This window comes from Sporolactobacillus sp. KGMB 08714, assembly GCF_036598985.1.
Lineage (GTDB): Bacteria > Bacillota > Bacilli > Bacillales > Sporolactobacillaceae > Sporolactobacillus.
Window position 1 is genome coordinate 54,740 of record NZ_JAUUBW010000056.1, and the last position, 98,446, is coordinate 153,185.

Annotated in this window: 101 protein-coding genes, 1 tRNA gene, 1 other RNA gene, 4 riboswitches and 1 other annotated feature (1 of these 108 only partly in view); of the genes, 19 read left to right on the plus strand and 84 right to left on the minus strand. The window is 48.9% G+C overall.

Annotated features, from left to right (window positions below; genetic code table 11):
* From Q6A92_RS17560 to Q6A92_RS17620, 13 genes are all read right to left on the minus strand, one after another.
* On the minus strand, positions 1-80 hold the 5' portion of the coding sequence (locus Q6A92_RS17560; protein WP_332238909.1) for a hypothetical protein. It extends 97 nt beyond the left edge of the window; only the first 80 of its 177 coding nucleotides appear in the window; the start codon lies at positions 78-80; its stop codon lies beyond the left edge, outside the window.
* Positions 58-435, minus strand: coding sequence for a BC1872 family protein (locus tag Q6A92_RS17565; protein WP_332238910.1), 378 nt, complete (start codon positions 433-435; stop codon positions 58-60). Before Q6A92_RS17565 ends, Q6A92_RS17560 begins: the two co-directional genes overlap by 23 nt.
* Positions 419-694: a hypothetical protein gene (locus Q6A92_RS17570; protein WP_332238911.1), complete on the minus strand. Its 276-nt coding sequence runs from the start codon at positions 692-694 to the stop codon at positions 419-421. Before Q6A92_RS17570 ends, Q6A92_RS17565 begins: the two co-directional genes overlap by 17 nt.
* Positions 695-711: 17 nt before the next feature.
* Positions 712-1,554 (minus strand): DnaD domain protein, encoded by an 843-nt coding sequence (locus Q6A92_RS17575; RefSeq protein WP_332238912.1) that lies wholly within the window; start codon positions 1,552-1,554, stop codon positions 712-714.
* 175 nt (positions 1,555-1,729) lie between these two features.
* Positions 1,730-2,536: an exodeoxyribonuclease X C-terminal domain-containing protein gene (locus tag Q6A92_RS17580; RefSeq protein ID WP_332238913.1), complete on the minus strand. Its 807-nt coding sequence runs from the start codon at positions 2,534-2,536 to the stop codon at positions 1,730-1,732.
* A gap of 17 nt (positions 2,537-2,553) precedes the next feature.
* A complete protein-coding gene (locus tag Q6A92_RS17585) occupies positions 2,554-3,021 on the minus strand; it encodes a siphovirus Gp157 family protein (protein WP_332238957.1) in 468 nt (155 codons plus the stop codon).
* Between the two features lie 66 nt (positions 3,022-3,087).
* Complete coding sequence (locus Q6A92_RS17590) at positions 3,088-3,336, minus strand: hypothetical protein (RefSeq protein ID WP_332238914.1); 249 nt, start codon at positions 3,334-3,336, stop codon at positions 3,088-3,090.
* A gap of 121 nt (positions 3,337-3,457) precedes the next feature.
* Positions 3,458-3,524, minus strand: an RNA gene (locus Q6A92_RS17595) — hammerhead ribozyme type II.
* Between the two features lie 168 nt (positions 3,525-3,692).
* The gene (locus tag Q6A92_RS17600) at positions 3,693-3,980 is read right to left on the minus strand and encodes a hypothetical protein (protein ID WP_332238915.1); all 288 of its coding nucleotides are present in this window, start codon (positions 3,978-3,980) and stop codon (positions 3,693-3,695) included.
* A complete protein-coding gene (locus Q6A92_RS17605) occupies positions 3,977-4,591 on the minus strand; it encodes a helix-turn-helix domain-containing protein (protein WP_332238916.1) in 615 nt (204 codons plus the stop codon). Before Q6A92_RS17605 ends, Q6A92_RS17600 begins: the two co-directional genes overlap by 4 nt.
* 50 nt (positions 4,592-4,641) lie before the next feature.
* Entirely contained in the window at positions 4,642-4,830 is a 189-nt protein-coding gene (locus Q6A92_RS17610; protein WP_332238917.1) for a helix-turn-helix domain-containing protein, read from the minus strand.
* Positions 4,831-4,858: 28 nt separating this feature from the next.
* Complete coding sequence (locus Q6A92_RS17615; protein WP_332238918.1) at positions 4,859-5,566, minus strand: BRO family protein; 708 nt, start codon at positions 5,564-5,566, stop codon at positions 4,859-4,861.
* Positions 5,567-5,794, minus strand: a complete 228-nt coding sequence (locus Q6A92_RS17620; RefSeq protein ID WP_332238919.1) for a helix-turn-helix transcriptional regulator — start codon at positions 5,792-5,794, stop codon at positions 5,567-5,569.
* A 158-nt stretch (positions 5,795-5,952) separates the two neighbouring features.
* On the opposite strand from Q6A92_RS17620, the gene Q6A92_RS17625 reads away from it, so the two are divergent.
* The 11 genes from Q6A92_RS17625 to Q6A92_RS17675 all read left to right on the plus strand — a co-directional run bounded on the left by Q6A92_RS17625 (position 5,953) and on the right by Q6A92_RS17675 (position 14,501).
* Positions 5,953-6,309 (plus strand): helix-turn-helix domain-containing protein, encoded by a 357-nt coding sequence (locus tag Q6A92_RS17625; RefSeq protein WP_332238920.1) that lies wholly within the window; start codon positions 5,953-5,955, stop codon positions 6,307-6,309.
* A 23-nt stretch (positions 6,310-6,332) separates the two neighbouring features.
* Positions 6,333-6,596, plus strand: a complete 264-nt coding sequence (locus Q6A92_RS17630; RefSeq protein ID WP_332238921.1) for a hypothetical protein — start codon at positions 6,333-6,335, stop codon at positions 6,594-6,596.
* A gap of 14 nt (positions 6,597-6,610) precedes the next feature.
* A complete protein-coding gene (locus tag Q6A92_RS17635) occupies positions 6,611-6,883 on the plus strand; it encodes a hypothetical protein (protein WP_332238922.1) in 273 nt (90 codons plus the stop codon).
* 140 nt (positions 6,884-7,023) lie between these two features.
* Positions 7,024-8,613 (plus strand): DUF4041 domain-containing protein, encoded by a 1,590-nt coding sequence (locus Q6A92_RS17640; RefSeq protein WP_332238923.1) that lies wholly within the window; start codon positions 7,024-7,026, stop codon positions 8,611-8,613.
* A 12-nt stretch (positions 8,614-8,625) separates the two neighbouring features.
* Entirely contained in the window at positions 8,626-9,564 is a 939-nt protein-coding gene (locus Q6A92_RS17645) for an SHOCT domain-containing protein (RefSeq protein WP_332238924.1), read from the plus strand.
* Positions 9,565-9,764: 200 nt separating this feature from the next.
* Positions 9,765-10,844, plus strand: a complete 1,080-nt coding sequence (locus Q6A92_RS17650; RefSeq protein WP_332238925.1) for a DUF4236 domain-containing protein — start codon at positions 9,765-9,767, stop codon at positions 10,842-10,844.
* Positions 10,845-10,940: 96 nt separating this feature from the next.
* On the plus strand, positions 10,941-11,381 hold the full coding sequence (locus Q6A92_RS17655; RefSeq protein WP_332238926.1) for a DUF6978 family protein: 441 nt from the start codon (positions 10,941-10,943) through the stop codon (positions 11,379-11,381).
* Between the two features lie 16 nt (positions 11,382-11,397).
* A complete protein-coding gene (locus tag Q6A92_RS17660) occupies positions 11,398-12,180 on the plus strand; it encodes a DUF1828 domain-containing protein (protein WP_332238927.1) in 783 nt (260 codons plus the stop codon).
* Positions 12,181-12,267: 87 nt separating this feature from the next.
* The gene (locus Q6A92_RS17665) at positions 12,268-12,882 is read left to right on the plus strand and encodes an ImmA/IrrE family metallo-endopeptidase (RefSeq protein WP_332238928.1); all 615 of its coding nucleotides are present in this window, start codon (positions 12,268-12,270) and stop codon (positions 12,880-12,882) included.
* Positions 12,860-13,213, plus strand: a complete 354-nt coding sequence (locus Q6A92_RS17670; protein WP_332238929.1) for a hypothetical protein — start codon at positions 12,860-12,862, stop codon at positions 13,211-13,213. Before Q6A92_RS17665 ends, Q6A92_RS17670 begins: the two co-directional genes overlap by 23 nt.
* Positions 13,214-13,331: 118 nt before the next feature.
* Positions 13,332-14,501 (plus strand): tyrosine-type recombinase/integrase, encoded by a 1,170-nt coding sequence (locus Q6A92_RS17675; protein ID WP_332238930.1) that lies wholly within the window; start codon positions 13,332-13,334, stop codon positions 14,499-14,501.
* An 83-nt stretch (positions 14,502-14,584) separates the two neighbouring features.
* Here the strand turns inward: Q6A92_RS17675 and Q6A92_RS17680 are convergent.
* From Q6A92_RS17680 to Q6A92_RS17705, 6 genes are all read right to left on the minus strand, one after another.
* Positions 14,585-14,658: transfer RNA gene (locus Q6A92_RS17680), tRNA-Arg, on the minus strand.
* Between the two features lie 762 nt (positions 14,659-15,420).
* Positions 15,421-15,960, minus strand: a complete 540-nt coding sequence (locus tag Q6A92_RS17685; protein ID WP_274398196.1) for a metallophosphoesterase family protein — start codon at positions 15,958-15,960, stop codon at positions 15,421-15,423.
* A complete protein-coding gene (locus Q6A92_RS17690; protein WP_443029755.1) occupies positions 15,960-16,505 on the minus strand; it encodes an XTP/dITP diphosphatase in 546 nt (181 codons plus the stop codon). Before Q6A92_RS17690 ends, Q6A92_RS17685 begins: the two co-directional genes overlap by 1 nt.
* 53 nt (positions 16,506-16,558) lie before the next feature.
* Positions 16,559-17,311, minus strand: a complete 753-nt coding sequence (gene rph / locus Q6A92_RS17695; protein WP_274398306.1) for a ribonuclease PH — start codon at positions 17,309-17,311, stop codon at positions 16,559-16,561.
* Positions 17,312-17,409: 98 nt separating this feature from the next.
* Entirely contained in the window at positions 17,410-18,429 is a 1,020-nt protein-coding gene (locus tag Q6A92_RS17700) for a GerMN domain-containing protein (protein WP_274398198.1), read from the minus strand.
* A gap of 546 nt (positions 18,430-18,975) precedes the next feature.
* The gene (locus Q6A92_RS17705; RefSeq protein WP_332238932.1) at positions 18,976-19,905 is read right to left on the minus strand and encodes a S66 peptidase family protein; all 930 of its coding nucleotides are present in this window, start codon (positions 19,903-19,905) and stop codon (positions 18,976-18,978) included.
* Positions 19,906-20,189: 284 nt separating this feature from the next.
* On the opposite strand from Q6A92_RS17705, the gene Q6A92_RS17710 reads away from it, so the two are divergent.
* Both Q6A92_RS17710 and Q6A92_RS17715 read left to right on the plus strand, forming a co-directional pair.
* The gene (locus Q6A92_RS17710) at positions 20,190-20,477 is read left to right on the plus strand and encodes a hypothetical protein (protein WP_274398200.1); all 288 of its coding nucleotides are present in this window, start codon (positions 20,190-20,192) and stop codon (positions 20,475-20,477) included.
* Between the two features lie 446 nt (positions 20,478-20,923).
* On the plus strand, positions 20,924-21,055 hold the full coding sequence (locus tag Q6A92_RS17715; RefSeq protein WP_443029756.1) for a YjcZ family sporulation protein: 132 nt from the start codon (positions 20,924-20,926) through the stop codon (positions 21,053-21,055).
* A gap of 724 nt (positions 21,056-21,779) precedes the next feature.
* Here Q6A92_RS17715 and Q6A92_RS17720 read toward each other — a convergent pair.
* From Q6A92_RS17720 to Q6A92_RS17765, 10 genes are all read right to left on the minus strand, one after another.
* Positions 21,780-22,004 carry a hypothetical protein gene (locus tag Q6A92_RS17720; RefSeq protein WP_332238933.1) on the minus strand — a complete coding sequence of 75 codons (225 nt, stop codon included), beginning with the start codon at positions 22,002-22,004 and terminating at the stop codon, positions 21,780-21,782.
* Positions 22,005-22,254: 250 nt separating this feature from the next.
* Entirely contained in the window at positions 22,255-22,596 is a 342-nt protein-coding gene (locus Q6A92_RS17725) for a hypothetical protein (protein WP_274398259.1), read from the minus strand.
* Positions 22,597-22,607: 11 nt separating this feature from the next.
* Positions 22,608-22,707, minus strand: a riboswitch (SAM riboswitch).
* A gap of 73 nt (positions 22,708-22,780) precedes the next feature.
* A riboswitch (SAM riboswitch) is annotated at positions 22,781-22,885 on the minus strand.
* 105 nt (positions 22,886-22,990) lie between these two features.
* Positions 22,991-23,266, minus strand: a complete 276-nt coding sequence (locus Q6A92_RS17730) for a LysR family transcriptional regulator (protein WP_274398260.1) — start codon at positions 23,264-23,266, stop codon at positions 22,991-22,993.
* Between the two features lie 408 nt (positions 23,267-23,674).
* Positions 23,675-24,505, minus strand: coding sequence for a MetQ/NlpA family ABC transporter substrate-binding protein (locus Q6A92_RS17735; protein ID WP_274398261.1), 831 nt, complete (start codon positions 24,503-24,505; stop codon positions 23,675-23,677).
* A 61-nt stretch (positions 24,506-24,566) separates the two neighbouring features.
* On the minus strand, positions 24,567-25,232 hold the full coding sequence (locus tag Q6A92_RS17740; protein WP_274398262.1) for a methionine ABC transporter permease: 666 nt from the start codon (positions 25,230-25,232) through the stop codon (positions 24,567-24,569).
* Entirely contained in the window at positions 25,229-26,251 is a 1,023-nt protein-coding gene (locus Q6A92_RS17745) for a methionine ABC transporter ATP-binding protein (RefSeq protein ID WP_274398263.1), read from the minus strand. The genes Q6A92_RS17740 and Q6A92_RS17745 overlap by 4 nt, the downstream gene beginning before the upstream one ends.
* 208 nt (positions 26,252-26,459) lie before the next feature.
* A riboswitch (SAM riboswitch) is annotated at positions 26,460-26,582 on the minus strand.
* Between the two features lie 656 nt (positions 26,583-27,238).
* Entirely contained in the window at positions 27,239-27,463 is a 225-nt protein-coding gene (locus Q6A92_RS17750) for a helix-turn-helix domain-containing protein (protein WP_010026148.1), read from the minus strand.
* A 135-nt stretch (positions 27,464-27,598) separates the two neighbouring features.
* Positions 27,599-28,375, minus strand: a complete 777-nt coding sequence (gene sdhB, locus Q6A92_RS17755; RefSeq protein ID WP_274398264.1) for a succinate dehydrogenase iron-sulfur subunit — start codon at positions 28,373-28,375, stop codon at positions 27,599-27,601.
* A gap of 12 nt (positions 28,376-28,387) precedes the next feature.
* Positions 28,388-30,139, minus strand: a complete 1,752-nt coding sequence (gene sdhA / locus Q6A92_RS17760) for a succinate dehydrogenase flavoprotein subunit (RefSeq protein WP_274398265.1) — start codon at positions 30,137-30,139, stop codon at positions 28,388-28,390.
* 36 nt (positions 30,140-30,175) lie between these two features.
* Entirely contained in the window at positions 30,176-30,784 is a 609-nt protein-coding gene (locus tag Q6A92_RS17765; protein WP_274398266.1) for a succinate dehydrogenase cytochrome b558 subunit, read from the minus strand.
* A 195-nt stretch (positions 30,785-30,979) separates the two neighbouring features.
* Here Q6A92_RS17765 and Q6A92_RS17770 point away from each other — a divergent pair, with 195 nt between their 5' ends.
* A complete protein-coding gene (locus tag Q6A92_RS17770; protein ID WP_274398267.1) occupies positions 30,980-31,504 on the plus strand; it encodes a YslB family protein in 525 nt (174 codons plus the stop codon).
* An 86-nt stretch (positions 31,505-31,590) separates the two neighbouring features.
* On the opposite strand, the gene Q6A92_RS17775 is transcribed toward Q6A92_RS17770, so the two are convergent.
* From Q6A92_RS17775 to Q6A92_RS17815, 9 genes are all read right to left on the minus strand, one after another.
* Positions 31,591-32,823, minus strand: a complete 1,233-nt coding sequence (locus Q6A92_RS17775; RefSeq protein WP_274398268.1) for an aspartate kinase — start codon at positions 32,821-32,823, stop codon at positions 31,591-31,593.
* Between the two features lie 179 nt (positions 32,824-33,002).
* Positions 33,003-33,179: riboswitch (Lysine riboswitch) on the minus strand.
* Between the two features lie 60 nt (positions 33,180-33,239).
* Positions 33,240-35,021, minus strand: coding sequence for an excinuclease ABC subunit UvrC (uvrC, locus tag Q6A92_RS17780; RefSeq protein WP_274398269.1), 1,782 nt, complete (start codon positions 35,019-35,021; stop codon positions 33,240-33,242).
* Between the two features lie 204 nt (positions 35,022-35,225).
* Complete coding sequence (gene trxA, locus Q6A92_RS17785) at positions 35,226-35,543, minus strand: thioredoxin (RefSeq protein ID WP_274398270.1); 318 nt, start codon at positions 35,541-35,543, stop codon at positions 35,226-35,228.
* Positions 35,544-35,651: 108 nt separating this feature from the next.
* Positions 35,652-38,009, minus strand: coding sequence for an endonuclease MutS2 (locus tag Q6A92_RS17790; RefSeq protein ID WP_332238934.1), 2,358 nt, complete (start codon positions 38,007-38,009; stop codon positions 35,652-35,654).
* A 94-nt stretch (positions 38,010-38,103) separates the two neighbouring features.
* Positions 38,104-39,837, minus strand: coding sequence for a DNA polymerase/3'-5' exonuclease PolX (gene polX / locus Q6A92_RS17795; protein ID WP_332238958.1), 1,734 nt, complete (start codon positions 39,835-39,837; stop codon positions 38,104-38,106).
* Positions 39,838-39,889: 52 nt separating this feature from the next.
* Positions 39,890-40,438: a CvpA family protein gene (locus Q6A92_RS17800; RefSeq protein ID WP_274398272.1), complete on the minus strand. Its 549-nt coding sequence runs from the start codon at positions 40,436-40,438 to the stop codon at positions 39,890-39,892.
* 615 nt (positions 40,439-41,053) lie between these two features.
* Entirely contained in the window at positions 41,054-43,468 is a 2,415-nt protein-coding gene (gene pheT / locus Q6A92_RS17805) for a phenylalanine--tRNA ligase subunit beta (RefSeq protein WP_332238935.1), read from the minus strand.
* Between the two features lie 16 nt (positions 43,469-43,484).
* Entirely contained in the window at positions 43,485-44,519 is a 1,035-nt protein-coding gene (gene pheS / locus Q6A92_RS17810; protein ID WP_274398309.1) for a phenylalanine--tRNA ligase subunit alpha, read from the minus strand.
* Positions 44,520-44,568: 49 nt separating this feature from the next.
* Positions 44,569-44,802, minus strand: a binding site (T-box leader).
* 58 nt (positions 44,803-44,860) lie between these two features.
* A complete protein-coding gene (locus Q6A92_RS17815) occupies positions 44,861-45,628 on the minus strand; it encodes a TrmH family RNA methyltransferase (RefSeq protein WP_274398310.1) in 768 nt (255 codons plus the stop codon).
* Between the two features lie 140 nt (positions 45,629-45,768).
* Between Q6A92_RS17815 and sspI the strand changes: the two genes are divergently transcribed.
* Positions 45,769-45,972, plus strand: coding sequence for a small acid-soluble spore protein SspI (gene sspI / locus Q6A92_RS17820; RefSeq protein ID WP_274398274.1), 204 nt, complete (start codon positions 45,769-45,771; stop codon positions 45,970-45,972).
* Between the two features lie 77 nt (positions 45,973-46,049).
* Here the strand turns inward: sspI and rplT are convergent, their stop codons facing one another.
* The 22 genes from rplT to citZ form a co-directional block, all read right to left on the minus strand.
* Positions 46,050-46,403 carry a 50S ribosomal protein L20 gene (gene rplT, locus Q6A92_RS17825; protein ID WP_274398275.1) on the minus strand — a complete coding sequence of 118 codons (354 nt, stop codon included), beginning with the start codon at positions 46,401-46,403 and terminating at the stop codon, positions 46,050-46,052.
* A 256-nt stretch (positions 46,404-46,659) separates the two neighbouring features.
* Complete coding sequence (gene rpmI, locus Q6A92_RS17830; protein ID WP_274398276.1) at positions 46,660-46,854, minus strand: 50S ribosomal protein L35; 195 nt, start codon at positions 46,852-46,854, stop codon at positions 46,660-46,662.
* Between the two features lie 41 nt (positions 46,855-46,895).
* Positions 46,896-47,408 carry a translation initiation factor IF-3 gene (infC, locus tag Q6A92_RS17835; protein WP_274398277.1) on the minus strand — a complete coding sequence of 171 codons (513 nt, stop codon included), beginning with the start codon at positions 47,406-47,408 and terminating at the stop codon, positions 46,896-46,898.
* Positions 47,409-47,833: 425 nt separating this feature from the next.
* The gene (gene thrS / locus Q6A92_RS17840; RefSeq protein WP_332238936.1) at positions 47,834-49,765 is read right to left on the minus strand and encodes a threonine--tRNA ligase; all 1,932 of its coding nucleotides are present in this window, start codon (positions 49,763-49,765) and stop codon (positions 47,834-47,836) included.
* Between the two features lie 494 nt (positions 49,766-50,259).
* A complete protein-coding gene (locus Q6A92_RS17845) occupies positions 50,260-50,838 on the minus strand; it encodes a DJ-1 family glyoxalase III (protein ID WP_274398279.1) in 579 nt (192 codons plus the stop codon).
* Positions 50,839-51,044: 206 nt separating this feature from the next.
* A complete protein-coding gene (locus tag Q6A92_RS17850; RefSeq protein ID WP_274398280.1) occupies positions 51,045-51,287 on the minus strand; it encodes a YrzI family small protein in 243 nt (80 codons plus the stop codon).
* 582 nt (positions 51,288-51,869) lie between these two features.
* Positions 51,870-52,718 (minus strand): putative sporulation protein YtxC, encoded by an 849-nt coding sequence (locus tag Q6A92_RS17855; RefSeq protein ID WP_274398281.1) that lies wholly within the window; start codon positions 52,716-52,718, stop codon positions 51,870-51,872.
* 152 nt (positions 52,719-52,870) lie between these two features.
* Complete coding sequence (gene dnaI, locus Q6A92_RS17860; protein ID WP_274398282.1) at positions 52,871-53,803, minus strand: primosomal protein DnaI; 933 nt, start codon at positions 53,801-53,803, stop codon at positions 52,871-52,873.
* A gap of 24 nt (positions 53,804-53,827) precedes the next feature.
* The gene (locus tag Q6A92_RS17865; RefSeq protein ID WP_332238937.1) at positions 53,828-55,204 is read right to left on the minus strand and encodes a replication initiation and membrane attachment family protein; all 1,377 of its coding nucleotides are present in this window, start codon (positions 55,202-55,204) and stop codon (positions 53,828-53,830) included.
* Positions 55,205-55,371: 167 nt separating this feature from the next.
* On the minus strand, positions 55,372-55,863 hold the full coding sequence (gene nrdR / locus Q6A92_RS17870) for a transcriptional regulator NrdR (RefSeq protein ID WP_274398284.1): 492 nt from the start codon (positions 55,861-55,863) through the stop codon (positions 55,372-55,374).
* A 102-nt stretch (positions 55,864-55,965) separates the two neighbouring features.
* Positions 55,966-56,565 carry a dephospho-CoA kinase gene (coaE, locus tag Q6A92_RS17875; protein ID WP_274398312.1) on the minus strand — a complete coding sequence of 200 codons (600 nt, stop codon included), beginning with the start codon at positions 56,563-56,565 and terminating at the stop codon, positions 55,966-55,968.
* On the minus strand, positions 56,559-57,398 hold the full coding sequence (mutM, locus tag Q6A92_RS17880) for a DNA-formamidopyrimidine glycosylase (RefSeq protein ID WP_332238938.1): 840 nt from the start codon (positions 57,396-57,398) through the stop codon (positions 56,559-56,561). The genes coaE and mutM overlap by 7 nt, the downstream gene beginning before the upstream one ends.
* 112 nt (positions 57,399-57,510) lie before the next feature.
* Positions 57,511-60,141 carry a DNA polymerase I gene (polA, locus tag Q6A92_RS17885; protein ID WP_332238939.1) on the minus strand — a complete coding sequence of 877 codons (2,631 nt, stop codon included), beginning with the start codon at positions 60,139-60,141 and terminating at the stop codon, positions 57,511-57,513.
* A gap of 67 nt (positions 60,142-60,208) precedes the next feature.
* Positions 60,209-61,927, minus strand: coding sequence for a two-component system histidine kinase PnpS (gene pnpS / locus Q6A92_RS17890; protein WP_332238940.1), 1,719 nt, complete (start codon positions 61,925-61,927; stop codon positions 60,209-60,211).
* Positions 61,908-62,603, minus strand: coding sequence for a response regulator transcription factor (locus Q6A92_RS17895; protein WP_274398288.1), 696 nt, complete (start codon positions 62,601-62,603; stop codon positions 61,908-61,910). The genes pnpS and Q6A92_RS17895 overlap by 20 nt, the downstream gene beginning before the upstream one ends.
* A 58-nt stretch (positions 62,604-62,661) precedes the next feature.
* Positions 62,662-63,462, minus strand: coding sequence for a phosphate ABC transporter ATP-binding protein PstB (pstB, locus tag Q6A92_RS17900; protein WP_274398314.1), 801 nt, complete (start codon positions 63,460-63,462; stop codon positions 62,662-62,664).
* Between the two features lie 28 nt (positions 63,463-63,490).
* Positions 63,491-64,375 carry a phosphate ABC transporter permease PstA gene (pstA, locus tag Q6A92_RS17905; protein ID WP_274398289.1) on the minus strand — a complete coding sequence of 295 codons (885 nt, stop codon included), beginning with the start codon at positions 64,373-64,375 and terminating at the stop codon, positions 63,491-63,493.
* Positions 64,375-65,334, minus strand: a complete 960-nt coding sequence (pstC, locus tag Q6A92_RS17910) for a phosphate ABC transporter permease subunit PstC (RefSeq protein WP_274398290.1) — start codon at positions 65,332-65,334, stop codon at positions 64,375-64,377. Before pstC ends, pstA begins: the two co-directional genes overlap by 1 nt.
* 135 nt (positions 65,335-65,469) lie before the next feature.
* Positions 65,470-66,405, minus strand: coding sequence for a phosphate ABC transporter substrate-binding protein (locus Q6A92_RS17915; protein ID WP_274398291.1), 936 nt, complete (start codon positions 66,403-66,405; stop codon positions 65,470-65,472).
* Between the two features lie 476 nt (positions 66,406-66,881).
* On the minus strand, positions 66,882-67,817 hold the full coding sequence (gene mdh / locus Q6A92_RS17920) for a malate dehydrogenase (RefSeq protein WP_332238941.1): 936 nt from the start codon (positions 67,815-67,817) through the stop codon (positions 66,882-66,884).
* Positions 67,818-67,969: 152 nt separating this feature from the next.
* Positions 67,970-69,238 (minus strand): NADP-dependent isocitrate dehydrogenase, encoded by a 1,269-nt coding sequence (icd, locus tag Q6A92_RS17925; RefSeq protein ID WP_332238942.1) that lies wholly within the window; start codon positions 69,236-69,238, stop codon positions 67,970-67,972.
* Positions 69,239-69,351: 113 nt separating this feature from the next.
* A complete protein-coding gene (gene citZ, locus Q6A92_RS17930) occupies positions 69,352-70,464 on the minus strand; it encodes a citrate synthase (protein ID WP_274402157.1) in 1,113 nt (370 codons plus the stop codon).
* A gap of 222 nt (positions 70,465-70,686) precedes the next feature.
* Here citZ and ytvI point away from each other — a divergent pair, with 222 nt between their 5' ends.
* Positions 70,687-71,823: a sporulation integral membrane protein YtvI gene (gene ytvI, locus Q6A92_RS17935; RefSeq protein WP_274402156.1), complete on the plus strand. Its 1,137-nt coding sequence runs from the start codon at positions 70,687-70,689 to the stop codon at positions 71,821-71,823.
* Between the two features lie 18 nt (positions 71,824-71,841).
* Here ytvI and Q6A92_RS17940 read toward each other — a convergent pair whose 3' ends face one another.
* The 7 genes from Q6A92_RS17940 to dnaE all read right to left on the minus strand — a co-directional run bounded on the left by Q6A92_RS17940 (position 71,842) and on the right by dnaE (position 81,234).
* Positions 71,842-72,243, minus strand: a complete 402-nt coding sequence (locus Q6A92_RS17940) for an FxsA family protein (RefSeq protein ID WP_274402155.1) — start codon at positions 72,241-72,243, stop codon at positions 71,842-71,844.
* A gap of 25 nt (positions 72,244-72,268) precedes the next feature.
* On the minus strand, positions 72,269-72,691 hold the full coding sequence (locus Q6A92_RS17945; protein ID WP_332238943.1) for an acyl-CoA thioesterase: 423 nt from the start codon (positions 72,689-72,691) through the stop codon (positions 72,269-72,271).
* Between the two features lie 106 nt (positions 72,692-72,797).
* Complete coding sequence (pyk, locus tag Q6A92_RS17950; RefSeq protein ID WP_332238944.1) at positions 72,798-74,558, minus strand: pyruvate kinase; 1,761 nt, start codon at positions 74,556-74,558, stop codon at positions 72,798-72,800.
* Positions 74,559-74,657: 99 nt separating this feature from the next.
* Positions 74,658-75,617: a 6-phosphofructokinase gene (gene pfkA / locus Q6A92_RS17955; RefSeq protein ID WP_274402162.1), complete on the minus strand. Its 960-nt coding sequence runs from the start codon at positions 75,615-75,617 to the stop codon at positions 74,658-74,660.
* 54 nt (positions 75,618-75,671) lie between these two features.
* A complete protein-coding gene (gene accA, locus Q6A92_RS17960; RefSeq protein WP_332238945.1) occupies positions 75,672-76,646 on the minus strand; it encodes an acetyl-CoA carboxylase carboxyl transferase subunit alpha in 975 nt (324 codons plus the stop codon).
* Complete coding sequence (accD, locus tag Q6A92_RS17965; protein WP_332238946.1) at positions 76,604-77,503, minus strand: acetyl-CoA carboxylase, carboxyltransferase subunit beta; 900 nt, start codon at positions 77,501-77,503, stop codon at positions 76,604-76,606. Before accD ends, accA begins: the two co-directional genes overlap by 43 nt.
* Before the next feature lie 317 nt (positions 77,504-77,820).
* The gene (gene dnaE, locus Q6A92_RS17970) at positions 77,821-81,234 is read right to left on the minus strand and encodes a DNA polymerase III subunit alpha (RefSeq protein WP_332238947.1); all 3,414 of its coding nucleotides are present in this window, start codon (positions 81,232-81,234) and stop codon (positions 77,821-77,823) included.
* 161 nt (positions 81,235-81,395) lie between these two features.
* Here dnaE and Q6A92_RS17975 point away from each other — a divergent pair, with 161 nt between their 5' ends.
* Positions 81,396-81,719 carry a YtrH family sporulation protein gene (locus tag Q6A92_RS17975; protein WP_274402149.1) on the plus strand — a complete coding sequence of 108 codons (324 nt, stop codon included), beginning with the start codon at positions 81,396-81,398 and terminating at the stop codon, positions 81,717-81,719.
* Positions 81,698-82,225 (plus strand): sporulation membrane protein YtrI, encoded by a 528-nt coding sequence (gene ytrI / locus Q6A92_RS17980; protein WP_274402148.1) that lies wholly within the window; start codon positions 81,698-81,700, stop codon positions 82,223-82,225. Before Q6A92_RS17975 ends, ytrI begins: the two co-directional genes overlap by 22 nt.
* A gap of 36 nt (positions 82,226-82,261) precedes the next feature.
* Here the strand turns inward: ytrI and Q6A92_RS17985 are convergent, their stop codons facing one another.
* From Q6A92_RS17985 to Q6A92_RS17995, 3 genes are all read right to left on the minus strand, one after another.
* Positions 82,262-83,227, minus strand: a complete 966-nt coding sequence (locus Q6A92_RS17985; RefSeq protein WP_274402161.1) for a DHH family phosphoesterase — start codon at positions 83,225-83,227, stop codon at positions 82,262-82,264.
* 89 nt (positions 83,228-83,316) lie between these two features.
* Positions 83,317-84,630, minus strand: a complete 1,314-nt coding sequence (locus Q6A92_RS17990) for a DRTGG domain-containing protein (RefSeq protein ID WP_274402147.1) — start codon at positions 84,628-84,630, stop codon at positions 83,317-83,319.
* A gap of 32 nt (positions 84,631-84,662) precedes the next feature.
* Positions 84,663-85,346 (minus strand): metal-dependent hydrolase, encoded by a 684-nt coding sequence (locus Q6A92_RS17995; RefSeq protein ID WP_332238948.1) that lies wholly within the window; start codon positions 85,344-85,346, stop codon positions 84,663-84,665.
* Positions 85,347-85,559: 213 nt separating this feature from the next.
* On the opposite strand from Q6A92_RS17995, the gene Q6A92_RS18000 reads away from it, so the two are divergent.
* Positions 85,560-86,657: a M24 family metallopeptidase gene (locus Q6A92_RS18000; RefSeq protein ID WP_274402144.1), complete on the plus strand. Its 1,098-nt coding sequence runs from the start codon at positions 85,560-85,562 to the stop codon at positions 86,655-86,657.
* A gap of 128 nt (positions 86,658-86,785) precedes the next feature.
* Here the strand turns inward: Q6A92_RS18000 and Q6A92_RS18005 are convergent, their stop codons facing one another.
* The 14 genes from Q6A92_RS18005 to Q6A92_RS18070 form a co-directional block, all read right to left on the minus strand.
* On the minus strand, positions 86,786-87,643 hold the full coding sequence (locus Q6A92_RS18005) for a glycosyltransferase family 8 protein (protein ID WP_274402143.1): 858 nt from the start codon (positions 87,641-87,643) through the stop codon (positions 86,786-86,788).
* A gap of 41 nt (positions 87,644-87,684) precedes the next feature.
* The gene (locus tag Q6A92_RS18010; protein ID WP_332238949.1) at positions 87,685-88,887 is read right to left on the minus strand and encodes an acetate/propionate family kinase; all 1,203 of its coding nucleotides are present in this window, start codon (positions 88,885-88,887) and stop codon (positions 87,685-87,687) included.
* Between the two features lie 26 nt (positions 88,888-88,913).
* Positions 88,914-89,879: a class I SAM-dependent methyltransferase gene (locus Q6A92_RS18015; RefSeq protein WP_332238950.1), complete on the minus strand. Its 966-nt coding sequence runs from the start codon at positions 89,877-89,879 to the stop codon at positions 88,914-88,916.
* Between the two features lie 53 nt (positions 89,880-89,932).
* Entirely contained in the window at positions 89,933-90,058 is a 126-nt protein-coding gene (locus Q6A92_RS18020; protein WP_274400678.1) for a hypothetical protein, read from the minus strand.
* Positions 90,059-90,294: 236 nt separating this feature from the next.
* A complete protein-coding gene (gene ytfJ, locus Q6A92_RS18025; protein ID WP_274400676.1) occupies positions 90,295-90,789 on the minus strand; it encodes a GerW family sporulation protein in 495 nt (164 codons plus the stop codon).
* Positions 90,695-91,405 (minus strand): DUF2953 domain-containing protein, encoded by a 711-nt coding sequence (locus tag Q6A92_RS18030; RefSeq protein ID WP_332238951.1) that lies wholly within the window; start codon positions 91,403-91,405, stop codon positions 90,695-90,697. The genes ytfJ and Q6A92_RS18030 overlap by 95 nt, the downstream gene beginning before the upstream one ends.
* A 194-nt stretch (positions 91,406-91,599) precedes the next feature.
* A complete protein-coding gene (gene hisIE, locus Q6A92_RS18035) occupies positions 91,600-92,271 on the minus strand; it encodes a bifunctional phosphoribosyl-AMP cyclohydrolase/phosphoribosyl-ATP diphosphatase HisIE (RefSeq protein WP_274400673.1) in 672 nt (223 codons plus the stop codon).
* Positions 92,268-93,026, minus strand: coding sequence for an imidazole glycerol phosphate synthase subunit HisF (hisF, locus tag Q6A92_RS18040; protein ID WP_332238952.1), 759 nt, complete (start codon positions 93,024-93,026; stop codon positions 92,268-92,270). Before hisF ends, hisIE begins: the two co-directional genes overlap by 4 nt.
* Positions 93,016-93,759, minus strand: coding sequence for a 1-(5-phosphoribosyl)-5-[(5-phosphoribosylamino)methylideneamino]imidazole-4-carboxamide isomerase (gene hisA / locus Q6A92_RS18045; RefSeq protein ID WP_274400687.1), 744 nt, complete (start codon positions 93,757-93,759; stop codon positions 93,016-93,018). Before hisA ends, hisF begins: the two co-directional genes overlap by 11 nt.
* Positions 93,756-94,448 carry an imidazole glycerol phosphate synthase subunit HisH gene (gene hisH / locus Q6A92_RS18050; protein ID WP_274400669.1) on the minus strand — a complete coding sequence of 231 codons (693 nt, stop codon included), beginning with the start codon at positions 94,446-94,448 and terminating at the stop codon, positions 93,756-93,758. The genes hisA and hisH overlap by 4 nt, the downstream gene beginning before the upstream one ends.
* Positions 94,445-95,038 carry an imidazoleglycerol-phosphate dehydratase HisB gene (gene hisB, locus Q6A92_RS18055; RefSeq protein ID WP_274400667.1) on the minus strand — a complete coding sequence of 198 codons (594 nt, stop codon included), beginning with the start codon at positions 95,036-95,038 and terminating at the stop codon, positions 94,445-94,447. The genes hisH and hisB overlap by 4 nt, the downstream gene beginning before the upstream one ends.
* A complete protein-coding gene (gene hisD, locus Q6A92_RS18060) occupies positions 95,031-96,314 on the minus strand; it encodes a histidinol dehydrogenase (protein ID WP_332238953.1) in 1,284 nt (427 codons plus the stop codon). The genes hisB and hisD overlap by 8 nt, the downstream gene beginning before the upstream one ends.
* Positions 96,301-96,951 (minus strand): ATP phosphoribosyltransferase, encoded by a 651-nt coding sequence (hisG, locus tag Q6A92_RS18065; protein ID WP_332238954.1) that lies wholly within the window; start codon positions 96,949-96,951, stop codon positions 96,301-96,303. The genes hisD and hisG overlap by 14 nt, the downstream gene beginning before the upstream one ends.
* Entirely contained in the window at positions 96,948-98,144 is a 1,197-nt protein-coding gene (locus Q6A92_RS18070) for an ATP phosphoribosyltransferase regulatory subunit (protein WP_274400662.1), read from the minus strand. The genes hisG and Q6A92_RS18070 overlap by 4 nt, the downstream gene beginning before the upstream one ends.
* Positions 98,145-98,446: the final 302 nt, after the last annotated feature.

Here is a 98,446-nt window from a genome sequence, read left to right on the forward strand (position 1 = left end):
TGCGTAAGTTCTATCAATTCGCCATCAAAATGCGCATCGAGTTTTGAAATTTCATTTTCATAGATGGTTTTCTGCAGCATTATTTTTGCTCCCTTCAATCACCTTCAGCGCCGCCTTGCAGATGGCGAGTGGGGCTGTTTCTGCTTCAGCTTGCATAAACCAATAACTATGTTTAATAGCCATCAGCGCCTTCCATCGTCCATTGCCGTATCGTTGATTTTTTAATTCGGCTAACCCAAACCGTTCCGCGACTTTCCAAGCGTCGGACATTGATTCTGTTGGTTTCCACTCGCATCCATAGGAGAATTCACCCCACGCATCATGCGATTTAGGATCTATTAACATTAAATGGCCGCGAAAATTTTCATTGAGAATTTTGTATCCCATTGCTTCAGCAAGCTTGCGGTCGATTTCAAGATTAGTCATCATCGACATCTGCTGATTCCTCCTCCGCCATGAATCCGACCGCTTCAGTGCTGATCGGCAGTTCGTCTTCATCCTGTGCCCATTGGATTCTCTGCCTTACTGCTTCATATTTTTCCTGTGTATCAATGCTGTTTCCGCCGCTGCCTTTGATGAAGATGTGTGCCCCTTCATTCGAGCCATCATCACCTTCGCGCACCCGCTCAATCCGGTGGATATTTATTAACTGCCTATAATCGCCTGGATCGGTAATTTCAATAAATCCCTTCATTCCTTTTCGGCCTCCTCCTAGATACTCTCAAAGTATTTTTCAAGCTCGGCCGCACGCCTTTCCGCTTCCTCCGGGCTAACGTCGGGCTCCTTCTTCGGATGCTTCGCCCAGTCGGGAACGGCTTCTGAATGCTGTGGTTGTGGACCGTTCTGCGTTCTCTGCCGCTTCGCTTGAAATTGTTTTTGCTCCTGCTCAACATCCGCTAAGGTTTTAATACCCTTGGCCGCCCAATTGTTCAGGATTCCGACAGCATATCCGTAAGACTTGCCGAGTTCTGCGGCTATCATGAAAGATCTACAAATGACTTCATCGCTAAGTCCATCTTGTTCAAGATAGACGATGATTTTCTCACACTGTATCGGGCTGGGCTGTTGTCCGAAACACTGATAATATTCATCAAACCAATGCTGCTGACTAACTGCAGTTTGTTGTTTCGTTTTATCTTGTTTTGTTTCACAACTAACTAATGCGGAAACATTGTCGGAAGGTTTGTCGGAAAGGTTGTCGGAAGCATTGCCGGAAAGATTGTCGGCATCTGTTGCCTGCAATGATTTCCCGGAAACTTTGTAGGCAACCATTGCCGACAAATCATACAGTCGATAAATAGCCGACTTGCTTCCTTTCCGCGACCTAAAATCAATAAATCCTTTTATCTTCAGGTCATTACGTGCATTAGCAATCGTTCTTTCGGAAAGGCCTGTCTTAATGCATAACACCGATACAGCTACCGCAAATTCTCTAAGCCATCCAGCTTTATTGTTTGTGTTCGCCAGGGCGTGCCATAAAGCAATGGCTGATGTGCTCAGCTGACTTGTTTCGAGCCGATCATAGAATGCATTAATCAATTTGATGTAATTCAAGGCCTCACCTCCTAACTGTCAACTCTGTCCTTCTTCACACATAGGATGTATCTAAATGGGCGCACTCTCACTGGCTTCATTTCAGGCCAGTTTTTTTGTAGATAGGCAGTGACGTAGGCTTTAAATTGATTCCCGGAATACCAGATGTACTCCGGGATATTGATTGGATATTCCATTAGAACGGAAGATCCTCATCTTTAATGTCGATCGGTTCAGGCCCGAATAGATCCTCTGGACTATCCTGCGGCTTAGGATCAGGCTGTTCCTGTTTCTTCTCCCCTGCTTTCTTTGTCCCGGCGTTGAAAATAACTTCAATGGCTTTTTTGAGGGCCGGATTGGTTCTGTCAGCATTTTTCAGCCATTCCAGGTAGCCCCGATCCGTACGGCATATTTCCTTCAATGTTTGGCCTTTGTGCTTTTTTCCGAACGTGATTTTCATATTTCCTGCATCTTCGAGCGTCATTGTTTCAATACTCTCAGACTGGTTAAAGTTTCCGATGTCCTCGATGTCCTGTGTAAATATTTCCGATAGACTCGCAACCGTCAGCGTCGCATCGATTTGTGCTCGCTTTTTTGCCATTTTCAGGCAGGTATTAGCGAGGGTAAAGGGATCCTGATTGATGTATTTTTTCTCTTTTGTGTTGCAATGTCCTAATCCTTCAGTTATGGGTGTTCCGCTCTTTGTCAATGTGCATTTAACAGAAAAAGCGAAGAACCCTTTGTCATAATCCTGAATGCGCTCTGTGACCTCGTATTTGCTTGTAATGCCCATCAGCATAAGAATCTTTTCTGCGCCTGGCTTAAGCAGGCTTGGCTTTCCGGTCCCTGGAATCACGCCGTAATCATGTCCTGATTTGAGAGAGTTCTGAACGATGGTTTGAAATTGTCCAATCTTTGCAAGCGTTGTTTGAACCGACGAAACGTCTATTGAATCAATAAGTGACAGTGAATTAACTGGTTGAATGGCTGTTTCAGGCATCATGTTTATCAGCCTTCCCTTCATCTGATTTGTATCGATTGTGACTGCTTTAGTTCCGCTCCGGGTACTTCATATCCCTGCTTCATGAGGTCCGTCAGCGTCCGCATATCGTATTTATTAATCGTCTGGATATAAGTTCCGGGTATCTTGTCTTCGTCAATAATCACCGCGTGCGGAGCGTTTCGGCGAATGGTTACGGTGTATCGCCCTTTGACCTTTTGCACACCGGCTGTTTTCATCGCCTGATACAGGTTGTCTTTCATGCGCTTGATGCGGCTTTCAAGCGACTGTTTCTGCGCGGTGATTCGGGCAATCTCTTTCTTGCGCTTATCTACATCGCCTTGCAGTTCGGCGATCACTGCCGCATAGCCCTGAGCTTTGTCTTCAATGCCGTCCTGGATCGATTGCAGGGTATCTTCAAAAACATCGTGGTCAACGCCTTCTGCAGCCTCCATGAGCCGCTTGTATGCGTCGGTTAGTTCGTACATCGTTGGCACGTTGTTGCTCCTCCTTGCCCGTGTTACAATGGGCATGTAGAATAATTTGATGGTGGTTCAAAAGATCGCTTGTGATGAAGCGGTCTTTTCTTTGTTCTGCTGAAGGGCTTCCGCATATCCTTCCATCCTTATCAGATTTGATTTTGCTTCCTGAATAACTCCCCAATATAACTGGCTCTCAAATGGATTTTCAGACTTATTCATCTCTTCTTCACATTCCGCAATCCAACTCTTTTCAAACTCGATGTCGTGTCTGATCCGATTCAAAAACGTATTCAGAAAAGAACGGGTCATTACCGAATCCATAATTTCGATCCTCCTTCCCCCAGTGCCATCCGTGGATGACAGGTTCTTTTATTTCGCCAAACCGTTCCATGTCACGAATGATTGGATGATCTGGTATGTCCTGCATTTTCAGCTCTCCTTCCCTGACCTGCCTCATCAGCGCTGAGCGGTCATTCTCAGCGGACGGGGTTGTCCACCCCGTTTCGGCTGTGATAAAATGAAACTGTTAAAATTCATTCTTGCTTATTTGGAAGTCTCGGCTGGCACCGGGACTTTTTCGTTTTCAAGAACCATCAATGCCTCTTTTGCCGTCTTTGCTAATTCGTGAACCTCCCAACCTTTCATAAGTCGGCTGCAATACCATACGGTGTTTTTGTTCATCTCCCCTTCACCTCCACCTTGCGAATGTCATAACCCATGCCCTGCAAAGCGGCCATCAGCCGATGCGTGTTCCGCCAGGCTTGCGCTGAATCAGCCATCTTCTCGATGTTTTGCATGCTACGGCAAGCTTCGATCATGTTTTCCTGAGCGTCCTCGATCTGCCCGATCGCCATGTTCAGCGTCCAGCGCAGGTTCATCATCTCAACTGTCTCAATTTCCTTCTGCACGGCTGGCAGGTCCGTCGGCAGGAAGCGATCTTTCAGTTCGTCAGTCATCAGATTCATCCGAACGCCTTCTCTTTTTCAATTTTGACGAGCCGATCGATTGAACTGATCGCCACCTCATCGCAAATGGCTTCAGATGTCCAGGCGTTGATGATTTCCGCTTGCGTGATCCCCCAGTTCATTTCAATCGACTCGACGGTGCAGGTCGCAGCCTGATGGGAATCATCGATTTGTCCGGCGAGTTCCTTAATTTCGTTCTTTTTTGACTCCTGAATGGGCCTACCGGGCCGCATATCTTTGCTGATTTCGAGAAGCCGTTGCGCCGCCTGGATGCCTTTCTGTGCCTGATCGATGTAATTGACAAGCTGTGTTTCGAGTTTCTTAACCAATCTCGGATCAGTTGGCGGACGATCGCAGCCAAAAATATGAAGAATGGCTTGTCTCGCCACTTGATCTTCGCAGGCATCGCACCAGTGCAATGCCTCATCTAGGCTGATACGGCTTAACCCATTTTCGATATCCGCCACCCTTTCTTTCGAGATGCCGATTTGTTCCGAAAGCGCCTTTTTCGTGCGCACGTTCGGATTGACAGAACATTCACGCGCCACACGAAGGACAATCCGTAATGCTGATGGCCGGTAGATCGATGCTGCGTTCTCCCTGTTCCCCATTCTGTTCGCCTCTCTCCAAAATATGGAATGAAATAAAATGGATGTATCCATTAATTAGCAATGCTTTCGCGTTCCTGATCGTGTTTCCACTTATCAAGGCTGGCCCGTGAAAAACAAACATTCCGGCCGATGTGCCAATGCGGGATTTCTTTCTGCCGAGCCAGCTTGTAGATGGTTTCTCGATGGCAGCCGATGTAATCGGCCGCTTCCTGTGCGGATAAACGGTCAATGTGTGACATCAGATCATCTCCTTTCCAATGAATTGATTTAAGCAACGCGCCGAGGGATGAACGCCTCAACGTACCGGATCGCGTCCTGCAGTTCTCGTCGGAGAATGTCCTTGTAGCTGGCAACAGCGAAGCGGTCTTTCAACTCGCGGTAGATGTCGTGGAATAGCTTCCGCTGCTGGTCCTTGTCTGTTTCAAGTTCGTACACTCGGCGGGCGACCGCCTTCTGAAGCCGGCGCTGTTCACCATGATCGAGTGTGATTTGTGCTTCGACTTTTTCATCCAGTTCAAGAAGTTTTTGTGAATGTTGCTGTGTGATCTTTTTGAGTTGATCCGTTTCTTCTGCGACCATCGTTGAAAGTTTCATGGCTGCGATCAGAGATTGACGTTCGTTAAGCGGCTTAACGTTAGAGTACTGACCGGTCTTTCTGATTGCCGGAAGCACTTCGTGATTCACCCAGCGCTGGAATGGTCGTGCTTCCGGCTTCCGAGAACCATTCAAGAGATGGTAAAGACCCGGCTCACTGACGAATAGTGCGTGTCTTAATCCTCCTGTTTGACCCTCGGTTGAACCGATAGTCAAATTGATGTCTTTAAATTCATCTTCATCAAGGCGATTCATTGCATCACTGACATTTTGGATGCTGACTACCCGGCACACGTCCTGTGCCTTAAACCAAACTTCATCTTTTCTATCAATGATGGATACAGGTAATCCTTTGAAATTGAATTGTTTTATATCAGACATTTAGCTCACCTCCTGTTCTTTGTGTTCCTTTAAGGAACTATCATTTTTAAAAAAAAGAGTCCAATTGAAATTTAATACCTCTGCAACTTTCATTGCGACAGGAACGCTAGGAGTTTTAGTCCCATTTTCAATATGCGTGTAATAACTTCTTGAAATGCGGCTTTTTATGGCAACTTGGCTTTGAGTAAATCCTTGTTTATCACGCATTTCTTTAAGCCAAGGTCTCATTTTATCGCCTCCTTATGTTCCCTTAAGGAACCTTATGGATTTATTATATGTCCCTATAAGTAACATGTCAATATTATTTGTTCTTAATAGAAACATTTTATTTCATGTTTCTTTAGGTAACCTTATAATTAAATAAACTACAGTGAGTTGGTGGTTAAATGGATAAATTTTCTACTCGCCTTAAAGAAGAACGAGAGAAATTAAAAACCCAAGATCCTAAATGGACACAAGAATATGTTGCTTATAAATTGGGTGTTGCAAGAACAACATACACTGCTTATGAAAACGGCACAAAACAACCACCATTGGATACGGTAACTAAAATAGCAGATATATTTAATGTATCCACCGATTATCTTTCTGGTCGATCTGACATTAAGAATCCCGAAAAGAAACCGGAGGGCCGCTTCTTTCATGACCTTGATCATGCATCCGATGAAGATCTGGATAAACTTGAGGAATATTTCAAATTTCTACAAGAACAAAAAAAGAAAAGAGAAAATCGAAATAAATAAATCTGCTTTGGGGAGGTGACCAAATGTCCGATGAACTACTAAAGCAAATAGTGGAAGAATTGCATGGATTGAAGCAGGAATTAAGCGATTTTAGAGCGGAGACAAAAGAACATTTAGATCAGCATGATGAAAAGCTGAACGCAATCACAGAGCAGGTTGTCAAAAATTCAGAACAACTCACATCTGTTAATGAAAAATTGGATACTCAAGACGAAGCTATTAATATTCTCTCCGCGCGCTCAATCAAGCAAGAAGCAGGTATTAATAGAGCACTAAAAAGGGCTTGAAGGAAATAAAACATATGTCCGGCAAACTATTAAAGCAAATTGTCGATAAGCTGAATATTCTTGAAAGCAACCAGGACGAGTTCAAGGAACATTTTGATAAGATCGACAAAAAGTTAGACAGTATCGTTGAACAGGTCGTAAAAAATTCAGAAGACATAACACGAATTAAAACTGATCAGCATGTGCTAGTTACAGGTCAGGCAAAACAAGATAAGATACTTGAAGCATTAGCCATGCGTTCCCTCGAACAGGAAACCGACATCAAGGAACTGAAGAGAGTTAAATAATTAACTTGGATGAACCCACACCCTAGATCGATACAACGCGGAATGATTTGTATACTTTTGAGGTATGGGTTTTTATATAGTCTTTTAAATAGTTAATATTAATCAGGCAATTATATCTATGTTCGTGGAGGAGGGCAATTATGCAGTTTAAAGATAAATGGTACTATTCGACACCATTAATTGCTGTGCTATTTGCATTCTGGTTTTTTATCATTCCTGCCATAATCGGCATTGTTCTTCTTATCTTACAAATGAAAAATCGTCGCCAAATCATGAATGATTTTAAACTACTTGATATCGAAAACATCAATAAGCAAATTGCTGATAAAGAAAAAATGGTTACGGACTTAGAAGATAAGATTAAAAAGTTGTCGGCCGATCTCGAAATTAAACGTCGTGAATCGGAAGCAGCCAAGCGAGAAATACAATTTATCAAAGACACACTGAATGACTTAGAAAATGAGAAGAAAAATGAAATCAATATCGTAAAACAGATCGATGCTGAAAAAGAGCAACTTGAGAAACTCAAAAAAGAGAACAATAGTTTATCTGATCAAATCAAAGAAAATGAAAAAATGATTAATGAATTTAACCTCACTAAAGAAGATATATCAACAGCCAAAAATGAGCTGAAAGAATTGAAAGAGAAAATTATAGAAACAAATGAAGAGATCCTCAATCAATCATTCGGATTTTATGAGCCACATTATCACTTTGAAAACTCTGAACAATATCAAGATAAGTTAAAAGAAATCAGAACGAAGCAAAAACAAATGGCTAGAACAAAGGAAGCCGTCGATTATTTTGATGGTTGGGAAGTCGACGGAAGCAAACAAAAAGGGCGGGCCATGACAAACGATAACATTCGTCTTGCTTTACGGGCATTTAACAGTGAGTGCGATACATCAATTAATAAAGTTAAATTCAATAATGTTGATACTTGCGAAAAGAGAATAAACGCATCTTACAGGGCTATAAACAAGGCCAATCAACGAAATCGAATAGAAATCAAAAAAGAATATTTGGCTTTAAAATATGATGAACTATATCTTGCATATGAGTATGAGCAGAAAAAAGAGGAGGAGAAGGAAGAACAGCGTCAGCTTAGAGAACAAATGCGTGAAGAGGCAAAGGTTCAGCGTGAAATTGAACGAGAGAAAGCGAAAATTGAAAAGGAAGAACAACATTTCAATAATGAATTAGAGAGATTGAAAGATGAAGCAAATGACGCTGAAGGAGATTCCAAGTTAGAAATACTCAATAAGATTGAAGAATTGAATAAGGACATTGAAGGGCTGAATAAAGATAAAGAAGACGTTTTTAACCGAGAAAAAAATACTCGTGCTGGTTATGTTTACATAATTTCCAATATAGGATCATTCGGTGATGATATATATAAAATTGGTTTGACACGTCGGCTTGATCCCACAGAACGTGTAAAAGAGCTGGGCGATGCCTCTGTTCCCTTCTCGTTTGATATTCATGCAACGATCTTCAGTGAGGATGCCCCAGCCCTAGAAACGGCTTTACATAGGACATTTGATGATCGTCGTCTGAATAAAGTTAACCATCGGAAAGAATTTTTCCATGTTTCGCTGGGAGAAATAAAAGCTGTTGTAGAAAAGAATCATGATAAAACGGTTGAATATACAAAAATCGCAGCAGCTCAAGAATACCGGCAATCCCTTGCGCTTGCCAAGAAAGAAAATATGATTCAAAACGCTGGGTAAGGAGGAAGCAAAATGTCGTCAGCCAAAGAAGTCAAGGCGGCACTAAAACCTTTTGTTGGGAGTCTGATTGCATTTAATAATTCGGAACCCTTATCAAAAATATTACAAGATGATGAAAAAATTGAATTGGCCGGTTTTGGTAAAGGCAATAATATCATCGTTTTGTCCGATCAGAGAATTATTTTTTTCGAGGGTGCATTTCGAATAAAGCCTGAACCATATGAACGAAATAAAATCGTAAATTTCCATACTGAAAGAACGGCAAAACACGATTATTTCAAATTCAATTATGAAAATAGCAATATAGTGTATCCAATCGATCGAAAGAAAAAAGTCACTGAATTTGCGGTAGAGCTAGAAAAAGTCCTTGGCGATATTGAAAATAACGATCATGGAGTAAAAGAAAACGTCAATTTAAAGGGTAAGATCTGTGTTGGCCTTGAAATCATTAATGGCACTGATCAGTTAGGCTTTCACGCTCAGATGTGGTACACAATGTATCAAGAGGCATCAGGTGAAGTTAAATTTGCTGCTGATTCAAAATTTCCAATTGATGGCACCTTCAAACTGATCGGCTATGACCGCACCGAAAATTTTAAACAAAGTATCAGCAATGTGATCGGCGGCGCTGCACTAGGGCGAATTTATGGGACGGCCGGAGCTATTACTGGAGCACTTGCTGCCAGAGGAACAGGGAAAGATCTCTCCACTGCATCTATTCTCCTTCAACGTGAAAATGGAGAGCGATTTATTCTTATCGCTAAATGCAATCAGAAGACGTTGGAACAGCTTCAAGCATTTATCCCTGCAGTCACGGAAAACGAGATTAAACATATAGAGATTGCTACCTCCCCTGCCGACGAGATCAAAAAGTATAAAGAACTGCTCGACATGGGCGCAATCACTCAAGAAGAATTCGACGCAAAGAAAAAACAGCTATTAGGTATTTGATTCTTACTTGCCCATTAACTAGTTTTTCTTATATAGATAAGATTCACATTTGGAGAGAAGACAGACTTGGTCTTACTGTTTGTATACCCTCCACTCCCCTAACTAGATAAAAAATATATCACTTGCTCTACACGAGTAACAGCTTTTGCTGACGTAAGCAAAACGCCATCGCAAAGAAAACTACATAAGGGGATAGGATCATGGGATTTAGATTTCGGAAAAGCTTTAAAATCTTACCAGGCATTAAGTTTAACATCAATAAGAAGAGTTTCGGAATGACTTTTGGCACAAAGGGTGCTCATTATACGATTAACTCGAAGGGTACCCGGACTAAAAGCGTCGGCATTCCAGGTACTGGCCTGTCTTATGTCGATGTCGAAAATCCAGAGCGGAGAAGTTCTACGCCGCAGGGTGACGGCGATCAAGGGGCAACCCGATCAGACAAAGGAAAAAAACGTGGAATCGGATGTTTAAGCCTTATTCTTGCAGTTTTCGCTATTTCTGCCATTATTAGTTTATTTTCAGGCCATTTTGGTACATTCTTCGGATCATTACTCATCATCTCGGTGATGCTAGCTATTATCTCACTCTTTAATCCTAAACTTGCTTTCTGGACGAAAAAGAAAACAAAAGGCAGAGCCTTCCTAGGCTATGCTGTTCTTTCAATTATCCTTTTTTTGGCGGTGGGCGCCACCGCTTCCTCCAATCAACCATCAACAAACAGTACAGACAGTCAGACAGCTGCGACGTCGGACTCTTCTTCAGGCTCTGACAACAGTTCTTCTCAGGCTGACTCATCGGTTTGGTCGGACGCCAGTAGCTCAGCTGATAGTTCTAATAACGACACAGCCAATAGTTCGGCTTCGGCCAGCTCGGCTTCTCAGGCAGCAGTTGCTGTAGCGCCATCGGCAGGCAGTTCAAGTAGTGTGGCCGCGACAAGTAAGCCAGTCGCGAGCGCCCCCAAAAAAGCATCCGCTCCGGCTTCTTCCGCAGCGCCCAAGCCGGCCCCGACACCTGCGGTTACAGGCAGCGGACTGAACGTCTCTCCTGGGCAGATAGCATCTGTCTCGGCAAAGGGTTCTCCAAACGCTCCGGCTTCTATTCAAGTCATTTATAGTTCTGGACCCAGCACAGCCGCTGGATTAGTAAGCAAGACTACAGACGGAAGCGGTAATGTTTCCTGGACGTGGAAGGTCGGGACTAGGACTAAGCCGGGAGATTACCCTGTGAACATTACAATCGGTGGAAAAACAATAACTCAGACGCTGCATGTGAATTGATTTCTTCTACATTACGATTGGTTGGTTTGCATTTATACTTATTTAATTTTCATAATGAACTTGCCCTTTTTGAGGGCGTACATAGGGGATGGGGACGTGCTTACAGAAAAAGAGGCGCAGGAACTGATAAGGGCTTTAAAATATTTTCATAGGAAAATGCAGAATTATATTTTACCTGATCCCGGGAAAAGGGATCAATTGGATCTAATATCCGATGATGGTAAAAATGAGTTTAAAGTTGACCTAAATCAGGGAAAAATAGAACCAAAATTCACTTTTCAATTGCGTCTAAATCATGCTAATCTTATTTTAGTTAGGGTAGATGTCGGTGGACCTACTCATGAGAATCCTGATCACAAAAAAGTACAAGGCCCGCATATACATATTTATAAGCAATATAAATCTAGAGAAGACAGATGGGCCTATCCGTTGCCAAAAAACTTATTTGTTTTATCAGATGATTATGTCCTCACATTTATTAATTTTCTTGAATTTGTTCATGTTAATAAAAGTGGAATTAATATAGATTCAAGATGACAAGGGGGTGATTTATTTGAATAACGCTCAAACGTTAGAAAATGAGTATTTGAAATGGGTAAAAGAAAATATCGATTTCAGGAATTTGTCATCAAGTGTTATTCGAATTGAATCACCATTCCTTGATCGGCATAATGATCATTTGCTCATTTATGCAATTATTGACGGAAATAGAATTAAACTTACTGACGATTCAAACACGATTCAGGATCTGTTTATGTCTGGCATTGATATTGATAATTCAGATAAACGTAAAGATATACTTTCATCCGCTCTTGGCAGCTACGGAATAACTAGAATGAATGATGAATTGACTATCGAGTGTAATATAGGAAATTTTGCTCAAGCAAAGCACCAACTAATTCAGGCCATCCTTTTTGTAAACGATATGTTCATTCTTCGTCAATCAAATATCAAAGAACTTTTCATTGAGGATGTGGATAGATATTTTATTCAGAATAAAATTAGGCGTTCTAAAAATATGAGTATTTCTGGTAAAAACGGACTTCAACATAAGTTTGATTTTATAATTAATGGCCTGCCAGAGGATAACATACCTGATAGATACATTAAGGTTTTGAATGATCCTAGAAATAATTTGCTGGCCAAAGCTATTCTGTTTGACATTCAACAAACAGCTGAAATTAAACCAACAGAAAAAATTCATTTCTATACATTCATAAATGATACAGAGAAACCAATAGGAAAGCAGACTGCAAATATTATCACAATGATGCCTGAATCGACAATTATTCCTTATAGTGAAAGAGACAAGTTTACTGAAGAATTGTCAGCCTAAATAGCTTACCAATAATCCTTGCCCTTTACGGGCTTTTCTTTTGGTCTTATAATCGAACGTATGATCGTACTATATGGAGATGATCAAATGGAACCGTTTTATAATCCCCCGCTCGTCGAAGAATGGGTATCTGATACGTTTATCAAAGCCGGCATTTTCCTCCCCTCTGACATTCGTGCCGATAATCTCTGCCGCGCTTTTGGCATTGAGTATGGTGGCTATTACGGTATTTCCGGCGCCAAGATCATCGGTCATATCCCCTACATTGCCGTGGACAGCCGTATTGAATATACGGAACAACACGAGCAGTTCCTGCATGAACTCGGCCATGTTCTCCGCCATTATGGCGACCAGACAAATATGCCGCAATCCATGCGCGAATATCAGGAATGGGATGCCAACCTTTTCGCCATGTATGCGGCCATTCCCTTTCATATGATTGATTTCAGCAAGCCCTATACAGTCGGGAGCCTTATGAAGGATTTTACAGTCACCGAGAATATAGCCACCAAACGCATTCGCGACATTCGTGCAAAAATCTATTGGGAATCTAAACGGCAATACGAAGAAATGGTTTGCGAGCCCACACCGCCAGCCTACGACCTCTCCGAGAAGTCGCCTGAGACACAGCGGATCATGCATCAACTGAAGGATCAACTTGAGCGAAAGGGTGAACGGCTTGAAATACATGATTTATTATGATGCCGATGTTGACGGCCGGCTATATCCACTTTGGTACATTGCTGAGGGGCCGATCGATTGGAACAAATCGGTCACGTTTTTCTCGATTCATCAATTTTTTGTTCAAGTAAACAGCATTGACCTTGACGATGGTGTTCTCGGCTGCTCTGTGCATGTTGGAGAGATGATCATTAACGAACATAAGCCCGGCCAATTCGGCGTCAATCTCAAAGCGCTGCGGGCCCGTATTGAACCATTTGCCGATCTCAAGAACATTCGCCGGCTGATCTTCCAAATTGCGGATATTGAAGATATACTCTCGATCGGTAAAGAACGATTCGCATGGATCTAGGCGTTCCCATAGCTGTTCCTATTGAGACAAGATATTTTTACCCGTTAAAGTTGTCTTAACGGGACTTTTTCAATTTTTCAAGAACGTATTACCTTGTTGCTGATAAGGAGTGATCCTGATGTCGTATGTTGAACAGAGAGGAAAAAATAGTTTTCGTCTGAACGTTATTATCGGTTATGACGAGAAAGGTCGACCTATCTCCGAACGGAAGCCGGTTAAGGCAAAAAATAAGACAGAGGCAAAGAAAATGTTGGCGGCATTCGAAGCTGAAGTTAATTCCGGGAATTATTTAAAGCCGACAGAAATTACGCTCAAACAATTTTATCCAAAATGGATTGAATATGTTGAAGGCAATCAGACACCCGCTACCCGGGCAAGCTATATCGGTATTGTCGACAAGCGGATCTTGCCTAAATACGGTCATATGAAACTGTCATCCATAAAAGCGATGCACATCTTTAATTTTGTGAATGATTTAAAAAAAGATGGCCGTAGATTAGATGGGAAAAAGGGTAAACTCAGCAAATCTACCATTCGAAATTGCTACAAGGCCTTTCATAGTATTCTGCAATGTGCCGTTGACCTTGAAGTCATCAAAAGCAATCCCGCAGATGGCGTCAAATCGCCGAAACTTGGCAAAGGAAAAACCGATGTATACTCGAAAGATGAAATTAAATTGATGCTGGAAAAATTGGAGAGAATGCCGCTTAAATGGAAGCTGATGATCATCTTTGCATTCACGGTCGGAGCACGTGAGGGCGAAATTGCCGCACTCGAATGGAAACATATCGACACTAAAAACAACACAGTCAGTATTGAGCAATCACTTACAGACGAATTTGGCTTAAATCTCAAGGATACAACGAAGACAGAACGCGATCGAAAAGTGAAAATGCCAGATGCTCTATCCGCCCTATTTGATGCGTATCATAAACAGAAAACGAATGATAAAAATATCGTCTCCTATGATCTCGGTGACAGTGAAGAGCATTTATTCATTTTTTCTGATTTGAATGGCAAACCGATACGTCCAGATAGTATCTCTCAGTGGTGGCGTCGATTTACCGTGAAGAACAAGTTACGGCATATCCGCTTTCATGATCTCCGGCACACATCGGCCACATTTCTAATCAATGAAAATGTCCAATCGAAAATCATCAGTAGTCGCCTTGGTCACTCAAATATCCAGACGACCATGAATATTTACGGCCATTTTCTAGAGGAAGCAGACGAAGGAGCAGTCGAGCATTTTGATAATTTTTTGAACAAAAAACACAAAGAAAAATAAATTTGCTCCCATTTCACTCCCAATTTATTGTTTGCCAATTTATTCCAAAATAAAAAAGCCTTTCATATCAAGGCTTTTCGCTATGTCCCAGAAGGGATTCGAACCCATGACCCACGGCTTAGAAGGCCGTTGCTCTATCCAGCTGAGCTACTGGGACAGAAAATCGGTCGGTCAACCATTTTCCAACGGAAACATGATCATTCGACGACCTTTACTATTTTAGATGGTAAAATCGTATCTGTCAATGCCTGTCAAATTGTTTCAACCGGAAGTGCAGAATAATCCAGGTCGGGAGTTGACAATGACAATATACAGGCAATCACCGGAAAAGATGGACGATATTTATCTGCCGGCTGTATGTTCAAAAAGGCACGAAGCGAAAGGTACTTGTTCAAATAAAACCGTTCGAATATTTTTCGGATTTTCAGTTTGGCACCGGACTTCCGCCAATATTCAAGCCGGCAGTTAATCAGAAGTTTTGACCGCCGTTTCAGGCAGCCTTATTATTTCCGGTGCTCCCGATTATATTTCGGCTGTCGGACAATCATAACAGACTGATAGGGACAAAAGTGCTGCGACGCTGAGTTGTTCTTCCATCGGCAGCCTATCTCCGGGCAAATCTCCATGTTCACCGGGCCTGTCTTTCCCGCGCGGCAGCGAAAGCAGGCAGTAAGATTGCCCGTCCCCGGAAAATGACCGCGGCTAAATCGCATAAGGACGGGAGCCGGTCCTGAACAGAATATTTTTCATAGTCCGGAATAAACAGGCTGTTTCTCTCATTCATTCATACCTTTCTTTCAAGCCATGTTCACATATAATGAATTATCAGGTTAACCAATCGGGTTGCCTGATAACGCCGCGTGAGTGCCCTCCTCCGCATCACTCCTGGGGACACCTTGTCCGATCAAGGTGTCCCCTTTCATTTTAAACGGCTGTTTTCGTTTTGCCGGCGATAAACTTTAGAAAACATATCAACCGGCGCACCCGCAATGGTGTAATAGGTAACCCCCATTGTCTTTTGATCCGGGCTGAGCTCGAGAATCACATATGTACCTTCCTGATAGTTTCTGGGAAGACGAAGGCTGCCGGGATTGATGAAAACCATGCCGCCCTTCTGGAACGTTCCTGCAAGATGGCTATGTCCGAAACAGACTATATCCGCTTTATTCTCCAACCCTTTGTTATATAGTTTCCTCTTGGAAATTTTGATGCCAAGCAAATGGCCGTGAACAATCAGAAATTTAAGCGGTCCGATTGTCCGGACAATTTCTTCGGGAAAAGTACTCGTACGGTCGCAGTTTCCTTCCACCGTTATGTAGCCGTCCAATTCACGGCTGTCCGCTTCAAGTTCCGAATCGCCGCAGTGAATGAAGGCTTCAACCTGTCCGGCATAACGTTCTTTCAGTTCAGCCACTTCCCGCCTCAATCCATGCGTATCACTGACAATTAGCCACTTCATTAATCTCCCCCCAACCAGCTGCCCCAGTTTTCGCGCAGCCTCTGCAATGCATGCGCACGATGACTGATTTTATTTTTCTCCGCTGCTCCCATTTCCGCAAAAGTCAGCTGCCTTTCCGGAATCAGGAAAACCGGGTCGTAGCCAAATCCGCCCATTCCTCTTCGGCCGTTTGTTATCAGCCCGGCGCACCGCCCCTCGGCAAAACGGGTCGGTTTTCCCGGAATACTGAGTGCCAGAACACAGATAAAACGGGCAGTCCGCTTCTCCGGCGGCACGTCTTTCAATTTATCCAGCAGTTTATCAATATTGCGCTCGCTGTTTTTGTCCGTCCCGGCATAGCGTGCGGAAAAGACCCCGGGCTCTCCGTCCAGCGCATCGACGGCAAGCCCTGAATCATCGGCAATCGTGACCATTTTTGTCTTTTTAGAAAGGGTCTCTGCTTTCAGAGCCGCATTTTCCCGAAAGGTGGAACCTGTCTCCGCTACTTCGGCACTGATGCCGAGGTCCTTCAGTGAATAAAGCTCAACCTGAAAATTCAAGAGCATCGCTTTGATTTCCTTGATCTTTCCCGGATTATTCGATGCTACCAATACTTGGGTCACTTCTCCGTCCCTGCCTTTTGTTCGGTCAGTATATCGCCGATGAGCGACTTTTCGGCACCGATGAGCTGATGGATCCCTTTTTTCGCCAGATCGATCAGCACGGAAAGCTGCTGCCTGCTGAATGTCGCTTCCTCGCCGGTACCCTGTATCTCAATGAATTCGTCCTTCCCGTTCATAACTATATTCATATCGACATCCGTTGTCGAGTCCTCTTTATAGCAGAGGTCCAGAATCGGACCGTATGACGGATGGATGCCCACAGATGTGGCCGCCAGGTAGGATTTGACCGGAATTCTGCTGATTTGTTTTTTATCGACGGCCCTCTTAAGAGCGAGTACCATCGCGACAAAAGCGCCTGTTATGGAGGCCGTGCGCGTTCCTCCGTCCGCCTGGATGACGTCGCAGTCAATCCAGAGCGTCCGCTCCCCGATCTCATCAAGAGCCACGACCGAACGGAGCGCTCTGCCGATCAGGCGCTGTATTTCCATGGTTCGGCCGCCCAGTTTCCCTCTGGACGATTCGCGGATGGTTCGCTCCGGAGTCGCTCTCGGGAGCATGGCGTACTCCGCCGTTATCCATCCTTTTTTCTGTCCGCGCATGAACGGCGGGACCTTATCTTCGATCGTGACGTTGCAAATGACTTTTGTCCGGCCGACCGTTATCAGCACGGAGCCTTCCGGATGGATGATAAAATCCGGCACTATCTGAATCCGGCGAAGTTCGTCATTCGCCCTTCCGTCTGGTCTCATCATATCAACTGCCTCCGCATACCTCATATTTAAGCAAAATGTTGGGAAGGGCTCCGTACGCCGCCCCTTGTTTACTATACCATATTTTTCTTAAAGGATTACAACCCGGCCGGACTCACCATCGAACGGGACACCGGGCCGCTAATCATTTTGCCGGATTCCAGCATCACCTTGTCCGAGCTGCCGACTTTGATCGATACAAGCCGGATTCCGTTCTCGCCTGTAAGCGTCAGAACGAGACAGCGGAGTGCATCGTCGCTGATTGTTTTTGCCGCCTTATCTGTAAATAACGCATCGTTGAAGTGAAGATAAACCACTCCGTTTTTGACCACCGGCTTCTCAACCAGTTCCGTATCCGGACTGAATGTCGAGATGAACACCGTTCCCGCCGGTTCACGTATTAGCGTATTGACCAGACTGTACAGACTGTCCGATCCGCTCCGGGCGATCCGGACCGTCACCGGAACGTCATAGGATTTTCCCTTGTTTGAAGACAAGTAGTAAACGGTTGCCGGCACGCTGTCCGCCACATCCGCCACGCCGCCGAACGTCTCATTGATTCCGTCCGAGCGGGTCAGCTCCTGGCCGACCGGCTGTTTGCTGTTCGGCCATCCGTTTAGCGCTTTACCGTTGACACGAATAGTTACCTTCTTAACGTTATCAAACTGAGTCAGTGTCCAGACAATCGACTGAACAATCCGGCCCTGATCACTGACCGGGGCGTCCAAAAGTTCTGACGAGAAATCGGCCGTCAGCAGCCCCTGCCGATCCAGGGAAACACTTTTGACCATGGTTCCCGCCGGCAGAACCGCCCGAAAACCATTGGGCAGAAGATCCGTCACCGGTCCGTCCTGGACGAGATAATCCAGCACTTGCCGGGCCGGAGCGGGTGAGGCCGGCAGCGCGACGGTCTGCGGTGCGAGAAGCCCGTTCTCATCGGACAGATAAAGCTCTCTCTGGACAGATTTTATATTATGTGCCGTTTTAGCCAGTTCCGATTTGTTTTTTACATACTGTACGCTGGACGGCTGGCGATCGGCGGCCGCCCCGCACCCCGCAAGCAAAGCCAGCGCCAGCAGCACGGCCGCTGCCGTAACAGATGATCGTCGATAGAACATGGCATACCCTCCCTGATCCCCATAGATTGTACTACCATGTATACGAACATCCCGGACAAGTAGACCAATGATCGGCAAAAATAGATTATGAATCCGAGAAAAACAGGCACGGATTAAAAGCGGAAATTCAGACAGCTTGTGTACCGACTGTTTCCATCCTGCTGACTTCACCGCCCAGAATCGCTGTACAGGCACTCCGGAATCCTCTTTCACACTATTTCGACGCGAATTTCCGGACAATGAGCACAGAATAAATATCAACGTCAGTGAAAATTTTTCAGTTTAACAAATTCCTATCATCAGGATAACGGCACAAGCCGCCGTCCGGAAAGTTCATGAACAGAAGGAAGCGGAGATAGTAAAGCCTGCCGATCGACAGGATTTAGGAGAAACCGGAGGCCTCGTTGCGACACGCCTGCAGAACGACGCGCTTTTGTCCGGCCGCGATACAGCCGTCCGCCGGAATTTTATGCTTCCTTAAAGTCTTAACAAACGAAGATATAGTTTTTAGTGTCAACAGGATCGGACAACGATGCCCGAATTTTCTTAAGAAGTTGCACTGACAGTGGGCTCCAGTACGGTCAGTGTGTTATTAACCGTATTTAAATTAACCGTGGCGCCGATGGGCATTGCAGCCTTATAATAGCCGTGCGCCGATGTGATATTAGTCATGAGCGGCTTCCCAAGCGGGACGAGAACGCTGGTGATCAGATCTTCGTAAGATGTCTGGTAGGCGTTTGGACAACGGGTGCACTCGCCTATAAGAATGCCGGAGCAGTCATCAAATTTCCCCGCCAGTTTCAAATGGCTAAAATAACGATAAACTGTGTTGGCCGGCGCATGCGTCTCTTCCAGAAATAAAATTTTATTGGTAGTATCGATTTCAAATTGTGTCCCCAAGGTTCCGACAAAAGATGTTAAATTCCCGCCGACAAGGGGGCCGGTTACGTTGCCCGGAATTCTGCTTACTAATGGTATGCCGGGCGGATTCTCGATCGTCCGCGATGCCGCAGTAGTAGAGGTTGCCGCAAAAAACTGGTTGTAATTATAACTAGGCGTATTCGGTGAAAAATCGAAAAGCAATAGACTATTGAAAGCAATCAGAGCGGCAAACTGGTACAGGCAATTCAACAAGATGGTGACATCGCTATACCCGCTGACAATCTTCGGATGACTGCGGATAAAATCAAAGTCCAGATAAGGAAGAATGCCGGCAACGCCGACACCGCCTCTTGAAGAAATAATCATTTTGACATCGTCGTTATGAAACAAGTCCATCAGATCTGATGCGCGTTCCTGATCCGTCCCGGCCAGAAATCCGGTCTGAGCATAAACATGCCGTCCGACAACCACTTGAAATCCCATATTCTGAAGGCCCTGAATGCCCTGATTGATCACGTTCGGATCTAATGGACTCCCCAGTGTTGCAATGCCGACCGTGTCTCCCGGCCGGAGCATCGGCGGTTTGGTAGCCATTACACTCCCTCCCTTTTACAGCTGCTAACATACTGTATTCAGCCGGAGCCTATAGGTGTAAGCGGATCGGATACTTTCTATATGGTCATGCCGTGTTTCGCGCACGATTCTCAGAATCGTTCATAAAAAGAAAAGATCATTCCACAGCTGCGTCCTATCCTCGCACCGACAGGCAGAGCGGCATCCCGAAGTTCCTTTAACAAAACATGCTTATTGCCTATTCCGCTCATCCCCAGACGCGCATAAATTAAAAAAGTATTTAAAACTTCGGGAGGCGCAGAGGCATGAACTTTGCTCAACCATTTGATGCTTCGTATTATCATGATTACAGAAATACAGATCCGGGTTTGTACCAGCGGCCCGTAAGCGAGGAGCAGCATGTACTTCATTTGATCGGTCCCGCCGTCAGCCACGGTTTGCGCGAAGCCCAGCATCTCGGCTATGAACATGCATTAAGAGAAGCTGTTGCAATTGGTTATTTAATGGGAAGAGGGCACGACTACCATACTGCCTGGAAAACAGTTGAATCATGGTGGCACGCGCCAGGAACACATTTGCCGACTCCGTATTGATAGTTTATCGGAAAAGGGAATCCGCTCAGGTTCCCCTTTTTTTCTGAGTGCCGTTCCCGCCCATCCGGATTCGTGGCCATTAAATGAAAAAGACCGCTTCGATCGGCGGAATTGCGGGAAAGGACATAAATGAAGTCTGATTTGTACTCTGATTATGGCCGATTTAAGGGTATTGGCTGCCGACCTTTTGAACGCCGCTGTCTTTTGTGGTTTACTGGTTTTCCTACTGCTGCGCGATGATCTCTGTTCAGACGAACCGCGGTATATTTTCGTGAACGGCGATAAAGTGACATTATTTAACTTTTGTAATTGTCACTAGGGATTTTTCTATCTGCAGACACATCTTTTTTTATTCTCAATCACTTGATCCCTTAATTAGGTTTTTTTATCTATCCATTTGTCCCCTTCATGATCGCTTGTCCGCTCATATAGTATATTACCACGTGATAAGGAGGTGCTTCGCTTTGGGATATGACGGCGGATATTGCGGCGGCGGGTACAATCCCGTCAGCAGCTTTGCTCTGATTGTTGTTCTGTTTATTCTGTTGATTATCGTCGGCGCTGCTTTCGTTTATTGATCAGGTGACGCCGTATCCGGATCCATAACCCATGTATGCATCACCCCTCCAAAAGGGTACCCCCGTGAGGTGCCCTTTTGAACTTTCAAAACGGCTTGTAAGAGGCCGGAATATAATCAGGCACGCAAGGAATGTTGCAAAGCTTTAGCTTGGACTGCTTCGCCGGTCTGTATGAAAATGTAAGCTGATTAATCTTGCCGCGGTTAATTGTTTGTCTATTATAAAGATTCATTGTCTTTCCATACATATTGTATGTGCCGCCATTTTAATAGAGGGGGATGCTTTGCGTGTTTAAATACATTTTATGCTATCTATTGAAATAAACACATACCGATTATCTGGCCTTTTTTGCCCAAGGCATAGAGAAAATGCCTTCTTTTGAGCAGGGAGGTTCAAAGAGAATAAAATAAAAATTTTTATTTTAAAGCACATGATGATCTTACCGGAGATGCAATAAAATACATCGTACTTGCTTCAGAAGAAGATCCGTTCGCGCCATTGGTTGGCAGTTGGATGTGTTAAAAACACATCGAACGAAGCAGAAAGACTGTCCGCATCGAGGATGAATCGATCAAAAAGGTCTATCTGCGTGTGAAAAAGCGAGAAAAAAAGAAGCCTCTCATAAGTTCAGGTGAACAGATGAGAAGCGTTGATTTATATATTTCGACACACAGTCGGTACATAGTCTTGCCTAATCCTCTGAACCCCCTTGATAGATAAGAGGTTAATTCATTTTCCCCATCATGTCCATCATTGAGGACATCATTTCATCACATTTGTGCATACAGCTCATCATATCATCCTTGTTCATCATCATGTCCTTGCCCGACATTCGTTCCATCATCATATGCATGTACTTCATCTGAGTCATCATTTTTTCCATTTCCATCATCATCATCATATCCATCGGCATCATCATTGATTGGTTCATCATATCTGTTTTTTCCATTGTAAATTCCTCCAAATGTGATAGTTGCGGAAGAAAAGCACGTTTTACCCTTTCGATGATGCCTCTCTCCACAACCTAAATTTACCATGAAAAATGGACACAATCAAAGCAAATCTGCAGTTTGAAAAAAATTGAAACACTAATAGGACGTGAAAAGCAGTATTCACGCCTTTTTTTCATAACTGATTCATAAAAAAATTCTATCTATCAACCAACAAAACTGCGCCGCCAAGCATTTCAACCTGTCATTTCAGCCGAAAATTTGTTGATTCCGACAGTTCAGTTGATCAATCTTGCGTCCCAGATCCAGCCTTTTCTGCTTCAATCTGAAAAGCTCTTTTGTAAATTGATCGGAGACTTTCCTCACATCGCAGCCGTGCAGACGATACAATTCAAGAATCCGGCGATTTACTTTACGATACTGTTGTTTCAGATTCTTTTCCTTCTGTCCGGCCGGCCCAAGCCTGCTCCTTTGAAGTTCGGCCAATTTAGCCTTAATTTCATCCTGCCATTTTTTATCGTGAAGTTCGCCGGCATAAAGAAACAAGTCCAGATAATTATCGACACAGGCATAATCCGCGTGATTCAACACTTCTACATCCCTTCTTATCTTCATTAATCGTCCGGAATTAGCACAGCGCTCTGAAAAGAGTCCGTTGCTGAGGTTTCACGGGGCCGGTCCCTCCGCCTCTCTTGATAAGAATGATGGCAGTTAAAAAATAAAAACGATTATTTTTTCCTTTATAAGAAAAATAACCGCTTCAGTCGTTTTATTTTTCTTATCTGCCAGATTAGATCTGCTGGAATTAACACCGTACACAATTTTATGTGCTGGTTGTCGGGTTTCATCGGGCCAGTCCCTCCGCCTCTCTTGATAAGAATTATTTAATTGACTATATTCTATCTTAAACCGTTCCTTGTGTCAATAACATTTTTTTAAAACTCTATCCATGGATTGAGCTGCCTCATTTCCGACCGCGGACCTGTCAGTCTTTCTTTGTATCTCCATTTTCCAGCTTCGATAAGGCTTTTTTATAAGTACCCACCATACGTTTGGCATAAGGGATCAGAATCTCTCCCTGTTCCGACAATTTGACACCGCGCCCGTTCTTTACAAAGAGCTCCGCGTTCAATTCTCTCTCCAGAGCCTGGATACGGGAAGAGATCGACGGCTGTGATAAAAAGAGTTTTTCCGCCGCCAGATGGAAACTGTGATATTTGACAACGGCAAGGAAGGCGTCCAGTTGATCAATCGTCATCATTCAGTCACTTTCCTTTAGAAGCATCTTATATGTGGGCAATCCAATTGCGGAGGCATAGATTCATAGATCGTTGTCTTTTCAATAAAGCAGCACTTTCAATCAAAAATTTTGGAGGAACCCTTTTTCATGCTCTTTCAATAAAAGCGATTTAATCATACACTTTTCTCCGAGCCTCGCGGAAAACAGCTCTCTCGAATCTCTGATCAGGCTTATCATTGCTACGAGCTTACGCCCTATCGTACAATCTGTCAATCATTATTCCTATTATTTATATATGATTTATCTGAATATGACTTTTGCAATTGTAAAACGATCCTATGTAAAAATCCGCTCCCGATTTTTCAGACCGGAAACGGATCCTTTTGTGTCGTGCCTATTCCATTAAAATCATTTGCCGGTCGCTTCAATTCAATCGGAGACCGGAAGAATGGCTCCCTTATACTTCGTGTTGATAAAATCCTGAATCGTTTTCGAATGAAGCACCTTTACAAGTTCCTTAATTGCTTTCTTGTTCTGATCGCCCTTTCGAACGGCAATGACGTTGGCATAAGGCGATTGCGATCCTTCAAGAATAAGCGCGTCCTTTTTCGGATTCAGATTCGCCTGCAGCGCATAATTGGTATTGATCGCAAACAGGTCGGCCGCGTTATTTTGATAAGCCTTAGGCAGCAGCGCAGGATCGATCGGCTGCAGGAATTTTAAATGCTTGATATTGTCGATATCATTGAGTGTCGCTGTCACCTTATCAACGCCCGATTTGATTTTCACGAGCCCCTTTGACTCAAGCAGCATCAGGATGCGGCCCTGTTCCGCTTTATTGTTGCTTATCTGGACGGTCGCTCCGTCCTTTATGTCGCTGACATTCTTATATTTCTTTGAATAAATGCCGAAGGGTTCGATGTGTATTTTACCGACACTCACGAGATCTGTATGATTCTGCTTATTATATAAGTTCAAGAAAGGAATATGCTGAAAATAGTTTGCGTCGATTTGCTTCGAAGCGAGCGCCTTGTTCGGAAGGACATAATCCTGGAACACTTTGACTTCCAGATTGATCCCTTCTTTCTTAAGAATAGGCGCTGCTTTTTTCAGGATCTCGGCGTGCGGAACCGGCGAAGCGCCGACAACCAAAGTTACCGGCTTCTGAGTGCTTGATCCGCTCCCGCTGCTCTTCCCGCAGGCGGCCATCACAAAAACAACAGCTAAAATCAGTGATACGACAAGTATTTTCCTCTTCATAGTCAATCCCCCCGTTAAGTTATGCTGATCGGATCGGAACCCGTCTCAGTCTGTCTATCTATTATCTTTTATCCACGTGGCGTACGATAATATCGCCGATAATCTGGACAATAAAAACAATGACCAGAACAAATATTGTTGCAACAAAAGTCACATCATTATTGTTTGCTTCAAATCCGTCATTATAAGCCATTGTGCCGAGCCCGCCGGCTCCGACAACTCCGGCTATTGCCGTATTGCCGACCAGAGCGATCAGCGTGACCGTCATGCCCGAAATAATCGACGGCATCGACTCGGGAAGCAGGACTTTCCAAATAATTTGCATCCTGCTCGCTCCCATGGATTGCGATGCTTCGATCACTCCCTTGTCCACTTCACGCAGACCAATTTCAACGAGCCGGGCGAAAAACGGAGACGCTCCGATGATAATGGACGGCAGTGCGGCGGAAGAACCGATCATCGTGCCGATAATCAGGACGGTGAGCGGGATAAGCAGAATGATCAGAATGATAAACGGAATGGCACGAAAGATATTGACAAAGGATGACGTGATCCGATAGACGATCGCATTTTCGTACAGGCCCCCCTTTGCAGTTAAAAAGAGGACAAGTCCCAGAATAACCCCGAAAATAAAGGTAAAGACTCCCGAAACGAGCGTCATATAGACCGTCTGACCCGTCGCCGTCAACATCCCCATCCAGTCGACATTTGGAAAAAGCTGACTCATGACGGCAGCACCTCAACATTCACGTGTTCAGATCTGATTTGTTCAATAGCGGCCTGAACGGAATCCCGGCGGCCGTTAATCAGGAGAATCAATGCCCCGTAAAAACCTTTTTGTGAGGGTGCCAGTTCACTGACAATCGTCGTCACACGAAGCGCCTCATCATGAAACAGCCTGTCCACGACGGACTGCTGATCGGTTTTCCCGTCAAAAAGAAGCTGCACGATTTTGCCGTCGGGATTGGCCGCCTGGAATTTTTCGATCCGGATCCGCTCTCGTAAAGGAGCTTCCACTTGTCCGACAAACTCCTTCGTGATCGCTTGCTGCGGGTTCAGAAAGACGTCCTTAACAGCTCCCTCTTCCACAATGCTCCCTTTGTTCAGAACGGCCACACGATTGCAGATTTTGTTGATTACGTGCATCTCATGAGTGATGACGACAATGGTGATACCGAGCGAACGGTTGATATCCGACAGAAGCTGCAAAATCGAATCGGTCGTTTTAGGATCGAGGGCGGAAGTCGCTTCATCACAAAGCAATACCGCCGGATTATTGGCAAGTGCACGCGCGATACCGACGCGCTGTTTCTGACCGCCGCTGAGCTGGGAAGGATAGGAAGACGCTCTTCCCTCCAGGCCGACAAGCCGGATCAGTTCATCGACGCGCTTCTCACGCTTTTCTTTGGACAGCCCGGACAGTTCGAGCGGAAATGCGATATTTTCAGCAACTGTCCTCGACCAGAGCAGATTAAAATGCTGAAAAATCATCCCGATTTGTTTTCTCCTCCGATTAAGTTCTTTCTCGGACAAGTCGGACAACACTTGCCCGTCTACTTCAACACGCCCTTCCGTCGGCTTCTCCAGTAAGTTAATCAGCCGAATCAACGTACTCTTGCCCGCGCCGCTGTAACCGATCACTCCGAAAATTTCCCCTTGTTTGACTTCAAGGTTTAAATCGGTTAAAGCCTTCACCGGGCCGGCACTTGTTTGATAGATCTTCTTTACATGTGTTAATCGAATCAAGCATTTTGCCCCGCTTTCAAAAGCCCTCTAACCCATTTTCAAAGAATTAAAGTCAGATGTATTTAATGGGTTATAAAAACGACAAATTCTACTTTCTTTCAGGACAGCCTTTAACAGCATCAGAATTTTTCTAATGCTTGCAACCCTCCCCCCTTACGTTTCCGAAAAATAAAAAAAACCCTCAAGAGAAGGGTTTGGCTGAAGACCCCTCTCATCTTTCAGAAAAACAATCTTTCTGCAGGAATTAGCACCTTCCAAGACTTGCCGAAACGTCAAATCTGGGGGTTGCCGGGCGTCATCGGGCCTGTCCCTCCGCCACTCTGGATAAGAGTTTGTTTCTTATTCATTTGTCGTGTTAATAATTTACCACTTGATCATAGATGTGTCAACCTGTCGAAAAATGTTTGAAATTTTAAACTATATATTTACACCTGTACAGCAATTTTCCTTCATTCATTGCCGCTGTGAAACTTTATAAATTAACGCGGGATCCTCCGGCGTTTGAAAAATCTGAGAACAGGAAATGCCGCTTTTCAAAATAAAAAAACTCGTGAATACGCTCAGCACGTCGCCGGCCATCCAGCAGCCGCAGCGAAATGAAAACCGTTCACGGGTTATCGGTCCCTGATTATTGGCCGGTCTTTGCTCTGAGGATCACTTCATTTATAAGATCCGGCCGGCACCCTTGATCGTCCTATAAACAAGGCGATCGGTCCTGTGGTCCGTCCGCATTTTCCGATCGCCCGTCGCAAACGATATAAAATTGTTTTTCTGTTCCGGCAGCCGTTTTCTGCCGCAGGTACGGCTCCTTCAATCGAACTTTCATTAAATCCGTCCCGGGGGAAATAAGTCCGGAATCCTTCCTAATCCAATGGCAGGAAATCGCCGGAAAGTTTGAGATTAATAACATTCGGGCGCGGAATCTGTCTATATTCCAGTTCACCCCGGGAAACAACAGCCGGCTCTTTTGTCAGGAGCCGGCCAGTGCTATAATTTTAATTCTCCGAGCCTGAGCAGTTCGACAACCGCCTGGGACCGTCCTTTCACACCCAATTTCTGCATCGTGTTTGAGATATGATTGCGGACGGTTTTTTCACTGATAAAGAGTTCTTTGGCAATGTCCCGGGTTGTTTTATCCTGAACAAGCAATTCAAAGACTTCTCTTTCCCTCTTCGTCAGCAACGGCTTTGGACGATGGTATTCTTCCTTCAACAATTCCCCCTCCTTGCTCAGCAGTAGAGCGGGCGGGGAAGGCTTTTAGTCCCTACATTTTATGAAAACGGCAAATGATTCGTGAGCGGGATTTTCAGAAAGAGCCGATATAAAATCCTGTCCGAATAAGTGCCATTACTGATTATTGTCGCTTCCGAAGAAGTCCCGGAAAGACTGCGCCATTGTCGCCCGGTTCAAGGCGGCAATCGATGTCGTCAGCGGAATGCCTTTCGGGCAAACCTCGACACAGTTCTGCGAGTTACCGCAGCCTTCGATTCCGCCCTTGCCCATAATGGTCCGCAGCCGTTCTGCTTTGTTCATCGCTCCGGTCGGATGGGTAACGAACAGTCTGACCTGTGAAAGCGGGGCGGGGCCGATGAAACTGGATTTACTGTTCACGTTCGGGCAGGCTTCCAGGCAGACGCCGCAGGTCATGCATTTGGCCAATTCATAGGCCCACTGGCGTTTGCTTTCGGCCATGCGCGGCCCGGCACCGAGATCGTACGTTCCGTCGATCGGAATCCATGCCTTTACTCTCTTTAAAGCGTCGAACATTCTGGTGCGGTCGACAATCAGATCGCGGACAATCGGGAAGGTGCCCATCGGAGCGAGATGAACAGGTTTTTCCAATTTATCGATCAATGCCGTGCACGCCTGGCGCGGCCTGCCGTTGATAACCATCGAACATGCGCCGCAAACTTCTTCCAGGCAGTTCATCTCCCACTGCGGAGCGGTGGTCTCCTCTCCTTTAGCATTCACCGGATTGCGCCGGATGGCCATTAAAGCTGAAATCACATTCATATTCTGCCGGTAAGGGACGTCAAAAGCCTCTTCATAAGGGGTCGCATCCGGCCCATCCTGTCGTTTAATGATTAGCCGCACGGTTTTTGTTGCTGTCTCAACTTCACTCATGATCTTTCCCCCTTAATGCGCTTTTGTGTAGTCACGTTTCCGCGGCTTAATCAGCGAAATGTCGACATCTTCGTATTCAAAGTCGGGGCCGTTTTTAGCCGGATTGAATTTTGCCTTAGTCGTTTTCAGCCAATCCGGATCATTTCTGTCGGGAAATTCCGGTTTATAATGAGCGCCGCGGCTTTCATTCCGGTTATACGCCCCAAGCGTGATGACGCGGGCGAGTTCAAGCATATTCCAAAGCTGGCGGGTAAAAGAGGCACCGCTGTTGTTCCATTTTGACGTATCATTAATATCGATATTTTTATAGCGTTCCATTAATTCCTGAATTTTTTCGTCTGTCTGGAGCAGCGTCTTGTTTTCACGGACAACAGTCACATACTTCGTCATCCATTCACCGAGCTCTTTATGCAGCACATAAGCGTTCTCCTTACCGTCGAGGCCCATGATGCCTTCAAACTTTTCCTGTTCCTTTTTAAGGGCATCATCATAAAGCTTGGAGGAAATATCATCGCTCTGTTTATCAAGATTCTCCACATAACGGACAGCATTGGGTCCGGCAACCATGCCGCCGTAAATTGCCGACAGCAGTGAATTGGCGCCGAGACGATTGGCGCCGTGATACTGATACTCGCATTCGCCGCAGGCGAACAGGCCCTTGATATTCGTCATCTGGTTAAAATCGACCCACATTCCGCCCATTGAATAGTGAACAGCCGGGAAGACGCGCATCGGCACTTTGTGTGGATCTTCACCGACAAATTTCTCATAGATATCAATAATACCGCCCAGTTTGACATCGAGCTCATGATTGTCCTTAAAGGAGAGATCAAGATAAACCATATTCTCCCCGTTAAGCCCCAGGTGCTGATTTATACAAACATCAAAGATTTCGCGCGTTGCAATATCCCGCGGAACGAGGTTTCCGTAATGCGGATATTTTTCTTCAAGGAAGTACCACGGCTTTCCGTCTTTATACGTCCAAATCCGTCCTCCTTCGCCGCGGGCGGATTCGCTCATCAGCCTCAGCTTGTCCTCACCGGGAATAGCCGTCGGATGGATCTGAATAAATTCACCGTTAGCAAAATAGACGCCCTGCTGATAAAGGCTCGATGCCGCGGATCCGGTATTAATCATTGAGTTCGTTGACTTGCCGAAGATAATGCCGAGGCCGCCGGTCGCCATGATGACCGCGTCCGCTCGGAACACCGAGATCTCCATCGATTTCATATTCTGAACGACAATTCCCCGGCACACCCGATCTTCATCAAGAACAGCCGAGAGAAATTCGACATACTCATGTTTATGAACGAGTCCCTCGGTTTCAAACCGTCTGACCTGTTCATCCATCGCATAGAGAAGCTGCTGGCCTGTCGTAGCGCCCGCATAAGCCGTCCGGTGGTACTCGGTCCCGCCGAAGCGCCGAAAATCGAGCAGCCCTTCAGACGTACGGTTGAACATGACGCCCATGCGGTCCATTAAATGAATGATGCCCGGTGCCGCCTCGCACATCGCCTTGACCGGCGGCTGATTGGCGAGAAAGTCGCCGCCGTAAATCGTATCGTCAAAGTGCTGCCACGTTGAATCGCCTTCGCCTTTTGTATTGACGGCACCGTTAATGCCTCCCTGCGCGCACACGGAATGCGACCGCTTAACCGGAACTACTGAAAATAGTTCGACTTCAACACCTGCTTCCGCTGCTTTTACCGTGGACATTAAACCGCCGAGGCCCCCGCCTACAACGATAATTTTTCCTTTACTCAATAGGCTCACCCCTTAATAGATTACTGAACTTGCTTTTTAAGCGATAAATGCGAATAGGGCCCGGATGCCGACATAGCCCAGCAGAACAAAAATGACGGCGACCACATAAGTGCCGATTCTTTGCGAGTGCGGGGATACAAGAATGCCCCAGTGCACACAGAACGACCAAAGCCCGTTAGAGAAGTGAAAAACAGCTGACAGGATTCCGATCATATAAAAAGCAATCATCCATGGATTGGTGAGAAGATGGGCCATCATTTCATAATTCAATGGCGTCCCGAGTGCCATGGCAACTCTTGTTTCCCAGACATGCCAGGCAAGAAAAATAACCAGAAACAAACCGGACAGCCGCTGCAGCAAAAACATCCAGTTTCTAAAAAAGCCAAAATTTCCGACATTATTTTTTGCCGTAAATGCCATGTAAATTCCGTAAATTGCGTGATACAAAATCGGTAAATAGATTAAAACGATTTCCAAAAAGAGCAGATATGGAAGATGTTCCATAAAAGACGCCGCTTGATTGAAGGCGTCCGATCCCTTGGTTGCCTGAAAGTTGACAGTCAGGTGGACTATCAGGAACAGACCGACGGGGATAACCCCCAGCAGAGAATGCAGACGGTGCCAGGCGAAATCATTTTCAGCCATGATGCTTCCCCCTCCGACAGAAATGTTAGCGCTTATATTTGGCCGGTTGTGAATCTTTAATGACATTTTTTTGTCACAAATTCATTGTAACCCTCGGTTTTTTGACAGTCAAATGAAAAATTGAAAACGCTGTCTTTTATGGCCGTAGTGATTTGAAGGAAAAAAAGATATAATAGTCGGAGAGGAGATGAAGAAATGACACGAGGCGACATCTATCCGCAGCCCGAGCACTTTGGCGATGCCAGCGTTCCGGCTTTCGGTTATGAGTTGATCAGAAACGAATTGATACCCGAACTGCTCGGGGAAGAAACCGCATCGATTCTTTATTGGTCCGGGCGAAAGATCGCAAGGCACTACCCGTTGGATAACGAGGAGCAGCTGGCGGATTTTTTCACACAGGCCGGATGGGGAACATTAACGATGCTCGAAAAGGGGAAAAGCAAAATTACTTTTGATTGCCGTTCAGCCCTCATTGAATCAAGAATTAAGGATCATCCCGAATCCGTTTCTTTTGCTCTGGAGGCCGGTTTCATTGCCGAGCAAATGCAGCGGATTCTCGGATTTATGGCGGAGAGCTATACGGATATACGGAAAGGCCGTGAAAAGAAAGCCTTATTTACAGTTAAATGGGACGCGAAAGATCCGATTGACAGAAACACAGAGCCGGCGACGCGGACTGCCCGAAAAAAAATGAAAAACGATACGCTCGGCTCATTTTAAATAGCATTTAAAAAATAAAAGAAGCCCGCCGGGATTTATGATTGTCTCCGGGGACTTTTTTTTTACGGCCTGTGCGCAGAATTGAATCAAAAACGGATCGATTCCTGCTCCGCAAGGTGAAAAGTTTCATGAAGCGTATCCAGTGCTTCCAGAAGCTTGTCTTCATCGATGATTGTCGAAACCTTAATTTCAGAAGTGCTGATCATCTTGATTTTGATATTTTCGGCAGCCAGTGCATGAAACATCCGGGCAGCCACCCCGGGATTTGAGGCCATGCCGGAGCCGATAATTGATACTTTGGCCAGTTCGGATTCAAAAACCAGCTGGTGAAAGGCCAGTTCTTTCACCTGAGCGCGCAGCACTTCAACCGTTTCGTTCAGTACATCGCGATCAATTGTAAACGAAAGGCTTGTTTTTTCCTCGTTAAGTACATTCTGAACGATCACATCAATATTGATGTGCCGCTTGGCGAGCGCATCAAACACCCGCGATACTGCGTCGACACTGTTCGGAAGGCCAAGCAATGTCACTTTCGTTACGTTTTTCTCAAATGCAAGTCCTCTGACGGCCTTTGACTTCTCCATTGCTACTTCCTCCTTAATGACCGTGCCTTCTTCATCTGTAAAAGATGAGCGTACAACCAGTTCGATATGGCTGTTCTTCGCATATTCGACGGCCCTCGGGTGGAGAACACCCGCACCAAGGTAAGCCATTTCAAGCATCTCATCATAGCTGATTTCTTTCAGCTTCCTGGCCTTGCCGACATAACGCGGATCTGTTGTAAAGACACCAGTGACATCCGTGTAAATTTCACATTTTTCGGCACCGAAAGCCGAAGCCAGTGCGACGGCCGACGTGTCCGATCCACCGCGCCCGAGCGTCGTGATCTCACCTTTTTCCGTAACCCCCTGGAAGCCGGCGACGATGACAACCCGTCCTTCTTTCAAGTGCGGGCGGATCTGTGATGTATCGATGGACCCGATCCGTGCACACTCATGAACGTCCTCTGTCCTGATCCCTGCCTGCCAGCCCGTAAAAGAAATCGCCGGGCAGCCGCGTTCAATCAGTACCATCGCCAGGAGAGCGATCGTCACCTGTTCACCCGTCGACAGGAGGACGTCCATCTCCCGTTTTGACGGCCTGTCCGAGATCTCACCAGCCATCGACACCAGTTCGTCCGTTGTCTTGCCCATCGCAGAAACGACGACAATCAGCTGACTGCCGGCCTTCTTCCTGTCGATGATCCTGTCCGCGACCTTCTGAAGCCGCTCCACCGTCGCTACCGATGTTCCACCAAACTTCATCACTGTTAAAGCCACTCTTCCTCGCTCCTTTAGTTATTGGCCGGCATAAGATCTGCCGCCGCCCCTCTCTCGCCCTCTATACAGAAACAGCGGGACCCTTGAAAGAGCACGTACTTCCTTAAATTTCGAACATCTTCGCTGATAAAAAGAACAGCGAGAATCCCCGCTGCTGAACAATCGAACGTTTTCCAACATGCTGAGATAGTTCTCCACACCCATGAGTGTGACAGCTCTGCGCTTATTCAGCGCAGATCCAGCCGGCTGCGTGATGAACCGCTTCCGGCTTCGGCAGGCTCCCCTTTCCGCCGCGGTCGGTGAAGTTCACCCTTCTCGCGCGGTTTAGTCATGAAGACCGCTCCTCTATCACTAGATATTTGAAAAAATTAAGTTACGGAAATTATAACAAAATTCATGTTTTGAAACAACACCTTTTAAGAAGGATCGCTCAAATATTTTTTAACGTTCTCCGCTATTTTATGCGGCAGGCCGGCTTCCATTAAATTCTCGCTGCTTGCCTCGCGAATTTTCTTTACAGAGCCGAATTTCCGCAGCAGTGCTTGCTTCCGCTGTTTGCCGATTCCCGGGATATCGTCCAGTACGGAATGGATCATCGCTTTGTTCCTGACCTGCCTGTGGAATGTAATAGCAAAGCGGTGCACTTCATCCTGAATGCGCTGCAGCAGATAAAAAGCCTGACTGTTTCTGGCAAGAGGAACAGGCAGCGACTGCTCGCCCGCGACCAGCTGCGAAGTCCGGTGCTTATCATCCTTGACAAGGCCGCAGACAGGAATATAAAGGCCGAATTCATTTTCCAGAACATCAATGGCTGCGGCAAGCTGTCCTTTGCCGCCGTCGATCAGAATCAGATCCGGCAGAACAGCAGCCTCTTTAAGCAGCCTCGTATAGCGGCGGCGGACGACCTCTTTCATTGTCGCGTAATCATCCGGACCTTCGACCGTCTTAATGCGGTATTTACGATAATCGTTTTTTTTCGGGCGGCCGTCCTCAAAAACAACCATGGCCGAAACGGGATCCGTTCCCTGAATATTTGAGTTGTCAAACGTCTCGATCCGGTGCGGTGCCGGCATGTCCAGTGCTTTTCCGAGCTGTTCGACGGCGCCGACCGTTCGTTTTTCGTCGCGTTCAATTAAAGCGAATTTTTCTTTAAGAGCAATCTGCGCATTTTTAACCGCCATCTGCACAAGCTCTTTTTTCCGCCCGCGCTGCGGCTGAAGGACGGCGGTTTTCAACATCTGTCCGGCAAGCTGCCGGTCAACCTGATTAGGGATCAGCACTTCTTTGGGTTTGATATGATTCCGGCGGGAATAAAATTGGCCGATAAAAGTCAGAAAATCCTCTTCCGGTTCCTGATAAAAGGGAAACATCGACGCATCGCGCTCGATTAATTTTCCCTGGCGCATAAAGAAGACCTGAACACACATCCATCCTTTGTCGTAGGCATAGCCGAATATATCCCGGTCATCAAGATCGTTAAGAATCACTTTCTGCTCTTCCATCAAAGTCTCGATGCTGCGGATCTGATCGCGCAGCTCTTTGGCTTTTTCAAAATTCAGCCGGTTTGACGCGTCGATCATTTCCTGTTTCAGCCTGAGTTTTACTTCCTGATAGCCGCCGTTCAGAAAATGGGTGATTTCTTCGGTCATTTTCTGAAACGTTTCCTTCGGTATATCATTGACGCATGGCGCAAGGCACTGACCGATATGGTAATACAGACAGACGCGATTCGGCAGGGTCCGGCATTTCCGAAGCGGATAGAGACGGTCAAGCAGCCGCTTGGTTTCATTTGCCGCCGTGACATTCGGATAAGGGCCGAAATATTTACCGCTTTTCCGATTGACTTTTCGCGTAATGATCAGGCGGGGATACGTCTCTGAAGTCAGTTTGATATAAGGATAACTTTTATCATCCTTAAGCATGATATTGTATTTAGGCTCATATTTCTTAATCAGATTGATTTCGAGCAGCAGGGATTCGATTTCCGAGGATACGACGATATACTCAAAATCGGCAATATCGGCAACAAGGCGCTGCGTCTTGGCATCGTGCGACCCGCTGAAATAGGAGTGAACGCGATTGAACAGATTTTTGGCTTTTCCGACGTAGATAATTTCCCCCTGCATATTTTTCATTTGGTAACAGCCCGGCTGTTTCGGCAGCAGGCTGAGTTTCTCTTTAATTTTTCGGCTGGCCATGTTTCCTTCATCCTTTACAAAAACTGTGAAGCAGAGTATCGAATAAAATAGAAAACCTGCATCTTTTTATTATCACTGAGATGGGCAAAAGATTCAACCATCTCTCACGGAACTGCGGAGAAACAGAAAACCGGAGTCAAAAACGCTTTGCGCGTTTCTGCTCCGGTTCTTGCGGATGCTTCCCGATCCGTTTTACAGTAGTAATCAGCCGATGTGCTGCTTGATACGGTCAACGAGAGCTTCCTTCGGTGTAAAGCCGACAACCTTATCGGCAATTTCGCCGTCTTTAAAGAGAAACATCGTCGGAATGCTCATCACGCCGAATTTGCTTGCAGTCGCCTGATTTTCATCAACGTCAAGCTTGACGATTTTCAGTTTATCCGATAATTCGGAATCGACTTCTTCAAGAACCGGAGCCATCATTTTGCACGGGCCGCACCACGTCGCCCAAAAATCGGCCAGCACAAGTCCTTTCGATGTTTCATCCGCAAAATTTGCGTCATTTACCTGATTGATAGCCATGGAATCATGACCTCCTTGTATCATTCTTACTTCTTATGTGACAAAGTATAGCATCTCCATCGGCGAGATTCCATTATTCAGCTCACGCGATGATTTTTCCCGCCGCATTTACTTAAACTCGACGACCGTGACTCCGCTGCCGCCTTCCCCCTGGCTGCCGAGACGCGAATCTTTAACCCTCGGATGTTTCTCGATCAGCTTCGTCACACCCTTTCGAAGTGCTCCCGTCCCTTTTCCGTGAATGATCGAAACGCGGGGATATCCGGCGAGCATGGCTTCATCAAGGTATTTCTCGACTTTAAGCATGGCATCCTCGTAGCGCTCGCCGCGCAGATCCAGTTCCGGCTTCACCGTCCGTCCCGACGTACGGACATTGACCACGGGACGCACTTTTTTCTCTTCCCTCACGCTCTTAAGATCCGTTCCGGCTACATTCATCTTCAGGATTCCTACCTGAACGAGATATTCGTGATCGTTGATTTTTTCTACGATGTAACCGTCCTGGCCGTAGCTGACGATCTTCACACGGTCGCCCGGTTTAAAACCGGCTGCCGCCTTTTTCACGGGAACGGGAGAAGATTTGCGATCCGGCTGATCCAGGGCATCCAGAGCATGGGACAGCCTCGTCTTGGCATTAATCAGCTGATGTTCTTTGACCTGCCCCTGTTTTTGATAATGACGCAGCTCATCGATGATGGCCTCGGCCTCAAGCCGCGCTTCCTGCAGCGAATGCTCCGCTTTTTTCTTCGCCTGTTTCAGAATCAGTTCTTTCTTATTTTCCAGTTCGTTCAGCTTTTCTGCAAGAGACGCCTCTTTTTCCTCGGCCTCAAGCTTGAGGTGGCGCGCCGTTTCTTCTTCCCGTTCCGCCGCTTTCCGGTTCTTTTCCAGCGAGGCGATCATTTTATCAACTTGATTCGTTTCGCGGCTGATCTGCAGTTTGGCGGCATCGATAATGTCGGCCGGCAGGCCCAGTTTTTTCGAAATTTCAAAAGCGTTGCTCCGTCCGGGAACGCCGAGCAGCAGCCGGTAAGTCGGACTCAGTGTCTCCACATCGAATTCGACACTGGCATTCATCACACCTGCTCTTTCGTAAGCATACGCTTTCAGCTCGCTGTAATGGGTCGTGCAGACAATGGTCGCGCCTCGCGCATAAACCGCATCCAGAATGGCAATCGACAGCGCCGCCCCTTCCTGGGGATCGGTTCCCGCACCCAGTTCATCGAATAGAACGAGGCTGCCGAAATCGACTTCTTTTATAATAGCGACAATGTTGGTCATATGGGAAGAGAACGTGCTAAGGCTTTGTTCAATGGACTGTTCATCGCCGATATCGGCAAAGACCTTCTTGAAAACGCAGATTTCCGAGCCGTCTTCCGCAGGTATCTGAAGTCCGGACTGGGCCATCAGCGTCACCAGTCCGATCGTTTTCAATGAGACGGTCTTGCCCCCTGTATTCGGCCCGGTAATGATCAAGGCGTGCGTTGATTCATCGAAAATGACATCGATCGGCACCACACGTTCCGGATCGATGAGCGGATGGCGCGCCTTTTTCATTTTAATGATTCCGCGATCGTTAAGCGTCGGCCGCGAACCTTTGATTGCGTGTCCGTAATCAGCCTTCGCAAAAATGAAGTCCAGACGGGCGAGACCGGCAACCTGGTCCAGCAGACTGTCCGCCGATTTTGCCGTCTCTCCGGTCAGGACGCGCAGAATCCGTTCCACTTCATGCCGTTCTTTTGCCCTTGCTTCGCTCAGCTGATTATTCAGGTCGACAATGGCCTGAGGTTCAATGAAAAGTGTCGCTCCCGAGGCCGACTGGTCATGGACGATGCCTCCGAAAGCACCACGGTATTCCTGCTTGACCGGGATGACGTGGCGATCATTGCGGATCGTGATAATCGGATCCGACAGCATCTTCGACGTACCGCTTGAATGGACGATGTTTTCCAGTTTCTGTTTGACGCGGCTGTCGGCCGTCCGGATCTGAGCGCGGATACGGCGGAGCGCGGAGCTCGCTGAATCCATGACGCCCCCCTGGTCGTCAATCGCGGCGCGTATTTGCCGTTCCAGGCCGCCCGCCGGCTCCATTTCCCGGACCAGCCCGGTCAGTATCGGCAGTTCGACCTGCCCGGTTTCGGCCAGATCAAGGATAAAATTTTTCATCAGGCGTGCGCCGCGGATCGTATCGGCAATATCGAGCAGCTCCCTTGCCGTAAGCATACTTCCTATCTTTGACCGTTTCAGACCCGGCCTGATATCGGTGATCCCTCCGAACGGAACCGATCCTTTCAGACGCAGCACCGCAGCCCCTTCATCCGTCTCCTCCTGGCGCTCCCCGACTTCGCGCAGATCTCCGGACGGAGCCAGCTGTTCAATCAGGCTTTTGCCAAGCGAAGACGCGGTAAAATGGATCAGTTTTTGCTTTATTTTTTCATATTCCAATGCTTTAAGTGCATGTTCATTCACTTGCCGCATCTCCTTTTGGAGAAAATTAAAAAATCACATTGTATTAAAATAAGAAGCAATTGAAACTTCGAAGCAGAAAAAAAGGAGAAGCTTTTTAACCTGAATACGGCGCTTTCTTCCGCCTGATAAAATCGGCAAACTGCCGGGCCGGAAGGGCGTTCAGCACCGTCTCCGGACGTATCCAGCCGCGCGCTGCCGTCCGGACGCCAAGCCCCATTTCGTCAATCATTTTCATCGAATGGCTGTCCGTATCAATCGCTATTTTAACGCCCGCATCCTGGGCCTTGCATACCCATGCCGAGGAGAGATCAAGACGGTTGCGATTTGCATTCAGCTCCAGCGCCGTTCCCGTTTCGGATGCCAGTTGAATCAGACGGTCGACATCGGCGCGGTAGCCGCTGCGTTTCCCAAGCAGCCGCCCGGTCGGATGGGCAATCAGCCGGACATACGGATTTCTGCAGGCGGCCTCAAGCCTTTTCATGATATCCGCCCGGCTCTGGTTAAAAGAAGAATGAATAGACGCAATAACAAAATCAAGCTTTTCAAGCACATCGTCCTTATAATCCAAAGTTCCGTCCGGCAAAATATCCATCTCTACGCCGGAATAGAGAACAAAGTCATCGTACCGTGCATTGACCCGTGCGACTTCTTCAAGCTGATCGAACAGCCGGCGTTCGGAAAGACCGTCGGCCACTCGCAGCGACTTGGAATGATCGGTCAGGCAGGCGTACGCATACCCTTTCGCCCTCATCGCCTCGGCCATTTCCCCAATGGTATGCGAACCGTCGCTCCATGTCGAGTGCATATGCAGATCGCCTTTAATATCCGTCAGTTTAATCAGCCCGAGCGGCGCACGGTGCGCCCGCTCCACTTCATCCGTCCCTTCGCGTACTTCGGGCGGAATTTCGTTCAGTCCGAAATGGCGGTAAAATTCAGATTCGCTGGAAAAAGTGAGCACACGGCCGTCTCCGAGTTCAATACCGTATTCACTGATCTTTTCGCCGCGTTCCTTTGCCAGATGGCGCAACAGGATGTTATGTTCTTTAGACCCGGTGAAATGATGAAGCGTTGTAATGAATGTTTCAGGTGAAGCCAAACGGAAGTCGACCGAGACTTGATAGCGGTCATTCATCAGAACCGTTATTTTGGCGTCTCCGCGCCCGATCACTTCGGACACGGGCAGCTGCTCCAGAATCCGGTCCGCCGCTTTCTCAGGATTCCGGGTTTCCAGTACAAAATCCAGATCTTTCATCGTCTCTTTTACCCGTCTGAGGCTCCCCGCCCTGGAAAAGCGGCTGATTTCCGGGATTGTCCCGAGGATCGATTCTATTGTTTCCGCAAGGTCGGTCATATAAGCGATAGACAGGACTTCCGGACGCTTTTTTCCTTCTTCAATTGCCTTCAGCAGTTTTTCTTCCGTCTTCTTTCCAAAACCGGGAAGAGCGCTTACACGTCCCTGTTCACAGGCCTGACGCAGTGACGCCAGGTCGGTCACGTGAAGCGTCCGGTATAATGTACCGATCTTCTTCCCGCCCAGCCCTGCAATATGAAGCAGATCAAGCAGGCTTTCCGGGATTTTTTCCTGCAGATTCCGAAGCACGGAAGATTCGCCGGTTGCCATCAATTCCTCGATGACACGGGCCGTTGAGCGGCCGATGCCCTTGATCGCGGACACATCGTCGATTCCGGCCATCGAACGCCGGTCTGTTTCCAACGCCTGTCCGGCTCTGCGATAAGCAGCCACTTTAAAAGAATTTTCCCCGATGATTTCCATATAGAGAGCAATAGCATCCAATTTATCAATAATCTGTTTTTTATTCAATTCGATCACTCTTTTCCCCTGAAGAGAGAAAAATTTGCCGATTTCGCCCGGCGGCCGGTCATCTCCAGACCATAAAAGCTACCCACATACTCTTGAACATTTTAGAAAACAGCGGCGTATTGCCGATGATCGATTGTGCCAGCGACGAGTGGCCGATCGAAGACTGAATGCCGCCCATCGGCGTCAGTGCCCCCGCATAGAGCAGAAGAAAGACGATCAGATAGATTTCCACAAAGCCGAGCAAACCTCCCGACAGATGGTTCACCGAACGGATAATCGGCATTTCCGCCAGAAAATTAAGCATAGAACCGAGAATATTCAGCACGATTTTCGCAGCAATAAAAAGAATGACAAAAGCGATCGCCTGATAATAGGCGCTCTGCAGATTGAGGGTTCCTAAAAAACTGAACGTTCCGCTCTGCGCCGCCGATGTCGGAAAAGGCAGCCAGAATTTAAGAACCCCCGCCAGCTGTTTGTAATACAAAAAAGCAACGATATAAGAAACAATGAACCCGGCCAGATGAACCAACTGAAGAACCAAGCCGCGCCGGAATCCCGTAAAGAAACCGGCGGCAAGCAGCAAAATGATGATTATGTTAAGCAGCATATGTTCAATCCCATCTTTCTGATAAGAGGATGTCCGATAACTCCGGAGAAACGGCAGAAATTTTTTTCAAGAAGAAAATGCCTCGGCTGAAAACTTCACGTTTTCCGAAAGTGTGTACGCAGATTAAAACGGCGTTTCCCTGATTTCCGATGCCCGTCACGGCACGGCTGCAGGACAGGCGCATCTCTTAGTTCGTTATTTGCCCTCCTATTGTGCAGCCGATTAACGAAGGGTTTGCAAGTTTTTCGACAAAAACGGCCGTCTTCCGGGGGTGTAGGCCGCTCATTCCCGCGGAAAGATATTCCTTGTCCCGGTTCAGGCTGCATCCATTCTTTAAGTTAATCATATCAAAAAGTCGGCCGTTTGAAAAACGGGCAGGAAAAAGGCCGGTCCAGCGTTGATAAGCATCCCCGGCTTATGTGAAGGAAGGGCACAAATAATCAGAACATCCCGTAAAAAACATTTCAGGTGCCGAAGCCGCCTTCTTTATCTCTTTCTTCTAAACGCCATTATTTTATCTTATAAAGGAAACCGATTCAAAAAAAAGAGGAGGACTGGACAGCTCATGTCCCCTCTTCGCCATTTATCTTCTATAATTATTGTTTATTTTAATCCTTAATCTCTGAGCCGGGCGCCCACCCGGCTGCAGGCATCGATGATCCGACTGTACGCAGCATTCACCTCATCATCGGTCAGCGTCCGCTCCGGATCGAGGTAGACAAGCGAGAATGCCAGTGATTTCTCATTCTTGGCAACATGCGTCCCTTCGTAAACATCGAAGAGTCTGACCGAAGCAAGCAGCGGTCCGCCTGTCTCCCGAATGATACGCTCAAGATCCGCCGCGGAAACAGAACGGTCAACCACGAGTGCGATATCGCGCGTGATTGAAGGAAAACGAGGCATATTTTTATAGACGATCTCCGGTTCATGCGCTCTGAGCAACGACTCGATAGCGACTTCAAAAACAAATGTTTCATTCAAGCCGGCGTCTTTCTGGGCTCTCGGATGAAGGGCGCCTACGTAGCCGATCACTTTTCCGTCGAGAAAAATCTCCGCCGTTTGTCCGGGATGCAGTTCCTCCCGCCTGGCGGGACGGTAATCAATCCGTTCAGAAACAGCCAGCGCCTCGAACAGAGTTTCGAGAATACCTTTGACTGTGTAGAAATCAACCGGCCGCGGTTCGCCTTCCCAGTTGCGTTCCGCGCTTCTCCCGGTTACGGCTCCGGCAAGATGTTCCTCTTCGCCGGGACGCGGATCCCCCGGCTTCGGAATAAAGACTTTTCCGATTTCGTAAAGCGCCACATCGGGCATCTGACGGTTCAGATGATATTTAACGACATCGATCAGCTGAGGAACAATGCTCTGACGAAGCGCAGCGTGTTCCTCACTCATCGGCCAGACAACTCTTGCCGCCGTTTCAGAAGTCGGGCGGACAATGTACGCCGATGCATGAGCGTCGGTCGTCAGTGAATAGGTATAGGCCTGGAAAAGCCCCGCGCTTTCCATCAGGCGTTCTGTGCGTCTGCGAAGTTTCTGGTAGGGTGTGAGCCCTGCATGAATCGCCGATCCCTCGGGCAAAGTTGCGGGAATATGATTGTATCCGTAAATGCGTCCCACTTCCTCGACCAGATCTTCCGGAATGGTTACATCAAAACGTCTGGACGGGACGCGGACATGAATTGTATCGCCTTGATTTTCAACAGTAAATCCAAGACGCTCGAGCGTCTTCTTGATCACATCGAAAGAAAGATCGGCTCCGAGTACCTGATTGATTTTTTCCCACGGCATTGTAATGACTGTTTCCGGCACCGTCCGATCGCCTTGTTCGACAATGCCTTTTAAAACGCGCGCATGCGCATATTTCGCGAGCAGTTCCGCAGCCCGGTCGGACGCCGGCGCAACGCGGTTTCTATCCAGCCCCTTCTCGTAACGGCTGCTGGCATCGGTCCGCATTTGCAGGCGGGCGGCCGTTTTTCGGATCGAGATCGGGTCGAAAACGGCGGACTCCATGAGCACCGTTTCGGTCGACGATGTCACTTCCGAACTTTCACCGCCCATGACTCCGGCAACAGCCGCGGCCTGTTTGCCGTTGGTGATGACAATATCCTCCGGGGTCAGCGCCCGTTCCTGGCCGTCAAGCGTTTGGATCGTTTCATTCCGGCCGGCAAAACGGACCAGCACCCGGTTTGATCCGAAAGCATCGAAGTCAAACGTATGCAGCGGCTGTCCGTACTCAAGCATCACATAGTTGGAAACATCGACAACGTTGCTGATCGGCCGAATGCCCGCAGCCATCAAACGGAGCTGCATCCAGCGCGGTGAAGGAGCAAGCTCGATATTCTCGATCAGCCGTGCGCCATAATAAGGCACTTTTTGCGCCGCCTCCACACTCAGACTGATCCTGTCGGCCGCGGCCTGATCGCTTTCACTCGGATTCGGCCTTTGGATGTGAAGCGGGCGGTCAAAGATGGCGGCCGCTTCATGAGCGACTCCGATCATGTTCATACAGTGGGCACTGTTAATCAGAATATCCAGATCAAGTATCGCATCATCCAGATTCAGATATGGCAACGCGTCGGCACCGACGGGAACATCGTCGTCGAACACATAGATGCCGTCCGCGTATTCTTTCGGCACCAACTCCTTGTCGACCCCCAGTTCATCGAGCGCGCAGATCATCCCGTCGGATTCTTCGCCGCGGAACCTCGACTGCCTGATTTTCACATTGCCGCCGATCCGTGCGCCCCCCGTCGCAACAGGCACTTTCTGGCCGGCTGCGACATTCGGCGCGCCGCAGACGATCTGGACGGTCTCCTTACCGAGATCCACGCGGCAAAGATGAAGGTGATCCGACTTCGGATGCGGTTCACACGACAGCACTTTGCCGATCACAATGCCGCTCAGCCCCTTTCCGGGATAGGTCAGATGCTCGACTTCAATCCCCGTATTCGTAATCCTGTCCGCCAGCTCTTCAGGCGTCACGCCGTCCAGATCCACGTAATCCTGCAGCCATTTATATGAAACCAACATATTTTGAGCCTCCTCCTTATGCCCGTTTAAATTGTCTCAGAAAGCGGAGATCATCCGTGTAAAAATGGCGGATGTCCTCAATGCCGTATTTCAGCATCGCAATCCGTTCCGGCCCCATACCGAAAGCGAACCCGGTATAAACCGACGGATCGAATCCGGACATCCTGAGTACGTTCGGATGCACCATGCCGGCACCGAGAATTTCAATCCAGCCGGTTCCCTTGCAGACGGAGCAGCCGCGGCCCCCGCATCTGAAACAAGAGATATCCATTTCAACGGATGGTTCAGTGAAAGGAAAAAAGCTCGGCCGCAGCCGGATTTCGCGTTCGGCACCGAACACATGCTTGGCAAAGACGGTCAGCACCCCTTTCAGATCGCTGAGCCTGACATTTTTATCGACATAGAGCCCTTCAATCTGCATAAACTGATGCGAGTGCGTGGCATCATCATTATCGCGGCGGTATACTTTTCCGGGACAGATAATTTTAACGGGTCCCTTCCCTTTATGAGCCTCCAACGTACGCGCCTGCATCGGCGAAGTATGGGTCCGCAGCAGAACTTCATCCGTGATATAGAAAGAGTCCTGCATATCACGGGCCGGATGATCTTTCGGAAGATTCAGCGCTTCAAAATTATAATAATCCTCTTCCACCTCAGGGCCTTCGGCAATTGAAAATCCGAGGCCGATAAAAAGGTCTTCCACCTCACGGATGACGGACGCCAGCAGATGGTGTCCCCCCACCCGAATCTTTCTTCCCGGCAAGGTTACATCAATTCTCTCGCTTTCCAGCCGCGCCTCCAGCACTTTTGCCTCGATTTCGGCCTTTTTTCCCTCAATCCGTGTGCCGATCGCTTTCCTTACGTCATTTGCCAGCTGACCGATGACCGGACGTTCCTCTTTTGCCAGCCTGCCCATGCCCTTCAGCACTTCTGTAATCGGACCCTTTTTCCCGAGATAACGGACATGAATGTCCTGAAGCTGCTTCAGGCTGTTCGCCGATCCGATATTCTTCAATGCGGCGTCTCGCAGTTCGAGCAACTTTTCCTGCAGCATTTTTTCTCCACCCCTTGTTTTTTGGAAAATAAAAGCTCCGCCCCTGTAAAGGGACGAAGCATCGCGGTACCACCCTCGTTGACAGCGATTGAAACTCGCTGTCCACTCAAAAATCTGAATAACGGCGGATTGGACCGGTCCATTCTTAACTAACAATCAATGTTCAAATGGCAGCTCGGGAGTGAATTCGTTCCGTCCGTCCCATCGGCGCGCTTTCAGTCCATGGCGTGCCTTCCCTTTATGGCGGTACGGAAGTACTGCTCTCCGTCTCGGCTTTTCATGATTAAGAAAGGGCCTGACAAGACCCCTTCAATGGATTCTTTATTAGTATAGGCATTTTATGCGCCGTGTGCAAGCCCTTCCGTCTGCAGCCAGTAAAGAAGAATGCCCGCAGCAACCGCGACATTCATCGATTCCGCACGCCCGGCCATCGGAATTTTCACTTCTTTATCCATTTCCGCCAGCAGTTCGGGAGAGGCGCCGTTACCCTCATTGCCGACTACAAGGCCGAAATAAGGGCCGTCCGCGGCGATGCCTGTCATATCCTTTCCCTGCAGCGACGAGCCGTAGAGCGGAATGCCCGATTTCTTCATCTCTGCCGTAACGGCAAACAGATCGCGATGGATAACGGGAAGATGGAAATGCGATCCTTGCGCCGAGCGCAGTGTTTTTGCATTGTAACCGTCGACACAGCCTTCACCGAGAAATACCGCATCGAGACCGAACGCGTCCGCGGTTCGGATCAGCGTGCCGAGATTCCCCGGATCCTGTACACCGTCGACGAGCAGATAATGACCCTTCCGGATAGAAAGAGCCGGCGGAATCATCCGGCAAATGCCGATGACTCCCTGCGGCGTTTCCGTCTGTGACAATTCGGTAAAAATTTTATGCGTGACCTGATAAACTTCGATATCCTCTATCGGCCAGTCCGGAGGCAAATGAAATCCTTCATCCATGATGATGGCCGTCAGTCGATCATACGCTGTAAAAAGAGCTTCCTGCAGCAAGTGAGGACCTTCAAGCAGGTACATTCCTTCCTTTTCCCGCCATTTTCTCATCTGAAGCTTCTTCCAGCTTTTAACTTTTTCATTTTGCAGCGATACCATACGTCTCAAAGAAAAGACTCCTTTTAGTAAGGAAATTTTTCTGTCTGTGATGATTCCGTCCCTACATAAATTCATGTGTTTAATCCATACTATACCATATTGCCTGTATAAAATGCTTAAAGAAAGGAGCCCGATTCATTATGGATCTGGATATCCGCCGCGCGGTGCTGCACAATTTATCCGGCGACAACAAAGAACAGCTCCAGGAGACGATCGTCGACGCCATCCGGAACGGTGAGGAAAAAATGCTGCCGGGACTCGGCGTCCTGATGGAAGTGATCTGGAACAAATCCGATGCCGCGTTCCGCGATCAGATGCTCACCCGGCTGGAACAAGGCGTTTAATAGGAAAAACGGTTAAAATAAGAGCCGGCTGCATTCAAGCGCCGGCTCTCCATTTTTAATTCAAACATGCTTCAAATTTATTTAGCTGTTTTTGCCTTTTCAGCAAGCGTTGCAAATGCATTCGCATCATGAACGGCGAGATCGGCCAGCATCTTCCGGTTGACCTCAATACCGGCCGTCTTTAAGCCGTGGATCAGCTTGCTGTAAGATAAACCGTTGATCCGGGCCGCGGCATTAATCCGCGCAATCCACAATTTGCGAAAATTACGTTTGGTCTGACGGCGGTCGCGATAAGCATAGGTCAGCGATTTGAAGACCTGCTCCTGAGCCACCTTGAATAATTTATGTTTAGCACCGAAATAGCCCTTGGCCAGTTTCAGCACTCTTTTGCGTCTGCGCCGCGTCACATATCCGCCTTTTACTCTTGCCATTATAAAAACCTCCTAAATAGGCCGTTCGAAACGTCCGGAAAAATGGCTGCCGAATCCCCGCATCAGCCTGTGAGCCGCTCCCGACAACTCATCGAGAGATCCCAACGGCAAACCATACGTGTCCCCGTCGAAGGCACTGCATTCCATGAAGCCTGTACGCCCCTCAGACTGTGCTTTCACGGCCATCCTGCTTTTATTTTTCCGCGCCGCCGAACAGACTTTAAAAAATATGAAAATCGGCTACGTTCTTATTTAATTAAGCGTTGATCATTTTCTTGACTTTATTTGCCAAAGTAGATGTTGCGATGGCGCTCTTACGCAGATTGCGTTTTTGCTTCTGAGATTTGTGGCTCATCATATGGCTTGTGTACGAATGGTTCCGTTTCATTTTTCCGGTGCCCGTTTTCTTGAAACGCTTTGCGGCACCCTTGTGTGTTTTCATTTTTGGCATAAAAATTCCTCCTACGGAGCCCCTGCAATCGCGCTCCTTGATTACTTACTTAACTTTTCGGCCTTAGGGGCAAGCACTAAGAACATGCTTCGGCCTTCCATTTTCGGCTTTGCCTCAATCACGCTGATATCCGCGCATTCCTGAGCCAGTTTTTCAAGAACCTGCCGTCCGAGATCGGAGTGCGTGATCGCCCGTCCCCGGAAACGGACAGAGGCCTTCACCTTATCGCCGTTCTCAAGAAACTTTTTTGCATTGCGCATTTTCGTATTAAAGTCATGTTCCTCAATACTCGGGCTCAGGCGAATTTCCTTGATGCTGATCACTTTCTGATTTTTGCGGGCTTCCCGGTCCTTTTTCTGCTGTTCGAAACGGTATTTGCCGTAGTCCATGATGCGGCAAACCGGAGGTCTGGCACCGGGCGCAACCATGACCAGATCAAGATTGACATGATGAGCCAGAGCCAAAGCTTCCGACTTGCTTTTAATGCCGACTTGTTCCCCATTTTGACCAATCAGCCGGACCTGCTGAGCGCGGATCCCCTCGTTGACAATCATTTCTTTGCTAATATCGAGCCACCTCCAAAATATTTTAAAAATAAGATCCGGGACCGGATGAACATAAAGACAAGTGCAGGACAGAGACCGCCCCAGCCGCGGCAGTCGGCAGCGGACAGGCCGTGGAACGCGGATTCGGTCTGAAACTTGCACGAACGACTTCTGCAGCAGTCAAACAAAAATGCGAGCGCATAAACGCCCGCATTGAAAATTCAACCTTATATTCAAACCCGACAACAGCAATTCTGCGTCGTCCCAGGTGAGAAGCCGGGCGCCTCTGCTTTCATCAATATTAAATCACTTTTCCACTATAGCACGCCAATATGCTTTTTGCAAGGCCTGCGCCCCGCCTCCCGGATTCCGGAAAATCAGCTTCCATTCGTGAACGTTTTAACGGCCGGCATGCTGCTCTTTACGACCGGAAATTATTTAACGACCGGTTTTTTCGTGACCCTTTTCTTAATTTCTTCAAGTATGGCGGCTTTAAATGTCTCGTACGGGACCGTGTTGGATTCCTGTTCGCCGTATTTGCGGACATTGATCGTGCTGCTCTCGATTTCATGATCGCCGACGACAAGTGTGTACGGAATTTTATGCGTCTGAGCGTCGCGGATCTTGTAGCCCAGCTTTTCCGCACGGCGATCGGCGTGTGCCCGGATGCCGGCCGCTTTTAAATCATGCTCGAGTTTAGAGGCATAGTCCAGATGGACATCGGCAACCGGTATGAGCTCGGCCTGAACGGGCGCCAGCCACGTCGGGAACGCGCCGGCAAAATGTTCGATCAGGATGCCGAAGAAGCGGTCAAGCGAACCGTAAATGGCGCGATGAATGACCACCGGACGCACCTTTTCATTATTTTCGTCGATATAAGTCAGATCAAATTTTTCCGGCATTTGATAATCGAGCTGGATCGTCGCGCATTGATGGCTCCGCCCCAGAGCGTCCTTAATATGAAAATCAATTTTTGGACCGTAGAAGGCGCCGTCGCCCTCATTAATGCTGTACGGCATATTCATATCTTCCAATACGCGGCTTAGAGAAGCTTCCGCCTGATCCCAAAGTTCAATACTGCCCATATGGTCTTCCGGGCGGGTCGAGAGCTCCACTGTATACTCAAAGCCGAAGGTGCTGTATATTTTGCCGATCAGCTCAAAAATGTTTTTAATTTCACTTTCGATCTGATCCGGCCGGACAAAGATATGCGCATCGTCCTGACAGAATGTGCGGACCCGCAGCATACCGTTCAGCGCCCCGCTGAGTTCGTGACGGTGAACCTGGCCGAATTCGGCAATCCTTATCGGAAGATCGCGGTAGGAATGAAGGGTATCTTTATAAATCAGCATATGGCCCGGACAATTCATCGGCTTCAGGGCGTAGCTGATATCATCCACCTTGGTAAAGTACATATTCTCATGGTAATGATCCCAGTGGCCGGAGTTTTCCCAAAGTCTCTGATTCATCATCAGGGGCGTACGTACCTCCTGATAATCGGCTTGCCGCTGCAGCTCACGCGAGAAATTTTCCAATTCCGTGCGGACGATCTGTCCGTTTGCCAGATAGAAGGGCATTCCGGGTGCCTCCTCGGAGAACATGAACAGTCCGAGCTGTTTGCCGAGCTTGCGATGATCTCTTTTCTGCGCCTCTTCGAGAAAATGGAGATGGCCGTCAAGATCTTTCTGATTCAGGAACGCGACGCCGTAAACGCGCTGCAGCATCTTATTATTGCTGTCGCCGCGCCAGTACGCGCCGGCAACGCTCATCAGTTTAAAGGATCTAATCCTGCCGGTGGAAGGCAGGTGCGGCCCGCGGCAAAGATCTACATATTCACCCTGCCTGTAGATCGTGATGGCCGCGTCTTCAGGAAGATCGTGAATCAGCTCAAGCTTCAAAGGATCATTTATTTCCGTAAAAATCTGAACGGCTTTCTCACGGGTAACCTCTTCACGGACAATCGGCATATTTTCGGCAACAATTTTTTTCATTTCTTTTTCAATCGCCGGAAAATCTTCCTTTGTCAGGGAATGCGACAGGTCTACATCATAATAAAAGCCGTTTTCAATAACAGGTCCGATTCCGAGCCTGACTTCGGGATAGAGACGTCTCAGCGCCTGGGCGAGCAGGTGTGCACAGCTGTGCCTCATGATCGCGATTCCCTCGTCGGAATCAAGGGAAATTATTTCAATCGAAGCATCTTCTTCAATCGGTCGTGTCAAATCATACAAATTATGATTGACTTTCCCGGCCACCGCTTTTTTCTTAAGGCTCGATGATATCGACGCCGCAATCTCCGCCGTGGTCACACCCGACTGGAATTCCTTCACCTTATGATCGGGAAACGTGATATGAATAACTGACATGAAAGAACACTCCTTTGACTTCAACTCAGTGATGCGATTTCTTCGAAAGAAGAGGTGATGGGTGGAAAAGCTTCGTATCTGCGGAAAAAGCACCCGTCCGCAAAAGGGACGAGTGCTTTCTCGTGGTTCCACCCAATTTCCTGTCCGGGCGACTCTGCCGGCCAATTTGTTAGCCTGCTTAACAGCGCACGTGACAGCTCAGGAATCTGATAACGGAATAAGCCGTCGGCGGATACTCGTGTTCTCCGCCAAAGTTCAGAGGTGGTAAGCTTTCCGCACTGTTAGGAATTCGCACCCTCATTCCTTCTCTGAAAACAGTTCCGAAAAACCCATGTCCTCATCGTCACCGATCATCTATTGAAATCTATTTTTGATTATAGGACGTCCGCGGACGGAAATCAAGTTCATTCGCTCGGCCAGAAAAGCGAGAAGAAACGGGCGGCCGCTGCTGAAAAGCGCGGAGCGCCGGGCCTCTCAGAACGCAGGCAGCGGATTCAGGCTTTAATTTTTTCCCGATTATCCATCAGAAAATCAAAAAGCATGTCGCTGCTGACCTGTTTTGCCTCTTTCTCCAGCCCGAGCTGGCGAAGAATTTCCAGACCGATCGGAAGCGCGGTCCCTGCGGCTCTCGACGTAATGATATTTCCGGAAACAACGACAGGATCTTCAACATAGTCGGCATCCTTGATGTGGCTGCGGAAATTCGGATTGCTCGTCACCGTCTCGCCCTTCAGAACACCGGCCCGTTCCAGAGCAATCGGCGCGGCACAGATGGCGGCAACCTTCCTGCCTTCTTCCTTATAATAACGGATCAGTTCCTGCACCCGTTCATCGTCCCTCAGCGTCGTTGCACCTTTTGCTCCGCCGGGAAGATAGATGCCGTCGAAGTCCGTGAATGGGCCGGCATCGATCGTCGTATCCGCCTGAATCACGATCTTCCGGGATCCTTCAACTTGTTTATTTTCAAGAGCGCACAGGACAACGCCGACGCCTCCCCTCCGAAGCACATCGATGACAGTCACCGCTTCCGTTTCTTCAAAACCGTCCGCCAGCAAGACAAGAAATTTTTTCAATGAATTCACCTCCGGAAATATATTGATATATTTATCGTAGCATATTGGGAAGCATCCTTTCAAAATTTCCGGCTTTTTAAGTACATAGAATAATGATGGCCGCTCAAAATATTTTCAAACAGCGGTTATTAGAAAATTAGGCCGTCCACACCCCAAAAAACAAAATCGGCAGGTGCCATTGCCGTTTTTTTAAGAGATCCTCCTGATTATCTGTAATATCGCGAATAATCGATCCGTCTGTCGAGCATTTGTTCCATCAGCATTTTGATTCTTTGTTCATCTTCATAACGCTGCTGAACGGATGGCGGCCGCCTGACAGTGATCGTCAGTGTGAGGTCAAGAAAGTTCAGTCTCAGCATTCGATTCCCTCCTCCCCGTTTTTGAATGGCTTGATTCATCAGTACCGATGCTGCAGGATACGTGCCGTTTTTTAATAAAAATGCCGGCATATCTTTCGCCTCCTATTTGTGATTAAGCGATTTATATAAAAACCCGCCATAGATGCACAGCCGGTCCTATATACAGAAAAAGGCCCTGACGGCGTGAAGCCGAAACGGCCTTATCCTAAAAAGGGCGCAAAAAGACCGCAGTCATTGATGACCTGCGGTTTGTTTCAGTGATTAAAATTTTTCAATGATTCAAACGATCTGCTCCCGAGGCCGTCACAACGTGATATTCAATTGGTGAAACTGAATAAATGAGTCCGTTATTCATCACCATTGTGACAAGCCTCCTTAAAAACTTATATAACACTTTTATTCTATATGGAAAAAATTGTCTTGTAAAGCCCTTTTTGTATTTTTAATGATTATCCTTCTTATTCTTCCAGATCGTAAAGTGCACCGTCAGCCGGCCTCAATTCTCCCCAGTGGCTCATCCGGGCCGGCGGGTTGCGCTCCCATGTGTCAATCGCACATCGGCCCATCCGGGATGATCGTCCCGCTGAGTATCGCTTATTACCTTTCAGATGAGCGGATGACGGATTCACACGCCCGGTCGGCCGGGTACGTGAACTGAAGGAGCCTCGGTTATTATTCCGTGTTCGCCCTCGTCATCGGTGAATAGCCGGCCTCGTTTTCCGCGGCAAAACTGCTGGGGAGAAAGCAGACACGGTCTTCAAATACCTGATGCAGCGTTTTCATCATCCCATGCTCCGGCCGGTCGGTATAGACAACGACCTGCTTCGGCGCCAGGGCAATCAGCGTCAGAATAATCGACGGCTCTGCCTCAATGCCCCACTGTTTTAACAGCGGATAGAAGGAGCGCACCGACTGCACATTGCGGATCAGCCGGTGATGGTCATCAAATAATTTGAAGGGCGATTCGTCAAACACTTCTATTTTTTCACAAAGCGGTTTATAAGCCCGTATAATCCGGCGCAGTTTGTCAATGAATACCTGATATTCCTGCTCCAGCTTGTATTCATCAATCGCAATCTCGACAAAACGGCGGAGCCCTTCCCGATAAGCCGTCAGCCGGAATCTGAGAATCGACTGAAAGGACAGCGTACCGTGCTCCGTCAGGATGTCGGCCAGCGAATCGATAATCAGCTGTTTGCGATCGGGCAGTCCGTCCGTCTGCGGAAGATCGTTCTTCTCGCCGGCAAAAATAGCGGCAACAATGCCCAGTATGGCAACCTTTTCCTCCGGTTCGCTAAAAAAATAATGCCTCTCGATGATTTCTGTCAGCCATTTTTTTTCATACCTGTCAATAATGAACCGTGAAATAAAACGGGCAAATTCTTTATATTCGGACTCATTCTCCGGAAAAACGGCCAGACGGCTGTTGATCAGGAGCACACTCGCCGTCTGTCTGAAAGTGGAGGGCAGCCCTCTGTAAAAATCAACAGCTTCCTGCCTGGTTTCAAATGCAATATCCAATGGTTCATCCTCCCCGTCCCATCTTATATAAAAACTATATGGGAGGGAGGTGCGGATCATGCTCCCGCTGCCGTCTTTTCTTTCAAAAAAGTTCTATGCTTATTCTGCCGGCCGCCGATCCTGCAACTGCGGAAACGCTTCCGGCCCCGCAGCTACCTGCGATTGGCGCCCTCCATCCGGACAAGTGCGGTATAATGACGGATGCGTTCCATCAGGCGCTCGGCCTTAACACTTTCCACACCGCTTTTCTGCGAATACGAAAAATGATCCTCCAGTTCATCATAATCAAAATTGGATGTATACAGTGTCGGGAGATGTTCCATGATCCGGTACTGGAGAATACTGCCGAGCACTTCGTCGCGGATCCACGGCGTCATCGTTTCCGCCCCGATGTCGTCGAGAATCAGAACGGGGGTTTTCTTCAGAACATCGACTTTTCTATCCACAGAATTGTCCTGAATGGCCCCTTTGATTTCCCGGAAAAAATCTGGTGCGTAGACAATCAGCGAAGCGATCGAACGGCGTTCGGCCAGACGATTCATCACCGCACCCATCAAATACGTTTTTCCGATGCCGAACCGTCCGCAGACATACAGCCCTTTTGCGCTTCCGCCGTCGAGATAGGATTTGACAAAATCACCCGCAGCTTTCAGCGCCTGCTGACGCCCCGGTTCCCGTTTATCGATCGTCTCAAACGTTGCCTGCAGGATGTCTTTCGGGACATAGTAACTGCGGATTAACCGGCTCTGCCGCCGGCTCGCCGTTCGTTTCTGAAACAGGGGGCACGGGGAAAAAGCAAGGACCGGTCTGCCCTTGTCGTTCATCAGCTCCGGCCTGTATCCCTGCATCATATTCGGGCACTTGTCCAGCCCCGGACAATGATCGCAATGGTTCCATTCTTCGGCAAACTGATACAGCTCCGAGACGTTTTTCATCCAGACCGGTCTTGTAATCTGCGGATTCTGCCGGACAAAGCCGGCAATCCGCGGATTCGCGGCCAGCAGTTTATCCGCCAGGCGTTCCCGGTCCTGCTGAATGCCCCGCTCATCTGCAATATCCCGCAGTACCGATTTGATTGGCTCCATTTCTTCGCCCCCCGCTTTTTGTGATTAGATGCTATTTAAATAGTCTTCAAGCCATTTGGCCCGTTTTTGAGCTTCTTCTTCCGTAACCCCGTCCGGACGTTTGCCGCCCGCCTTGTCCCGATTTTTCATCCACTTCGGAACGACTTCGCTGCGGGCCCTGCCCGGCTGTTTGCGGTTTGCCGCCGGCCCTTTTGCTGCTGACGGCAGTTTCTGCTGTGTATGTTTTTTCTTTTCTTCGCGGGCCACAGACATCGCCTTGCGCACAGTCCGGACGTTTTCCCGCGACCATTGGGCAGCTACTTTTTCAACAAAAGATTTGTTTAAATTATTATCGTTCACCTTCGAAATATAATCAATCAGTACATTGATCACACCGGGATTCAATTTTGTATCAAACATCAGATTTTCCACCAGACGCAGATCGGGCGCCGCCGGTTTGCTGCCGTGTCCGAGCTCCTCAAGCAATTGATACGGCGAGTTCGTCTCATACCAGGAAATCAGCTGCTCTTCCTCAGTCTGAGGCACTTTATCGCTCATCTCGCATGCCTCCGCCGGCTGCGTCCGTTCATATAAAGCCGGCATCTCATTCGGCCCATGCTCCAGGCGGTAATAGTCCCGGACTTCTTTTCTGAGCAGGCCGATATCCACCGTCCCCGTATGCAGAGACGCCGATTCGACGGCCCGGCTCATGTCAAAGGGGTCCGTCTGATAGACGCAGGCAAGTTTCTCAATGGCGTCTCTGACATCTTCAGTCAGTGCTTCCCCGGAAACAATGGCGTCGGACAGATAATTCTTCAGCTGACTGAAATCAAAATAGCTGCGGAACTTCAGTTTTTGCGGATGTGCACGATCCTCCCAGCGTGTGTCCTCCTGCAGGTCGCGGGAAAATTCGCTGCTCGGAATGGATTCAAAGACTTCGTCAAAAGCGGCGGACAAATCCTCAAAGCCCTCTGAATCCGGGGGCTGCTCGAGAAATAGCTCGCTTAAACGATGATAATCCTTCGAGCCGATCTGGTGATAGAGAAAGACGTTCAGCAGCCCGTCATTAAAAAACTGATTCGGTGTGAGCGGCGGCACCAGCAGATACATAAAGAAAGCGGGATCCGACTGCTTTTTCTTCAGCGTCCGGAGCAGGCCGACTGCTTCAAGCTTCTTTCTCGCCCGAAGAATGCGGTCGAGCGAAAGATTCATTGTTCCCATCAAATGGTGATGAGTCGCCGTCTGATCGTTTTGCCCGCGCCCCGTCTCCTGCCGCAGCGAAAAATAGAGACTCGTCGCTTCAATACCGACGAGCGGCTGATAAAGCTGTGTGATAATTTTCTGATCATAATAATTGAGAAGTCCGTCCGCTCTGACCGTATAATGATCGCCCGGAAGCACTTCTCTCCATGATTGCAGCATATTTGTCCCCCCTTCCATATCATCCTGTCCTGTATAAAGAGGGCGTTCAAAAAGTTCAGGATACGCCTTGGGCGCATAATCGCTGCCACAGGCTCTTGTTTTACAAAACGGAGCCGCATCGGTCTCTTTTCACCGATTCTCCCTCAGCCGCATCCAAAAAGATCAGGTCAGCCGTCCCCATCCTTTCGGCTGTTTTTGGCTTTTTCCAGCTGATCCTTCAGTTCCTGAATCTCCTGTGCAAATACATTGATATCTTTGAACTGACGATAGACCGAAGCAAAACGTACATAGGCTACTTCATCGACTTTGGCCAGCTCATTCATCACCATCTCGCCGATTTCATGACTGTTCACTTCAGAACGCCCGTCATCGCGAAGCTTTTTCTCCACGCTGTTCGCCAGGTTTTCAAGCTTTTCCAGAGGGACCGGACGCTTTTCGCATGCCTTAATGAGCCCGCGCAGGATCTTGTTGCTGCTGAAAGCCTCGCGATTGTCGCCCTTCTTCACAACGATCAAAGGAGTCTCTTCGACTTTTTCAAAAGTTGTGAATCGGTAATGACAAAATTCGCACTCTCTCCTTCTGCGAATCGCCCGCCCGCTGTTCACGGGACGGGAATCCAGTACCTTGGTCCCGTCTTTTTTACAGCTTGGACAGCGCATTCTCTCCACCTCAATCCAAGTATTAGATGTTAGTTTTATTTTATCGTACAAGGAGCCGGATGAAAAGCAAAGGTCTGCACCTGCGGAACAAAACGGTGAAAATTATAAAAGATTCCATTGTTTTAAAATGGACTGAAGCTGCCTGACCGTTTCTTCGACCGAACCGTTATTATCAATGACTGCATCAGCCATTTTTTTCTTTTCCTCAAGGGACATCTGCGCATCAATCCGGGCCAGCGCTTCCGTTTCCGTGAAATGGTTTCTCGACATCAGCCGCCTGAGTTGATTGTCTTTCGAAACATAGACGACAAGGGTCTTATCCGTCCACCGATCAAGAGACCCCTCAAACAGCAGAGGAATATCAAGAAAAACGGCACGGGCACCCGATTCCCGGAATTGTTTCACTCGGGATCCGATCCGTTCCCTGATCAGCGGATGAAGCAGTTCATTAAGCTGCCGGCGCTTTTTTTCATCATTGAAAATCAATCTGCCGAGTGCCTGCCGGTCCAGTGTCCCGTTCTTCAGAATGATGTCCTGCCCGAAAACACCGGCTATTGCGGATAAACCCGGTTCACCGGGAGCAACCACTTCGCGTGCGATCCGGTCTGCGTCGATCAGTGGATAGCGGCGGGCTCTCAGCCAGTCGGACACTGTGGTTTTCCCGCTGGCTATTCCGCCCGTCAGTCCGACTTTAATCATGATCCCGTCACCCGAATCTGGCAGGCGGGACAGAAATGTGTGCCCCTTCCGCCCACTTTTATCTTCTCTATTGCCGTCCCGCACCTTGGGCACGGCATCCCTTTGCGTCCGTATACCTGCAATTTCTGTTGAAAAAAACCGGCGTGCCCCCGGCTGTTCACAAAGGTCCGGATCGTGCTTCCGCCCATTTTCACGGCCTCCCCGAGCGTTTCGACGATCGCTTCGTGCAGCGTTTTAATCTGCGGCATCGTTAGATCCGCGGCAGGAGTAAGCGGGTGGATACGTGCTCTGAAAAGCGCTTCGTCCGTATAAATATTTCCCAGTCCGACAACCGCGCGCTGATCCAGCAGCATCGGTTTGACAGCCCGCGTCGTTTTTCGGCAGCTCAGCGCCAGGCTTTCTGCCGAAAAAGAGTTTGAGAACGGTTCGGGCCCCAGCTCTTTGAGCGGAAGCATCCTCCATTCCTCGCCTTTCCTGAAAAGATGCATCGTCCCGAATTTACGGACATCGCGATAACGCAGGGAGGTATCGTCGGTAAAATGAAAAATGACATGAGTATATGGGTCGACGGGAACGTTCTCCCGATCCAGTCTGTATCTTCCTTCCATTCTCAGGTGGGAAACAAGGACCTTGCTGTCGAAGCAAAAAAGCAAAAATTTGCCTCTCCGGCCGACATGATGCAGCGTTTCGCCCGCCATCAGCCGGGCAAACTCTCCGGCATCCTGCGGACGCCTGATAATTTTGGGCCAGCGGATCTCGACATGCCCAACCGTTTTGCCGATGACCAGTTCATTCAGTGTTCTTTTGACGGTTTCTACTTCCGGTAGTTCCGGCATTGCCTGCTCTCCCTTTTTCATAAAGGTCAGCGGATTCCCTGAAAAGCTGATCGGAAATCGCTGAACCCGGTTCGATGGGCCGCGCGGCGTATTCGCGCCGCCCGCTCCCGGATCATTTGGCGTCGTACCAGGTCGGACCGTACGCGCATTCCACTTTTAACGGAACATTCAGCGTAATGGCATGTTCCATGACCTCCGGTACGATCTGCTTCATTCTTTCAATTTCCTCTTCGGGAACTTCAAAAATCAGTTCATCATGCACCTGAAGCAGCATGCGTGATTTTAGATGTTCCTCGGCCAGCCGGCGATCCATGATGACCATCGCTTTCTTGATCACATCGGCGGCACTGCCCTGAATCGGCGTGTTCATCGCCGTCCGTTCGGCAAAGCTGCGCAGATTGTAATTGCGGCTTGTGATCTCCGGCAGATAGCGCCGCCTGTTTAGTAAAGTTGTCACAAAACCGGATTTTCTCGCTTTTTGGACGATCTCTTTCATGTAGCGTTGAACGCCCGGATAGCTTTCCAAGTATTTTTCAATAAACCGGCCCGCTTCTTTTCGCGTGATCCCGAGGTTTTGCGACAGGCCGTAGTCGCTGATTCCATAAATGATGCCAAAATTGACGGCTTTTGCATGGCGGCGCATCAGTGCCGTCACCTCGTCCTTTTCCACACCAAAAACATCCATCGCTGTCTTGGTGTGGATGTCCAGCCCGTCAATGAACGCCTGTTTCAGGTTCGTATCGTCGGCAATATGAGCGAGCACTCGAAGTTCAATCTGGGAATAGTCCGCCGAAAACATTTGCCATCCGGGTTCAGACGGCAGGAAAGCTTTGCGGATCTTGCGGCCCTCTTCAAGTCTGATCGGTATATTCTGTAGATTCGGGTCTGTCGAGCTGAGCCGGCCCGTCTGGGTCAGCGACTGATTGTAGCATGTATGGACTTTACCCGTTTTCGGATTGATCACCTTAAGCAAGCCTTCAACATACGTGGATTTCAGCTTGCCCAGCTGGCGGTAATCGAGAATTTTGCCGACGATTTCGTGACGGCCGCGCAGTTTCTCCAAAACATCCGCGGCCGTAGAATAGCCTGTTTTTGTTTTTTTTACAGGCGGAAGCATCAGCTTTTCGAACAGCACCTCTCCAAGCTGCTTCGGAGAATTGATGTTAAACGATACACCCGCCGAACGATAAATATCCTGTTCGATCACTTCGAGAGTCGCGTCCAGTTCCCCGCCCATTGCCTTCAGCGTCTCACCGCTTGTTTTAACGCCGGTAAACTCCATTCTGGCCAGTACGCGCGACAGCGGCATTTCAAGTTCCGAAAGCAGCTGTTCCTGCTGATTGGTTCTCAATTTCTCTTCAAGTATCGGTTTCAGGGCAAACAGCACCGCCGCTTTGCGCCCCAAGTGGCCGGCCTGACCGTTTCCTTCCGGAATGACCCGTTTGGCGCCTTTCCCGTAAAAAGCATCGTCTGTTTCGACATCCGTGATGCCTCTTTTTTGAGCCACCACTGCCAGATCCTGCCCGGCCTCGGACGGATCGATAAGATAAGAGGCCAGCCCGACATCGAAAACGAGGCCGTTCAGTTTTTGTCCACGCCAATTCAGGGCGACTTCTGCCTGTTTCCCGTCAAGGACGATCTTCTCCTGCGCGCCGTCTGCCAGCCAGCGACAGAAGAGCGGATCATGCAGCCCTTTATCCGTCTGAATAAAATAAGTGCCGCTTTTATTGGAAACGGCAAAGCCGAGGATGTCCGCGTAATGATAGTTTTCATCCAGCATTTCCACAACCAGCGCACTCGGAGACACAAGCTGATCCTTGGAAAAAGATTCAACAGCCTCTATTTTGATCGGCGCCATCGCGGACGGTTCCTTCTCCTTCTGCGGAAGGTCCATTTTCTCAAGCAGCGACTGAAAGCCGAGCTCACGGAACAGTTCTGTTAATTCGGGTGTGGTTTTGTTTTCAAAAGCACAGTCATCGAGAGCAACCTGTACCGGCGAATTCCTGTCGATCGTTGCGATTTGCTTGCTCATCAGCGCCTGATCACGATTGGCCCCGAGATTTTCTTTCAATTTCTTCCCGGAGACCCTGTCAAGCTGCTGATAGACGCCCTCAACCGTCCCGAACTGTTTCAGCAGCTTGATCGCCGTCTTCTCTCCGACGCCCGGAACACCGGGAATGTTGTCGGAAGCGTCTCCCATCAGGCCTTTCAGATCGATGACACCTTCAGGATCGATTCCGTAACGTTCTCTGACTTTTTGAATATCGTAGACAGTGGTGTCGGTAATTCCTTTTTTAATCAGCGAGACATTGACGCGGTCCCCGACAAGCTGCAGATAATCCCTGTCGCCGGTAATAATGTCTACTGCGAACCCCGCCTCTTGCGCTCTTTTTGACAGCGTGCCGACAATATCGTCCGCTTCATAATTGTCAAGATCATATCGTTTGATGCCCATTGCATCGAGCAGTTGATAAACAAACGGAAGCTGCTGAGAAAGTTCGGGAGGCGTTTTCTGACGCCCGCCTTTATAGTCTTTGAAAGTGCTGTGCCGGAAAGTGGTCTTGCCGGCATCAAAAGCAACGAGAAGATGGGTCGGCTGCTCCTCTTCGATCGCTTTCAGAAGCATCATGGTGAATCCGTATACGGCATTCGTATACATACCCCTGTTGTTGCTCAGTAATGGGAGCGCAAAAAAAGCGCGATAAACAACATTGTTGCCGTCTATTAGAACAAGTTTCTTCATGCTATCCTCCTGGAGTGCAAAACATCCGTTCTTTCCTCGCTTTTTATTTTAAAGCAAGATGACGCTTTTATCCAATCGGCGGCCGCGTTTTTTTGAAAGATATGGTAAATGTCGTTCCCTTGCCGGGTTCGCTCTTAACGTCTATGCTGCCTTCATGCACTTCAACCAAATGCTTGACGATGGCAAGCCCAAGCCCGGTACCGCCCGAATCGCGGCTCCTGGCTTTATCGACGCGATAGAAGCGTTCAAATATTCTTGGTATCTGTTCTTTTTCAATACCGATTCCGTTATCTGAAATGATAAACTTTGACTTATCAGCTGTTTCTTTGACGGAAAGGACAATTCTGCCCTGTTCGGGAGTATAGGAGATCGCATTGGTGATCAGATTAATCATAATCTGGCGAATGCGGTACGGATCGCCAAGCGCCCAGCCTTCATCGCCCGGAAGCCGGTCAATGGCAATCTTTTTCCCGTCGGCCTTTTCTTTAAAAATCAATAAAGCTGCGTCCAGCAATTTGGAGAGAGAGACCTTCTGCCATTGAATCGTGAAATGCTCGCGTTCGATTTTTGACAGATCGAGCAGATCTTTGATCAGGTTCTGGAGCCGTCTGCCTTCGTGAAGAATGATATTTAAAAACTGCGTTTCAAGCTGCTTATCGTCCTTGGCTCCGTCAAGCAGCGTCTCGGTAAAACCAATCAGTGAAGTAATCGGCGTTTTCAGTTCATGAGAGACATTGGCAACGAAGTCTTTGCGCATGTTTTCCAACTTCTTAATTTCCGTAATATCGTGGAAAACAACCACAATGCCTTTGACTTTTTTATGGTGGTCGAGAATCGGCGCGCAGGAGACATCGAAATGTTTCCTTTCAATATGCACGGTCAGCTGAAGTTGTTTTTTCAATCGCTTTTTGGACTGAAAAGCCTCATCGATCATCTCTTTCACCTCATCGTAGGGGATTACCTCCTGATAGTCGGCAAGTTCCCAATGAGATGCGGCTGTTTTAAAGTCTTCTTTAAAGGTCTTATTAACATAATCAATCCGGCCGTTGCCGTCAATAAAAAGCAGCCCGTTGCCGATATTTTCAATAAGCGTCGTCATGCTGTCCCTTTGGCTGGAATAGGACCGGTTTATCTCATGAAGAGTTTCGGAAAGGCGATTCATTGCCAGGTTCAGCCGCAGGACACTTTCCCGTTTGACACTGTCCGAAGCTGTCAGGTGGTAGGATCCGTCAAGTATATTTTCCGCCATCCGTGCCGCAAACCGAATCGGGACATCATAGGAACGCACGAGATAGTCCCGATAGAAAAGCAGGCCCAGGCCGAGAACAAAGAAAAAAAAGTAAAGCAGACCCAGCCCGACTACGACCGTTTTGCTGCTTTCCAGCCGCAGATAGCCGATAATCTGCCGATCCGATTTTAACGGAGTTATGTATACAGAGGAATTCGCCGTCTCATAAAAAACATTCGATTGATTTGAGGAAAGCGCTTCTCTGCTTTGATTCTTTGAAGAGTAGAGCACATGGCGGTCCCTGTCATAAATGGCAATCTTAACCGGCGATTTTTGCGCATAGGCTGTCAGTCCCTCCCGCGCATGCGCCAAATCGAGAGATCCGTCATGAACCGTTATGGATTGAATCCAGCTGCTTCGATCCGCCATCCTCTCCTGATCCAGTTGAGAACAGGCAACCTGAACAACCTGGTTGAGAACAAAAATAAGAAACAATAGGCCGGCAATCACTAATCCCCAGCGGATCCATACGTTTTTTTCAAGCTTTCGGCTCTTCAAGTTTATAACCCAACCCTCTTACAGTCTTTATATAGAGCGGTTTTCGTGTCATGTCTTCTATTTTTTCTCTGAGATGGCTGACGTGGACATCGACAATGCGTGTGTCGCCGGCAAATTCATAGTTCCACACGGCGTTCAGCAGCTGCTCCCGGGTCAGCACTCTGCCCTTGTGCTGCATCATGTAGACAAGCAGCTCGAACTCTTTCGGAGTCAGAAGCAGCTCCTGATCTTTAAACGTCGCTTCAAAATTATTCGGATAGACCTTAATATCGCCGGCAGTCAGAATTTCATTCTGTTCCTGTTTTCCAATATCGGTACGGCGCAAAATAGCTTTGACACGGGCAACTACCTCGCGCGGACTGAACGGTTTGGTCATATAGTCGTCTGCGCCCAGTTCAAGGCCAAGTATTTTATCGAGCTCGTCGTCGCGTGCAGTCAGCATTAGAATCGGAATAAAGATGAAATCCTGGCGAAGTCTCTTGCAAACATCCATGCCATCCATTTCGGGAAGCATCAGATCAAGAACGATCAGATCCGGATGCTGTTCTTTGACTATCGACAATGCATCGGAGCCATTCCCGGCTGTGATGACCTCATAACCCGATTTTTTTAGATTAAAAGAGAGTAAGGTCACAATGGACGGTTCATCGTCGACAACCAGTATTTTTTTAGCCAAGACGGACCCTCCCCCTGTTTGTGTGATCCGAACATTACTATAGAACTTCGTGTTTCGATCAGCCAAATCGTCCGCAAATATAATCCGACGTGCTTTTCTTTTCAGGTGCCGTGAAAAGTGTTTTTGTCGTGCCGAATTCAACTAATTCGCCCTGGTAGAAGAAAGCGGTATAATCGGCGATTCGGGCAGCCTGCTGCATATTGTGGGTGACAATGACAATCGTGTATTCTTTTTTGAGCTGAAGGAGCAGTTCCTCGATTTTCGCACTGGAAACAGGATCAAGCGCCGAAGTCGGTTCGTCAAGAAGAATCACGGCCGGTTTCAGAGCAAGCGCGCGCGCAATGCACAAACGCTGCTGCTGCCCGCCCGACAGGCCGATGGCGGACCGGTCCAGACGATCTTTTACTTCTTCCCACAGCCCGACCTGTTTCAGGCAGCTTTCCGTGACGTCTTTCAATCTTTTTTTGTTGTGGATACCTGCAAATTTCAGAGGAAGCTGAATATTCTCGCTGATTGATTTTGGAAACGGGTTCGGCTGCTGAAAGACCATCCCGATTTCCGTACGCAGCTTCACGACATCTACTTTCGGACTTAATATATTGACTCCGCGATATTCGATATTCCCTTCGCATCTTGCAGAGGGAATCAAGTCGTTCATCCTGTTTATCGTACGGATAAATGTCGATTTTCCGCACCCGGACGGACCGATCAGAGCAGTAATCGATTTTTCATGAATCGGCATATTTACATCTTTCACCGCATGATTATCACCATAGTAAATATTTGTGTCTTGAACATTTATTAAAACAGGACGATCCTCGGCTTCGCTATTTACAAAGGACGTAATTTTATTTTCCATCTGGACTACCATCTTCTTTTCCTCCCCATTATCTTCCTGATAATTTTTGATTAACGACTTTACCGAGACCCCGCGCAAGCAAGTTAAACAACAGGACACAGATGACCAGAACAGCCGATGAACCGTTAGCCACTGTCTGGATATCGGGTATGATTCCTGATGTATTGACCGCCCAGATATGAACCGACAGTGTTTCAGCAGAACGGAATAAATTCAGAGGTGAATTCGGCGATACGGGATTCCAATCCGTAAAATTGAGATCCGGAGTGGACATTCCGGCTGTAAACAGCAGAGCCGCAGATTCACCGAATACCCGCCCTGCGGACAGGATAATTCCTGTTAAAATGCTTGGAAAAGCTTCCGGGAGAAGAATGGTCTTAATGGTATGCCAATGAGTGAGTCCGAGAGCGAGGCCCCCCTCTTTCTGATGAAGCGGCAAGGAACGGAAACCGTCTTCGGTCACCCGGACGATAACCGGAAGATTAAAAACCGTTAACGCGAGTGCACCGGAAAGAACAGAAAATTTGAAGCCGAAGTAATTGACGAAAATCAGCATGCCGAACATCCCGACAACGATGGAAGGCAAGGATGCAAGCACTTCAACGCACGAACGGATGAAAGAAGTCAGTTTACCGGGCCGGGCATATTCAGCGAGGTAGATTCCTCCGCTCGTGCCGATCGGGACGGTCAGTATCATCGTGATGATCAGGACGTAGAACGAATTCCAGAGCTGATCTTTGATCCCGCCCCCGGCCATAAAAGCGCTCGATTCCGACGTAAGGAAGTGCCAGGAGACACTCGGAATGCCTTTTATTAAAATATAACCCAGTAAAGCCGCCAGAGTAGCCACCATAATCAACGCACAAAAAACGATCAGTGAAAGAGCGATGCGATTGGTCACCTTGCTGTTCATCACGCATTCCTCCTTCTGGAAAGCAGCCTGAGAATGAGAATAAAGATATAGGATATGATTAATAGAATCAGTCCCAGTGACCAAAGAGCATCATTGACCCGGCTGCCGGAAATCGTATCGCCCATGCTTAAGGTAATGATCGTTGTTAAAGTGGCGGTGGGATCAAAAATAGAGTGAGGAAATTTAGTTGCGTTGCCAATGACCATCTGAACGGCCAATGCCTCTCCGAATGCCCGGGACATGCCGAGAACGATAGCCGTTATAAGACTCGATCCGGCTGCCGGAATAACGACTCTCCAGATCGTCTGCCATTTTGTGGCACCGATGGCATAGGATGCCTCGCGCAGCGAATCCGGAACCGCACGTATGCTGTCCGCGGCAATACTCGTAACGGTAGGCAGAATCATAATACCAACGACAATCGCTCCTGCCAGCAGGTTGAATCCGGAACCTCCGAAATGAACACGCATAAACGGAACGATCGTGGTCAGTCCGATAAATCCATAGACAACAGAAGGGATGCCGACAAGGATCTCAATAACGGGCTGCAGCAATTTCTGGCCCCATTTTTTAGCCAGTTCTGCCATAAATATGGCGGACCCGATGGCAACGGGTGTAGCAATCAGTGCCGACAGCAAAGTAACGGACATCGAACCGAAGATAAATGCGAAGGCCCCGAAAGACGGATTCTTTGTCTGATCGGGATTCCAATCCGTTCCCGTAATAAAAGTCCAAAAGTTTATATGATCGACGAAAAAGGACCGTAACCCCTGAAGCGTCAGGAACAATGTGATAGCGACAACCGCTACGATGACGATGATGGCACTGCCGAAGATGATAACTTTTCCCCTGGATTCACTGTATCGGTCGGTGAACCTCTTAATCAAACCTTTTTCTCTTAACAACGATGATTCTGAACGGCCATCCGACGGGCTGATCATCGCTTTGCTGATTTTCATCGTTACACCTCATTTTTTACAACTCAGAGCATTTTTCATAGATACGACGGTAAGCGGGATGTAAAATACAAATCCCGCTTAGCCGTCGACAGCTTAAATTCATCTTATTTTCTAATTAAGTACATAACATCCGGTTTATTTGTTTGTTGTCTTGCCGGAAGCATCACGTACGACTTGCATTTTGTTAACCGTCAGATAGCCTTGTGCCGGAAGATCCTTCGTCTGAACGGTGTCACTCATCATGTAATCGATGAACGCTTTGGCAAGGCCTGTCGGTGCGCCCTTCGTATACATGTGTTCATAAGACCAAACCGGGAATTTGCCGCTGGCGACGTTGTCTTCCGTAGCCTGTACTCCGTCAATGGAGAGTTTAACGATCGATTTGTCACCGGCAGTGAAATAAGAGAGGGCAAGATAGCCGATTGCGCCAGGAGTCTGAGCAACGATCTTCTTAACCGTGTTGGACGAATCCTGAGTAATACCTTCTGCAGGGGTCTTGTTATCCAGAGCGAACTGATCGAAAGTTGCTCTCGTACCTGAAGTGGCAGAACGGTTTACCAACGTAATCTTCACATTTTTACCGCCGACCTGGCTCCAGTTCGTGACCTGACCGGTGAAAACTTTCTGAAGGTCTGCCTTCGAAAGATTCGTTACGCCGACCTGGGGATTGACAGCGGCCGTCATGCCGACGACGGCTACTTTGTTGTCAGTCAATGCTGATGCGTCAATGCCTTTTTTGCTTTCTGCAAAAATGTCGGAGTTGCCGATGTCAAAGTTGCCGGCCGATACTTCACTCAATCCGGTACCGCTGCCGCCGCCCTGGACGTCGATCTGAACATTAGGATTCTTGTCCATAAATTCTTTTGCAGCTTGTGCAGCAAGCGGCTGCAGGGCCGTTGAACCGCCGATTGTCAGCTTACCTGAAAGTGGTGCAGAGCTCGAAGCACTGGATTTTGAGCTGGAGCTCGATGTGCTGCTTCCTGAGCTGCTTCCGTTCCCGCATGCGCCGAGGACCAGCGTCAGGGCAAGAACAAGAAACAAGCCAATCGTTAGCAAGCTTTTCTTTTTCATGAGAATGTTTTCCCCCTCAAGTTTTGAGTGACCTTATTGCACTTCCCATATTAAGGTTCCTCTTTTAATCGAGTATGAAGCCCATGTAAATATTTTGTAAACGCAATGGTTTACTTGTCGATTTACACGGAATTTTGCTGACTGCACACACTTTCTAAATTTATTGTACCAAATAAAAACAAACAGTTCAGCAATTTTCAAGGCCCGGCCTCATAGCCGGCCCTTTTCTATCATCTGCACGTTCAGAATTTTTATCCGGATTCGTGCAAGCCTTCCTCCGTATTGCTTTTCCGTTTCCGATCCGATTTTCAATATAGAGATGCACAAGGGCTGCTTCTTGATGTTTTCCGGAAGAAAACATCAAGAAACAGCCCATCTCCAATAACTTATTTTTTGTAAAAAAATGCCGAAAATCTGCATCTTATAGGATCAGATTTTCAGCAAAATAGAGACAAAAAGTAAAATATTTCATTCAATCAAATCGTCTGAAGCACCTGTTTGACGGATTCAACCGATTGATCCAAAGCGGCCTTTTCTTCCCGGGTCAGATTCAGTTCAATCACTTTTTCAATGCCGTTCTTTCCGATGACGACCGGAACCCCGAAACAGAGATCACGATATCCGTACTCTCCTTCCAGATAGGCAATGGCGGGCAGGATACGTCTCTTGTCTTTCAGCACCGCTTCCGCCATTTGGACAAGAGAAGCCGCCGGCGCATAGTAAGCGCTGCCATTCCCGAGCAGCGAAACGATTTCCCCGCCGCCCTTGCGTGTCCTTTCGACAATCGCGTCCATCCGTTCTTTCGGGATCAGTGTCTCGACCGGAATACCGCCGGCGTAAGAATAACGGATCAGCGGGACCATGGAATCTCCGTGCCCACCGAGGACAAAACCTGTGACGTCTTCAACCGACAGATTAAGCTCCCGGGCAATAAACGTCCTGAAACGGGCTGTATCAAGGACACCGGACTGGCCGATCACTCGATTTTTCGGGAAGTTCGATTCCTTATAGACGGTATAAGTCATCGCATCCACGGGATTGCTGAGCACGATGATTGTGCAGTCCGGTGAGAATTTAACAACCTGTTTCGTGACATCCTTCATGATGCCGACATTAATGGAAACCAGATCATCGCGGCTCATCCCCGGTTTTCTGGCAATTCCCGCCGTAATAATGACGACATCCGAGTCCGCCGTTTGCTCGTAGTCCGACGTTCCGACAATTTTTGAATCAAATCCCTCAACAGGACCCGCCTCCTGCATATCGAGCGCTTTCCCTTTTGTCGGATTTTCCATTTTGGGAATATCCAGCAGCACAACATCGGCAAGCTCTTTCTGTGCAATAAGAAAAGCGGTTGTCGATCCGGTAAAACCTGCTCCTACAACTGTAACTTTTTTACGACTGGACGACATGTCTATTCCTCCCTATATTGACATTCGTATTCAAAAAGCGGGTTGAATACGCTGCCATTTTGAAAAAGCCGACGATGCATACATCTGCCGATTCGGCCGGTACGCTCATACGGCTGTTTCTTCTGTTAAAGGAACTGTTGCGCCTTGCAAATTTACATATTGCCGATGACAGCATCCGCGAACTGCGAGCATTTTACTTCCGTCGCTCCGTCCATCAGGCGGGCAAAATCATAGGTCACCGTCTTGCTCGAGATCGTCTTTTCGATCGCGCGGATAATCAGTTTTGCCGGTTCGTACCATGTCATATGTTCCAGCATGAGAACGCCCGACAAAATCACGGACGACGGATTCACTTTGTCCAGCCCGGCATACTTGGGAGCCGTTCCGTGTGTCGCTTCAAAAATGGCAACGCCCGTTTCATAATTTATGTTGGCGCCGGGCGCGATACCGATCCCGCCGACCTGAGCCGCAAGGGCATCGGAGATGTAATCTCCGTCAAGATTCATCGTGGCGACTACGTCATATTCATTGGGCCGTGTCAGAATCTGCTGAAGAAAATTATCGGCAATCGCGTCCTTAATCAGAATCCTGCCCTCGGCTTCAGCCTGTTTCTGAGCCTCATTCGCCGCGTCTTTTCCTTTTTCGGCGGCAATCGTATCATACTGCTTCCACGTGAACGTCTGATCGGCAAATTCTTTTTCGGCCACTTCATAGCCCCAATTTTTAAAAGCGCCCTCTGTAAACTTCATAATATTTCCTTTGTGAACAAAGGTCACACTCTTACGGTCCTCATGAATGGCGTAGCGAATGGCCGCACGGACGAGACGGGCCGTCCCTTCCCTCGAAACCGGCTTAATGCCGATCCCGGAAGATTCCGGGAAGCGAATTTTCCGGACACCCAGTTCATTTTGAAGAAAATCGACGATTTTCCGCACTTCGGGCGTGCCTGCCTCAAATTCGATACCTGCATATATATCTTCCGTATTTTCACGGAAAATAACCATATTCACCCGTTCAGGATGCTTAACCGGCGAAGGGACGCCTTCAAAATAGCGGACAGGGCGCAGGCAGGTAAAAAGATCGAGCTGCTGGCGAAGGGCCACATTCAGCGACCTTATTCCCCCGCCGACAGGTGTCGTCAAGGGGCCCTTTATCGCAATCATGTATTTTTTTATTGTATCAATCGTTTCCTGAGGCAGCCAGTTTCCTGTCCGGTCAAATGCTTTCTGGCCGGCCAGCACTTCCTTCCAAACAATCTCTTTTTCACCGCCGTACGCCTTCCGGACAGCGGCATTAAAAACCCGGGAAGCCGCCTTCCATATATCCGGCCCGATACCGTCTCCTTCAATGTAAGGGATAACCGGATGATTCGGTACGTTTAAAATACCGTTTCCGAACTTGATCTGTTCTCCTTGTGCCACGTCATGTACCTCCCAGACTACTCTCTATTTAAATCTCTTTTTTTTATTTTAATTATAACATTTTGACGTCGGCAATGCGCCATCCGCTGAAATCTTCGGAGCCCCGCAGACCTTCAGCGTTCTTCGAGGGGAATATACGGTCTGAGATCTGGTCCGTTGTATTCGGCTCTCGGACGGATCAGACGGTTGTCGCTGTACTGTTCGAGAATGTGGGCGACCCATCCGGAAGTCCGGCTGACGGCGAAAACCGGCGTAAACAGATCGTTGCGGATACCCAGAGTGTGATACAAGGTCGCCGAATAAAAATCCGTGTTCGGCAAGAGCCCTTTCTTTTCCTTCATTATGGATTCGATACGGAGGGATATATCGTAATATTTCGTTTCGGCGCCGCGGCTCGTCAATTCTTCCACCATTTTTTTGATGATTCTTGCCCGGGGATCTCCGTTCTTATATACCCGGTGGCCGAATCCCATAATCTTTTTTTTGTTCGCAAGTGCATCGTTAATAAAGTCATCAGCTTCATCGAGCGATCCGATCTTTTCCAGCATGTTCATAACCTGTTCGTTTGCACCGCCGTGAAGCGGACCTTTCAAAGCGCTGATGGCAGAAGTCACTCCGGAGTATATATCGGACAGGGTAGCCACACAGACTCTTGCCGTGAAAGTCGATGCATTCAGTTCATGATCGGCATGCAGCACGAGCGCCGTATCAAATGTTTTCGCTTCGGTATCGGTCGGCACTTTATTTTTCAGCATATACAGAAAATTAGCTGCAAGCCCTAAATCTTTTCTTGGGGAAATCGGCTCTTCACCATTCCGTATTCTTGCAAACCCGGCAACGATGGTTCCGATCTTGGCCTGAATCCGGACAGCTTTCTCTATATTTGAACGTACGTCCATCCGCTCCGCATCCGGATCAAAGACGCCCAGCGCGGAAATCGCCGTTCTCAGCACTGCCATCGGATGTACTGTCCCCGGAAAAGATTTAATGATATCAAAAATCGCATCGGGAACACTCGCATTATCCGCCAGTTTCTCCTTAAAAGCATTCAATTGATCGGCAGACGGCAGTTCGCCGTTCCAAAGCAGATAGACAACTTCTTCAAATGTCGACTCATTAGCCAGGTCATGAATACTGTAACCGCGATAAGTCAGCACATCGCGATTGATAGAACTGATTGCCGAGGTTGTTGCAACAATGCCTTCCAATCCCTTAGTCGTCGTCAAATTAAATTCCCTCCTTAAAGCATTCTGTTGTTTCAAGGTCCTTATTGTAAGCGCTTAATAAAAATATTCCAAGACAGTTCGCCTTTCATGATGATTATAGCCGTTATTGACAATTTTGTGAACAAAAAACACCTCCCTGTCCTTTTGACTTTGCTGAAGAAGTGAGCAGTCATAGAAGCAGCACCCGGCGCATAGAGATAAAAAATAAGGTGGGATGTGGACATGGATTCGCAGAAAACAGGACCTTTGACTTCATATTTACTGATGATTGCACGGGCTGTTCTGGTCTTGTCCATTCTCGGGTGCATTTTACTTTTCCTGTTTCTCGCTGTTCGCTATGCTCTGCCTTTTCTGATTGCCTGCGTCCTTTCTTTTTTCCTGAATCCAATTGTTTCCTTTCTTGAAAGAAAGACGGGCCTTCCGAGAGGTCTGTCGTCTTTTATCGTTCTCTTCTCGCTTTTCTCTCTCGTGATCGGTATGCTCTTATTCACCGCCATGGCACTGATAAAAGGCCTGTCGTCGCTCACGAGGACCGTTCCCGGCCAGCTCGGTGTGCTGATCAAAGATCTTCAGTCGCTCTTCTTCAATAAACTGCTCCCCTTCTGGGAACATGCCCTGCACCTTTTCTCCGGACTCCCCGAAGGCCAGCAGAAAGCGATCCAGCTCAATATCGAAAGTATGGCGCAAGCAGCGGCGGATCTGATCAACAATCTGGCCGGCAATCTGATCTCCAGCCTGACGCAATTCGTCTCTTCGCTGCCGAGTACACTGGTCTCCGCTCTGTTTATTTTTTTAGCCGCCTTTTTTCTTTCTAAAGATTCGGAACAGATCAAGCGGCATCTCTCCCTTTTCAAGGTTTCGCCGGCCATCGCCGTTCCGATCCGGAAGGTCTGGCAGGATTTGGGGAAAACCTGCACCGGTTTTGTACGGGCCCAATTTATCCTGGTGACGCTGACCATGATCGTCGTTTATCTCGGCCTTAAAGTGCTGAAAACCGATCAGCCTTTTACGATTGCCCTTATTTCAGGAGCTGTCGACCTGATTCCGTATCTTGGCCCAAGCGTGATTTTTATTCCGTGGATTCTCTATCAGTTCCTGATGCATCATTATTTTTTGACGATCGGGCTGACAAGCCTCTACGCGGCTGTCGCCGTTCAGCGTCAGCTGCTGGAGCCGAAAATTCTGTCGGCGCATATCGGGCTGGATCCACTCGCCACGCTTATGGCGCTTTATTTCGGTTTCAGATGGCTCGGATTCGCGGGCCTGATCATTGGTCCGCTGAGCCTGGTCATTGTAAAAGCATTATACCGGGCCGGCACGCTGCGTGCGGTCTGGCTTTTTATCCTCGGGAAAAAATAAACATAACACGGACGCCGGCTACCTGCGCCTTCCTAAAGAAGCGAACCAGAAACCGCCGCGGTCGATCCGTTTCTTCAGCCAGCGCGAAATCCGCTTTTTTATTAAAAAACGAAAAGAAGGGACAAGAAACAGCAGGCCGGCAAGATCACTGATGAATCCCGGAAGGAGAAAAAGAAACGCGCCGATCAAAATACAGGCTCCGTCTATCAGCGGTTCGCCCGGAATCTTTCTTTGATCGAGATCGTTCCTTATTCTTCTCACGACTGACAGCCCTTGCCGTTTCACTGTCCAGATGCCCAGGAATGCACCGGCAAGGAGCAGGAGAAATGTGTACAGAACGCCAAGCACCCGCCCGAAATAAACCAGTACGGACAATTCAGCAAAAACATACAGAAGAATCAGGATCAGCGTCTTTTTCATCACGGATTCCCCGCCCTTCTTTATCTCAGGACATACCGGCCGCATTTAAAATGAGCCGGTGCAGTTCCGGATTTCTTTTTTTCAAAGACACAGGCTTCATTTCTATATTTGTCCAACAGTGAGTGCTTGTCCCTTCCGTTAGCAGCTTCTGATCGTTTTCTCTGATGACACGATACGAAAAGCTGATGATCACGCTGTCGTATTTCTTTATCGATGCTTCAACAATCACGGCGTCTTCAAAACGTGCCGGCGAATGATAGTGGACCTCGATCCCGATGGCCGGCAGCATCAGACCGTCTTCTTCAATCTGCCGATAGGACATGCCGGTTGCTTTAATCCACTCCGTTCGGGCTATTTCGAACCAATTAACATACTGACTATGGTGAATGATCCCCATTTTATCGGTCTCATTATACCGTGCCACAATTCTTGTTCTCGAGATTTTCACGTCAATCACCCCAACCCAATAAAATTAAAAGAAGGTGCCTGTACTACACCTTCCCTGATTCTATCACAAATATTTTCTTTTCTTTAACCTTAAAGCCTGTTTTCGATCAAAGCACATTGGCATGGCCGAGATAGATCTTGCCGCGTTCGCCGTCCAGCGTGATGATTTCGCCCGCCTTTAATGTTCCGGTCGCTTTGTCGACACCGATAACGACCGGGATTTCAAATTCCACGCCGACGACGGCGGCATGGGAAGTCAGCCCGCCGACTTCGGTGACGATGCCTGCGGCGCGGCGGATTGCCGGAACATATTCTTTATCTGTCGCCTTGACAACAAGGATGGCCCCGTCAGGCATATTGCGGTTGGCGTCGTCGGCATCTTTTGCAAGATATACCGGAGCCGTCGCAGCCTTGCGCCCGACACCCTGGCCCTGCGCCAGAACGTCTCCGACAACGTGTACCCTGAGCAGATTGGTTGTACCCGCTTCGGCAACAGGAAGGCCGGCAGTAATGACAACCAGTTCGCCCTTCTTGACCAGCCCCGACTTAACGGCACTGTCGATTGCAATATCAAACATTTCATCTGTCGTCTTTGCCACTTCGCTGAGTACCGGTGTGACACCCCAGGCCAGACACATCTTGTGCGCCACCCGCTCTGAGTTGGTCACGGCAATGATCGGAGCTTTCGGACGATAGTGGGAGACGACGCGCGCCGTATATCCGCTGACCGTCGATGTAATAATCGCACCGACATCGAGGCTGAGCGCCGTACGGGCCACAGCTTCTCCGATTGCCGACGTAATCGTCTTCTCGTTCGAACTGCTCAGCCGATTGAGGATGGCCGGATAATCCAGAGCCGTTTCCGCTTTCGTTGCGATATTGCTCATCGTCCGGACCGCTTCAACGGGCCATCTTCCCGATGCCGATTCTCCGGAAAGCATCGTTGCATCCGTTCCGTCAAAAATGGCATTGGCAACATCACTCGCCTCGGCACGCGTACAGCGCGGATTCCGAATCATCGAATCAAGCATCTGCGTCGCCGTGATGACCGTTTTGCCGGCACGGTTGCACATCCTGATCAATCTCTTCTGAACAAGCGGAACATCTTCCGGCGGAATTTCAACACCCAGGTCTCCGCGGGCAATCATCAGGCCGTCGGAGACGCGAAGAATTTCATCGATATTGTCGACAGCTTCCTGGCTTTCAATTTTCGGAAAAATGTGAATATCGTGAACGCCGTGTTCTTCGCAAAGTTTGCGGATATCCAGAACATCCGAAGCGTGGCGGACGAAAGAAGCAGCGATAAAATCAATGCCCTCGCCGATTCCGAAAACGATGTCGTCCGCGTCTTTGTCGGTCATGCCGGGCAGATTAATGCTGACATTGGGGACAATGATTCCCTTTTTGCTCTTAAGAACGCCGGAATTCAGAATCCTGTTGTGAATCAGGCCCGCTTCCTTATCAATTCCCGTCACTTCGAGTTCAACAAGTCCGTCATCGATCAGAATTCTTGAGCCGATACTGACATCATTAATCAGTTCGGGATAAGTGATTGAAAACTTGTCCGCAGTTCCGGCTACTTCAGTTGTGGAAATGTCGACATTTTTTCCTTCTTCAAGCAGAACCTCCGGAGTGGCCATATCATGCGTGCGGATTTCAGGTCCCTTCGTATCAAGAAGAATGCCCACTGTCCTGCCCGTTATCTTACATGCTTCGCGAAGATTTACGACTTTTTGATGGTGTTCCGCGTGGTCGCCGTGGGAGAAATTGAAACGAGCCACGTTCATGCCGGCATGGATCATCTGAACCAGACGTTCAACCGTATCGCTTGCAGGTCCCAGAGTACAAACAATCTTCGTTTTTCTCATCATAATGCCCCCAGCTTTTTAATAATGGCCGCTTATAAATGTTGGAAAAAGGATCGGCCTTTCCGGCAATCTCTTTTCCTTATTTTGAGCTGCCTTGGTTTATATGGATAATTCCTTAGCCAACTGAAACAGGTCATTATTGAATTCGTGCTTTTTCGTAACAATGTCCAGAATGTCATGAGCGACAATTTTATTATTTTCTATGCCGATCATTTTGCCCTTATCGCCGTTCAGCAGCAGCTCAACTGCCTTGTGCCCCATTCTGCTTGCCAGAACACGGTCGAACGCAGACGGCGAACCGCCCCTCTGGACGTGCCCGAGCACGGTCACCCTCGTGTCCATGTTTGCCCGCGCTTTAATGGCTTCGGCAACATCGTTCGCGCTGCCCACGCCTTCCGCAACAACAATAATATTATGTTTTTTCCCGCGCTGCAGGCCGCGGTTCAGGCGCTCGACAATTGTGTCGATGTTTTCTTTCTTCTCAGGAATCATAATCGTTTCCGCACCGTCCGCAAGACCCGACCACAGAGCCAGATCGCCGCATCCGCGGCCCATCACTTCGATAATAAAACGGCGTTCGTGGGAAGTGGCCGTATCGCGGATTTTGTCGATCGCGTCGATAATCGTATTCAGCGCCGTGTCAAAACCGAGCGTAAAGTCGGTGCCGGGAATGTCATTATCGATCGTGCCGGGAATGCCGATCGTCGGAAAACCGAGTTCGGTCAGTTTGACACCGCCCATAAAAGAACCGTCGCCGCCGATGACGACAAGTCCTTCGATGCCGAACTTCTTCAGCTGTTCGATGGCAACGGCACGGCCTTCCTCCGTTTTAAATTCCTCGCAGCGCGCCGTATAAAGGATTGTCCCTCCGCGCTGAACGATGTCGCCGACGTCCGACGCCTCAAGCTTCTTTATGTTGCCGGTAATAAGCCCCTTGTAGCCATGGTAGATGCCGTAAACCTCAATTCCGCGATAAATGCCGCTTCGGACGACCGAACGAATCGCCGCATTCATACCGGGAGCATCGCCGCCGCTTGTTAAAACGCCAATCCTTTTCAACATTACAATCACCTCATTATTTATTCGAGTACTCCTGCATGATGCAGCAGCCTGTTAACTTGCCGGAGTGCCCGGCGACATGGCAAAACTGCCGATTGCCCGGTACTTAGCCGATCGCTGTTTCCGAATCTCGGATTGGCTTAGTTTGTCCAGTTCTTTCAAAGACTCGACCAGTGCTTCGTCAATCAGCCGAGCCTGCTTTTTCGGGTCGTGGTGTGCACCGCCCAAAACCTCCGGAATCAGTTTATCAATTATGCCTATTTTTTTCAAATCGGATCCCGTGATTTTCATTGTTTCCGCAGCCTTTTCAGCCAAGCCGGCATCTTTCCACAGCAACGCCGCCGCTCCTTCCGGAGAAATAACCGAATACCAGGCATTCTCCAGCATAAGAATGCGATTGCCGGCGCTAATTGCCAGAGCGCCGCCGCTCGCTCCTTCTCCGATCACCACACAGACAACCGGCACGGACAGTCCCGACATTTCGAAAAGGTTTCTCGCGATCGCTTCGCTTTGGCCGCGCTCTTCGGCCGCTTTGCCGGGGAAAGCGCCCTTTGTATCAATAAAAGTAATAATCGGCCGATGGAACTTGTCAGCCTGTTTCATGAGACGCAGCGCTTTTCGATAGCCTTCGGGATGAGGCATGCCGAAATTTCTCAGAATGTTTTCTTTTGTATCCCGCCCCCGCTGCTCGCCGATAACGGTCACCGGCCGATGATGGAACTTGGCGATGCCGGCCACAATCGCGGCATCATCCCCGTAAACACGGTCGCCGTGGCATTCAATAAAATCTGTGAAGAGGAGCGGAATATAGTCCAGCGTCGTCGGCCGCTTCAGATCTCTCGCGATCTGGACGCGTTCCCACGGCGCCATATTGCCGTATGTCTCTTTTTCCAGCGCTGCCAGCCGTTTTTCCAGGTGATCCAGCTCTTCAGAGAGGTCGATGCCCCGGTCATCCATGAACTGTTTCAGTTCGCTAATCTTATCTTTCAGTTCATTGACGGGTTTTTCAAATTCGAGGCCGGGTCCCATGCGCCGTCACTCCCTTCGGCATGAATCGACAGCACCGTTTGAAGGACGTGCCTCAGCTCGCCCCGCTCAACGACCTGATCAAGCTGTCCGTGCTTCAGCAGAAATTCAGCCGTCTGAAAATCATCCGGCAATTCTTCGCCGATCGTCTGCTCGATAATCCTCCGGCCCGCAAAACCGATCAGCGCGCCCGGTTCCGCAAAATTATAATCGCCCAGAGAGGCAAAACTTGCAGAAACTCCGCCCGTGGTCGGGTGAGTCATGACCGAAATGTAAAGGCCTCCTTTATCGCTGAATGATTTAAGCGCAGCGCTGGTCTTAGCCATCTGCATCAGGCTCAGCATACCCTCCTGCATGCGCGCGCCTCCCGAAGCCGAGAAGATGATTACCGGAAGGCCGGCCTTTTCGGCATATTCTATCATCCGGGTAATTTTCTCCCCGACGACAGAACCCATACTGCCCATGCGGAACCTCTTATCCATAATCGCAACGGCAGCCTCATAACCTTCAATTTTCCCCTTGCCGGTCAGAACGGCCTCGTTAAGATTCGTTTTCTGCTTGTCCTTCTCCAGTTTGTCCATGTAATTCGGGAAATGAAGCGGATTTTCCGAGATCATGTCTCTGTCGAATTCCGTAAAAGTCCCTTCGTCAAAAAGCATGCCGGCACGGTCATAGGCGCTCAGCGGATAATGATAACCGCATGACTGGCAGACATACAGGTGCTTTTCCAATTCTTTGACATACATAATTTTTTTGCACTTCGGGCATTTTATCACAATGCCCTCGGGAACTTCCTGCTTCGCTCTGGTGGACGGAACTGTGGCGTACTTTTTCTTTTTAACAAAAAAGTCCTTTAACAAGTATATCACCCTCTAACTTTTTCCAAGCCAGAAATCAGTCGAATCTTCTAACATGTCGTTTTTTTTTCACTCATTTTTCATTGAATCGTCGAATGTTTTTTCTTGCTTTCTATAGATTATGTTGTGTTATTTTATTATGTCGATCCGGCAGATTCCATAAAAGCGGGCATTCATGCCGATGTTTGCCGATCGGCTTCTGCCCGGCTGATCAGTCCCCAAACTTCTTAATTATAACAGAGCTTCCTTGGAATTTTAAAGAAAAACTTGAAAAACCCGGGGCCCGGACGCCTCTTGGTTTTTTTATCTTAAAACGGCGCTTATTTTTTTATACCCTTTTTATCATCATACGAAAAAATTCTGCTCGGTTTCAGCATCACATTTTTTTCTCCCAGCAATCGTTCCATTTCCTCAAGAAACTTTTTTTCTGCCGACACCGCATAATTCGAAGCCAGTCCGACGGTCCTTCCCGATTCATAGTGGAGGACGATGCGGTGAGAACCCGGGTGCCCCTTTATTTCTGTTTTCAGCCGGGCAAGAAGATCAGGATGATTATGAGCGCCGTCGATCTTCAGGAAAAGCACCATCCGCCGTCCGGAAAGAAAATCGTCCCATTCAATGGCATGATAAACGCTCAGCTGCGGCCTGCCTTCTTTATGATCTTCAGGCAGCTTTGCCTCAATCACCGCAAGCCGGTCGTTCTGCAGGACATCCTGCAGTTTTTCATAAGAAGGAGGGAAGCAGACGGCCTCCGCGCGGCCCGATTCATCGCTGACAGAGAAAAAAGCCATCCATTGCCCGGATTGAGCCCGAACCGGCCGAAGCTGTTCCACGATCACCGCAAGAGTGACGGACTGTCCGCCGGAAAGCTGCATCGCCCGGCCGATCGTGAGAATCCGCGAAGGAAGCCCGGCACGGAAACGTTCCATAGGATGGGCGGACAAATAAACGCCAAGCACTTCTTTCTCATAGCGCATTTTTTCAAAAGCAGTCAGCGGCGGAACATCCGTATAGCCATCCTGAGGATTCTCGGGCATTGAAAAAGAAGCCTGGCCGGCAATCCCCTTCCGTTCTTCCTCGTCTGCCGCTATTGCCTGATCCAGAGTCGCGAGGAGAACCGCGCGATCCGCACCGAACTCGTCCATCGCCCCGGAAAAAATCAGTGATTCGACAGCTTTCCTGTTGACTTTTCCGGAGGAGACCCGGCGGCAGAAGTCGTATAAATCACGATAAGCGCCGTGCTTCCCCCGCTCTTCAACGATTTCTCCGATCGCTCCGGCACCCAGATTCTTTATTGCCGACAACCCAAAAAGTATCCCGTTCCCAAGAGGTTCGAACGCCCCCGGACTGCGGTTGACCGACGGAGGATAAACTGCCATGCCTGCCCTGCGGATTTCCATGACCGACGAAGCGAGTTTATCCTGGCTGCCGACGATGCTGGACAGATGCGAAGACATGAATTCCTGCGGATAATGGGCTTTCAGATAGGCAAGCCGATAGGATATTATGCTGTAGGCCACCGCATGAGAACGGTTAAATCCGTAGTTGGCAAAGCGGACGATCAGATCAAAGACGCGGCGCGACGTGTCTTCGGGATAGTGATTCTTCCTGCAGCCGGCCAGAAAGCTTTTTTGCTGTTCCTCAATCATTCCCCGCTTTTTTTTCGAGACCGCGCGGCGCAGTATATCGGCCTGTCCCAGCGAATAGCCGGCCATCTTCACGGCAATCTGCATAATTTGTTCCTGGTACACAAGAACCCCGTAAGTCGGGGCGAGAATAGGTTCCAGATCGGGATGGGGATAATAAACCGCTTCCTCGCCGTGCTTTCTTTTCACATACTGATCGATAAATCGGACAGGCCCGGGTCGATAGAGAGCGGCAACGGCAACAATATCTTCGAATTCCGTCGGTTTCAGTTTTCGAAGCACCCGGCGCATTCCCTCAGATTCCAGCTGAAAAATGCCTGTCGTATCGCCGCGGCTGAGCAGCTGAAAAGTTGCGGGATCGGCCGGAGCAATGTTTTCGACGTGAAAGGCCTTCCCGGTCCGAAGCGAGACGCGCCGGATAATCTCCCTCATGAAGGTCAGATTCCTGAGCCCGAGAAAGTCTATCTTCAGAAGCCCCAGCGATTCGAGCACATCCATTGGATATTGCGTCACCGGAATGTTGTCATGCCCCTTCTGCACGGGCACGATATCAGTGAGCGGTTGATCGCTGAACACAACCCCCGCCGCATGGATCGACGAGTGCCTCGGCAATCCTTCCACCTGTCCGGCCAGGCGGAACAGAAAAGCGGCTTCCCGCGAGCCGGCCAGCAGATCGCGCAGTTTCTGAGATTCCTGATATGCTTTTTTCAATGTCATTTTCGGAGCGGAAGGAATCAGGCGGGCCAGGCGATCGACAAGCCGGGGATCCCCGCCCAGCACCCGGCCGACATCACGGACGGCAGCTTTGGCCGCGAGCGTTCCGAAGGTAATAATTTGGGCTACATGCTCCTTCCCGTATTTTTCATAGGCATAAGCAATCATTTTATCGCGGTCGACATCCGGAAAATCCATATCGATATCCGGCATCGTAATCCGTTCGGGGTTCAAAAAGCGTTCAAAAAGAAGGTTGTATTTCAAAGGATTCACTTCAGTGATTTTCATTGCATAGGCGACCAGTGAGCCGGCAGCCGAGCCGCGGCCGGGTCCGGGCATAAATCCCGATCTTCTCGCATGGTCGATCAGGTCGCCGACAATCAGAAAATAGTCGTTGAATCCCATCCGGTCAATAATTTTCAGCTCTTTTTCCAGTCTGTCTCTGACTTCGGCAGTTATCGGGCTGATGCGCTCCCGCACCCCCCGTTCGCATTTTTCACGCAGCAGCTGAGCCGAACTTTGCCCTTCCGCTACCGGAAAGGACGGAAGCCTCATTCGGTCGAAAGTAAAATCGACCCGGCAGCGCTGCGCGATCTGTTCACTCGCCGCGACCGCCTGCGGAAAATCGGCGAAACGCTCTTCCATCTCTTTCATGGATTTAAAATCGTAATCGGGATGCTCGGAAGGGTGATCTTTCAGCCTGCCGCCGTTTCGGATGCACGCCAGGCACGCATGTGCCTCCGCATCCCGTTTGTCCATATAGTGGACGCCGTTTGTTGCGACAAAGGGAAGCGAAAGCGAACGGCCGATGGCCAGCTTGCCGCGTTCAACCGTTTTTTCATTGCTGAGCCCGTGACGCTGGCATTCCAGAAAAAAACTTCCGGGAAAAATTTCAGCGAGCTGACCCGCCAGACGGGCCGCCTCTTTCTGCTGCCCGGCGGCAAGCAGCCTGTCGATCCGCCCCTCCGGACCGGCCGATAAAGCGAGCAGACCCGCCGAGTATTCGGCAAGTTCTTCGATACTGACCGTGCGGGCCTTTTTATATTGAACAATGGAAGCCAGTTTGACCAGATGGCCGTAACCTTCGTTGTTTTCCGCCAGCAGAATGAGCGGGCCGCCATCTTCTTTTTCTCCGCTTTTTCCCCCTATGTTATTACGCTCGACGGCTACTGAAAGTTCCATGCCGATGATCGGACGAATGCCGTTCTTCTTGCAGGCATGGTAAAACGGAATCGCGCCGTAAAGGGCATTGCTGTCGGTCAGAGCCAACGCTTTCTGTTCTTCCTCTTTGGCCCGTTCGGCGAGCTGCCCGATCCGGCAGGTACTGTCCAGCAGACTGTATTCACTGTGTACATGGAGGTGTACAAACGGCATGCTGTCATTCTCCCCTTTTTCCGACTTTCTTCATTCATTATAGTATACAGGCTATCGGATGAAAAACCGGAATAACGGCACGACCCGTCCCATAATCTGTACAAGGGCAGTTAAAGTTTTTCTTTGAAATTTGCAGCAGCTCCTGAAGGAGGAGAAAGTCTATGCGCGCTTTTTTCGCAACGGCGATCATGAATTACTGTATCGCTTTCGGCGTGATCATCGGCGGATGCATCGTCGGCGGAATCGGTGCATTTTTTATCAGCCAGCCGCCGTTTTCGGAAATGAGCAGACTGGCTTCCACGATGAAAATCTGGGCCGTTGTCACCGCTATCGGCGGCACATTCGATACCATTGAAAATTTGGAGCGCGGATTCCTCAATGGCAGTCCCGCCGAAGTCCTGAAACATCTCCTGCTGATCGCCTCGGCCATGGTTGGAGCCCACTCGGCAAGCCTGATTGTCCAGTGGCTGACGAGGTCGGGCTGATGCGTATCCCCCCCTATCATCGTATGCCGGACCGGCAGCGATTTCTGGCCGGATGCGTCATCGGCGTGCTCGTCGGTTTTTCTTTTTTCCTTTTTCTTTTCGGGGCGGCTCAGGAAAGACAGATCGATAAAATTAGAGAACAAAGCGCGGAGATCCAGATGCTGGAAAAGCAGAAAAAAGCGCTCATCGACGCCGAAGAACAAAAAAATGAACAGTTGGAAAAGAAGATGACCGTTCAGGAAGTAGACGTGACGATTGCCGATGCCGGCCTGGAAAAGGCCATCCGTACCGAACTCGAACAGGCCGTTGCCGATGAACTGAATTCCGTGATCAATCACAGCATTGAATCGGTTGCGGACAGCCAGCAGCTGATCGAAAAAGCGGTCGAACGGAAACCTTTTACCGCCGCAGACGTTACCTATCGCTTTCATGTAAAAAGCATGGCCATTTTCTCGACATTAACGCTCCGGCTCGAAGTCTCCGAAAAAAAGGACAACAGCCGTTAGAAGCGACAAAAGATGCCTGAAAACAGCTGTTCCGTTTCAGGCATCTTTCTCGGACGAGTTCATTTGCAAGGGCTCTTGCCGGCAAAGCGTCCGCAGATCGGCAATCATGCGATCGGCTTCTTCCCAGCTGTGTACCGTGGCTCCTGCGGCGAGCGGGTGCCCGCCGCCGTGATAGATTTCAGCGATCCGGTTGATCACCGGGCCTTTAGAGCGGAGACGCGCCCGGATCGAATCTTTTTCTTCAGAAAACAGAACCCAGGCTTTCAAATTCTCGACATCCGAAAAACAGTTGACCAGCAGCGACGCATCCGAAGATTCAAGATTAAAGGAGCGGATCAGATCAAGAGGAAGCTTGATAAATCCGACGCCTTCCTCAGTCAGAGTAAAATGCTGAAGGACATATCCGTTCAGCCTGGCAAGAGCGAGTTTCCGCCTGTACAGATCATTAAAGAAAGCCTGGCGGCCGAACGGATGTTTGATAAGCTCGGCGGCGGTAAGAAACGTTTCAGGCGTTACATTGCTGAACTGAAAGCGGCCCGTGTCGCCGACAATGCCGGCGAACAGAAGCCTGGCCGCCGAATCCGTCATTTTCAGCTCCGGGTGCGTCCGATAAATCGACGCAATCATTTCGCTGGCCGAACTGGACGACGTGTCTACCCATTCAGGGTCGCCGTAGGAATCAACCACGGGATGATGATCAATTTTAATCAGGCGGCTGCCCTTGCCGAACCGTGCGTCGGATATCCGTTCGCGGTTGGCCGTGTCGCATACAATGACCAATGCGCCGGCATATGCCGCGTCATCGGGCGCGTCCATCGGCAGAAGGAAGCGAAGGGACTCTGCATCCTCGCCTACGGCATAAACTTTCTTTCCAGGAAAATTATCGCGAATCAGGCAGGCCAGTCCGCCCTGTGACCCGAGCGCGTCCGGATCGGGCCTGACATGGCGGTGAATAATAATCGTTTCATATTTTTGAATCCATCCAAGTATCTGATCAATCAGCAACACAGATCCCTCCATTGGTAGCGGATAAAAGATATTTTATGCAGTGGATGACGGTCTTAATCATCCGTCCAGCCGTTCCGCGCCGGTCAGAAACGGTCGATGAACTGGGCGGTCAGCAGGGCCTTCCCGCACAGTTGATTTTCAACAAATAATTCAATATCGAGTTTTCCGTTGCGGCGCGTTGTTTCCAGTATTTTCGGGAGAATAACGACAGTCTGTTCAATCTGTACCGGTTTAAAAAAATAAAAGGACAGATTATCAATGACCAGATCGCCCTTTCTGAGATGATTCAATACCCGCCGTCCGACCGTTGTGATCATCGATGTCATGACGCCGTAGGCAAGAGAGCCGAGGTAATCGGTCATCTGAGGTTTGACGGTAAACTGAAAAATATCATTTCCCCCGGCCGATTGATCGACAAGCCCCGCCGAAACCAGATCCTCAATGGTTTCCCCCATCTGCGGCTGCTGCTGAATCATCTGAAGCGATTTCATCACATCGCGGCGGGTAATGATGCCCAAAAGCGTTTCGTTTTCATCGACGACCGGGAGGCATTCAATCCCTTCCCAGATCATTCGGTGCGCGGCGGCCGCGACAGAGGTCGTCGGTTCGACCACGATCGGCCGCGGCGTCATCACTTCATCAATCGTGTCGGCGCCTTCATGCCCCATGACGTCTTTCATCGCGACAATACCGACCACTTTCATTTTCTTATTAACGACCGGGAAACGGCTGTGCGCGCTTTCCCGGTTCAGTTCATGCCAGCGGGCGGGAGATTCCTTACTGAACAGAAACTGAGTTTCAGAGAACGGGATCAGGATGTCGGATACATGCACAATCTCTTTTTTGATCAGCTGATCATAGATTGCGCGGTTGATCTTAGTGGCAACAGTAAATGTGTCGTATGAGGTTGAGATAACCGGGAGATTCATCTGATCAGCCAGGAGCCGGACATCTTCGCTTGTGTCGAATCCGCCGGTGATCAGTACGGCTGCTCCCTCTTTCAGCGCATAACGGTGGACGGCTTCCCGGTTTCCGACGATCATCAGGTCGTTGGCATCGATATAGCGTTTAATCGCATCCAGTTCCATCGCGCCGATAATAAAATGATTCAGCGTTCGGGAAAGGCCGTCTTTGCCTCCCAGAACCTGTCCGTCGACAATGCCGACGATCGACTCGAAAGTCAGTTTTTCGATACTTGCCTTATCTTTTTTCTTAATCCGGACAGTTCCCACACGTTCCACAGTGCTGACAAGTCCCTGAATTTCCGCATCCTTGATTGCCCGGTAGGCCGTTCCTTCACTGACCTGAAGTATTTTGGCAATCTGACGGACCGATATCTTGCTGCCTATTTCGAGATTCTGTATATAATTCAGAATCTGATCATGTTTCGTCTCCATACACTCACCAAACTTTCCGGGATACGAACGATTTACAGCTCGAATGACTGGCCCGGTGCAAGCACCAGAGCCCGATCTCCCAGCCGGTCGGCAAACCGGCGCACATCCTGCCTGATTACAGGGAATGTATTATAGTGAATCGGGACGACTTTTCCCGCCTGAATCCACTGCGCCGCAATCTCCGCATCGTCGGGACCCATCGTAAAATTGTCGCCGATCGGTAAAAAGGCAAGATCAATTTTGTTTTGTTCGCCAATCAGTTTCATATCTGAGAAAAGGGCCGTATCGCCCGCGTGATAAATTGTTTTTCCTTCCAGGTAGAGAAGCAGTCCGGCAGGCATGCCGGCGTATACGATCCGCCGGTTTTCGGATTCAGTGACACTTGAGCCGTGAAAAGCCTGTGTCAGTTTCACACGGCCGAAAGGAAAGTCAAATCCGCCGCCGATCGACATACCGTGCGTCTTCAGTCCCTTCCATCCAAAATAGGTTGCGAGCTCGGCAACCGCGATCACCAAAGATCCGTCGCGCCGGGCGACCGGCTCCACGTCTTCCACATGATCGCTGTGTCCGTGCGTTAATAAAATAGCATCGATTTTAGGCAAGTCCTTAATAGATATTTTTGCCAAACTGTTGCTTGTAATAAACGGATCAACCAGAAGATTAGCTTGGACTGTTTCAATCAGAACCGTCGAATGACCGATAAAAGTGATACGCATTCGTTCGACCCCTTTTCTGCGAGTGGAAAATTTTCCCCCTCTTAATTAATTTCATTATACACTACCTTCAGCTTGATTCGAAAGCAGGGAAACCGCTTCCGCCATGTTTACGGCAGTTTGATGAAAAAATAAGTTTCGTTGTTGAATTTTCATCCGCTCTCCCGCAGTTTGTGATACATTAAAGATATTATCTTTCGAACCGGGGTGACCTTTTTGCCAGATAAAATCGAAAAAGTTGAGGATTGGCTGAAGCATCATGACGGACGTTTTGCCTACATAGCCGATCCGATCAATGTTTATTATTTAACCCATTTTAAATGCGATCCTCATGAACGCTTTCTGGGACTGTTCCTTTTCCCGGACCGGGATCCTTTCATGGTATGCCCGGAGCTCGAGGTCGGGCAGGCACGTGCGTCGTCATTCGGCCGTGAAGTGATCGGCTACCGTGATGATCAGGACCCCTGGGCAATCGTCGGGGCAGCGCTCGCATCCAGAAAAACCGTCAGCGGAAAGATTTATCTCGAGCCAAGTACCCTTCCCTACAAAAAAGTACTGGCTCTGAAAACGCTGTATAACGATGCTCCTCTTGCCTCAATCGAAAATCTGCTTGCCACCATGCGCAACATTAAGGATAAAGACGAACTGGCCGCGATGAAAAAAGCGGGCGAAATGGCCGATTATGCGGTCGGACTCGGGATCGAAGCTATAAAAAAAGGCAGGACCGAACGAGCAATTATTGCCGAGATCGAGTATGAACTGGCCAAGCACGGCTATTCGGAAATGGCTTTCGACACCATGGTGCTGACCGGCGAGAACAGTGCCGCCCCGCACGGCTATCCGGGTACGCGGCAAATTAAAGAGGGCGACTTTGTCCTTTTCGATCTCGGTGTCGTGATCGACGGCTACTGCTCGGACATCACCCGAACGGTTTGTTATAAATATGCCTCGGATGAACAGCGGAAAATTTATCGGACATGCCTTCAGGCGAACAAGGCTGCCATCAAGGCAGCTCAGCAGGGACTGCGTATCGGCGATCTGGACGGCGTGGCCAGAAAAATCATCACAGACGCCGGCTACGGCGACTATTTTACTCATCGGCTCGGCCATGGGCTCGGGCTCGGTGAACATGAAGAACCGTCCATGAGTGCCGCAAATGACGGCACTCTGGCTGCAGGAATGGTTTTTACGGTCGAACCGGGGATTTATGTGCCGGAGGTCGGCGGCGTACGGATCGAAGACGACGTCTACCTGAGCGAAGACGGGCCGGTCACGCTGACTCACTATCCGAAGGAACTGCAGATCATTTCATGAGACTGTCCCGATGCAGGCCCATGTCTATGAAGATGAAACGGAGCGCCGCAGCAATTGACCTGCGGCGCCCCGTTTTTTAGATGGCATCCCGCCCGGCAAAAACTTCCGGGATCGTTTCATCGCGCGTTTTATTCGCGAAGATAGGCGGGTGAATTCTTTTTGTTTCTGTCAGGCGATAGTTTTTCGGCATATCGGTGAAAAAAAAAGCCTAGATCGCCTTTATAAGTTTTATGCCACGGTTTCTGTTTTCCGCAGTAATGGATGAAGACCGTGTGTTTCCGGATCCAGTTCAGATCGGCCTCATCACCGTTGATCATCAATAATTTCTTTAAATCATAGACTCTGGCGTCATAATTGTAATAGGCTCCGCATACCGGAATGATTCTATTCCAGTAAATTGCGTTAAAAACGTCTTGATCCGGAAGAAGCAGCCGGTGCTTGTACTGCTCGATGTAAGCAAAAATCTGCTCGGCCGGATCGCTCTTTTTCAGCCCGCTCACATTCATCAGCAGTACCCCGGTATTAAAATACCCCTTTGCATTCGGTATCTTCAGACGCATCTTATTGAAAGTCCTCGCCATCCGCGCTGAATATTCATGCTCCGACGCGATAAAAAAAGCTTCGCCAAACGGCTTATTGTAGAAACGGGAGACAGGATTCAGACAAACGACATCCGGATCCAGGTAGAGCACGCGTTCGACCGAATCCGGCAGGTAAAGATAAGCAATCAGGCGATAGTACATTTCCGACGTAAAATGCTTGAGAACGGTCGCCTTTTTAAAGATCAGCGGATCGACATAGAGGGAGGTGAATTCATGGCCTTCATTCATGACAAAAGCATTAATATCAGCTAAATGCTTTTCGGCCATTTCAGAGTGCATCATGTAGATAGAGAAATGTTCCTCCGGATTATTGATAAAAAGCGATTTCAGCATGACTTTCAGCGGATATAGATAATTGGCATTCAGCGTGACAAGAATATTCATTCACAGTCCCTCCAGTCCGTAGCCCGATACGCATCCATTCTTTATATCTTCTGATGATGGACGGAAAGGCGCACCGTGTCTCTGGCGATCATGACTTCTTCATTGGTCGGAATGACCAGCACCTTGACCGGAGAATCCGGTGCATTGATAAATTGTTCTTTCCCGTTCACTTTATTCATTTCAGCGTCGCAATGTATTCCCATAAATTCCAGCCCATCCAGCACTCTTTCGCGAATCAGCGAACTGTGCTCCCCGATGCCGGCGGTGAAAATAATGGCATCGACTCCGGACATTTTAGCTGCGTATGATCCTATGTATTTATGAATGCGTTCCACAAACACTTCGATGGCAAGTCCGGCCCGTCTGTTTCCTCTCCTCGCTTCTTTTTCTATATCGCGCAGATCGCTGGAAAAGCCGGAGATTCCCAGCAGGCCGCTCTTCTTGTTCAGCACATTAATTACTTCACTGGCGTTCATGCCGGTTTTATCCATAATATAGGGGATCAGGGCAGGGTCGATGTCTCCCGAACGCGTTCCCATGGTCAGCCCGGCAAGGGGGGTAAACCCCATCGATGTATCGATTGACTTTCCTCCCTTAACGGCCGTGATACTGGAACCATTGCCCAGATGGCAGGAAATCAGTTTAAGTTCTTCAATGGGCCGTCCGATCATCTCCGCCGCGCGAAACGTCACGTACTGATGGCTCATGCCGTGAAATCCGTATTTTCGAATGCCGTAATCCTTGTAATATTCATAGGGCAGGCCGTAGAGATAGGTGCTGCTTTCCATCGTCTGGTGGAACACCGTATCGAACACCGCTACCTCAGGCACATCGGGAAGGACTTCCCGAAAGGCCTTGATTCCGACCAGGTTGGCCGGAATATGCAGCGGAGCGAGGTCGGAAAGGCTTTCGATTTTCTTAATGACTTCGTCCGTGATCAGGACGGAATCATTAAACGACTCCCCTCCGTGCAGCACCCGGTGCCCGACTCCCTCGATCTCCGACAGCGAATGAATGATCTGCAGTGAAGTCAGTTTTTTAAGCAGTTCGCGCACCGCTTTTTCATGATCGGGAATAGAGTAAATTTCCTGCTTTTTTTCCCCTTTCACACTGATTGAAAAAATTGAATCCGGCAAACCGATTCTTTCCACAGAACCTTTTGTCACTAATCTTTCATCAGGCATGTCGAGTATCTGAAATTTCAGTGATGAACTGCCTGCATTGATTGCAAGAATTAATGCCATGTCTTCACCTCCCGTTCATTTTACGATCAGCGCGCAAACCATTGATCCATTTGAATCATAAAATCCCGCATTTTGCGTTCATCCGAGAAATCCGGCATTTCGGCAAGAAGCGTCTGTTTCGGAACAGAAGCGCCCCTGCCCTTCTTCTGCAACAGAATCACACTCTTGGCTGCAGCCGCATTTTTGAAAAGTGAGGACGGCAGCTGAAGAAGTGCCAGAATGGCCGCATTTTTCTGAATGAAGCGATGAAAAAGGTGTTCCTTGTCTTCCGAGAATAGTTGATTGGGAATCAGATAGAAAAGATATCCGGATTCCTTCAGCTGTCTCAGACCTTTTTCAATAAAAAGAAAATGTGTGTATGCCTTCCCGTTAATCCCGTTCAGTTCAAACGACTTTGCCGACTGCCTGTCCGGATAGATTCCGACCGGGACATCGCAAACGACAAAATCAACAGGCCCGGAATAGATGGGCCCGAGTCCGTCCTGATGAAAAAAATGGATCTCTTTTTGCTGCAGATTGGCATTCGTAAAAGCCAATTTAAGCATCAGGTCATCCGTTTCCGCTCCGTATGCCGCAATATGATCCGTTTCAGCCTGATTCATGACGCCGGTCAATAGATTAGCTGTACCGACTGCAGGATCGAGAATGGAAAACGGCCGGCTGCCGGCCAGAAGTGCGACGACATGTCCCATTAAAATGACCAGACTGTCCGGCGTCATTTCACGGCCCGGCCGCGGCTCGGCCTTCATCCCTTTAAGTGCGGCAAGCTGAAAAGCGCGGCGGATCTCTTCCGCAGTCATTCCCTCACGATAGAAATCCGTATAAAACGGCTCAAGTTTTTTCCCCAGTTCTTCATCCTGAGCGGTTCCCTTGAAGATTATTTCACCGGCTGTGCAGAGCGCTTCGAGATAGCTTATATGACGATGCTCCCTGATCAGCCGGACAGATTGATCGAAAACCGAGAACAGCTCGCTTACTGTCGTTGTTTGCAAATTTTTTCCCCCATAATGAAGCGCTTACAACATAATAAATATGACAAAATCCCTCAGTCTCTTTTTAGCCCGCTGCGGGTGATCTCTTTTAGCACATCGTCCGAAGCCGCCTGATTTCGCCGACCCATTTGATTTCCCAAAAACTTTGCCAAGTCATTGACAAATGTCACACTTTCCATTTTTTAAATCACTCCTGTATTTACTATAGATTAATTGTAGCGGCAGAGCAACCGGAACGCAAGTCAGAACGGATTCCGGAATGAGACAAACAATCGGGCCGGACCGATTCATCCGCTGAAATAATCTATTTACGAAAAAAAAACGAATAAGTTTCTTTTTTCCGGATCCGTAAAAAAATTCCGGCCTTCAGACAAAGACCGGAAAAAGTTCAAAGATTTATTTTCAAGCGGCTGCTTCAAAAGTCGACGTCATCCGTCCATTCATTGCTGCGCCGTCTTTTTTTCATAGTCCTTTGCTGCCGGCGCTCGTTTTCCTCTCCTGACCCGCCGCCCGCGTTCTCAAGAATCTCTTTAACCTTTTCGACCGTTTGCGGAGCCAGGTCGATGAGCCTTTCATACAGATGCGTGCTATTATCCAGATGAATGGTCTTGACTCCCGCCGGACCGACAATCAGAAAAGCGATCGGAGTAATCGAGACGCCGCCGCCCGTCCCGCCTCCGAACGGCAGGTAGGCTTCCGTCTCCTCTCCCGGCTCTTCGTCAGTATTTTCATTTTTTACAGTAAATTCACTCCCGCCGGCTACAAATCCGAAACCGACTTTGGAGATTGTCACAATCATGTGTCCGTCCTTAGTCTCAATCGGTTCGCCGATAATCGTTCCGACGTCGATCATCGACTGAAGATTTTCCAGCGCTGTCTTCATCAAGCCCTGAATGGGATGATCCGCCATTGCATTCTCCCTCTTTCACCTGCCGCCTTATCTGCCGCATGATAAGCATAGCTTCCCCCGCTTTGATCGTGATCATGCACGATAATCGGGAAGTGAAAATTTTTTTCTGCTTTTTCCGGAACAGAGGAATCACTTCGATTGAAGGCCGGCCGACCATCATTTTTCCGATCAGGGGCATGACAGAATACTTGACCGACCAGATGATCCCGCAGAGCATGGCGGTTGCCTGTGCATTCTCAACCCCGCAGGATGTCTTCCAGAAAAAATCGCTGAGGCATACTCTTTCCGTCAGATCAAGAGAACGGATTGTTCTGACGATCTGACGGCTCAGACGATACCAGTCATGCATGGGCTGAAATGCATCGCCGTCCTTGCCGGTCCGGACCGGCCTTCGGTTGTCCGCTTCCTGTTTTTTAATCCATTCTCTGAAAGTTTCTTCAGTAATTTTGAATGATTTCAGTTCTTTTTTCCAGAAAAAGACAGTTATTTCCGCTTCCAGCCGATCCGTTCCGATCAGGCATGAAATCCGGCAGGCAAGGACGCTCTTGAATAAAACAACGGCAAATATAAGAACAGCGGCCAAAAAGCAAAGCAGGAGCGCAAATAGAAGCATCATCCGTTTTCCCTCTTCAGATCCATGCGGGAGGCACGGTGCATTAATTTTATACTTATTATTAGCCGCAAAAGGCGAACTATCCTTAAAAATGCGAAGGATCGATAAAAAACCGCCGGAATCAATAAACGATCCCGGCGGCAGGAGTTTAGCGTTTCCGCGGACGCAGATGGACAAAAAGGGGGTAAGGCTCGGATTTAATTCACTTTTTTCGCTTTTTCCCGCTTGAATTCGCTTTTTTCGCGGTGACGTTTTTCAAGCACATGCAATACACGGTCAAAGCCGATCTTCTGCTCGCGAAGCATGACCAGTGTATGGTAAACGACATCGGATACTTCCCATTCCAGTTCATCTGCCGACCGGTTCTTGGCGGCAATGATCACCTCGGACGTCTCTTCGCCGATTTTTTTCAGGATCTTGTCGATGCCTTCATTGAACAAGTAAGTCGTATAGGTGCCTTCCGGGCGCTCCGCTTCACGCTCGGCAATCACGCGTTCCAGTTCGGCGAGAATGCCGTAGCGTTCATTCCCGCTCTTTACGGATTCCAGCTTGTCGCTCTCCTCCGTCTTGAAACAGCTGTAACTCCCGGTATGGCACGCAGGACCCGCAGGATTGACTTTGACAATCAGCGCATCCGAATCGCAGTCCACCGCCCAGTCGACGATTTTCTGGATGTTTCCCGACGTTTCGCCCTTGTGCCATAGTTTCTGCCTGGACCGGCTGAAAAACCATGTTTCACCCGTTTCAAGCGACTTTTCGAGCGATTCTTTATTCATATAGGCAAGCGTCAATATTTCTTTGCTCTGTGCATCCTGAACAATCACCGGGATGAGCCCTTTTTCATCAAATTTGACATTTTCCGCATTCATCGGATCGCCACTCCTTTTTGTTTCAAATATGTTTTAACTTGTGCAACCGACGTCTCTTTATAGTGAAAAATCGAAGCGGCCAGTGCGGCATCTGCTTTTCCGGCACTGAAAACATCCAGAAAATCAGACGCTTTTCCGGCACCTCCGGAAGCAATGACCGGCACATCGACGGCCTCACTGATTTTACGTGTCAGATTCAGTTCAAACCCGCTCTTCTCCCCGTCCCGATCCATACTGGTCAGCAGGATCTCGCCGGCTCCGAGCGAAACGGCTTTTTTCGCCCACTCGACAGCATCCAGATCCGCCGGTTTTTGCCCGCCGTGTGTATAAACTCTGTATGAGGACGTTGCCGGATCAAACTTCGCATCAATCGCGCAGACGATGCACTGGCAGCCGAAAAAATCGGCTCCGGCTGCAATCAGTTCCGGATTTTCCACTGCCGAACTGTTCAGAGACACCTTGTCCGCGCCCGCGCGCAGCAAAGCCTTTATGTTTTCCGGCGAGTGGATGCCGCCGCCCACCGTAAAAGGAATGGCCAGTTTGGCGGCTGCCGCCTTCACAACGTCGACCATCGTGTTTCTGCCTTCATTCGATGCGGAAATATCGAGAAAAACAAGTTCGTCCGCACCCTGGTCGTTATAGTACATCGCCAGTTCGACAGGATCGCCGGCATCACGCAGCTGAATGAACTGCTTGCCTTTGACGACACGCCCTTTTTTTACGTCAAGACAGGGAATAATCCGTTTAGCCAGCATGCACGTCCACCACCTTTAAGGCTTTTCTGAGTGAAATCTGTTGTGTGTAAATCGCTTTTCCGATGATCGCACCGCTGATCCGGCCCGATCCCATTTTCACCATGGCCGCCAGTTCTTCCGTACTGGAAACACCTCCGGAAACGACGACCGGCATTCCGATTTCAGCCGCCAGCTTCCCGGCGCCGTCCTGGTCTGCGCCCTTTAAGGCACCGTCCCGTGAAATATTGGTATAGATGAAATGGCGGGCACCGAATCCGATCAGCCTTTTTGCCAGATCGGCCGCACTCAGTTCGGAAACCTCCAGCCAGCCCTTTACTGCTACTTTGCCCCTTTTAACGTCAAGACCGATGGCAATCGAGTCCGGATAGCGGCTGAGAGCCAGCCGGACGAATTCGGGATCCGCAATCGCCGAACTGCCGAGAATCACTCTGCCGACTCCCCGATCCAGATATCGATCGACTGTTTCCATATTGCGGATGCCGCCGCCGACTTCAATATGTACCGGCACCTCGGCGGCAATTTGTTCAATCGTGCGGCGGTTCAGCGGCCGGCCTTGCCGGGCTCCGTCAAGATCGACAATATGAAGCCATTGTGCTCCTTCGCTCAGAAAAGTTTTTGCCGTCATAACGGGCGAGTCGCTGTAAACCGTAGACTGGCCGTAGTCTCCCTGAATCAGCCGGACGCACTTTCCGTTCAGAAGGTCGATTGCCGGATAGATCGTAAACATGACTATTTTCCCTCCTCACGCGGCGCAAGCGATGCCGACGGCCGGGAAACGGCGGTTTTGTCCTGCGGCAGCCGATTTACAAAGCCGAGATAATTTTTCAGGAGCGCCTGTCCGAACGCACCGCTTTTTTCCGGATGAAACTGCGTGCCGAATACGCGGCCTTTGCCGACAACGGCCGGAACCTGTCCGTGGTAGTCCGCCGTCGCGATCAGAATCGACGGATCCTCTGTTTCAGCGTAATAAGAGTGAACAAAATAAGCATAATCCGGTGCCAGCCCATCAAGCAAAAGGGAATCCGGCTGCCTGAATTCAAGCGTATTCCAGCCCATATGGGGAACTTTATAGCGTTCTCCCGTAATCGGAGCCGTCCCGCTGAAGCGCACAATGCGTCCTGAAAGGAAAGCAAGGCCTGCGGTCAGGCCGCCTTCCTCGCTTTCCTCGAATAAAAGCTGCATGCCGAGACAGATCCCAAGCAGCGGTTTTTTTTGCACATAACGTGTCAGAAAAGCAGAAAGCTGCTTTTTATTCAACAGCGCCATCGCATCCTTAAACGCGCCGACCCCGGGGAGAATCAATCCGTCCGTTTCGGCGAGCTCATCCGGACGGTCGCTGATCGTAAAATCCTGGCCCAGTCTTTTCAGCGCCTGGCTGAGACTGTATAAATTGCCCATGCCGTAATCGACAATCCCGATCATCCCAATGTTCCTTTCGTCGACAGGACCCCCTGAATCCTTGGATTTTGAACCGATGCCGCGTCAAGGGCGCGCCCGAGTGCTTTAAAAATCGACTCGATGATGTGATGCGTATTTTCTCCGTAACGAACGGTTACATGCAGATTCATGCGCGCTTCAATAGAAAGCTTATCGAGAAATTCAGGTACCAGTTCCGTATCGAACGTGCCGACTTTCTGAGCGGGCAAAGTTCCGTGAAAGACAAAATACGGGCGGCCGCTGAGGTCGATGGCTACGTCCGACAGTGCCTCATCCATCGGGATAACGGCATAACCGTACCGATTGATTCCTTTTTTGTCCCCAAGCGCCTGGCGGATTGCCTGCCCGAGACAGATGGCGATGTCTTCCGTCGTATGATGATCGTCCACGTCGGTATCTCCTTGCGCCTCGATGCCGAGATTAAACAGGCCGTGCTTCGCGAAAAGCGTCAGCATGTGAGTCAGGAAGGGCACGCCGGTTTCAAGGCGCGATTCGCCGCTGCCGTCGATCGCAAAATGCAGTTTGATCTGTGTTTCAAGAGTATTCCGCTCGACTGCGCCTGTCCGTTTATTCATGAACAGCGGCCCCCTTCATGCGCTCTTCGACGGCCCGTGCATGGCCTTCCAGCCCTTCGAATCGGGCGAAAGCGGCAATCGCCGGACCGTTTGCTTTCAGCGCTTCATCCGTGTATCGGATCAGACTTGACCGTTTAACAAAACTCTCAACGCCGAGAGGGCTCGCATAGCGGGCCGATCCGTTTGTCGGAATAATATGATTGGGGCCGGCAAAGTAATCGCCGACCGGCTCCGAGCTGTACATGCCGAGAAAAATGGCTCCCGCATGCCGGATCAGCGGCAGAACGGATTCGGGATCGGCCGTCGCCAGTTCAAGATGTTCCGGAGCGATTTGATTTACAAATCGGGCCCCTTCCTTAAGATCGGCCGCAAGCACAATCTTCCCGACCGTTTCAATCGCCGGACCGGCGATTTCATGCCGCGGCAGCACCGCGAGCCGGCGGTCGACTTCTCTGTCGACTTCCTCAGCGAGCTGCCGGGACGTCGTGATCAGTACGGGCATCGACAGTTTATCATGTTCCGCCTGGGAAAGCAGATCGGCAGCTACCCATTCCGGATGCGCCGTCTCGTCAGCCAGAATCGCAATTTCGCTCGGTCCGGCAAGGCTGTCGATCGCGACATCGCCGAACACCTGTTTTTTTGCCAGCATCACGTACAGGTTCCCGGGCCCGACAATTTTATCAACCGGACGGATGGTTTCGGTTCCGTAAGCGAGCGCCGCAATCGCCTGCGCCCCTCCGACCTGGTAAATCTCCTTAATGCCGATCTCATGAGCGGCAGCAAGCACCCCGTCCGCAATCAAACCGTTTTTCTGAGGCGGAGAGACCAGAACAACGCGCCCGACTCCGGCAACGAGGGCCGGGAGAGCGCCCATCAGGACAGACGAAGGATAGCTCGCGGTCCCGCCCGGTACATAGACACCGACCGAATCAAGTGCTGTTACCTTCTGTCCGAGGACGACGCCGTATTCCACTGTTTCTGTCCATGACGAAGGCTTTTGCTTTTCATGGAAGGCACGGATATTCTTGGCCGCCCGGCGGATTGCCCGGATCACTTCTTCAGGAATGCGGCGATAAGCTGCGGCCGCCTCTTCATCCGAAACGCGCAGCTTTTCCAGTTCGATTCCGTCGAATTGTTTTGTATAAGCTTTCAGCGCTTTGTCGCCTCCGGCTCTGACCTGTGCAATGATCTCACGGACAGATTGCTGCGCCTCTTCTTTGGCCTCAACTTTCCTTTTCTTTAAAAAACTTAAATTCCCGTTTTCAATCCATTCCAACTTTGATTCCTCCCGTAGCCCGGATCATTTTCTCAACAATCTCGTCAATGACGGGCTTTTTCAAGCGATAGCTGACCGGATTGACGATCAGCCGCGAACTGATATCCATCAGCCGGTCAAACTCAATCAATCCGTTCTCTCTGAGTGTCGTTCCCGTGGAAACAATGTCGACAATGGCATCTGCCAGACCGACGATAGGAGCCAGTTCAATAGAACCGTTCAGCGCAATCAGATCAATCTGTTCACCGCGGCGCCGATAAAAATCGGAAGCAATGTTCGGATACTTTGTCGCAATCTTCAAATAAGGATTCTTGCTGCGGTGTCCGGGAAGCCCTGCCACGGCCATGTGGCATCTGCTGATGCCGAGATCGACCATTTCATAAACATCGCGCCGGCTCTCGAGCAGGACATCTTTTCCGGCAATCCCTATATCCGCAGCGCCGTACTCAACGTAAGTCGGCACATCGACCGGTTTGGCAAGAATAAAGCGAAAGGGTGCAGCATCCGGATCTAAAATCAATTTGCGCGTCGTTTCGAACGTGACGGGCAGTTCGAATCCGGCGTTTCTTAGGAGGCGGCACGCATCGCCGAAAATCCGGCCCTTCGGCATCGCCACCGTAATAACCGATTCATTCATCCTTTTGTCTCCGTTTCCTCAGATTTCAAAAAGCGTTCAATCGTTTCAAACTGCCGCGCAAAGGCTTCGGCATCAGTAATGCCGTCCGCATGCTGCAGAACGACAGTGCGTCCTTTTTCCCTCTCCCGTGCGGCAAAGCGCATTGCTTTCCCCGCATTTTCCCGATCATAGATGACCGCCTGTTTGTGCGGTTCGGCCGGAGTTCCGCCTGCCACGCTCATCAGCCGGTCGATCCGGATGCCGAAACCGGTCGCCGGACACGGGCGGTGAAACTGTGCCAGCAGATCGTCATAGCGGCCGCCGCTTGCCACCGGAAAACCAAGCCCCCCGCCGAATCCTTGAAAAACAAATCCTGTATAATAGCTGAGATGCGGCATCAGCGTGATATCCAAATCAATCCGGCCATCGAGATGATCGATTTTCAGCAGCTGAATGAGTTCAACGATATGTTGATAATAGGAACGTACAGGAATTGACGATCCGGCCGTCAGTTCTCTCAGAAAATCAAGCGTCGCCTGATTATCCATCCTTCTTGAATCGATAAATGTATTCAGTCTTTTCGCCGATCGATCGGATAAGTGCAGCGAAGCGACATATTCATGAAACCCGACATCATTTTTATTATAAAGCAAATTGCGAAGCTGTCTGACCGTTTCCTTGTCTTTTACAATATCATAGAAAAAAGCATTGACAAATCCGACATGGCCGACCGCGAGCCGGATCGACCGAAGTCCGGCCTTCTTAAGCAGCGTCATCAGCAGCGAGATCACTTCCACATCCGCATAAGGTGTCGCGTCGCCGATCAGTTCCGCTCCGGTCTGCTCGAATTCACTCGGGTGCCCGCCTTCTCTCCTCTGGCTCCGGTACAGTGCCGCCGTATAGGCAAGGCGCAGCGGAAGCGGCTGCTTCCTCAGACTGGAAGCCGCTATCCGCGCAATCGGCGTCGTCATATCCGGGCGGAGTACGACCGGACGCCCTTCGACGTCCAGAAATTTGAACAGCTGGCCGTCTTCGATGGCCGAAGCGCGTCCGATCGTTTCAGCGTACTCCAGCGCAGGGGTCTTTATAAAATCGTAGCCCCAGCGCAGCAGTTCCCGGCGGAAAATCGCTTCCAGCCCGGCGATCGACCGCTGAGCCTCGGGAAGCGTATCCCGCAGCCCGAGCGGCCTTTCAAACATAAACGGTTGTGTCATTAAGATTTTCTCCTTCTCTGCAGCTTTTCTCTTTCTTTTGTTTATCCAAATAAAAGGGAAGAAAGCCTTCTTCCTTCAGGTTCCGTTTAAACTGCAACCCGTCAGTCAATAACCTCCGGTTGTTTTGCTTTACTTCACTAGTATGGTAAAGTATGTTATGTGTATTTTAGATGAAAGTTCACCATAAGTCAAGTAGAGTTGTTTCCCTTTTAAAAATTTTCCCCACAATCAAAACCACCCTTCAAAGGGTGGTTTGCTCTAAGGCTATAAGCCTTGGATTACCGACCAGCGTCTCAAGGCGC

Excerpts from the sequence above, each read along its gene's own strand:
- Q6A92_RS17565 (WP_332238910.1), bottom strand. The coding sequence starts at position 435 with ATGTCGATGATGACTAATCTTGAAATCGACCGCAAGCTTGCTGAAGCA.
- Q6A92_RS17570 (WP_332238911.1), bottom strand. The coding sequence starts at position 694 with ATGAAGGGATTTATTGAAATTACCGATCCAGGCGATTATAGGCAGTTA.
- Q6A92_RS17580 (WP_332238913.1), bottom strand. The coding sequence starts at position 2,536 with ATGATGCCTGAAACAGCCATTCAACCAGTTAATTCACTGTCACTTATT.
- Q6A92_RS17585 (WP_332238957.1), bottom strand. The coding sequence starts at position 3,021 with ATGTACGAACTAACCGACGCATACAAGCGGCTCATGGAGGCTGCAGAA.
- Q6A92_RS17590 (WP_332238914.1), bottom strand. The coding sequence starts at position 3,336 with ATGGATTCGGTAATGACCCGTTCTTTTCTGAATACGTTTTTGAATCGG.
- Q6A92_RS17600 (WP_332238915.1), bottom strand. The coding sequence starts at position 3,980 with ATGAATCTGATGACTGACGAACTGAAAGATCGCTTCCTGCCGACGGAC.
- Q6A92_RS17605 (WP_332238916.1), bottom strand. The coding sequence starts at position 4,591 with ATGGGGAACAGGGAGAACGCAGCATCGATCTACCGGCCATCAGCATTA.
- Q6A92_RS17610 (WP_332238917.1), bottom strand. The coding sequence starts at position 4,830 with ATGTCACACATTGACCGTTTATCCGCACAGGAAGCGGCCGATTACATC.
- Q6A92_RS17615 (WP_332238918.1), bottom strand. The coding sequence starts at position 5,566 with ATGTCTGATATAAAACAATTCAATTTCAAAGGATTACCTGTATCCATC.
- Q6A92_RS17620 (WP_332238919.1), bottom strand. The coding sequence starts at position 5,794 with ATGAGACCTTGGCTTAAAGAAATGCGTGATAAACAAGGATTTACTCAA.
- Q6A92_RS17625 (WP_332238920.1), top strand. The coding sequence starts at position 5,953 with ATGGATAAATTTTCTACTCGCCTTAAAGAAGAACGAGAGAAATTAAAA.
- Q6A92_RS17630 (WP_332238921.1), top strand. The coding sequence starts at position 6,333 with ATGTCCGATGAACTACTAAAGCAAATAGTGGAAGAATTGCATGGATTG.
- Q6A92_RS17635 (WP_332238922.1), top strand. The coding sequence starts at position 6,611 with ATGTCCGGCAAACTATTAAAGCAAATTGTCGATAAGCTGAATATTCTT.
- Q6A92_RS17640 (WP_332238923.1), top strand. The coding sequence starts at position 7,024 with ATGCAGTTTAAAGATAAATGGTACTATTCGACACCATTAATTGCTGTG.
- Q6A92_RS17645 (WP_332238924.1), top strand. The coding sequence starts at position 8,626 with ATGTCGTCAGCCAAAGAAGTCAAGGCGGCACTAAAACCTTTTGTTGGG.
- Q6A92_RS17650 (WP_332238925.1), top strand. The coding sequence starts at position 9,765 with ATGGGATTTAGATTTCGGAAAAGCTTTAAAATCTTACCAGGCATTAAG.
- Q6A92_RS17665 (WP_332238928.1), top strand. The coding sequence starts at position 12,268 with ATGGAACCGTTTTATAATCCCCCGCTCGTCGAAGAATGGGTATCTGAT.
- Q6A92_RS17675 (WP_332238930.1), top strand. The coding sequence starts at position 13,332 with ATGTCGTATGTTGAACAGAGAGGAAAAAATAGTTTTCGTCTGAACGTT.
- Q6A92_RS17685 (WP_274398196.1), bottom strand. The coding sequence starts at position 15,960 with ATGAAGTGGCTAATTGTCAGTGATACGCATGGATTGAGGCGGGAAGTG.
- Q6A92_RS17690 (WP_443029755.1), bottom strand. The coding sequence starts at position 16,505 with ATGCTCTTGAATTTTCAGGTTGAGCTTTATTCACTGAAGGACCTCGGC.
- rph (WP_274398306.1), bottom strand. The coding sequence starts at position 17,311 with ATGAGACCAGACGGAAGGGCGAATGACGAACTTCGCCGGATTCAGATA.
- Q6A92_RS17700 (WP_274398198.1), bottom strand. The coding sequence starts at position 18,429 with ATGTTCTATCGACGATCATCTGTTACGGCAGCGGCCGTGCTGCTGGCG.
- Q6A92_RS17705 (WP_332238932.1), bottom strand. The coding sequence starts at position 19,905 with ATGGCTACCAAACCGCCGATGCTCCGGCCGGGAGACACGGTCGGCATT.
- Q6A92_RS17710 (WP_274398200.1), top strand. The coding sequence starts at position 20,190 with ATGAACTTTGCTCAACCATTTGATGCTTCGTATTATCATGATTACAGA.
- Q6A92_RS17720 (WP_332238933.1), bottom strand. The coding sequence starts at position 22,004 with ATGGAAAAAACAGATATGATGAACCAATCAATGATGATGCCGATGGAT.
- Q6A92_RS17730 (WP_274398260.1), bottom strand. The coding sequence starts at position 23,266 with ATGATGACGATTGATCAACTGGACGCCTTCCTTGCCGTTGTCAAATAT.
- Q6A92_RS17735 (WP_274398261.1), bottom strand. The coding sequence starts at position 24,505 with ATGAAGAGGAAAATACTTGTCGTATCACTGATTTTAGCTGTTGTTTTT.
- Q6A92_RS17740 (WP_274398262.1), bottom strand. The coding sequence starts at position 25,232 with ATGAGTCAGCTTTTTCCAAATGTCGACTGGATGGGGATGTTGACGGCG.
- sdhB (WP_274398264.1), bottom strand. The coding sequence starts at position 28,375 with ATGAGTGAAGTTGAGACAGCAACAAAAACCGTGCGGCTAATCATTAAA.
- Q6A92_RS17765 (WP_274398266.1), bottom strand. The coding sequence starts at position 30,784 with ATGGCTGAAAATGATTTCGCCTGGCACCGTCTGCATTCTCTGCTGGGG.
- Q6A92_RS17770 (WP_274398267.1), top strand. The coding sequence starts at position 30,980 with ATGACACGAGGCGACATCTATCCGCAGCCCGAGCACTTTGGCGATGCC.
- uvrC (WP_274398269.1), bottom strand. The coding sequence starts at position 35,021 with ATGGCCAGCCGAAAAATTAAAGAGAAACTCAGCCTGCTGCCGAAACAG.
- trxA (WP_274398270.1), bottom strand. The coding sequence starts at position 35,543 with ATGGCTATCAATCAGGTAAATGACGCAAATTTTGCGGATGAAACATCG.
- Q6A92_RS17800 (WP_274398272.1), bottom strand. The coding sequence starts at position 40,438 with ATGCTGCTTAACATAATCATCATTTTGCTGCTTGCCGCCGGTTTCTTT.
- pheT (WP_332238935.1), bottom strand. The coding sequence starts at position 43,468 with ATGTTGGTTTCATATAAATGGCTGCAGGATTACGTGGATCTGGACGGC.
- Q6A92_RS17815 (WP_274398310.1), bottom strand. The coding sequence starts at position 45,628 with ATGGTATCGCTGCAAAATGAAAAAGTTAAAAGCTGGAAGAAGCTTCAG.
- sspI (WP_274398274.1), top strand. The coding sequence starts at position 45,769 with ATGGATCTGGATATCCGCCGCGCGGTGCTGCACAATTTATCCGGCGAC.
- rplT (WP_274398275.1), bottom strand. The coding sequence starts at position 46,403 with ATGGCAAGAGTAAAAGGCGGATATGTGACGCGGCGCAGACGCAAAAGA.
- rpmI (WP_274398276.1), bottom strand. The coding sequence starts at position 46,854 with ATGCCAAAAATGAAAACACACAAGGGTGCCGCAAAGCGTTTCAAGAAA.
- infC (WP_274398277.1), bottom strand. The coding sequence starts at position 47,408 with ATGATTGTCAACGAGGGGATCCGCGCTCAGCAGGTCCGGCTGATTGGT.
- thrS (WP_332238936.1), bottom strand. The coding sequence starts at position 49,765 with ATGTCAGTTATTCATATCACGTTTCCCGATCATAAGGTGAAGGAATTC.
- Q6A92_RS17850 (WP_274398280.1), bottom strand. The coding sequence starts at position 51,287 with ATGCCGGCATTTTTATTAAAAAACGGCACGTATCCTGCAGCATCGGTA.
- dnaI (WP_274398282.1), bottom strand. The coding sequence starts at position 53,803 with ATGGAGCCAATCAAATCGGTACTGCGGGATATTGCAGATGAGCGGGGC.
- Q6A92_RS17865 (WP_332238937.1), bottom strand. The coding sequence starts at position 55,204 with ATGCTGCAATCATGGAGAGAAGTGCTTCCGGGCGATCATTATACGGTC.
- nrdR (WP_274398284.1), bottom strand. The coding sequence starts at position 55,863 with ATGCGCTGTCCAAGCTGTAAAAAAGACGGGACCAAGGTACTGGATTCC.
- mutM (WP_332238938.1), bottom strand. The coding sequence starts at position 57,398 with ATGCCGGAACTACCGGAAGTAGAAACCGTCAAAAGAACACTGAATGAA.
- polA (WP_332238939.1), bottom strand. The coding sequence starts at position 60,141 with ATGAAGAAACTTGTTCTAATAGACGGCAACAATGTTGTTTATCGCGCT.
- pstB (WP_274398314.1), bottom strand. The coding sequence starts at position 63,462 with ATGGAAAATAAAATTACGTCCTTTGTAAATAGCGAAGCCGAGGATCGT.
- pstA (WP_274398289.1), bottom strand. The coding sequence starts at position 64,375 with ATGAACAGCAAGGTGACCAATCGCATCGCTCTTTCACTGATCGTTTTT.
- pstC (WP_274398290.1), bottom strand. The coding sequence starts at position 65,334 with ATGAAAATCAGCAAAGCGATGATCAGCCCGTCGGATGGCCGTTCAGAA.
- Q6A92_RS17915 (WP_274398291.1), bottom strand. The coding sequence starts at position 66,405 with ATGAAAAAGAAAAGCTTGCTAACGATTGGCTTGTTTCTTGTTCTTGCC.
- mdh (WP_332238941.1), bottom strand. The coding sequence starts at position 67,817 with ATGTCGTCCAGTCGTAAAAAAGTTACAGTTGTAGGAGCAGGTTTTACC.
- ytvI (WP_274402156.1), top strand. The coding sequence starts at position 70,687 with ATGGATTCGCAGAAAACAGGACCTTTGACTTCATATTTACTGATGATT.
- Q6A92_RS17940 (WP_274402155.1), bottom strand. The coding sequence starts at position 72,243 with ATGAAAAAGACGCTGATCCTGATTCTTCTGTATGTTTTTGCTGAATTG.
- pyk (WP_332238944.1), bottom strand. The coding sequence starts at position 74,558 with ATGAGAAAAACGAAGATTGTTTGTACTCTGGGACCTGCAAGCGATACG.
- accA (WP_332238945.1), bottom strand. The coding sequence starts at position 76,646 with ATGGGACCCGGCCTCGAATTTGAAAAACCCGTCAATGAACTGAAAGAT.
- dnaE (WP_332238947.1), bottom strand. The coding sequence starts at position 81,234 with ATGCCGTTTGTACACCTCCATGTACACAGTGAATACAGTCTGCTGGAC.
- Q6A92_RS17975 (WP_274402149.1), top strand. The coding sequence starts at position 81,396 with ATGCGCGCTTTTTTCGCAACGGCGATCATGAATTACTGTATCGCTTTC.
- Q6A92_RS17990 (WP_274402147.1), bottom strand. The coding sequence starts at position 84,630 with ATGGAGACGAAACATGATCAGATTCTGAATTATATACAGAATCTCGAA.
- Q6A92_RS17995 (WP_332238948.1), bottom strand. The coding sequence starts at position 85,346 with ATGCGTATCACTTTTATCGGTCATTCGACGGTTCTGATTGAAACAGTC.
- Q6A92_RS18005 (WP_274402143.1), bottom strand. The coding sequence starts at position 87,643 with ATGAATATTCTTGTCACGCTGAATGCCAATTATCTATATCCGCTGAAA.
- Q6A92_RS18010 (WP_332238949.1), bottom strand. The coding sequence starts at position 88,887 with ATGGCATTAATTCTTGCAATCAATGCAGGCAGTTCATCACTGAAATTT.
- Q6A92_RS18020 (WP_274400678.1), bottom strand. The coding sequence starts at position 90,058 with ATGGAAAGTGTGACATTTGTCAATGACTTGGCAAAGTTTTTGGGAAAT.
- ytfJ (WP_274400676.1), bottom strand. The coding sequence starts at position 90,789 with ATGGCGGATCATCCCATTCAGGGCTTGATGAAGACAGCGCTGGAAAAT.
- Q6A92_RS18030 (WP_332238951.1), bottom strand. The coding sequence starts at position 91,405 with ATGATGCTTCTATTTGCGCTCCTGCTTTGCTTTTTGGCCGCTGTTCTT.
- hisIE (WP_274400673.1), bottom strand. The coding sequence starts at position 92,271 with ATGAATGCGGAAAATGTCAAATTTGATGAAAAAGGGCTCATCCCGGTG.
- hisF (WP_332238952.1), bottom strand. The coding sequence starts at position 93,026 with ATGCTGGCTAAACGGATTATTCCCTGTCTTGACGTAAAAAAAGGGCGT.
- hisH (WP_274400669.1), bottom strand. The coding sequence starts at position 94,448 with ATGATCGGGATTGTCGATTACGGCATGGGCAATTTATACAGTCTCAGC.
- hisB (WP_274400667.1), bottom strand. The coding sequence starts at position 95,038 with ATGAATAAACGGACAGGCGCAGTCGAGCGGAATACTCTTGAAACACAG.
- hisG (WP_332238954.1), bottom strand. The coding sequence starts at position 96,951 with ATGAATGAATCGGTTATTACGGTGGCGATGCCGAAGGGCCGGATTTTC.
- Q6A92_RS18070 (WP_274400662.1), bottom strand. The coding sequence starts at position 98,144 with ATGACACAACCGTTTATGTTTGAAAGGCCGCTCGGGCTGCGGGATACG.